Below are 115343 nucleotides of genomic sequence, written 5' to 3'. Positions count from 1 at the left end.
TGCGGACCTGCGACTGCTTCAACATCCCCATCGTCATGCTGGTCGACGTTCCCGGCTTTCTGCCGGGCACCGACCAGGAGTACAACGGCATCATCCGCCGCGGCGCCAAGCTGCTGTACGCCTACGGTGAGGCCACTGTCGCGAAGATCACCGTCATCACTCGCAAGGCCTATGGCGGCGCGTACTGCGTGATGGGTTCCAAGGACATGGGCTGCGACGTCAACGTGGCATGGCCCACGGCGCAGATCGCGGTGATGGGTGCTTCCGGCGCGGTCGGCTTCGTCTACCGCCAGCAGCTGAAGGACGCCGCCACCGAGGGCAAGGACGTCGACGCGTTGCGCCTGGAGCTCCAGCAGGACTACGAGGACACCCTGGTCAACCCGTACGTCGCCGCTGAGCGTGGCTACGTCGACGCGGTCATCCCGCCGTCGCACACCCGCGGCTACATCGGCACGGCACTGCGACTGCTCGAACGCAAGATCACCCAGATGCCGCCGAAGAAACACGGCAATATTCCACTGTGAGCCGTCGCGATTTCGGCGCGCTTTCGTGCGGTGAGCGCACGAAAGCGCGCCGAAATCACCCGAAGAGAGGCGATACATGCCGCACGAGACCGACATCACCGAAGTCAGCGATCCACGGGATCTGACCATCGACGCTCCGCCACCACCGACACCGGAGATCCATATCGTCAAAGGTGCGCCGTCCGACGACGAGCTCGCCGCGCTGGCTGCGGTGCTGGCCGGAGCGGCAGGGGCCCCGGCGGAGCCGGGCCCGCAGGAGCTCAATCCGTGGGGCCATCCGGTCGACAAGCTGCGCTATTCGGTCTTCAGCTGGCAGCGGGTGACCCTGCTGGAGCGGGCGCACATGCGGCGGTGATGAGCGCTTGCGCGAAGAACAAAAGATGACGATGAGCGCTTGGGCGAAGAACAAAAGATGACGATGAGCGCTTGCGCGAAGAACAAAAGATGACGATGAGCCGCTTGCGCGAAGAACATACGCAGTGACCCGGGTGGTCCTCGGCTCGGCGTCGACTGGCCGGCTGAAGGTGTTGCGGCAGGCCGGCATTGACCCCGAGGTGATCGTGTCGGGCGTGGACGAGGACGCGGTCATCGCGTCGCTGGGCACCGGCGTGGCGCCTGACGTGGTCGTATGCGCACTGGCGGCGGCCAAGGCGGCCGACGTCACGAGCCGACTCCCACCGGCCGTCGCAACGGATTGTGTTGTGATCGGCTGCGATTCGATGCTTCACCTCGACGGTGTGCTGTGCGGCAAGCCGGCAACGTCCGGTACTGCCCGCCGGCAGTGGCATGAGATGGCCGGTCGCGCCGGCGAATTGCACACCGGACACAGCGTCGTCGTGGTCGCCGACGGCTCCGTGCAGCGCACGGTCACCGCAGCGGCAATCACGACCGTGCGCTTCGGGGAACCGTCGGCCACCGAGCTCGAGGCGTACCTCGCCAGCGGCGAGCCCACCAGGGTGGCCGGTGGGTTCACCCTCGACGGGCTCGGCGGCTGGTTCATCGACGGAATCGACGGCGACCCGTCCAATGTCATCGGGCTGAGCCTGCCCCTACTGCGAAAGCTGCTGTCCCAGTTGGAAATCACGGTTCCGCAGCTCTGGCCCGACAATGCCGGGCGCTGACGCGGTCACCACTCGCAAAATAGCTCGGGGGCGGCAGAAACAGCAACGATGGACCTCGGCGGTAGGCTCGGAGTCGTGCCGCTACCCGCTGATCCCAGCCCCGCGCTGAAGGACTACGCCCACCCCGAACGTCTGGTCACCCCCGACTGGCTCGCCAGCAACCTCGGGCGGCCGGGCCTGGCCATCGTCGAATCCGACGAGGACGTGCTCCTCTACGACACCGGTCACGTCCCAGGGGCGGTGAAGATCGACTGGCACACCGACCTCAACGACCCGCACGTGCGGGACTATATCGACGGGGCCCAGTTCGCCGATCTGATGAATCGCAAGGGCATCTCCCGTGACGACACAGTGGTCATCTACGGCGACAAGAGCAACTGGTGGGCGGCCTATGCGCTGTGGGTTTTCACACTGTTCGGGCACCAGGATGTGCGACTGCTCGACGGCGGCCGCACCCTGTGGATCAACGACGGCCGCGACACCACGCTCGACGTGCCGTCCAAGCAAACCTCGGGCTATCCCGTCGTCGAGCGCGACGACCTCGTCCCGGATTCTCTTCGCGCGGGCGGCTCATCGTCCATCCGCGCGTTCAAGGACGAGGTGCTGTCGATCCTGGGCTCCGAGCCGTTGATCGACGTGCGCTCACCCCAGGAGTTCACCGGCGAGCGGACCCATATGCCGGACTACCCCGAAGAGGGTGCGCTGCGCGGTGGCCACATCCCGACCGCCGTGTCGATCCCGTGGGCCAAGGCCGCCGACGAAAGTGGACGGTTCCGCAAACGCGCGGAACTCGACGTGCTGTACGGGTTTCTGACCCCGGAAGACAGGACGGTGGTGTACTGCCGCATCGGTGAGCGGTCCAGCCACACCTGGTTCGTGCTGACGCATCTCCTGGGCCTGCCCGGCGTGCGGAACTACGACGGCTCTTGGACGGAGTGGGGCAACGCCGTACGCGTACCCGTCGCCGTCGGTGAAGAACCCGGAGAGGCGCCCGCACCGTCATGACCATGCCGGCCCATCTGGCGGAGGTCGTCTCGGAGTTCCGAGACGTGCAGGGGCAGGACAAGCTGCGCCTGCTGCTGGAGTTCGCCGACGATCTACCCGCCCTGCCGGCCGATCTCGAAGAGGCGGCGATGGAACCGGTGCCGGAATGCCAATCGCCGCTGTTCCTGCATGTCGATGCCGCCGACCGCGATCATGTGCGGTTGTACTTCAGCGCGCCCGCCGAGGCGCCGACCACCCGGGGTTTCGCCGCGATCCTCGCGACCGGTCTGGATAAACAGACCGCCGAGGCGATCCTGGCGGTGCCCGACGACTTTTACACCGATCTCGGCCTGGCCGCGCTGATCAGCCCGCTGCGGCTGCGCGGCATGTCGGCGATGCTGGCGCGGATCAAGCGCCGACTGCGGGGCGCGTGAATCGCGGCACACATCCGCCGCTTACACTGCCCCCGGGATTACATTCTTAAAGACGTTTCTTAGAGAGATGCCATCAGGAGGCACCGGTGCCTAGTCACGCCAGCTCGAACATCGCGAAGGTGCTCGTCGCCAACCGCGGCGAGATCGCCGTACGGGTGATCCGCGCGGCCAAGGACGCCGGCCTTCAGAGCGTGGCCGTCTACGCCGAGCCCGACGCCGACGCCCCGCACGTGCGGCTCGCCGACGAGGCGTTCGCCCTGGGCGGGCAAACGTCCGCAGAGTCCTACCTCGACTTCGGCAAGATCCTCGGCGCCGCGGACAAGTCCGGCGCCAACGCCATCCATCCGGGATACGGGTTCCTCTCCGAGAACGCCGACTTCGCCCAGGCCGTCATCGACGCGGGCCTGATCTGGATCGGCCCCAGCCCGCAGTCGATCCGCGACCTCGGCGACAAGGTCACCGCCCGTCATATCGCGGCCCGGGCCGAAGCCCCGCTGGTGCCCGGCACTCCCGACCCGGTCAAAGACGCCGACGAGGTCGTCGAGTTCGCCAAGAAGTACGGCGTCCCGGTGGCCATCAAGGCCGCGTTCGGCGGCGGCGGGCGCGGCATGAAGGTCGCCCGCACCCTGGAGGAGATCCCCGAACTCTTCGAGTCGGCCACCCGTGAGGCCGTCTCCGCATTCGGCCGCGGCGAATGCTTCGTCGAGCGCTACCTGGACAAGCCGCGTCACGTCGAAGCCCAGGTGATCGCCGACCAGCACGGCAACGTCGTCGTCGCGGGAACCCGTGACTGCTCGCTGCAGCGCCGCTTCCAGAAGCTGGTCGAGGAGGCCCCCGCTCCCTTCCTCACCGACGCGCAGCGCAAGGAGATCCACGAGTCGGCCAAGCGGATCTGCAAGGAGGCCGGATATTACGGCGCGGGCACCGTCGAGTACCTGGTGGCCCAGGACGGCCTGATCTCGTTCCTCGAGGTCAACACGCGGCTTCAGGTCGAGCATCCGGTGACCGAGGAAACCGCCGGCATCGACCTGGTGCTGCAGCAGTTCAAGATCGCCAACGGTGAGGCCCTCGATATCACCGAGGATCCGACGCCCCGCGGGCATGCCTTCGAGTTCCGGATCAACGGTGAGGACGCGGGCCGCGGCTTCCTGCCCGCGCCCGGTCCCGTCAGCAAGTTCGACCCGCCCGCCGGCCCAGGTGTCCGCCTGGACTCCGGCGTGGAAACCGGTTCGGTCATCGGCGGCCAGTTCGACTCGATGCTGGCCAAGCTGATCGTCGTCGGGGCCACCCGCGAAGAAGCCCTCGCCCGCTCGCGGCGCGCACTGGCCGAATTCACCATCGAGGGGCTGGCCACGGTCATCCCGTTCCACCGCGCGATCGTCTCCGACCCCGCTTTCATCGGCGACGACGACGGATTCTCCGTGCACACCCGCTGGATCGAAACCGAGTGGGACAACAACGTCGAGCCGTTCACCGGTGGCGATCCGATCGAAGAGGAAGACACCATCCCGCGGCAGACGATCGTCGTCGAGGTCGGCGGGCGCCGGCTCGAGGTGTCGCTGCCCGGTGACCTGGCCATCGGAAACGGCGGCGGGGGCGTGGCCAGCGGTGTGATCAGGAAGAAGCCCAAGCCACGCAAGCGCGGCGCCCACGCGGGCGCGGCGGCGTCCGGCGATGCGGTCACCGCACCGATGCAGGGCACCGTCGTCAAGGTCGCGGTCGAAGAGGGTCAGGAGGTCGCCGCTGGCGATCTCGTGGTGGTGCTCGAGGCCATGAAGATGGAGAACCCTGTCACCGCGCACAAGAACGGGACCATCACAGGCCTCGGCGTGGAGCCAGGCGCGGCCATCACCCAAGGCACGGTTGTCTGCGAGATCACATAGCCATCAAGTAGCCACGGTCACCAGAACGGGATGCTGCTCAGCATCGCCCCTTCGCCGGTGACCAGGCTGGTTTTCCTCAGCCGGGTGCCGAAGTAGCGCGCCTGCGGGTCGACCACCACATAAAGGTCGTCGTGCCGCTTCCCCAGCACCTGCCGGGCGAGCTTGGCGAACGAGATCTTCTCGGGGCCGCCGATGTCGATGATGTGGTTGCGCGGCGGGTCCACCGCGACTTCGGCCAGAAACGCGGCGACCTCATCGGCCGCGATGGGCTGGATCAGCGCGTCCGGCACGCGCACGTCATCGCCGTCGATCATCGAGTCGACGATCCCGTCCGCGAACTCGTGGAACTGCGTGGCCCTCACGATCGTGTACGGCAGTCCGGAGGACACGATGATCCGCTCCTGGGCGGCTTTGGCCCTGAGGTAGCCGCTGTCGGGCAGCCCGTCGGCGCCGACGATCGACAGCGCGACGTAGTGCTTGACGCGGGCCGCCCGCGCGGCGGCGACCAGATTCGTCGTCGAGGTGAGGAAGAAATCCATCACCGCACCGTTGTCGAAGGACGGTGAGTTGGTGACGTCCACGAGCACCTGCGCACCCCGGAGCGCCTTGTCCAACCCGGCGCCGGTGATCACATCGGCCCCCGATCGGCGCGACGCGGCGACCGGTTCCTCGCCCTCCTTGGCCAACAGCTCGACAAGTTTGGTTCCGATGAGGCCGCTGGCCCCTATCACTGTGACCTTCACTCTGCGATCACCTTCCGTCCAGGTGCCGGGTCCGCCACTGCCTTCGGGTCGTGAGACCCTGTCACCAATGGATCCCGTGGAGATCAACGCCGGCGCGTGGTACTTGCGGCCCATGCGCGCCGACAAGTTGATGGACGATCGCCCCGCGCTCGCAGATATGGGAGTCCACGACCCAGATTACGTCGCACGCTGCGCTACCGGCTGGAAACAGGACATCAAGTACACCTGGGCGGTGAGCGAACCCACGACGGGCGAGCTGGTAGCCGAGGCGACGCTGACGCCCTCCACCGGGACGATCGGCATTCGGGCCCGGCCAGGCCACGACGGCGCCGCTCAGGCCGCCGCGGCGGCCGTTCGGCGCTTCGCCGCCGCCCTGACCCCAGAGGAGTCGCTGTGACCCGGCCCCGGATCGTCACCGTCACCGGCGCCGCAGGCCAGATCGGCTACGCCGCTCTGTTCCGCATCGCCGCGGGCGCCATGCTGGGCCACGACACCCCGGTGATCCTGCGTCTGCTGGAACTGCCCACCGCGGTGCGCGCCGCCGAGGGCGTGGTGATGGAGCTGGAGGACGGCGCCTTCCCGCTGTTGACCCGCACCGAGATCTACGACAACCCGGGCACCGCGTTCGACGGGGTCAATGTGGTGCTGCTGATCGGCGCCAAGCCGCGCACCGCGGGGATGGAACGGGCCGACCTGCTCGGCGCCAACGCGCAGATCTTTGCGACGGCGGGCCGCGCGCTGAACGCCGGGGCCGCCGACGATGTGCGGGTGCTGGTCGTCGGCAACCCGGCCAACACCAACGCCATGGTGGCGGCGGCGCACGCCCCGGACATCCCTGCCGAGCGGTTCACCGCGCTGACGCGTCTGGACCACAACCGGGCCGTCGCGGCGATCCACCGCAAGACCCGCGTTCCGGTCAGCGAGATCTCCCGGATGACGATCTGGGGAAACCACTCCCCGACCCAGTACGCGGACATCTTCCATGCCATCGTGGGCGGTCGGTCCGGTGCCGACTACGCGGCCGACACCCATTGGCTCACCGATGAATTCATCCCGACGGTGGCGCGCCGCGGTACCGCGATCATCGAAGCCCGCGGGTCGAGTTCGGCGGCCTCGGCCGCCAACGGCGCGATCGACCACGTCGACGACTGGGTGCACGGCACCCCAGACGGCGACTGGACGTCGGTGGCACTGCCCTCCCCCGGTGTCTACGGCATCGACGAGGGCCTCGTGTGCTCGTTCCCGTGCCGGTCGACCGGCGGCGCGTGGGAGATCGTGGAAGGCCTCGACATCAACCCGTTCTCCCGTGCGCGAATCGACGCTTCGGTCGCCGAGTTGCGCGCCGAGCGTGACGCGGTGGTGGCGCTGGGGCTGCTCTGACCAGCTCAGAAATCGAGTCTCGCCCGGGACAGAACGGCGTTGACGAGATGTTTCGTGCCGGGCCAGACACCGTCGAGGTCGTCCAGTTCGGCCGGCTCGAACCACCGGAAGTACAGGGCCTCGCCGCCTGGCCGGCACATCGGGTCCTCTGCGACCGGGATTGCGTAGCACAGTGAGATCGCGTGCTTGCGCGGATCGGTCCCCGCCCACGGCGCGTCATCCGTCGGACCGCCGGTCAGCCACTCCATCACGTAGACCGGCTGGACGTCGCCCACAAGCGGAACCTCGACGTTGTCGATGGAATCGTCGAGGTGCCTGCGCAGCGCCACCGTCAGGATCTCGTCGCGGCGCACGCGCCCGCCGATATGGCACCACATCGGCTCCGGCCCGAACGGGTTGTGGCGTTGGATCAACCCCACCTCGGTGACGGCAGCTCGGCGGCGGATCAGCAGCGCATCCACGCAAAGTATTGGGACTGCACGTTGAACGGCGCCCCACGCGGAATCTGTCAGCCATCCAGCACTGTCTTCGGCCATCACGTCAGTGAGTAGCACGCGCGCGACGCGTCGGCACGCCGACGTGGGCTACCGCACATCGATGTCGGCACCGGTGGCCAGGTCGGCGCACTCGACGGCCACCACGTCGGTGCGCCCGGCGAGAAACCTCCTGGCACCCTGATCGCCGGCCAAGGTGGCCAGCAGTTCGGACCGATGACGCGACGCGATCACCACCGGATGTCCGGGCTTTCCGTCGTACACTGCCCGGGCGAGGCCGGTCGGCTCGGCAGCGGCCAGTACCCGCGCGACCGCGTCGGCACCCACGTCGGGCGTGTCGACCGTGTGCAATACGACCGTCGCCGCGTCCGGTACCGCGCCGAGTCCGGCGCGCAACGACGCGCTCATTCCGTCGGCCCAATCCGTGGCGATGACGGACCGTGCCGGGGCGGGTACCTCGACGAGCGCGGCGCCGAGCACCACCACCACGTCGTCACACCCCCCGCCCGCCAGCGCGTCCACCCCTTTTCGCAGCCACTCTCCTTGCGCGGCAAGTACTTTCGGCATCCCGAACCGAGTTCCTGCGCCGGCGGCGAGCAGTACACCCGCGGTCCGCGCATCCTTCGACATGCGAACAGTCTGATCGTGGCCGATTCTGTATCGCATGACCGCCCCGGCCAAAAGTGCCCTCAAGAAGCGTGTCCACCCCGTAGACGAGGTGCTGCCGATCCCGAAGCTGGCGACCTACGGGTTCCAGCACGTGGTGGCGTTCTACGCCGGAGCGGTGCTGGTGCCGATCATCATCGCCGGCGCGGTGGGCCTGTCGCAGGAAGAGCTGGTCATGCTCATCACTGCAGACCTGTTCACCTGCGGTATCGCCTCGATCATCCAGGCCGTGGGGTTCTGGAAGATCGGCGTGCGGCTGCCGCTGCTACAGGGTGTGACGTTCGCGGGCGTCTCGCCGATCATCGCCATCGGCCTGGCCCACGGCGGCGGCTCGGCCAGCATGCTCTACGTCTACGGCGCGGTGATCGTCGCGGGCATCTTCACGTTCCTGATCGCGCCGATCTTCATCAAACTGCTGAAATTCTTCCCGCCGGTGGTGACAGGCACGCTCATCACGATCATCGGCCTGTGTCTGGTGCCGGTCGGCGCGATGGACGCCGTCACCAACCCGCACACCCATGAGAAGGATCCGACCAACATGCGTTGGTTCCTCTACGCCCTGGGCACCATCGTGATCATCGTGGCGATCCAGCGCCTGTTCCGCGGCTTCCTCGCCACCATCGCCGTGCTGCTCGGCCTGGTCATCGGCTGCGCGGCGGCCTACGCGCTCGGCGACATGAACTTCGACAAGGTGGGTGAGGCCTCGGCGTTCGGCTTCACCCCGCCGTTCCTGTTCGGCATGCCCAAATTCGACTTCGTCGCCTGTCTGACGATGATCATCGTGCTGATGATCACCGCCGTGGAGTCGACGGGTTCGACCATCGCCACCGGTGAGATCGTCGGAAAGCGCGTGAAGGCCTCCGACATCGGCAACGTGCTGCGCGCCGACGGTGTGGCCACCGCCATCGGAGGCGTGTTCAACTCCTTCCCCTACACCGCGTTCTCCGAGAACGTCGGCCTGGTGCGGCTCACGGGGGTCAAGAGCCGATGGGTGGTGGCCGCCGCGGGCGCCATCATGATCCTGCTCGGGTTCCTACCCAAGGTCGCCGCCGTCGTCGCGTCGATCCCGAACCCGGTGCTCGGCGGCGCGGCCCTGACACTGTTCGCCACCGTCGCCGTCGTCGGCATCCAGACCCTGGGCAAGGTCGACTTCACCGACCACCGCAACCTCATCATCGTCACGACCAGCCTGGCGCTGGCGCTGTGGGTCACGTCGTATCCGGACATCGCCAAGGGCATGCCCGCCGGCCTCGACCTGATCTTCGGCAGTGGCATCAGCATCGGCGCGGTCAGCGCCATCCTGCTCAACATCGTCTTCTTCCACACCGGATCCCGCGGTCCACGGGTGGCCGGCGGCGGCTCGATCACGCTCGACGAGGTCAACTCGATGACCGCCGAGAGGTTTACCGAGGTGTTCGGGCACGTCGTGCAGGATGTGCCGTGGGCGATCGAGCGCGCATTCGAGCAGCGTCCCTTCGCCGACACCAAGGCCATGCGGGAGGCGTTCCAGGACGCGGTGCTCACCGGCACCACCGATCAGCAGACCGAACTGCTCAACGCCTTCCACGACCTGGGCGCCGAGGACGAAACCGGCCACGCCCTTGCCGTCGACCACGTCGCACTGTCCAACCTCGACGAGGACGACCACAACGACGTCGTTCAGCTGGCGACCGCCTACCGTGAGCATTTCGGCTTCCCGCTGATCATCTGCGCCCGCGAGACCGAACACTTCGACCGCGTGCTCAACAACGGCTGGTCCCGGATGGACAACTCCCCGGGCGCCGAGCGTGCGTTCGCGCTGATCGAGGTCGCCAAGATCGCCAACTACCGGTTCTCCGACCTCGTCGCCGACGCCAACCCGATCGCGGCCGCCCGGTTCAGCCGACTCAACGAGCTGCAGTAGATGGCCTCACACGGGGCGCTGGGCCTGGACGGATTCAACGCGTTGACCGATCGGCAGCGGATGCACCTGCTGTTCGGGGTGTGCTCGTCGACGATCTGGGCCCGGCGGGTACTGGCGGGTGCGCCGTTCCGGGACGTCGACGCGCTGCTGGACCGGGCCGACCGGGTGCTCGCCGAGCTGCCCGACGCCGAGATCGACGCGGCGCTGGACGGCCATCCGCGCATCGGCGCTTCGGTATCGCCGGCCCACAGTCCCTCGTCGGCGCGTGAGCAGGCGCGCGTCGCCGACGCCGACCAATCGGTGCGCGAGGAGTTGGCGGAGAAGAACCGCAAGTACGAGGAGACGTTCGGATACGTCTATCTGGTGTGTGCCAGCGGACGCTCCGCCGAGGAGCTGCTGGGGATTCTCACCGAACGGCTCGAGAACGATCCGGACACCGAACGCCGGGTGATGCGCAACGAACTGGCCAAGATCAACAGACTGCGGTTGGAGCGGCTGCTGAGCGAGCCTCCCGCGTGAAACGTCGGGCACGGACACGAGAATCCCGACACACCGCGGCAGGTCTGAACGTGCGCCCGCTCACCGGGGCATGGTGATCCGATGAGTTTGTCCACCCATGTCCTGGATGCCGTCTCGGGCCGGCCCGCGGTCGGCGTCACGGTCACCCTCTCCGACGCCCACGGCGGTGGGCTCATCAGTGCCGCCACCGACGGGGACGGGCGCATCGCAGGCCTCGGCGGCAGCCTGGCGGCGGGGGTGTACCGGTTGCACTTCGACACCGCAGCGTATTTCGCGACGCAGAACCTGACGGGGTTCTATCCCGAGATCGTCATCGCGTTCGAAATCACCGACCCCGCGAGCCATTACCACGTGCCCGTCCTGCTGTCGCCCTACTCCTATTCCACGTATCGGGGCAGTTGAGCCCTTCGGCCTGCATTACCGCACCAACGAATAACCCCAAACACTTTGTCCGCGAACAGATACCGGCGCCGCAACGCCGGCACAGGAGTGGCGCGCACCCGCCACCGACAACGTTGTGTTCCTCGAATCCTCTTGAAAGAAAAACCGTTTCACGGCATACGTGAATGCGCCAAGGGGTAGGACGCGATCTGCTCATCGGGCCTCGCCAGCCGCCGTCGAGCGCATTGGACCGGCAGCGCTCCGACCGAGCCGATCAGAGTTTCCTAAGAATGCGGCCGTCGATTGTTGGATGCGCCGGTCGAGCGTACTGTTTAAGACAGGTTGAGTTCACAGCCAGCTGGAGACGTCATCTACGCACTAGAGGCCAGGCAAGCCTCTCGGCGTGGGCTTTAAGCAGCCAGGGCCTGTATCTTGACGTGATCCACAGTCCGACGCACGAAGCACGACTGATGGAGTCACAATGCACAGCCCCCTCGGTCCGGCATTGCCGGATCATTTCACGCCGGATCAATTCACGCCGGATCAATTCACCGAGCCGTCGTGGTTTCGCACAGCGCAGATGGCCACACTCCGACTGTCCGGCGACGTCGCGATTATCGCCACGCACGGCGAACTGGACGCCGCAAACACCGACGAGTTCGTCGAGTACACATTGCGGCAGGCCGCAGGCTCCTCACACATCGTGCTCGACCTGACCGGCATCGACTTCTTCGGCTCCGCCGGCTTCGCCGCGCTACACAGTCTGAAGGAGAGCTGCGGTGCGCAGGATGTCGACCTGACCATCGTGGCAGGTCCGGCGGTGCGACGGCTGCTGCGGATCTGCGACCCGGATGCGGCGTTGCCGGTCACTCTGAATGCGCAGACCGCGGTATCGGCCGCCCAGCGCGGCGCCCGGCTACTCGAGCTGATCCCTAAGTCGCGCTAGGGATTTCGCCAACAGCCGGGAGACGTGCATCTGTGAGATGCCGACGCGCTCGGCGATCTGCGTCTGGGTCAGCGATTCGAAGAACCGGAGGACGAGCACCGTCCGCTCGCGCTCGGGTAGCGACGCGAGCAGCGGTCGCAGGGCTTCACGGTTCTCGATCTGATCGATGCTGGCGTCGACGTCGCCGAGCGTGTCGGCGATCGCGGGTGCGTCTTCGCCGCCGCCACCGCCGCTGTCGATCGACAGCGTGTTGTAGGAGCTTCCGGCGACCAGACCCTCCACCACCTCGTCGCGATCCATGTCCAACTCCTGGGCGAGTTCGGACGCGGTGGGGGCACGTCCCAGCCGCTGAGACAGGTCGGCTGTGGCGGCGCCGAGCCGGAGGTGCAGCTCCTTGAGCCGCCGCGGCACCTTGACCGACCAGCTGTTGTCCCGAAAATGCCGCCGGACCTCCCCCATGATCGTCGGCACCGCGAAGGAGACGAAGTCGGAGCCCGCGTCCACGTCGAAGCGGATGACCGCGTTGACCAGGCCAACCCGCGCGACCTGGACGAGGTCGTCGCGCGGCTCACCCCGCCCGTCGAACCGGCGTGCGATGTGATCGGCCAGCGGCAGACACCGTTCGACGATCCTGTCCCGTTGCCGCTGGAACTGAACGGATCCGTCGGCGAGTTCCTGCAGCTCGCGAAACATCCCCCCGACGTCCGCGTATTCGGAGTTCGAGCGAGACGCCGAACCCTGGGACGACGACGCCCTCACCGCAACGAACTCGCTCGCCTTGCCGTCATGGAGATTCCGCAGACCTGACCGTCGGACCCGGATCCGTCACGATACGTTCGCACGTCGTCGGTCAGCGAACTCAACACGTGCCAGCTGAAGCTACCGGGAGTCAGTACGTCGTCGCTCTCGTCGCATCTCGTCGAGGCATCGATGACCACCGCGTCATCCTGCGGGTGGACCTTCAGCACCAGCGTGGCATCGGGCAAGGCCGAACGGATCAGTCGCGTGCACGCCTCATCGACGGCCAACCGCAGGTCCGCGACGGCGTCGAAGTCGAGATCCTCGAACGTGCCCAGCGCACCGACCACGGTACGCAGAATGGCGAGATTCTCCAGCCGGGCGGCTACCCGGAACTCGACGCTGTTGTCGAAGTCGGCCATCTGCCCTCCCGGCGATTCCGAGGCGAGATTACTCCACGTGTACCCGCGGCTAGACATCGGCGGTCCTCACCCCGTCTGGCCGCTGTGCGGGGCGGCCGTACACACCGGGCAGCCCCTCCTCTACACCGTCGAGTATCCGCTGCCGGCCCCGATGATGCATTTCTCTCGGCGGGGCTGGTGAGGCCGGTGTCACGTCAATGGTCACCATGGTGGGTGTGTCGTACCCTGTGCGCCCATGCGCCAAACATCCCCGGGGTAGTTCGTGTTCAAACGCACGCCGCCCCGGTCAGTGTGCGGCAATCTCGTTGCGGCAGGCGGGTTTAGCCACCAGGAGGGCCGGGAAGGCTTTGGACGCGGGGAACTTCCGCGATCTGCAGACCAACCATCGGAAGGTGATCATGACTGACAAGAACAGTGGCCCTCAGGAAGGCGTCAGAGGCGTCGTCGAGGACGTCAAGGGCAAGGCGAAGGAAGCCGTCGGCACGGTGGCGGGCCGTGACGATCTCGTCAACGAGGGCAAGGCCCAGCAGGACAAGGCCGAGGCGCAGCGGGATGCCGCGAAGAAGGAGGCCGAAGCCGAGGCCGCCCGGGCAGGTGCGCGGGCCGCCGAGGAGCGTCAGAAGGCGCAGCAGTAGATCGCTTCTGAGTCGTCGAATCTTCTGAGTCGACGAATCCCGAGAACGGAGCCCGGCCGGACGCGGCCGGGCTCCGTCGTGTGGGTGCGCCGTGTCAGCTCGTCGACGTGACCTGGCGCCCACGAACGTATACCTGCGCAATGGCGGCCTCCCGCACCCCCATCAGGAGGGTGAACAGCAGGCGGGCGGTGTCCGCGGCGTCGACCTGGGCCAGAAGCTCGGGCAGCAGTAGCTGGCGCTGCGGGTCGATCACGAGGAAGTCGGCTTCCTTGCCCGCGTCGAGGTTGCCGATGCGCTCCTCGAGTGCCAGCGCCCGCGCACCGGCGAGCGTCGCGGTGAACAACAGGTCGGCGGGATGCAGCGAGACCGCGTCGGATTCGGACATGTGCACCTTGAAACAGTCGTTGAGCACACGCGCCATCAGCCATTCGTCGCCGGCGCCGACGTCGCTGCCCAGCGCGACGTTGACCCCGCTCGCGGTGGTGCGCCCCCACGGCATCGTGCCGGACCCCAGGAACAGCTGGGAGGTCGGGCAGTGCGCGATCGACGTCCCGGTCTCGGCCATCCTGGCAAGTTCGGTGTCCTGACAGTGCACCGCGTGGGCGAGTACCGTGCGCGGGCCCAGCAACGTCTTGCCCGCCACCGACGAACCCCGCCCGAACCGGCCGTCGTAGGTGTCCAGATAGGAGTCGACGCCGTAGCCCTGCCGGACGGCTGCGATCTCGGCGACGTTCTCACTGAGATGGCTGTGGAAGTACACCCCGGTGTCGCGAACCTCGTCGTACAGCTCGCCGAGCGCGTACAGCGTCTGCGCCGTGACGGACAGCGAGAAGCGGGGCACCACCGCGGCGTGGACCAGCGCGGTGGTGGGGTCACCGGTATCGGCGGCGTGCCAGCGGCCGATCTCGGCGGCGGTCAGCTCGATCGCTTCCGTCTCACCGCTGATCAGGGGCTGCGCCGAGGCCGGCCCGACGGTCTGGATACCCCGTCCGCTGATGGTGCGCAATCCCACCCGCAGCGATTCGGTGAACAGCGCATCCTGCGCGTGCGGGAACGCCGAGCCGAACACCAGCGCGGTGGTGGTGCCCGCGCTGATGCGGCGCCGGCAGAAGTCGACCGCCACCTGTTGGGCGAAGGCCGGCTCGGCGAGTTCGGCTTCGGCGGGAAAGATGCAGCGTTGCAGCCAGTCGAGCAGTTGTCCGCCGCCGTAGGCGACCGTGCAGTACGTCTGCGGAAAGTGGATGTGGGTGTCGATGAATCCGGGCAGCAGGAATCCGGGCCGGTGGTCGCTGACATCGGCGTCCGCGTACTCACCGGGCAGCGACCCGTACGCACCGGAGTACGCGATCGCGCCCGCCCCGTCGACCACGAGCGCACCATCGGGTTCGCTGATCAGGTGATCTTCGGCGCCCTCCAACGAGGGTGAGCCGCCGACGTGGATCAGATGTCCGCGGAAGACGCGCATGCAGAGATTCTGCGGCGTAACGGGTCACACTGCAGTCCGTCGGGCATGCGAGCGGGCCGGTGCTTGATTACCTTCGATTGGTGGATCTCAATACCGTCGAATCGCTGCGGGTGCCGCGCAGCCGCGACGAACTGTGGCCGCTGGTTGCCGGGGACGCGGTCCTGGCCGGTGGCACCTGGCTGTTCTCCGAGCCGCAGGTGGGTGTGCACCGCCTGATCGACATCACCCAGCTGGGTTGGCAGCCGATTACGTTGACCGACAATGATTTCGAGGGTATTGAGCTCGCCGCGACATGTACGGTGGCACGGGTGTCGGCCTTGTCGGCCACCTTGCCGGACAGCCATCCGGACTGGACCGCCGCGCCGCTGCTGCACCAGTGCTGCACGGCGCTGCTTGCGTCGTTCAAGATCTGGGGTGTCGCGACGGTCGGCGGCAACATCTGCCTGTCGTTTCCCGCGGGATCGATGATCTCGCTCGCCGCGGCGCTCGACGGTGAAGTGACGGTGTGGCGCGCCGATGGAATGGACTACCGGGTGCCGATCACCGAGTTCGTCACCGGGCTCGCCACCAACCTGTTGCAACCCGGTGACCTGCTGCGATCGGTCCATCTGCCCGCTTCGGCGCTGCGCTCGCGCACCGCCTACCGCAAGGTGGCGCCCTCTCCGCTGGGCCGGTCGGGCATCGTCATCGTCGGCCGCCGCGACACCGCTGCAGACGGGGGCCGGTTCGTTTTGACGGTCACCGCCGCGACGGTGCGCCCGTACGTGTTCCGTTTCGGCGGGGTACCCGCAGCCGAGGAGTTGCGTGCCGCGCACGCCACCATCCCCGACGAGGCATGGACCCGTGACGCCCACGGCGACCCGGACTGGCGCCGCGCGGTGACGCTGGTGCTGGCTGAGCAGATCCGTGCGGAGCTGGCATGAGTGACCAGCCGGCAGGCTTCCGCATCAACGGCAGCGACGTCGACAGTGCGCCCCGGCCCGGCCAGTGTCTGCGCACCTTCCTGCGCGACCGCGGCCACTTCGAGGTCAAGAAGGGCTGTGACGCCGGGGACTGCGGAGCGTGCTCCGTGCTCGTCGACGGCGTACCGGTGCATTCCTGCGTCTATCCGGCCTTCCGCGCCGCGGGCCACGACGTGACGACGGTGGCGGGCCTCGGCACCCCCGAGGATCTGCATCCCGTGCAGCGCCGGTTCGTGGAGGCCGCGGGATTCCAGTGCGGCTTCTGCACGGCGGGCATGGTGACCACCGCCTCGACCTTCACCGACGAGCAGCTCGCCGACCTACCGCAAAATCTCAAAGGCAACCTGTGCCGGTGCACCGGCTACCGCGCGATCACCGACGCCCTGGCAGGCACGGTCAACACCGAGAAGTCTGGGGCCGCAGGGCGTTCCATCGGCGCCCCCGCGGGGGTGCGAGTGGTGACCGGCACCGAGCAGTACACTATGGATCACACCCCGGAGGGGGGGCTGCTACATATCGCAGTGCTGAAAAGCCCTGTCCCCCACGCTCGGATCGTCTCGATCGATACGTCCGCCGCGGAGGCGATTCCGGGTGTGCATCTGGTGCTGACCCATCGCGACAGTCCAGCGGTGGCCTTCTCGACAGCGCGTCACGAGCTGCGCACTGACGACCCCGACGACAGCTACGTGCTGGACAGCACGGTGCGCTTCGTCGGCCAGCGGGTCGCGGCGGTGGTGGCCGAGAGCCTTGCCGTCGCCGAAAAGGCCTGCCGGGCAATCGCTGTCGAGTATGCGGAACTGCCAGCGGTATTCGATCCCGAGGAGGCGCGCAGTCCTGGTGCACCCGTCATCCACGAGGGCAAGGGCCCCGATGCCCGGATCGCCGACGTGTCGCGAAACGTCGTGGCCGAACTGCACGGCGGGGTGGGTGATGTCGCCGCGGGCGTGGCCGAGGCGACGGCCTCGGGCGGTGCGGTAGTGCGGGGCCGCTGGCAGACCCAGCGGGTCCAACACGTGCACCTGGAAACGAAGGGATGCACCGGTTGGCTGGATGACAAGGGCCGGTTGGTGATTCGCTCCAGCTCGCAGGTGCCGTTCCTGGTCCGCGATGAGTTGTGCCACTTGTTCGGGCTGGATCGCGACTCGGTGCAGGTGTTCGCCAAACGCGTCGGCGGTGGATTCGGTGCCAAACAGGAGATGCTGACCGAGGACCTGGTCGCACTGGCCGTGCTGCGGCTCGGCCGGCCGGTGCGCTACGAGTTCAGCCGTACCGACGAGTTCACCATGGCACCGTGCCGCCATCCGTTCCGCATCGACGCCACCGTCGCCGCGCGCGCCGACGGCGTGCTGACGGCGCTGAGCATCGACGTGCTGATGGACGCGGGCGCCTACGGCAATCACAGTCCGGGAGTGATGTTCCACGGCTGCGGCGAGTCGATCGCGCTGTACCGGTGCGCCAACAAACGGGTCGACGCCCAGGCCGTCTACACCAACACCGTGCCATCGGGCGCCTTCCGCGGGTACGGCCTCGGACAGGTGATCTTCGCAGTCGAGTCCGCGCTGGACGAGTTGGCCGCCGAACTGGGCATCGATCCCTTCGAGATGCGCAGGCGCAATGTGGTGGTACCGGGCGATCACTTCGTCGATTCGCACGTGCTCGACGACGACTTGACGTTCGGCAGCTACGGCCTGGACCAGTGCCTGGATCTCGCGCAGGCCGCGCTGGCCGGGGGTGACGCCACCCCACCGTCCGACGAAGGACACTGGCGGACCGGCGAGGGCATGGCGGCGGCGATGATCGCGACCATCCCGCCGCGCGGGCATTTCGCCGACGCCTCGATCACCGTGGACAACGAGGGTGTATACACCCTGGCGGTGGGCACCGCGGAGTTCGGCAACGGCACATCGACCGTGCACACACAGCTGGTGGCCACCGCGCTGGAGACCACGTCGGATCGCGTGCGTCTGCACCAATCCGACACCGATGCAACGGGTTACGACACCGGAGCATTCGGGTCCGCGGGCACGGTGGTGGCCGGACGCGCGGTGTTGGCGGCCTGCCGCGAGCTGCGCGCCGCGATCGTCAACGCCGCATCGGAGCTGACCGGTGTGTCACCCCAGTCATGCCGGATCGGGCCTCATGGCGTGCAGTGCCGTGAACAGTTCGTCGAATTCGGCTCGCTGCCCGGGCCGCTGACGGGTCACGGACGCCACGACGGCACACCGCGATCGGTGGCGTTCAACGTGCAGGCGTTCCGGGTGGCGGTCAACGTCGAGACCGGCCAGGTGCGAATCCTGCAGTCGGTGCAGGCCGCCGATGCCGGCGTGGTGATGAACCCCGAGCAGTGCCGCGGCCAGGTGGAGGGCGGTGTCGCGCAGGCCATCGGGTCGGCGCTGTACGAGGAGATGCAGATCGGCGCGGACGGCGAGGTCATCACCGCCACCCTGCGCAACTACCACATTCCGCAGCTCGCCGACCTGCCGGTGACCGAGGTGTACTTCGCCGACACCTTCGACGAGCTCGGGCCGTTGGGCGCCAAGCCGATGAGCGAATCTCCGTACAACCCGGTTGCCGCGGCGCTGGCGAATGCGATCGCGCGGGCGTGCGGCGCCCGGTTGCGTCAGCTGCCCATGACACCGGCCAGGGTGTGGCGCACGCTGCAGTCCTGATCTTTCGCCGAATGTACGGTCGTTGTACGCATTCGCCGAGAAGCGCTGCAAACAACCGTACATTCGGCGCAGGTCTGGCCGAGTTAGCCGGTGAAGCCGGCACTACACAGAGCGGTTCGCACGCGTGCGACGACCGCGTCGGGGTATCGGCGCAGCTGAACCGCACTCACACGCACGATCGTCCATCCGCGGGTTGCCAGGAACTCCAGCCGCTCGATGTCTGCGGCGTGTTGGAGTGGATCGGTCCAGTGCTGTTCGCCGTCGTACTCGACCGCGACCATCCATTGCGGCCAGCCCATGTCGATTCGCCGGACCACCCTGCCCGCACCGTCGTGAACGGGGATCTGGGTGACGGGCCGCGGGAGGCCGAATCGGACCAGCAGTAACCGCAGTCGGCTCTCCTGCGGGGACTCGGCACCCGCATCGACGAGGCCCAGGGTCGTTCGCAGCCGCCGGATGCCGCGCGCGCCCCGGTGGCGCCGCGCGATCGCATCAATCTCGGCGGTCGAAACGCCAGTCGCGTTCAACAGGGCGTCGATGCGAATCACGCCCTGCTCCAAGCTCAGTCGCCGGCCCAGATCATATGCGGTGCGCGCGGCGGTGGTGCACTTCATTCTGCGGCGCAGGCACACTTCGCCGTTGCCCAGCGCATCGCTGCGTACCTGTATTCCCGGCGGGGCCGGTCGGCGCGGGTGTGTCAGCTCAACGGGTGCGTCGACCGGAATCCACCTGCTGCCCAGCAGCACCGCGGCCGAATGGCCGACCATCGTCGCCTCACGGCCGGACCACAGCCAGGCCGCGAGCACCCGGTCGGCTGCGGTGAGCTCCACGCCGCTGCGCGCGTAGACATTGCGGTGCAGCTTGGTATAGCGCCGGTTCAGGTCGCGGCGGGTGAGCACACCGGCGGCGAGTGCTTCGGTGGCCACGACGATCCGCACGTGCTGATCGTCACCCGCCGGCGTTCATGTTCTCGACACCAATCCGACCGGCTGTGGATAACTCCGGCCGCAGGCTCTCGCGAATGTACGGTTGTTGCACGGATTTACCGAGAAGCGCTGCAAACAACCGTACATTCGGCGAGGGAGGGTATGAAGCTCTACCTGGCGGCGGCCGTTGCCGTCGGTGTGACCATGTTCCTGACGGGCGCCACCGCGATGTGGACAGTCGTGGCCGCCGCCGCAACACCGCTGATCCTGTGGGCGGCACCGCGGTTCGTACTCGGCGCCATCGTCGGCGTCACCACTCCGGGCAGGAGCGAAGATCGCGCGGCCACCATGTCGGGAACCGAGTTCGAGGACTACATCGCCGGGGTCGCGCGGTCGGCAGGCGTTTCGGTGATCATGACCTCGGTGACCGGAGACTGGGGTGTCGACCTCATCGTCGGCACACGCCCGAATCGGCTTGCGATCCAATGTAAACGGCGCTCACGGCCGGTGGGGGCGAGCGCCGTTCAAGAAGTGGTGGCCGGAGCGCCCATGCAGGACTGCACCAGGACCATGGTCGTCACGAACCACGAATTCACCCCGGCCGCACGAAAGCTCGCCGAACTGCACGGATGCGAACTCGTCGGCGGCGCCGATCTACCAAGGCTGAGCGCGACGATCCGCCGGCTCACATCCGGCTGAGCACACCCCGCACAGCGGCAACGGCGGTATCGATGTCGACCGCCGTCACCGTCAGGGCGGGGCGGAACCGCACCGAGTCGGCGCCGCTGGCCAGCATGATGACGTTACGGTCCCACAGCCGGCGGATGAGCTCATCGCGCTGAGCGGCGGTGGGTAGGCTGAACGCACACATCAGGCCGCGGCCGCGCACATCGAGCACCAGCCCGGGGAACTCCGCCGCCAGTTCGCCGAGCCGGTCGAGGACGTAGCAGCCCATCTCCGTGGCCCGCGCCAGCAGGTGGTCGGCCTCGATGGTTTCCAGGATGCGCCGGGCGCGCACCATGTCCACCAGGTTGCCGCCCCACGTCGAGTTGATGCGGGAGCTGACGTGGAAGACGTTGTCGGGTACCTCGTCGACCCTGGTGCTGAATCGCTCCCCGCGTGTGCGGCCGCCCGCCATCACACCGCACACCTGAGTCTTCTTGCCGAACGACACCACGTCCGGGGTGACGCCCAGTTGCTGGTAGGCCCACGGCGTTCCGGTGAAACCGCAGCCGGTCTGCACCTCGTCGAAGATCAGCAGCGCGTCGAACTCGTCACAGAGTTCCCGCATCGCCGCGAAGAACTGCGGCCGGAAATGCCGGTCGCCTCCTTCACCCTGGATCGGCTCGGCGATGAAGCAGGCGATGTCGTTGCGATGGGCCTCGAAGGCGACCCTGGCTTGCCGCAGCGATTCTCCCTCGATCCCGGCCATCGCCGCGTCATCCAGGCCGGGCCGCAGGTACGGCGCGTCGATGCGCGGCCAGTCGAACTTCGGGAACCGGGCCACCTTGTTGGGATCGGTGTTGGTCAACGAAAGCGTGTAGCCGCTGCGGCCATGGAATGCGCCCGCCAGGTGCATCACCTTGGTGCCCAGACCGGGGTCGATACCCCGCGACTCGTTGAGCCGACTCTTCCAGTCGAAGGCGACCTTCAGCGCGTTCTCCACCGCGAGCGCGCCGCCGTCGACGAAGAACAGGTGGGGCAGCGCCGGGTCGCCCAGCACGCGGGCGAACGTGTCGACGAACCGGGCCATCGGCACGGTGTAGACGTCGGAGTTGCTCGGCTTGTTGACCGCCGCAGCGGCCAGTTCGGCGCGGAATGCCTCGTCATCGGCGAGGGCCGGATGGTTCATCCCCAGCGCCGACGACGCGAAGAACGTGAACATGTCCAGGTAGCGCTCGCCGGTGCGCGCGTCCACGAGGTAGGAGCCGGCCGACCGATCGAGATCGAGCACCAACTCCAGGCCGTCGGCCAGGATGTGGCGGGCCAGGAGCTCGCGCACGTCGCTGGCATGCACGTGTCGACCCGACGTGGGAGACGTGGGAAACGTGGAAGACCTGGGAGACATGGGAGACCCGGAAGCCGTGACGTTCGTGAGAACTTCGGTCATCGCCCGAGCGTACAGGAATATTTACGGAATCTTGATCTCAGTTCCGCAGTTATTCCGCATAGCGCAGCAATGGCCACGGCGTGCGGGCCCCTGACTAACCAGCTCCGCCCCCTTGCGCCGAAGGCCACCGACACCGGCCGGGGAGGAGCGCACTCGACCGACTTTGGAGCCGGCGCACCGTCGGCACAGTCGATTCCGTAGCAATTACCAGAATAAGAGATCTCAGCCGAAACTATTACGGCACGAGGGGCCGGTCGCGGTAAAAAGTCTGTAATATGATCGTGCTGCGAGTGTGCACATTGGCGGCGCTGCGGATCCGTTGAAGCAACGCCTCCAACGCACGGGCCGACTCGACATGAACCAACAGGATGTAGCTGTCCTCCCCTGCCACCGAATGGCAGGCCTCGACCTCGGGGATGTGTTCAAGGCGTGCGGGCGCATCATCGGGTTGGGAAGGATCGAGGGGTGTGATGGCGACGAACGCCGACAGCTGCAGGCCCAGCGCTTCGGGGGCGATCCTCGCCGAGTACCCCGAAATCACTCCGCGGGACTCCAGGCGGCGCACCCGTGACTGCACGGCCGAAACCGACAGACCCGCGGTGGCGGCCAGGTGGGCAAGCGTCGCGCGACCGTCGGCGAGCAGCTCTCGCGCGAGAATTCGGTCGATCTCGTCGAGAGGGACCGGGGCTTGGGGGTGGTCGTCTGGTTCACCCATGGCGGGCACTGTATCCGAGCGCGCGCCGGCGGACGTGATCCCGCCCGAACCTTCAGCCAATGAACAACCCGAACCCACATCGAAGTTCCCAGCCACTCCGACCAGAAGGCGGTGTTGAAGACACATGACACAATCCACCATGACCACGACCGCTCCGCTGCCCGCGGCGGAGGATCTGCGCTCCCAGGTCAGGGACGCGCTGTCCCGCATCGGCTCCGACGTGTTGCTCGGGACGCCCGGCGAGCACGGACTTCAGGCAAGCACACCGATCACCGGCGATGTGCTGTTCACCATCTCCGAAACCACGCCGGAGGAGGCCGCCACAGCGATTTCGGAAGCGGCACAGGCCTTTGTCCAATGGCGGTCGACCCCGGCCCCGGTGCGTGGTGCGCTCGTCGCGCGCCTTGGCGCCCTGCTCGTCGAGCACAAGGCCGACCTCGCGACGCTGGTGACGGTCGAAGCGGGCAAGATCACCTCCGAGGCCCTCGGCGAGGTCCAGGAGATGATCGACATCTGCGAGTTCGCGGTGGGTCTGTCGCGTCAGCTCTACGGCAAGACGATCGCCTCGGAGCGGCCCGGTCACCGGCTGATGGAGACATGGCATCCCCTGGGTGTGGTCGGCGTGATCACCGCCTTCAACTTCCCGGTCGCGGTGTGGGCGTGGAACTCGGCGATCGCGCTGGTGTGCGGTGACACGGTGGTGTGGAAGCCCTCCGAGCTCACTCCGCTCACGGCATTGGCCTGCCAGGCGCTCATCGAGCGGGCCGCCGATGGCGTCGGAGCGCCCGCCGCGGTGAGCCGTCTCATCCAGGGCGGCCGCGAGGTCGGCGAACTCCTGGTCGACGATCCCCGGGTGGCCCTGGTGAGCGCGACCGGCTCGGTGCGCATGGGCCAGCAGGTCGGGCCGCGGGTAGCCCAGCGATTCGGCAAAGCGCTGTTGGAGCTGGGCGGCAACAACGCGGCGATCGTGACACCGTCGGCCGACCTGGAGCTGGCGGTCCGGGCCATCGTGTTCGCGGCCGCGGGCACGGCCGGTCAGCGCTGCACCACGCTGCGCAGGCTGATCGTGCACCGGTCGGTGGCCGACGAGGTGGTCGACCGTGTGGTCGCCGCGTATCGGCAGTTGCCGGTGGGCGACCCGGCCGTCGACGGCACGCTGGTCGGCCCGCTGATCCACGAACGCGCCTACCGCGACATGGTCGGCGCGCTCGAGCAGGCCAAAGCCGACGGCGGCGAGGTCTTCGGCGGCAAACGCCACGACCTCGGCGACGAGGGCTCCTACTACGTCGCCCCGGCGCTGGTCCGGATGCCCGCGCAGACCGCGGTGGTGCACAGCGAAACGTTCGCGCCCATCCTCTACGTGCTCACCTACGACGGGATCGACGAGGCGATCGCGCTGAACAACGCTGTACCGCAGGGTCTTTCGTCGGCAATCTTCACGCTGGACATGCGGGAGGCCGAACGCTTCCTCGCCGCCGACGGCTCGGACTGCGGTATCGCCAACGTCAACATCGGCACCTCGGGCGCGGAGATCGGCGGCGCGTTCGGCGGCGAGAAACAGACCGGCGGGGGCCGGGAATCCGGCTCCGATGCGTGGCGCGCTTACATGCGGCGCGCCACCAACACCGTCAACTACTCCACCGAACTGCCGCTGGCCCAGGGCGTGCAATTCGGCTGAGCCCGGCTCCTCAACATCCCCGAGTCGCTTCGCTCCTGCCCGGGCGCGTGGTTGCGGCCGAGTGCAGACGGCGTTATGCAGGCAGGGTGAAGACAGTCACGATCGAGGACGGCGTCACCGTGGTCACCGGCGCCGCATCGGGTATCGGCCGCGCGCTGGCGGAGGCGTTCGCGACGGCAGGCGCCGCGGTGGTGGTGGGCGACATCGATCGCGTCGGCGCCGAGGAGACGGCGGAGCGCATCCGCTGCGCCGGCGGGCGGGCGCTGGCGCTGCCCGCCGATGCCAGCCGTGTCGCCGACATCCAGGGGCTGATCGACGGGCACAGTCGGAGTTCGGTCCGGTGGACATCTTCGTCGCCAACGCGGGGTCGTCGGACCGCCCAGGCTCGGCGACGAGGACGGCTGGGAGCGGATCCTCGACGTGAACCTGCGGGCACACGTCCGCGCGAGTGCGGCCGTGGTGGCGGATATGGCTCTGGATGCGTTGCGGCAGAACCGGTTTCTCGTCCTGTCGCATCCACACGTGGCGGATATGCAGCGCCAGAAGCTCGCCGACTATGACGGGTGGATCGCCGGAATGCGCCGCTACCAACACGCCCTGCGTGAAGGCACTTAGCGACGACGCAGCTGCAGCCGAAGGGCCATCCGGCATCAGCGTGAGTCGCTCCTGAACCCCGCACGCTGTTATACATGTGTCAAGTAGACTGGCCACCATGGCGGCGGAGCCCAGGCGGCGGTTGTCACCGGAGGACCGGCGCGTCGAGTTGTTGGCGTTGGGCGCGCAAGTCTTCGGGGAGCGTCCCTACGACGAAGTGCGCATCGACGAGATCGCCGAGCGTGCCGGTGTATCGCGGGCCTTGATGTATCACTACTTCCCGGACAAGCGCGCCTTCTTCGCCGCGGTGGTGCGGGCCGAAGGCGAGCGCCTGTTCGCGGCGACCAATCCCCCGCCGGAACCCGGGCAGAGTCTCTTCGACCAGCTCCGAGCGGGCGTGCTGGCCTATCTGGAGTACGACGAGACACACCCGCACGGCGCATGGGCGGCCTACATGGGCATGGGCCGGTCAGATCCGATCCTGCGTGGCATCGAAGACATCGACAACGACCGGCAGGCCAACCGCATCATCGAGCGCATCACCGAGGCGGCCGGTGTCCCGCTGGACGACAAGATCGTCCGCGACCTGCGGATCACCATCTACGGATGGCTGGCGTTCACCTTCGAACTGTGCAGGCAGCGCCTGATGGACCCGTCCGTCGAAGCCGGACGGGTCGCCGACGCGTGCGCACACGCCCTCCTCGACGCGGTCGGCCGGGTTCCCTCGATACCGATGGAACTTGCCGACGCCGTCATGCCCGGGCGGCGCTGAGCGCCGACCGGGCAGTGCCGTCCCGCCGAACCGTCAGGGTGTCGCCGGTGCCCCGCAGCGCGCGCGGAAGTCGACCGATGGCTGGCGGATGCGCACGAGGTCGTCCCGCACGGCGGGATTGGTGTCGAAGTACTGTTGCACCTTCTCCCCGATCTGATCCTTGGGCTGGCCCTTGAGGCTGGTGAAGAAGTCGTTCACGGGGGGGTGGGTGGCGAGGTAGTTCGACGTGTCGAACATGACGCCCGAGATCACGCGCGACAGTTCGGCGGCCGTGCACGGCGGAGGAGCCGGCGGAGCCGGTGGTGGCGGTTGCGCCGCAGAAGTGGCGGCACCGACGAGCCCGAAGAACATTGTTCCGGCCAGGGCGCCGACGCCGATCGCGCCCGCGAGCGCGCGGCGGGCGGGGCGTGGTGAGGGCAACATATTGGCTCCTTGATCAACTGGTTGACGGGTCATGGGTTGGATACTCAACGACGTGGTCCGATGCCACCGGGACGACCGGGATCCCAGATGGGACCACCGGGGTTCCAATCGACGTCGAGGTCCCAATCGGTGCCGCAATACCAGTCGTTATCGCATGGATACGGGACCCCGGCGGTGGCCGTCCTCGCAACCCCGTCGGGGCCACGGACCTCACCCTGTGAACACACGGTGGCATAGCCCTGGCTCTTGCAGTCGGCCGCCGCCGAGGGCGCGGTGACGACCATCGCGATGGGAGCTGACATCGCCAGCCCAACTGTCAGCAGGTAGTGCACTGGTGATCGCACGTTTGTCCCTCTCTGCGATTCGGCGGCTCCCATCGCCGTCGGGGTCGCACCCCGGGGGTGGGAACCGTACGGCTCGAGCCTAATTGGCCACGGCCACTGCCGTATGAACATTCTCTATTAATCGATAGGCCGCACAGGCCCCCTCGGACCACGGTGAACATGCCTGTCCGGTGGACTGCCTGAAGTTGCGGCCACCGGGCCTCTACCTCACTCACCGGCCGCGTTGTCGGTGGCCTTGGTTGCCGTCTTGTCGCCATCCGTGCTCGACCCTGCTGCGTTGTTGGACCCCTTGCCGGTCCGCTTCGTGCCGCTTGCGCTCGCTCCGGCCGCGTCGTCGGACCCCTTGCCGGTCCGCTTCGTGCTGCGGGTGGTCGGACCGGCAGCATCGTCGGTCTTGCCCACCGTGCTCGTCGTACGTGCGTTCGCCTCGGACACTGTGTTGGTTTCGCTGCTCGTCGCGAGCGCGCCGCCGATGCGGAAGTTGTTGACCGCAATGCCGAAGTCTTTCTTCGTCACGGTCAGACCGTTGCGAAGGACGGCACCGGCAGCCGCGAGCGGGCCGGGACCTGCTGCGACGGTGTTGTCGCTGCCGAGGAAGGTGAAGCCGGCATTCACGCTGCCGGGCTCGGATTCGCTCTCACCGGCACTGACGGTGTTGTCCCGGCCGCCGGTGTTGAAGGCGCCGTTCAGGGTGCTGTTCCTACCACCTGCCGACAGCTGATTTCCGTTGCTCAACACGTTCAGCCCCAGGTTCAGATTCGCGCCGACGCCGCCGGAGGACAGTTCATTGCCGGTGCCGACAATGTTCCGCGCGCCGTTGAAGAACCCGCCTTCGGAGGAGACCGTGTTGTTGTTGCCCGAAAAGTTGGTGGCCAGGTCTGAATAACCACCCTGTGTCGTGACGGTGTTGTCATCGCCGATCATGCTTCGAGCGAAACTCCCGAAGCCGCCTTGAACCTGCACGGTGTTGCCGTTGCCGAACAGGCTTCGGACCGTGTTGGCGTTTCCGGCTTGGATCCCGACGGTGTTGGAGTCGCCGAAAATGTGCCGAGCCCAGTTCGCATAGCCACCCTGGACCGTGACGGCATTGGAGTTGCCGAACACGTTTCGAGCCCAGTTCAGATAGCCGCTTTGGGTGGAGACGGTGTTGTTGCCACCCACGATATTGGTGGCAGTGTTCCACACGCTGCCTTGTCGTGTGGAGACGCTGTTGTTGTCGCCGCCGAGGTTCGTGGCCCAGTTGGCCACACCGCCGTCTGCCGCGACAGTGTTGCCATTGCCAATGTTGGTGGCCCAGTTCGCAACGCCGCCCTCTGCCGTTACGGTGTTGCCAGTGCCCAAGAGGCTGGTGGCGAAGTTCAAGAATGACCCCGCACTGGTGGCGGCGGAGGAGTTGTCCCCTAGTACGAATGCCGCGCCAAACCACCCGCTGGCGTCGGCGGACGTTCCGTTGCCGATCGCGATGGCGGCACTGAACACCGTGCTGGTGCAGTCGGCGCTATTGCCGATTCCGAAGACCGAAACGCAGGTGGCGTTCGCCTGAGGGGACAGGCCCAGTCCGGCGCTAGCGACCAGTCCGGTCGTGACGGCGCCCGCGGCGAGGGCTCCAGTGAGCTTGCGAGTTGAATTCACGTTGCTGATTCCGATCATGTTGCGGCTGCGTTGACGACCACGTCGTGTCACGAGTTATATCCCAACGTCGAAGATCAAAGTGGAGAACGGGTGTTCTCCATCGTCCGATCGCGCATCGGCAGCGGAGCAGTTCGGAGGTGGCGGTGAGGGCTGGGCGGATGCCCGTCGCCACCCCCAAAACCAGTGCCGCGGCTCCGGTTCCGGCGCCGACAACCGCCGTCAGAGCGGGGGGTGGCGAGGGGGGCGACACGTCAGCTCCTTCCCGACCGGTCACCGGGTTTCCCGTCGGGACAACCAGATCACCCAGATCACACGGTGCGCGTCCAGCCGAATGCGTCAGTCACCACGCCAGTCAGGAGATGGTATGAGCACAGCTCCCCTACAGCCATCCCCCAGAGTGGGTGAAATCGCGTACGCGGTTTCACCCGATCTGGGGGACGACACGGCGCGACCGGGTCAATAATGTCGGGATGTCGGGGCGATGTAGCGGCGCCGACCAGTGTTCAGTTGTGCGATCGGGAAGGCGGCCCATGTCAGCACCAGACTGGTCCACACCCGCGGCGATGGCTATCCCGAAGGAGGGCTATTTCGAGCTGGAACGGGGCCGGTACGGACCGACCTATCCGCGGACGCCTGCGTGCTACGGCTTCTCGATCATCGCCAAGGTCAAAGAGGGCCGCGAAGAGGTCGTGCGCGCCTACGGCAAGCAGATCCAGGAGGCGGTCGCCGGCAGCCCCGACGTGCTCGCGCCGTTGCGGCTGCACTATCTGCGCTGGGTCCTCTTCGACGTCGGGTCGGGTCTGCACTTTCAGTACCAGGGGATCTTCGACACCGACTTCGACAAGTACACGGAGGACGCGGTCGCGCTGTTCAGCCAGACAGGCATCACGACGGTGTTCACCAACCTCGAGGGCTTCCCCGAGGACTGGAAGGAGAACCCGGCCGCCTTCGTCGAGTTCGTCCGCGCCCACCAGTGCCCGAGCTTCCTTGAGTACGGCGAGTATCCGTACGTGACGGCCGACGAGATCAAGAAGGCGCTGCGCCTGAAGGCGGCGTTCTCGGACATGCTCGACCAGATGCAGTAACCGCGTCCTCGATGCTCGAGTTCGACGACATCCAGCACATACTGCTGACCCGCACCCCGGCCATGACCGGCCGATACGAATTCCTGTCGTTCGACAACCCGGCCGCGGGGCGCGCTTGGCTGACCGAACTCCAGGGCCGGGTGGCGTCCGCGGCCGACGTGGAAGCTTCCATCGACGATCAGAAACGCTGGATCACACTGGCGTTCACCGTTGACGGCCTGCGGGCGCTCGGTGTCGACGAAGGATCGCTTGCGACCTTCCCTCCGGAGTTTCGCGAGGGCATGGCCGCGCGGGCCGACATCCTCGGCGACACCGGGATCAACGCTCCGCAGTATTGGGTGGGCGGCCTCGCCGGCCATGATCTGCACGCCATCGCGATTCTGTTCGCCCGCGACGACGCCGAAACACAGCGCTGCATAGGCGAACACGACAAACTTCTCGACCGCTGCCCGGGCGTGCGCCGTCTTTCGCATCTGGATCTCAATGCCACGCCGCCGTTCAACTACGCCCATGACCACTTCGGATTCCGGGACCGACTGTCCCAGCCCGTCATGAAGAGCTCGGGCGAAGACCCGACGCCCGGTTCCGGGGCGCCGCTCGAGCCGGGCGAGTTCATCCTCGGCTACCCCGACGAGGATGGTCCCGCTGCCAATCTTCCTCAGCCCGAGATTCTTTCACGCAACGGCAGTTTCATGGCCTACCGGCGGCTGCAGGAGCACGTCGGGTTGTTCCGCGACTACCTACGGGCGAACGCCAATACCTCGGACGGTCAGGAACTGCTCGCGGCGAAGTTCATGGGCCGATGGCGATCAGGTGCGCCCCTGGTGTTGGCTCCCGACCGGGACGACCCCGAGCTGGGTGCCGACCCGATGCGCAACAACGACTTCGGCTACAAGGAAATGGACCCGCTCGGCTACGCGTGCCCGCTCGGCGCGCATGCCCGGCGGCTGAATCCCCGCGACACCGCCCACAAGATGAACCGGCGTCGCATGATCCGCCGCGGTGCCACCTACGGTCCGGCGCTGCCCGAGGATGCGCCCGACGACGGAGTCGACCGCGGCATCGCGGCGTTCATCATCTGCGCGAGCCTGGTGCGTCAGTTCGAGTTCGCCCAGAACGTCTGGATCAACGACAAGAACTTCCACGAACTGGGTAACGAGCACGACCCGATCTGCGGCACCCAGGACGGCAGCCTGGACTTCACCGTCCCCAAACGGCCCATCCGCCGAGTGCACAAGGGCCTGCCTGCGTTCACGACGCTGAAGGGTGGCGCGTATTTCTTCCTCCCGGGCATCTCGGCGCTGCGCTATCTCGCCGCCCTCGGCGACACATCCGGTGAAGGGGAAGGACAACCATGACCGCGACGGCGCGGGCGCGCACCTACAACCAGAACCACGTGACCCGGCCGCACACCGGCGGCCGCCGAATGTCCATCTACTGGACATGGAGCTATCCCTGGGAAGCCCAACGCGATCCGGCCGAGATGTACAACCGCTTCTCCACCATGACCGAGGTCCGCAACGTCCTGTGGCCCGCCTATGAAACCCCCGAATACGACGCGGCGCACTTCCTGCAAGGCATCGCAGGCACGCTGGAGCTGTTTCACCGATCCACGCTGGCGTTCCAGGAACTCGCCGAGGAAGCCACCGGTCACCCGGTCGCGGTGTTCCAGCGCATCGACCAAGCCGGCTACAAGCTGCCCATCGATGAACGCGTGCTGGCCGACACCGACACGCTGATGGTGTTCGGCCTCGACCATCTGCTCTCCGAACAGGAAGCCGCACCCGAGGAAATCGCCGCCATCCAGGACTGGCTGCGCCGGGAAGGCACCTGCCTGTTGCTCGCGCCCCATCACGATGTCGGGTTCACCGCCGATTTCGGCCAGCGCCAGGTCGAATACCTGCACCACGGCGACTCACTCGTCCCGCGCCAGCAGCGCTTCGGCCAGTACACCCGCTCACTGATGACAGCCCTCGACGTTCCCGTACACAACAAATGGGGGCTGCGGCCCGCCGTCGTCGAGGGCACCAAGGAGATCGCCCCGCTGACCGGATACCGCGATCTGGATGCGGCGCGACTGCTGGCCGACGTCACCACCTTCAACTTCCACCCGCACCTGCCGCACTACGAACTCACCGCGCCGGAAAGCAACGACCTGCTGGTGCTGGGCCGTCAACGCGTCGACCCGAACCGGCCGCACCCGTTCACCGAGGCGGGCAACACCGAATTCAACGCGCTGATCTGGATGCCCCCGTCGGGCCGGCGCGCCGGTGACATCGTCCTCGTCGACTCCACCAACTTCACCACCCTGTTCGGTGGCACGGACAGCCTCAAAAGCTTCTGGCACAACCTGGCCGCGATGTCCTGATCCGCGGGGTCGCCCCGCCGGCGTCATCGACGAAGCAGCCCTCGCCGATTCGCTTCGGCGACGGCGGCGGCGCGGGACCGCACGGCCAGCTTGCGGTAGATCGACGCGACCTGACTCTTGGCGGTTTCCCGGCTGATCACCAGTTCCTCTGCGATGCGCTGCAATGAGAGGTGGGTGGCCAGGTACGGCAGCAACCTGGTCTCCGCGGCGGTCAGCGACCCTCCTGTGGAACCCAGACCGGCGACCCTGGCGGCCGCGTCCTCAAGCCAGCTGCCCAGACCGGCGGCATCGGGTTCACGCTTATGCGCCCTTTCCGCGGCATCGAGATGCCGGGCAGCCAACTCGCCGTCGCGTAGAGCGACGGCCGCCGACGCCAGCACGGCGTGCCCCAGCAGAGCGGTACGGGCCGCGAGGTGTCCCAGTCGGTCGAGCAATCGCTCGGTCCTGGCGATGGCGTCGTGCGCGACGGCGGCACGCCCGAGGCCCGCGCTGGTGACGGCGTCGGCCGCGTACACGACGACCATCGGGACCACGTCACACAAATCGTGCTCGTCGACGATCGCTCTGGCCGCCGCCGCGCGCTCAGCGGCCAGGGCACCGTCGCCGTCGCTGAGGTCCAGCAACGCCAGATGCGCCAGGGCGGCGGCATGAAACCCGGGCAGCCCGCCGAGCACCGGCAGCGCCGAGTCGAGCAGCACCCGCGCCCGGCGCCGCTCGCCCAGCATCGACTTCGCGGCGCCCTTCATCGTGGTGGCCGCACCCCACCACGGATTCCTCAGGTGGTCACCGGCCGCCCTGACCACGTCCGCGTACCGCACCACCTCGCGCACCCCACCCACCCCGACGACGGAGGCGACCAGCGCGGCGGCCACGGTGACCGATGGCGTGCCGTCGGCCATCCGCAGACCCTTGTCGGCCTGATGGGCCATCATCAGGGAGCGTTGGATGAGCTCGGCGTCGGCGGTGGTCACGCCGAGCCAGGCCTGGGCGATCGCCGCATCCGGGTATTCGGCGAAGGTCCGGTCATCGAGTTGGCCGAGCCTGCGGGCCAGCACGCCCGCCCTCCCGTCGAAGCCCAGCCGGACCGCCTCGCGGCCGGCCAGCTCGGCGGCCAGTGCGCGGTCACCCGCGGCCACCGCCTGTAACAGCGCGCCGTCGATGTCATCCCGCTTGCGCAGCACGTCGGCGGCGCTGCTCGCCAGCGCCCGGAATCTGGCCGGATCTTCCTCGCGCAGTCGCGCGCGCAGCAGATCGCCGAACAGCCCGTGGTAGCGGTACCACACGCGTTCGGGGTCGAGGGAAACCAGGAAGGTGTTGCCAGACCGGATGATCGCCGCCAGCATCCGCGCACTGTCGTCGCGCCGAAGGACGGTGTCGAGATCTTCGGCGCAGAACCGGTCGAGCACCGAGGACTCCAACAGGAACGTCGTAGTTGCGGCATCCAGCTGATTGAGGACCTCCTCGACGAGATAGTCGCCGACGAGTCGATGACGCCCGGTGATCGCCTCGACGTCGGCGCCGTCGCGCAGCGCCATCGCGGCCAGCACCACACCCGCCGCCCAACCTTCGCACTTGTCGAGCACCGCCCGAACGGTGCCACCATCGCCGGGTCCACCCAGCGCCGCGAACACCGCCGCCGCTTCGGGCACGGTCAGCGTGAGCTCGTCGACACCGATTTCGACGACGTCGTGACCCAGTCGCCTTCGGCCGAGATCGACGGCGGGCGCGCTGCGACCGACGAGCACGACGGTTATCGACGGCGGCGCCATGTCGACCAGGGTCCGCAGCGCCTCGGTGGCGGCGGGCTCCGTGAGCTGGTGCGTGTCATCGAGGACCAGCACCGTCGGTCCGCACCGCTCCAGGCTCCTGGCCAGCACCGGGATCAGCTGAGCGACCAGGGCGCGACCCGGTCCGGCGAGGTATGTCAGCACGCCGTCGTCGAGGCCGTGCAGCGTGTGCATCGCGGACGCGATGTGCAACGCCAGGTGCGCCGGATCGTTGTCGAGGTGGTCGATGTGCACCCACGCGAACGGCCGATCGTCGACGTCGTCCCACAACGCAACCGCCGTCGTCTTGCCGTATCCAGCGGGTGCGGACACCACCACGAGACCGCCGTCGCGCACCTCCACCAGGGACGCGATGACGTGGGGCCGCCGGATGACGCGCCCCCGCGTGCCTGGGCCCCCGATCGTGGCCGCCGGGACGTGCGGCTCCCATAATCCCGCCACCACGCCAGCATGGTAACCAGCACAAACCGGATGTCAGTGCCTGTTGGCACGATGGGGTGATGAGCAGCACACGCGACGCGCTGGCCCGGTTCAGCGATCTGACCCGGCAATGGTTCGCGGGAACGTTCGCCGAACCCACCCGGGCCCAGTCTCAGGCGTGGTCGGCGATCGCCGACGGCCACAACACCCTCGTCATCGCCCCGACCGGCTCCGGCAAGACCCTCGCCGCCTTCCTGTGGGCGATCGACCGGCTGGCCTCGCAGCCCACCGAGACCGCCGACGACCGCGCGGGCACCCGGGTCCTCTACGTGTCGCCGCTCAAGGCGCTGGCGGTCGACGTCGAGCGCAACCTGCGCACGCCGCTGGCGGGAATCGCACGGATCGCCGAGCGGGAGGGCCGCCCTGCCCCGGCCATCGGTGTCGGTGTCCGGTCCGGTGACACCCCGCCCAACCGGCGCCGCGAGCTGATCTCCAACCCGCCCGACATCCTCATCACGACACCGGAGTCGTTGTTCCTGATGCTCACGTCCGCCGCCCGCGAAACACTCTCGACGGTGCAGACGATCATCGTCGACGAGGTCCACGCCGTCGCAGGCACCAAACGCGGCGCTCATCTGGCCCTGTCGCTCGCGCGTCTCGACGCCCTGCTGGCCACCCCCGCGCAGCGGATCGGGCTGTCGGCCACCGTCCGCCCTGCGGAGGAGGTGGCCCGGTTCCTGTCCGGTGCTGCCCCGACGACCATCGTCGCTCCCCCGGCAGCCAAGACGTTCGACCTGTCGGTGCAGGTACCGGTGGCCGATATGGCGAATCTGGAGAACAACTCGATCTGGCCCGACGTCGAGGAGCGCATCGTCGATCTGATCGAGGCGCACCGGTCGTCGATCGTGTTCGCCAACTCGCGCCGCCTGGCGGAACGACTCACCTCGCGGCTCAACGAGATTCATGCCGAAAGGATCGGCGCGGCGCCGCCCGCCGAACGCAATCCGGGAGTGGCGGGCGGGGCACCCGCGTACATCATGGGCAGCGGCCAGGCCAGCGGCGCCGCGCCGTTGCTGGCCCGCGCGCATCACGGCTCGGTGTCCAAGGAACAGCGCGCCGCCGTCGAGGATGACCTCAAGTCGGGGCGGCTGCAGGCGGTCGTGGCCACCTCCAGCCTGGAACTCGGCATCGACATGGGTGCCGTTGACCTCGTTATCCAGGTGGAGGCGCCGCCCTCGGTGGCCAGCGGGTTGCAACGCATCGGCCGCGCCGGCCACCAGGTCGGTGAGATCTCCCAGGGGGTGCTGTTCCCCAAGCACCGCACCGACCTCATCGGATGCGCGGTGACGGTGCGCAGGATGCTGGCGGGCGAGATCGAGACGATGGCCGTTCCCGCCAACCCGCTCGATGTGCTGGCCCAGCACACCGTCGCGTCGTGCGCGCTGGAACCGCTCGACGCCGACGCCTGGTTCGACACAGTCCGGCGCAGCGCTCCCTTTGCGGCGTTGCCCCGCAGCGCGTTCGAGGCGACGCTCGACCTGCTGGCGGGCAAGTATCCGTCGACCGACTTCGCCGAACTGCGTCCGCGGGTGGTCTACGACCGCGACGCCGGAACGCTGACCGCCCGGCCGGGAGCGCAGCGCCTCGCCGTCACATCCGGCGGCGCGATTCCCGACCGCGGGCTGTTCACCGTCTACCTCGCTTCCAACGCCGACTCCGAGAAGCCTTCGCGGGTAGGAGAACTCGACGAGGAGATGGTCTACGAGTCCCGCCCGGGCGATGTCATCTCGCTCGGCGCCACCAGCTGGCGCATCACCGAGATCACCCACGACCGGGTGCTGGTGATCCCCGCTCCCGGTGAACCGGCGCGGTTGCCGTTCTGGCGTGGCGACAGCGTCGGGCGTCCCGCCGAATTGGGCGCTGCGGTGGGCGCTTTCACCGGTGAGCTTGGCCGGTTGCCGCGCACCGCCTTCGAGGAGCGCTGCCGCGGAATCGGTTTCGACGAATCCGCCACCGAGAACCTGTGGCGGTTGCTCGACGATCAGCGCGGTGCGACCGGCGCGGTACCCACCGACATCACCCTGCTCATCGAGCGGTTCCGCGACGAGCTCGGCGACTGGCGGGTGATCCTGCATTCGCCCTACGGCCTGCGGGTGCACGGCCCGCTGGCGCTGGCGATCGGCAAACGCCTCTACGACCGATACGGCATCGATGAGAAGCCGACGGCCTCCGACGACGGGATCATCGTGCGGCTGCCCGACACCGACGAAGCCGCGCCGGGTGCGGAGCTGTTCGTGTTCGACCCCGACGAGATCGAACCGCTCGTCACCGCGGAGGTGGGTGGTTCGGCGCTGTTCGCGTCCCGGTTCCGGGAATGTGCGGCCCGCGCGCTGCTGCTGCCCCGCCGCCACCCCGGCAAGCGGTCGCCGCTCTGGCATCAGCGTCAGCGCGCCGCCCAGTTGCTCGATGTGGCCCGCCGCTATCCGGACTTTCCGATCGTCCTGGAGACGGTGCGCGAGTGCCTGCAGGATGTGTACGACGTTCCCGCACTGACCGCGCTGATGAGCCGCATCGCCCAGCGCCGGGTGAAGGTGCTCGAGGTGGAGACGGCGGTGCCGTCGCCGTTCGCCGCCTCGCTGCTATTCGGCTACGTCGGCGCATTCATGTACGAGGGTGACAGCCCGCTGGCCGAGCGGCGCGCGGCGGCGCTATCGCTGGACACCACGCTGCTGGCCGAGCTGCTGGGCCGCGTCGAACTGCGCGAGCTGCTCGATCCGGACGTCATCGCGTCCACCGCGCGCCAGTTGCAGCACCTGACCGCCGAGCGCGGCGCCCGCGACGCCGAAGGGATCGCCGACCTGTTGCGGCTGCTGGGGCCGCTCACCACCGAAGAGGTGGCCGCGCGCAGCACCGCCGACGACGTCGGCGGCTGGCTGGACGGATTGCTGACGGCGCGGCGCATCCTGGCCGTGTCGTTCGCAGGCCAGTCGTGGTGGATCGGGATCGAGGACATCGGTCGGCTACGCGACGCCGTCGGGGTGGCCGTCCCCGTCGGCGTCCCCGCCACCTTCACCGAGGCCGTCGCCGACCCGCTCGGGGAGTTGCTGGGCCGCTATGCCCGCACCAACGGCCCGTTCACCACCGCCGACGCCGCGCGGCGCTTCGGCCTCGGACTGCGGGTGGCCGCCGACGCGCTAGCCCGCCTGGCCGCTGACGGAAAGGTCGTTCGCGGCGAATTCACCGATACCGCAACGAATTTCGCTGGCTGCGAACAATGGTGCGACACCGATGTGCTGCGGATCCTGCGCCGGCGGTCATTGGCCGTACTTCGCGCACAGATCGAGCCGGTCAGCACGGCCGCCTACGCACGATTCCTCCCCGCGTGGCACCAGGTGGGGTCGGCGCGCGAGCCCCTGCCCGCAGGTGGCGTCCTCACCGGGGTCGACGGCGTCGCGGCGGTCATCGAGCAGCTGGCGGGTGTGCCGATACCGGCATCGGCGCTGGAGCCGCTCGTGTTCGGCCAACGGGTGCGCGACTACCAGCCGGCGATGCTCGACGAGCTGCTGGCATCGGGTGAGGTGATGTGGTCGGGCGCCGGGACCATCGGTGGTGGCGACGGCTGGGTGGTGTTCCACACCGCCGACACGGCACCCCTGACGCTGACGCCGGGCTCCGAGATCGAATGGACCCCCGTCCACCGCGCGATCCTGGGCACCCTCACCGGCGGCGGCGCGTACTTCTTCCGCCAGCTCACCGCCGAGGGCTCCGGGGAGCAGGAGCTCAAAGAGGCGCTATGGCAGCTCATCTGGGCGGGATGGGTCACCGGGGACACCTTCGCGCCGGTGCGTGCGATGCTGACCGGCGGCCGGCCCGGTACGCGCAGGCCCGCACCGGCGCATCGGCACCGCCGGGCGCCTCGACTGAGCCGCTACAGCGTCGCGCACGCGCAGACGCGCACTTCGGATCCGACTGTCGCGGGCCGCTGGTCGGCCCTGCCCGAGGCGGAATCCGATTCGACTGTGCGCGCGCATTTCCAAGCCGACCTGCTACTGGCCCGCTACGGCGTACTCACCAAGGGAGCGGTGAGCAACGAGAACATCCCGGGTGGGTTCGCGACGATGTACAAGGTCCTCGCGGCGCTGGAGGAAGCGGGGCGCTGCCAGCGGGGCTACTTCGTCGAATCACTAGGCGGTGCGCAGTTCGCGGTGGCCTCCACGGTGGACCGGCTGCGCGGCTACGCCGACTCCGTCGACCAGCAGCAGCGCGAGGCCAGCGCGGTCGCGCTGGCGGCGACCGACCCGGCGAACCCGTACGGCGCGACGCTGCCGTGGCCGCCGCCGCGGGCTGGCATCGAAGCCTCGCACCGTCCGGCCCGCAGGGCGGGGGCGCTGGTCGTCCTCGTCGACGGTGAGCTGGTGTGGTTCCTCGAACGGGGCGGACGCACGTTGCTGAGCTTCTCCGGCGACGCCGAGCTCCACAACGCCGCCGCGGCGGCTCTGGCGGATCTGGTGGCGGGCAGGCGGGTGGACGGGCTGCTGGTCGAACGGATCAACGGCATGCGGATCCTCGAACCCGGCGCCCCCGACGAACACGCCGCCGTCGCCGCCGCCCTCACCGGCGCCGGATTCGGCCGCACACCGCGCGGCATGAGATTGCGCTGACGATGCACCCAATACCGGCCGAACCACATCCGGTGCGCCATGCCCGAAGGTGACACCGTCTGGCACACCGCCGCCGTGCTGCGGGCCGGACTCGCTGGAAAGTCGTTGACAAGCTGCGACATTCGGGTCCCCAAGTATGCGACGGTGGACCTGTCCGGGCAGACCGTCGACGAGGTGGTCAGCCGGGGAAAGCACCTGTTCATCAGGATCGGCCCCGCCAGTGTGCATTCCCACCTGAAGATGGACGGCAGCTGGCGGATTCACCCGGCTGGCGGGCCCAGCCGCGCCGGCCATCGGATCCGGATCATCCTGGCCACCGCCGACGTGCAGGCCGTGGGGATCGACCTCGGTGTGCTCGAAGTCCTGGATCGGGCATCGGACATGGACGCGGTCGCCCACCTCGGACCCGACCTGCTCGGTGACGATTGGGATGCGGGGATCGCCACCCGCAACCTGACCGCCGAACCGCAGCGTGCCCTTGCCGCGACACTGCTCGACCAGCGGGTGATGGCGGGGATCGGCAACGTGTACTGCAACGAGCTGTGCTTTATCGTCGGCAGGCGGCCCACCTCGGCCGTCGGCACACTGCCCGACCCGGCGCGTCTTGTGCGGCGGGCACGGGACATGCTGTGGCTCAACCGGTCCCGATGGAATCGGGCTACCACGGGCGACACCCGCAAGGGCCGCGACCTGTGGGTGTACGGTCGCGCCGGGCTGCCGTGCCGTCGCTGCGGCGCCCTCATCGAAATGGACTCCACCGGAGACCGGATCACCTACTGGTGCCCGCGATGTCAACGCTGATCCACCCGTGACCCGACGCGCGCCGCTATCGGGGTGTACCGCCGCCGTCGACGATGATCGTCTGCCCGGTGATGTAACTGCCCGCCGAGGACGTCAACAGCAGTGCGGCCCCGACCATTTCGTCCGGCTCGGCGAGCCGTTTGAGCAGGGTCGCGCCGACCATCCCCGAGATCACCTCGTGCGGGTTCCTACGCATCATGTCGGTGTCCACCGGTCCGGGCGCCAGCGCGTTGACCCGGATGCCGAACGGCGCGAACTCGGCGGCCATGGATCGGGTGAACGACACCAGGGCGGCCTTGCCCGCGGCATATATGGACAGCAAGGGCGCGAACACGAACGCGCCGATCGACGCCATGTTCAGCACCGCGGGCGCGGGGCTTTCCTTCAGATGGGGAAGAGCCTGCTGCACCAGGAACACCGGTCCACGTACGTTGACGTCGAACGACTTGCTCAGCGCCTCCACCGTCATCGTGTCGAGCGGTTGGGCGAGGGCGTTGGCGGCGTTGTTGACCACGACATCGATGCCGCCGAACTCGTCGGCGGTGCGCGCCACCAGCGCCCCCAGATCCTCAACGCTGCCCGCATGGGCCACTACCCCGATGGCGCCTGCCGCCGAGGTCGCGCAGGTGCGCCGCCGTCGACTCGCACGCCTCGGGTTTGCGGCTGGCCACCACGACGCTCGCACCCGCCAACGCGTATCCCTCCGCCAGCGCCAGCCCGATGCCGCGGGTGCCTCCGGTGACGATCACCGTGCGCCCGGACATGTCGAAGAGCCGGCCGAACGAGGTGCGGTCCATCCGGTCAGTAGAGCATGCCGGGCCGTCAGCGGGGCGCGTGCGCGCCCAACCCGCGACGGCTGACGAACCGCCGACGCGATCCGTCGACCGGATCGGTGAACTCGATGCTATGCGACAGCAGGCGAAGCGGCCTGGAGAAGTCGCCGTCGGCCACGGCGATCACATCCGGGTACAAGGGGTCCCCGCAGATCGGCACGCCAAGCGACGCCATGTGCACGCGCAGTTGATGGGTGCGGCCGGTGCGCGGTGTCAGCCGGTAGCGGCCCGGACCGATCGTCTCGACCAGCGTCTCCGCGTTGGGCTCCCCCGGCACCTCGACGGCCTGCAGGCGACCGCGATGTTTGACGATGCGGCTGCGCACCACCGTCGGCAGGGTTGCCGCCGGGATGCCTTGCGCCTCGGCCAGATACGTCTTGTGCACCAGTCCCCGCGCGAACAGCGTCTGGTAGCTGCCGCGCAGTTCGCGGCGGGTGGTGAACATCAGCACACCGGCCGTGAGCCGGTCGAGCCGATGCGCGGGCGCCAATTCGGCCAGTCCGAGATCGCGGCGCAGCCGCACCAGCGCGGTCTGGGCGACGTGGCCCCCACGCGGCATGGTGGCCAGGAAGTGGGGTTTGTCCACGACCACGAGGTCGTCGTCACTGTGCAGGATCGGCATGTCGAACGGCACCGGCACCTCCTCGGGGAGGTCGCGATACCAGAAGACATGACTACCCGCCGGGAGCATCGTAGCCTCGTCGACCACCGACCCGTCGGCGCAAACCATCTGCCCGGCAAGCACTTTCGCCAGCGCCGCGACACCGAAGCGTGTCTCGATCTCGGCCGCCACGCGCACGGTCTCGCCGGGCGTCCCGGTGCCGCGCAGCTGCAGCCGCGCCGGGCCCAGCCCGTCGCGGACGGGCAGCGGGGCCACCACCGCCCTGCCCCTGCGAACGGCCATCAGTTCAGCGGCACAGGTTCGAGGATCTCGGCGCGGGCCTCGGGTGCGGCGATGCGCAGGGCGTCGGCGGACTCGTCATCGGGCTGCTGTTGCGAGTGCACTTCGGCGTCGACGCGGGCGATGTACGTGTCGACCTCGCGGTCGACGTCCTCGGCGCTCCACCCCAGCACCGGGGCGACCACCTCGGCGACCTCCCGCGCACAGTCCACCCCGCGGTGCGGGTATTCGATCGAGATACGCATCCGGCGGGCCAGGATGTCTTCCAAATGCAGCGCACCCTCGGCCGCCGCGGCGTACCAGGCCTCGACCTTGAGGTACACCGGGGCCTCGGTGATGGGCTCGAGGAGGTCGGGCCGTGCTGCGCCTTCTTGACCGGCCATGGCCAGCACCTCACCGATCAGCGCCCCGTAGCGGTCCAGTAGGTGGCGCACCCGGTAGGGGTGCAATCCGTAGTGCGAGCCGACGTGCTCGGTCTGGTTGATCAGCGCAAAGTAGCCGTCGGCGCCCACCAGCGGCACCTTCGAGGTGATCGACGGCGCCACCCTGGTCGGCACGAACTCGGCGGCGGCATCGATCGCGTCGGCGGCCATCACCCGGTAGGTGGTGTACTTGCCGCCCGCGATGGCCACCAGACCCGGTGCCGGCACCGCGACGGCGTGCTCGCGGGACAGCTTCGAGGTCTCCTCGCTCTCCCCCGCCAGCAGCGGCCGCAACCCGGCGTACACACCGTCGATGTCGTCGTGGGTCAACGGGGTGGCCAATACGGTGTTGACGGTGCCGAGGATATAGTCGATGTCGGCCTTGGTGGCCGCGGGGTGGGCCAGGTCGAGATTCCAGTCGGTGTCGGTGGTGCCGATGATCCAGTGGGTACCCCACGGGATCACGAACAGCACCGACTTCTCGGTGCGCAGGATGATCGCGACCTCGCTGACGATCCGGTCCCGGGGCACCACCACGTGTACACCCTTGGACGCCCGCACCCGGAACCTGCCGCGCTGCTTGGACAATGCCTGGATCTCATCGGTCCATACCCCGGTCGCGTTGACCACGACGTGGCCGTGCACCTCGGTGACCGCGCCGTCCTCGGAGTCGCGCACCCGCACACCGGTCACCCGGTCACCCTCGCGCAGCAACGCCACCACCTGCGACGAGGTGCGCACCACCGCGCCGTAGTGGGCGGCGGTGCGGGCCACCGTCATCGTGTGGCGAGCGTCGTCGACGACAGTGTCGTAGTAGCGGATCCCACCGATCAGCGAGCTGCGTTTCAGGCCGGGCGCAAGCCGCAGCGCACCCGCTTTGAGCAGATGCTTTTGTGCGGGAAGGGATTTCGCGCCGCCGAGCTGGTCGTAGAGAAAGATACCCGCGGCGACGTAGGGGCGCTCCCACAGCCGCTTGGTCAGCGGGAAAAGAAACGGCAGCGGCTTGACGAGATGCGGGGCAAGCGTGGTCAGCGACAGCTCGCGTTCGTGCAGCGCCTCCCGGACCAGCCCGAACTCCAGCTGCTCGAGATAGCGCAGCCCGCCGTGGAACATCTTCGACGAGCGGCTCGAGGTTCCCGACGCGAAGTCGCGCGCCTCCACCAGCGCCACCCGCAGGCCGCGGGTCGCCGCGTCGAGGGCGACTCCCGCACCGACCACTCCGCCGCCGATCACGACCACGTCGAACTGTTCGCGGCCGAGTCGGTCCCATGCGACGGCGCGTTGATCGGGACCCAGGAGGGTCCGCCCGTTGCCAGGTGCCGGGATCGGATCGCTCACGCTCGGCTCCTCGTTGTTACCCGTCAGTACATAGCCAGGTTAGTCGAGATCGTCATGGGCCATCAGGCGCCGCGCGGCCTCCACGATCGACCCTGACAGAGACGGGTACACGGACAGGGTCTGCGCCAGGTCGGTCACCGAGATCCGATTCTGGACGGCCAGCGCGATCGGCAGGATCAGCTCGGAGGCGATCGGCGCGACCACGACGCCGCCGATCACCACGCCGGTTGCGGGCCGGCAGAAGATCTTGATGAAGCCGTGCCGCAGCAACGACATCTTCGCCCTGGCGTTGGTGTTCAGCGGCAGATTCAAGGTGCGCGCAGGCACGCTCCCGTCGTCGATCGCGGACTGCGGAATGCCCACCGCCGCGATCTCGGGCCTGGTGAACGTCGCCGACGCGACCGTGCGCAGCCGGATCGGCGAGACGCCCTCGCCAAGCGCGTGGTACATCGCGATGCGGCCCTGCATGGCCGCCACCGACGCGAGCGGCAGCAGCCCGGTGCAGTCACCGGCCGCATAGATCCCCGACGCCGAGGTGCGCGACACCCGGTCGACGGGGATGTAGCCGCCTCGGCCCAACTCGATGCCGACCCGGTGCAGGCCGAGGTCGGCGGTATTGGGCACCGACCCGACGGTCATCAGCGCGTGGCTGCCCTCGACCGTGCGGCCGTCGGCCATGGTCACCCGCACCCCCGATCCGTCACGGCGGACCGATTCCGCGCGCGCGTTCTTGACCAGAGTCACACCGCGCTCGGCGAACACCTCCTCCAGAGCGGCGGCGGCGTCGCTGTCCTCGTGCGGCAGGATCTGGTCGCGGCTGGCCACCACGGTGACCGTGACCCCCAGCTCGGTGTAGGCATTGCAGAACTCCGCGCCCGTCACGCCCGAGCCCACGATGACCAGATGCTCGGGCAGTTCGGTGAGGTCGTAGAGCTGGCGCCACGTCAGGATGCGTTCGCCATCGGGCGCGGCGTTCGGCAGGACCCGTGGGCTCGCGCCGGTGGCGATGAGCACGACGTCGGCCTTCACCACCGACGTCTTCCCGTCGGGCGTGGTCACCTTCACGCTGTGGGTGGCCATTCCCGAGACGTCGTCGACCAGCTCGCCGCGCCCCGCGACCACCTTGATGCCCTCGCGCAGCAGCTGGGAGCCGATGTCGGTGGACTGCGACTTGGCCAGGGTCTTCACCCGGTTGTGGATTTGCGGCAGCGAGATCTTGGCGTCGTCGATGCTGAGGTCAAAGCCGAGGCCGAACGCGCGCCGCAGCTCGGTGCGCACACCCGATGACGCGATGAACGTCTTGGAGGGCACGCAGTCGAACAGCACGCACGCGCCGCCGGGCCCGTCGGAATCGACGACGGTGACATGGACGTCGGGGCCCCGGCCCGCGGCCACCAGTGCCGCCTCATAACCTGCGGGACCACCGCCGATGATCACGATGCGCATTGCCACGGCCCTAACCTATATCGCCGGGTCGCTTCGCTCGGTGTATCGCCGGGTCGCTTCGCTCGGTGTATCGCCGGGTCGCTTCGCTCGGTGTATCGCCGGGTCGCTTCGCTCCGTGTATCGCCGGGTCGCTTCGCTCCGTGCCGAGCGCAACTGTGGCCAGGCTCGACCGCCGGACGAACGTGGGCCGATTAAGCTTCCATACCGTGCCGCTCTATGCCGCCTACGGGTCCAACATGCATCCCGAGCAGATGCTGCAGCGCGCGCCGCACTCCCCGATGGCGGGCACCGGGTGGTTGCACGGGTGGCGACTCACCTTCGGCGGCGAGGATCTCGGCTGGGAGGGGGCGCTGGCCACCGTGGTCGAGGATCCCCTGGCCAAGGTTTTCGTCGTCCTCTACGACATGACAAAGGACGACGAGAAGAATCTGGACCAGTGGGAGGGTTCGGAGCTCGGCATCCACAAGAAGATCAGGTGCCGGGTGGACCGGGTGTCCTCGGACACCTCCATCGACCCGGTGCTGGCCTGGCTGTATGTGCTCGACGGGTGGGAGGGCGGCATCCCGTCGGCCCGCTATCTGGGCGTGATGGCAGAGGCCGCCGAGATCGCCGGTGCCCCGACCGACTACGTCCACGACCTGCGCACCCGACCGTCGTCGAATATCGGCCCCGGCACCTGAGCCGGAACCAGCCGGGCGTGCACCTGAGGCGGCTCCGCCCGGCGTGAGGTCACGACGAACGTGACCCCAGCACCTCCGTCCACGCGATGACCCAGTAGGTGCGTTCTCGCAGGCGGTGGTCGCCAACGGGATCGTCTACACCTCAGGCCAGATCCCGGCGCAGCCCGGCGGCGAGGCCCGGGTGGACTTCGAGGTACAGCTGGAAGCCACGCTCGCCAATCTCCGCACTCTCCTGGACGCGGTCGGCAGCGGCCTCGATCATGTCCTGAAGGTCAACGGGTACCTGATCGACCGCAGCCAGCTCGAGCCCTACAACCGCATTCGGCGCCGCCCGCGATGCCTATCTCCGCTACTCGACCCCGGCGGCCTCCGCGTCCTCCCCGGCCTGCGCACCCGATGCCCCGCTCGTCGACCTCACCGCCGTCATGGCGGTGCTGCGCGCGAGGAGTTGACCGACGACGCGATCATCACCTTCGGCGCGGGTAACCACGCGGTCTGGCCGGCTCGTTACCTCACGCACCACAAGCCGGCGACCCTTACCGCCCCGCGCAACGGCGCCGTGGGCATGGGGATCCCCGCGGCGGTCGTCGGCTACGGCGCTCCCTTCGTGGCGATCGTCGTCGACAACGGCCAGTACGCGACCATCCGCGAACACCAGGAGATGCACTATCCCGGCCGGCCATCGGGCACGCACCTCACCAACCCGGACTTCGCCGCATTCGCCAGATCCTTCGGGGCGCACGGCGAAACCGTCGACCGCACGAGCGGATTCCGCGACGCCTACCGCAGGGCCAGGGCGAGCGGCCGTCCCGCCGTGCTTCACCTGCGCCAGGACCCCGCTGTTCGCGCTCTCGCAACGAATTCCTGAACCGTCCCCAATCACTGCCGTAAGGATGACGACATGACCTCCGAGACGACGTCGGCGCTCGGTGCCGCCGAGACCATCACACCCCAACGCGCGGCGGAGTTCCTCCGCGACTTCAGGACCATGAGCGAGTTCGGCGCCACCCCTGGCGGAGGCGTCGATCGCCAGGCTGCCGGCGAAGCGGATGTGGCTCAGCGCCGCTGGTTCGCCGAACTGCTCCGCGAGCACGGCTTGCGGGTGGAATACGACCGGATCGGCAATCAGTTCGGCTTGCTCGAACTTGTCCCCGGCGCCCCGTACGTGGTGGTGGGATCCCACATGGACTCCCAGCCGACAGCGGGAAAGTACGACGGCGCCTACGGTGTGCTCGCGGCGGCACACGCCACGTTCCGACTCGCCGATGAGTGGGCCGACAGCGGAGTGGGCCCGCCGTACAACGTGGCGGTCGTGAACTGGTTCAACGAGGAGGGGTCGCGGTTCGCCCCTTCGATGATGGGCAGCAGCGTCTTCACCGGGGTGCTTCCGTTGCACACCGCTCTGGCGGTCACCGACCGAGCAGGGGTCTCGGTGGCCGACGCGATGGCCCCGACCGGCTTTCTCGGGGACGGTGACGGTCCGACGGCGGTGTGCTGCGCGGAGATCCACATCGAGCAGGGCAGGCTTCTGGAGGACGCGGGCAGCGACATCGGTCTGGTCACGGCCAGCTGGGCGGCAAGCAAGTACGTCGTGACCGTCGAGGGCGATCAGGCGCATTCCGGCGCGACCGTGATGGAGGACCGGCGTGACGCGTTGTATGGTGCCGCGCTGCTCGTCGTCTTCGCCCGCGAACTCACCGACCGGTTCCCCGGCGTCCTGCACACCGCGGTCGGACAGCTCGACGTCTACCCCAACTCGCCGGTGGTGGTCGCTTCGCAGGTGCGGCTGTTGCTGGACCTGCGCTGCGCCGACGAGACCGTGCTCGCCGAAGCCAACCGCCTGCTGCGCGATCGCTTCGCCGAGATCGAGGCCACTGCGAAAGTCATTATCCGCCAGACGATTTCACACGAGTGGGGGATCAACCCATACCAGCCCGACGGCGTCGAGCTGGCCCGCTCCTCCGCCGGGCGGCTGGGCTACTCCCACCGCGAGATCCTGACCGTCGCGGGCCACGACTCGATCAACATGAAGGAGATCGTCCCGACCGTCATGCTGTTCGTCCCGTCGGTGGAGGGCGTCTCGCACAACGAACGCGAGTACACCCTCGATGAGAACCTGGTGGCGGGTCTGGACGTACTCACCGACGTGGTGCGGCGGCTCGCCGACGGTGCTCTGTCGCCTAAGAGCTGACCTTCGCCGCGTGAAGGGGGTGGGGACGGGGGATGCGGGATCAGGCGCGCGCGGACTGCTCGATGAGGTTGACCATGACGCGGACGCCGACGCCCAGCGCCCGCTCGTCGAGATCGAATGTGGGCTGGTGCAGGTCGAGCTGGGGCCCGCTGCCACTCCACACACCGAGGCGGGCCATCGCACCGGGCACCTCCTCGAGGTACCAGGAGAAGTCCTCCCCGCCGCCGGACTGGCGGGTGTCGCACAGCACGTCGGGCCCGATCTGCTCGATCGCGTGGTTCATGATGTGGGTGGAGATCTCCTCGTTGACCACCGGCGGTACACCCCGGCGGTATTGCAGGGTGTGTTCCACCAGCAGCGGCGCAAGCAGAGACGTAACAGCTTCGTGCACAATCGATTCCAGCGTCAGCCAGGTCTCCCGGCTGGCCGTGCGGATGGTCCCCGCCAGCGTGCCGGTCTGCGGTATCGCGTTGGCGGCCACACCTGCGTTGACCGCGCCCCACACCATCACCGTGCTGTTGCGGGGGTCGATCCGGCGGGACAGCACACCGGGCACACCGGTGATCAGCGCACCGAGCGCATACACCAGATCGCCGGTCAGATGCGGCCGCGAGGTGTGCCCGCCGGGGGAATGCAGGGTGATCTCGATGGAGTCGGCCGCCGAGGTGATCGGCCCGGCCCGCATCGCCACCTTCCCAACAGCCAGCCGAGGATCACAGTGCAGGGCGAAGATGCGTGACACCCCGGTCAGGGCACCCGCCGCGATGGCGTCGATCGAGCCGCCGGGCATCAGTTCCTCGGCAGCCTGGAAGATCAGGCGCACACCGACGGGCAACTCCGGCGCCGACGCCAGTGCCAGCGCCGCGCCGAGCAGCACCGTGGTGTGCGCGTCGTGGCCGCAGGCGTGCGCCACATTGGGTACCACCGATGCGTAGGACGCGCCGGTGCGCTCGGCCATCGGCAGTGCGTCCATATCGGCCCGCAGCGCCACCCTCGCACCCTGCTCGGGCCCGAAATCACAGGTCAACCCGGTGCCGCCGGGCAGAACCTTCGGATTGAGGCCCGCGTCGGCCAACCGCTCGGCGACGAACTGGGTGGTGGCGAACTCCTGACGTCCCAGCTCCGGATGGGCATGGATGTGCCTGCGCCAGGCCACCAGATCGGCGTAATGGTTGGCGAGCCAGCGTTCGGCCGCGTCGGAGACGCTCATGCCGCGGCCCGTCTCGCGAGCCGATCCAGCACCCGATCCCGTTCGGCAGGCGTCTCAGCCAGCCGGACGACCGTGCGGGCGAGCATGATCGCGCCTTCGACAACGGCCTTGTCAGCGCTGGGCCCGGCGGCGGCCGCGGTGAACTCGGGCTGATGGATCGATGCGCCGCCTGCGTCGATGCCGACGACCGGATGAATGCCGGGCATCACCTGCGTCACATTGCCCATGTCGGTGCTGCCCAGCGGCACGGTCGCCTCGACGTCCTCGGGCACGGGGACTCGGCCCAGCCGGACCATCTGCGCGCGAATCTCCTTGGAAAGCCAGGAGTCCGGGGCCAGCTCGGCGTAGGCGGGCGCGGTCTCGGACACCGCCACCTCACACCCCGTCGCCCGCGCGCCCGCCTCGAAGCAGCCGGCCATCTTGGTTTCCAGGCGGCGCAGCGACGTCGAATCCACTGCCCGCATCGTGTAGCGCAGTTCGGCGTGGGCCGGGATCACGTTGGTCGCCTGACCGCCGTCGGTGACAATGCCGTGCACCATCTGTCCCGGCTCCAGGTGCTGGCGCAGCAGCCCGATGGCCACCTGGGCCACGGTGACCGCGTCGGCGGCGTTGACGCCGAGGTGCGGGGCGACCGCCGCATGCGACGCCGTACCCGAGTAGCCGACCGTCACCTCCGAAAGCGCCAGCGACCGGGCCGCGGCGATGTCGATCGGTCCGGGGTGCAGCATGACCGACGCGGCGATGTCGTCGAATATGCCCGCGTCCAGCAGTAACACCTTCCCCCCACCCGCCTCCTCGGCAGGCGTGCCGAGCAACACGACCGTCAGGCCCAGCTCGTCGGCCACCTCTGCCAGCGCAAGGGCGGTGCCAACCGCCGCGGCGGCAATGATGTTGTGTCCGCACGCGTGGCCGATCTCGGGCAGTGCGTCGTATTCGGCGCAGATCCCGACGACCAGCGGGCCGTCGCCGAAGTCGGCGCGAAATGCGGTGTCCAGCCCGGCCGGGGCAGCCGTGATCTCGAAGCCCCGCTGGGCGGCCAGCTCTTGCGTCTTCGCACAGCTGCGGAACTCGGCGAACGCCAGCTCCGGCTCGGCGTGGATCGCGTGTGACAGGTCGATCAGGTCGCCGCGGCGCATGTTGACGGCGTCCTCGACGCGTGTCGACGCGGAAGCGGGCATCCTCGCAGTATCGCACTGCGAGCCACAGTGGGAGAGCCCGCAGGGGACGCCGGTTCGGACCGCCAGTTCGGCGACCGGGCTGTTGCCAGCTTCGGTTCGACGACCGCGTCGCAGAATTCGCGGAAGCTAGGCTGGCTACCTGTGACTGCCGAGCTGCCTGATCCGCCCGCGCTCGCCGCTCGGGCCGCCGAAGCGATCCGCGACCGCACCGGCGTCGACGACCACGACGTCGCCGTCGTTCTCGGGTCCGGGTGGGCACCGGCCGCCGAGCAGCTCGGTGCTCCGACCGCGGTGATCCCGATGGCCGAACTGCCCGGATTCACCCCACCGACCGCCGCCGGGCACAGCGGACAGGTGCTGTCGGTGAATGCCGGCGGCCACCGGGTGCTGGCACTCGTGGGCAGGATCCACGCATACGAGGGCCACGACCTGCGTCATGTCGTGCATCCGGTGCGGACCGCCTGCGCGGCGGGCGTGCGTACCGTCGTGCTGACCAACGCCGCCGGCGGCCTGCGGGAGGGTTTCACGGTAGGCCAGCCGGTGCTGATCAGCGACCACCTGAACCTGACCGCCCGCTCACCGTTGGTCGGCGCCGAGTTCGTCGATCTGGTCGACGCGTACTCGCCGCGCCTTCGCGCTCTTGCCAGGGAGATCGATCCGTCGCTGGCCGAGGGCGTCTACGCGGGGCTGCCGGGGCCGCATTACGAGACGCCGGCCGAGATCAGGATGCTGCGTACGCTCGGGGCGGATCTGGTGGGGATGTCGACGGTGCACGAGACGATCGCCGCGCGCGCCGCGGGTGCGCAGGTGCTCGCGATCTCGCTGGTGACGAATCTGGCCGCCGGAATGACCGGTCAACCCCTCAGCCACGAGGAGGTGCTGGCCACCGGGCGTCAGTCCGCGACCCGGATGGGCGCCCTACTGGCCTCGGTGATCTCGCGGCTCTGACGCGAGAATCGGCTGCTGATCCGCACCACCCCGCGCGCCAGCAGCGGTGCGGCGAACAGCATCAACAGCACCCGCAGCACCTGCGCCGCGATGATGAACGTCACGTTGGACCCGGTCTCCACGGCCGTCGCCAGCACCGCGTAGACGCCGCCGGGACTGGTCGCCAAGTAGCCTTCCAGCGGCGAGAGGCCGGTGAAGTGGGCCAGCAGGACGCCGAAGCCGGCGGTGGCCGCGCCGAGCACCACGATCAGCGCGAGAGCCGCGGGAAGTACGCGCGCGACCGAGCGCAGCGAATCGCGGGTGAAGGCGATACCGGCCTGCCAGCCGATGATCATGTAGGCGACCTGCACCAGCACGACGGGCACGGCCAGGCCGAACGACAGGCCGCTGAGTTCGAGCGCCACCGTCAACGCCATCGGGCCGAGCAGCCCCGCGCCGGGCAGCCGGATGAGCCGCCCACCCAACCCACCGGCGACCACCAGCGCGACCAGCATGCCCACACTGAGATACCAAGGCGCCGAATCGGTCTGGATACTCTGCGCCGAGGCGTGCGACCGGTCGGCGTGGTAGACCAACGTCACCACCACCGGCATCGACGCCGTGACCAGTGCGACCCGAAGGTACTGCACCACCGACACCACCCGGTCATCGCCACCGAGTTCGCGGGCGATCGCGACCAAACCCGATGCACCGCCGGCGACCAGCGCCAGCGATCCGGTCAGCGGCGTCACGTCACGGTGCAGACCCAGCAGCGCTCCGGCACCGACGCTGAGCACCAGGGTGGCCACCGCGATGGCCACCACGATCGGCCAATCCGCGCCGAGGGCGCCGACCGCGTCCTGCTGGACCATGGTGCCGATGAAGACGCCGAGTACACCCTGGGCAGCGACCCCGACGACCCGCGGCATCCGCCGGGGCGCCAGTGACGTTAGCGCCAATACGATGCCGACGACCAATGCGGCGAACAGGGCGGCCGATGGCACGCCGACCAGGGTCAGCGGCACCGTCGTCGCAGCAGTCACCGCGATCAGCAACACCCATCCCAGCACCCGCCGCACCCGGACCTCCTCACCGTAAATAGCAAGTATGCACTTGTTATTTTCGGTAACCAAACGCGCATCGCGCATTGTGACATCGCAGAGAAACCAAGGTATAACTTGGCTATGAAGCGCACCGGCGGTTCTGCGGCCCTGTCATCACCGGCACCGGAGACGCCGGGAGCATCACCGGCGCAGGGGGCGTCGGCCGCCACCGAACTCCGTGAGTCGATGATGGCGGTGACCAGACAGATGCGCAGGCACCGCCCTGACAACGGCCTGACCCTCAGCCAGCTGGAGCTGCTCGGGGAGATCAGCCGCACCGGGGTGATCACTCCCGCTGCGTTGGCCAGCCGCATGCACGTGCGCGTGCAGTCACTCACCGACAGCATCAACGAGCTGCTGAGTCGTGGCTTCATCGCCCGCCGTCCCGACGAGGCAGACCGGCGCCGTCAGCTGATCGAAGTGACTGCAGCGGGCGCCGACCTGCTCGAGGTGGACCGCGCCGAACGCGATGCCTGGCTGCATGCCACGATGCGCGACCAGCTGACCGATCTGGAGTTCGACCTGTTGATGCTCGTCGCCCCGGTGCTGCGCAAGCTGGCATATGCCGACGGCGCAGGGGGAACACTGGCGTCATGACCCGATCGGCGATCGCGACCACCGCCCAGGAGTGGATCGCCCATGATCCGGACCCCAGGACAGCGGCCGAATTGCTGGAATGCAGCGCCGAGGAGCTCGCCCGGCGATTCGAGCGTCCGCTGACATTCGGGACCGCCGGCCTGCGCGGGCCCATGCGCGGCGGCCCGAACGGGATGAACCTCGCGGTGGTGCTGCGCGCCACCTGGGGTCTCGCCCAGGTGCTCAAGGAGCGTTGCCGGGACGGGTCAGAGGTCGCCAATGTGGTGGTCGGCCGCGACGCCCGGCACCACTCCGACGTATTCGCCGTGGCCGCCGCGGAGGTCCTGGCCGCCGAAGGGTTCCAGGTGACCCTGTTTCCGAATCCCGCGCCCACCCCGGTAACGGCGTTCGCAGTGCGACGCATGCGCGCGGCCGCGGGAATCCAGATCACGGCATCGCACAATCCGCCCGCCGACAACGGCTACAAGGTGTATCTCGATGGGGGCGTGCAGATCGTCGCGCCCACCGACCGCGAAATCGAGGCTGCGATAGCCAGGGCGCCGCATGCCGACGAGATAGCGCGGGCATCGGTCGCGCCGGGTGGACTGGAGTACATCCAGCACTACGTCGAACGGGCCGCTCGCGTGCGGCGCACCTCCGATCCGATCAGGGTGGCGCTGACCCCGATGCACGGGGTCGGTGGCGAGATCGCGCTCGACGTCCTGCTGCGCGCGGGCTTGCCCGACGTGCACGTCGTGCAGAGTCAGTACGCGCCCGACCCCGACTTCCCCACCGTGGCGTTCCCCAACCCCGAGGAACCCGGCGCATCCGACGCCCTGCTGGCGCTGGCCGCCGAGGTCGATGCCGACATCGCGATCGCGCTGGATCCCGACGCCGACCGGTGCGCCGTCGGCATACCGACACCAGCGGGCTGGCGGATGCTCTCCGGCGATGAAACCGGTTGGCTTCTCGGCGATTACATACTGTCGCAGCTCGAGCCGGGGCCGGTGGCGGAGGCGACCGTGGTGGCAAGCACGGTGGTGTCGTCCCACATGCTGGCCGATATCGCCGCGTGGCACGGCGCCCGCTATGTCGAGACACTCACCGGGTTCAAATGGCTGGCCCGCGCCGATGCCGGTCTGCCGGGAAGCACACTGGTGTACGCCTGCGAGGAAGCGATCGGGCATTGCGTGGACCCCTCGGCGGTGCGCGACAAGGACGGCATCAGCGCCGCGGTGCTGGCGTGTGACCTGGTTGCCGCCCTGCGCACCCAGAACCGTACGGTGCTCGACGCACTAGACGAGTTGGCCGCGCGCCACGGCCTGGACACCACGGCGACCGTCACCGCCCACGTCGACGATGCGTCCGGGGTTATGGCGCGGCTACGGTCCGATCTGCCCGACCGGATTGCCGGCATTGCGGTGAACACCACCGACCTGCTCGACCGCAGCGGTGCGCAGCGTACCGACGCGCTGATCCTCACGGGCTGCGACGACGGCCAAGCGCTGCGTGTCGCGGTGCGGCCGTCGGGTACCGAGCCAAAGATCAAGGGCTACATCGAGATTCGCATACCGGCGACCGAAGACCTGGCGGTGGCGCGGGCCCGCGCCACCGCGCTGCAAGCCGCGGCGGAGGCAGACCTGCGGCGCCTGCTCGAGCCGACCTGACGAACCGCCGCCGGCGTAGCGACAACAGCGGCGCGATCACGTCCGCCGGCGGAAGCGCGTCATCCCGGCGCAACGGCCATGTCAGGGCACCGGACGCACCGAACCAGCACGGGCCCGGTCGTCGAGGAAGATCTCGTCCAACTCGTCGACGACGACGTGCGCGCCGCTGCCGATCAACTCGGCGCGGCCTGCGCCACGGTCTACGGCGATCACCCAGAAACCGCCGTCGCGGCCGGCCCTGGTGCCCGACGTGGCGTCCTCGACCACCACCGTTCGCCCCGGGTCGGCCCGGAGTTCGCGCGCCGCATGCAGATAGGTGTCGGGCGCGGGCTTGCCCGGCAGGCCGAGCAGTTCGGCGGCGACACCGTCGACGAGGACATCGATACCGTCCCGCAATGCGGCGGCGCGCAGCACGACGTCCGCGTTACGCGAACTCGACACCACTCCCTTGGGGATCTGCTGCAAATCCAGCCAGCGAAGGATTTCTGCGGCCCCGCGGTGGAGCCGTACGCCATCCTCGTCGACCGTCCGCAGGAACATCGCGTTCTTCCGGTTGCCCAGCCCGTTGACGGTCATCGCGTCGGGGTGGTCATCCGCGCCGCCGACGGGCAGTGATAAGCCGCGGGAACTCAGAATCGCTTGTATCCCTTCGACTCTGGGCTTTCCATCGATATGCAGGAAGTAGTCTTCGACCGAATAGGGCCGGACCTGGGTGCCCCCCGCCGCGAGGACCTCGAACAGCTCGGTGAACAGCCTCCCCCAGGCTTGCTCGTGCACCGCCGCCGTATCGGTCAACACACCGTCGAGGTCGAACAGCACGGCGTCGCAGTCGGCCGCCCTCATCGGCTCGTCCGCCCCGGCACGGACCCGATTCTGGGCGGCAGCTGCACCGCAGGGCCACGACACCCACGGCGCAGCTGCCAGGAACATGGGATTATCCACCCGGTGCGTACGACCGATCGGGTCATCGCATCTCCCTTCCTCACCTGAAGAACGTCGATGGGCGAACATCCGCCGTTGGCGGATCGCCTACCGCAGGATGGAGGTCACAAGTGTTGGACAGCAACCTGATTCAGCATCTCTTACGCGCACATGATCGGCGGCACCGTGCCTGGCGAACCGGTCAGTGCTTGGTGTGGCGTGCCTCACCCATATAAGTGCATGGCGACCCATTGTGCAAGGCATAGATGTAAAACCACACAAACGAACAGAAAACCTTCAAGAGGTAACGCTGAGCCTGACGTCCGGCCCTAGCCGGAGGAGCGGCTCGACGACGCCCGCAGGGCGGTCACCACAGCCCCCAACACCGGCCCCCGCGCACCCAGTGACGCCAACTCGATCCGCAGATCCTCGGTCGAGCTGGGAATTCCGCAGCGCCGCACCGACTCGCGCATCGGCGCCAGCAGCAATTCACCCGCCTGCGCGAGCTCACCGCCGATCAGGATCCGCTCCGGGTTGAACAGATTGCACAGGTTGGCCACCGCCACTCCGGCCTGCCTGCCCGTGTCGGCCAGAACCCGATTGCACGCGGTGTCTCCCTCCTCGGCCATCCGGACGATATCGGCAACCGTCAGCTGCGGGCCGAAACGCGGTTCGAGCAGACCGACCACAGCCCTGGCGGCCACGATCGTCTCCAGACAGCCCCGGTTGCCGCACCGACAGACATCACCGAACTCGTCGAACGTGGTATGGCCGATCTCACCGGCCGTCCCGTTGCGGCCGCGGTAGAGCCGGCCGTCGATGACCAGACCCGCGCCGACGCCGTCGGCCAGCTTGAGGAAGGCCACGTTCTCGCACCCCTGGCCGGCGCCCCACATGTGCTCGGCCAGCACGCCCATGTTGGCGTCGTTGTCGACTTCGACGTGCCGGCCGAAATGGTCCGACGCCAGCTTCGCAGCGGGCACACCCACCCACCCCGGCAGGATCGAGACCGCGCCGACCTCACCCGTCCGGCTGTCGATCGGGGCGGGGAGCCCGAGCCCGATGGCGACGACCTCAGCCATACTGACGCCCACCTCGGTCGTCGCCTCCTCCAGCAACGCCGAGGCGCGCTTGAGCGCATCCCGGGCCGACACCGACGGACCCAGCGTGTGCCTGCGCTCCACGAGAATCTCGTGGCCCATGTCGGCGACCGCGACCGTGACGTGCCGGTGGCCGAAGTCGATGCCAACCACGAGACCGGCCGAACGGGCCAGTCGTACCGCCTTGCGACGTTGGCCACGAGCGGCGTCGGCCAGAATGCCCGCCGCCGTCAGCTCCCGAACGATGTTGGACACCGTGGCTGGTGCAAGACCAGTGTCGCGGGCTATCTGCGCCTGGGTGAGCTCCCCCTCGGCCTTGAGCATCTCGAGGACGCGCCGCTGATTGGCACTGCGCAACGCGGCTTGCGACCCCGGCCCGAACCTGTCATCGGCGGTGCTCATCGCCCCTGGCGTCTCCTCGGCGGCTGCGGTGTGGTCCCGCGACAAGTGTCGCACGTCGCGCATCACCCACGATCGCCCTGCGTCCGGCACTGTCCCAACCTCCACGGCTACTTGTATCTAATGAATGTTAGAGCGGCTATATCTCTATTTTTTGTTCATCTCTTGAAAATAATTTCTCGATCGGTTTAGATGTGAACTGGCTCACGGTCGATTCGCAGCAACCGTGACCACCACTGGCACAACGACATCGACGTGCCACGGACAGCGCCTGCAGTTGTTCTCAAGCTGCATACCAAGCCGCGATCTTCATGCCTTGACAAGAGGCTGGTCTGCGGGGCTGACTCGATCGGAAGGGCTCTTCAATGAGTGAACACGGCTCATTCACCAATGAACCATCCATCTACGACAACGACACGGCGTCGGGACGCAGCGCGGTCCGGATCGCCTCGGTGGCCGCCCTCGGCGGCCTGCTCTTCGGCTACGACAGCGCGGTGATCAACGGTGCGGTGGCGGCCATCGAGCACCACTTCTCCGTCGGCGGCGGCGCACTCGGATTCGCCGTCGCCTCCGCCCTGCTCGGTGCGGCGGCCGGCGCCATGACCGCGGGCCGGTTCGCCGACCGGTTCGGCCGGCTATTCGTCATGAAAGTCGCAGCCGTGCTGTTCTTCATCAGCGCGATCGGCTGCGGCTTGGCGCCGAACCTGTTGACGCTCATCGCGTTCCGGATAATCGGCGGGATCGGGGTCGGCGTGGCGTCGGTGATCGCCCCCGCCTATATCGCCGAGGTCTCGCCGCCGCGCATCCGCGGCCGCCTCGGGTCACTGCAGCAGCTGGCGATCGTATTCGGCATCTTCCTGTCGCTGCTGGTCGACTACTTGCTGGCCGCCCTCGCGGGCGGGTCGAGGGAACCGCTGTGGTTCGGCCTGGAAGCCTGGCGCTGGATGTTCATCGCGATGGTGGTACCCGCAATCGTGTACGGAGTGCTCGCACTCACCATCCCCGAGTCACCGCGTTACCTCATCGCGCGACACCGCGTGCCCGAGGCGCGCAAGATCCTCACCGCGCTGCTGGGTGAGAAGAACCTCGAGATCACCATAGGCCGGATCCAGAGCACCCTGGCCGAGGAAAAGCCGCCGTCGTGGCGTGACATTCGCGGCTCAAGGGGGGGACTGCTGCCGATCGTGTGGGTAGGTCTTGCGCTGTCCATCTTCCAGCAGGCCGTCGGTATCAACGTCATCTTCTACTATTCGAACATCCTCTGGGAGGCCGTCGGATTCGACGAGGGCGACGCGTTCGTCATCACGGTCATCACCTCGGTGGTGAACATCGCCACCACCCTGATCGCGATCGCGCTGGTCGACAAGATCGGCCGAAAGCCGTTGCTGCTCATCGGCTCCGCCGGGATGGCCATAACACTCGGCACGATGGCGGTGATCTTCGGCAGCGCTCCGATCGGGAGCGACGGTGTGCCGCACCTCGACGGGGCGACGGGCACGATCGCTCTGCTCGCCGCCAACCTGTTCGTCGTTGCCTTCGGCATGTCATGGGGACCGGTGGTGTGGGTGCTTCTCGGCGAGATGTTCCCCAATCGGATTCGGGCCGCTGCCCTTTCGCTCGCCGCCGCGGGACAGTGGGTGGCCAACTGGGTGATCACCGTGACCTTCCCCGCGCTCAAGGATCTCTCGCTGGGCCTGGCGTACGGCATCTACGCCACCGCGGCGGTGCTGTCGTTCCTCTTCGTGGCCAAGTGGGTGCGAGAGACCAAGGGCCGCGCGCTGGAGGACATGGGCACCGACGTGCCGCACGGCCGGTTGGCCACCGAGCAGACGCACCCGGGAGCCTAGCGGCGATGTCGACGAAGGAACCACAGGCACTCACACACGGGGAGAACACCATGTCGGCTTCACGGACCGTCGCCGTACTCGGGCCTATTCCGCGCGATCACATCGTCACGCACAACGGCGAGACCTTCGACAAGTACGGTTGTGCGCTCTACACCGTCGCCGCACTGTCGGCGCTGATGGAGCCACACGACCGGATCTGTCCGATCGTGCACGTCCGGAGTCAGGACGAAGACGCCATCAAGGAGCAGCTCTCGGCGTTCGCCAACGTCGACACCACCGGTATCCGCGTCGCCAATGACCGAGGCGACGTGGTGGAGCTGACCTACACCGCCCACAACATGCGCGACGAGCGGCAGACCGGCTTCATGAGCCCGATCGTGCCTGCCGATGTCGAATTCGTTCTGGACGCAGATGCGTTCGTCTGTGTGCCGATCACCGACTACGAGGTGGGTCAGCACACCCTCGCCTACATCAAGGCGCACAGCGACGGCATCGTCCTGCTCGACGGCCACGGCCCCACGGTGACTCTGACGCGCGGTGGGCGGCGGTTCAACCGACTGTGGGTCGAACGCGATTCGTGGTTGCCCTACATCGACATCCTGAAGATGAATCTCGAGGAAGCCGGCTGCAGCTGGTTCCCCGACCGGGAGAGCCCGAATCCCGGCGACCGGCCGATGTCGGAGGCCGACATGCCGTGCTTCGCGCACCACTGTCTGTCCAACGGGGTGAAGGCCGTCTGCATCACGCTCGACGAAAAGGGCTCCGTGGTCTACTATTTCGGACCCGACGGCGGTCTCCACGAAGAGTATGTGCCCCGAATCGATGTCGCGGAGGTGGTGGACACCACCGGCTGCGGTGATTCCTTCGCCGCCGGCATGGCATTCGGCTACCTCAGATACGGCGACTACGTCGCGGCCTGCAGGTTCGGCAACGCCATGGGCGCACAACGGTGTTCGGGTTCGGGACTCAACGTCTACCGGACACTCGCCGACACCGAAAGCCAGATCGCCGCCACCTACGGCGCGCTCACCACCTCAGTCTAGAAGGCAGGCAACCACATGCTCAGCACCGTTCTCTCCGAAGAGGACTGGTTGGTACGCCAGTCCGGTCACGACGCGGCACGGGCCAACTACTACGAAACGCTGTTCACCGTCGGCAACGGTCGGCTCGGCACCCGCGGTTCCCTGGAGGAAGGGCACCCCGGCGATTGGTCGGGCACCTATCTCAACGGGGTCTACGACGACCACGATGCACCGGTCACCGACCTGGTCAACGCCCCGGACTGGTTGTGGCTTGAGATCTTCGTCGACGGCGTACGCCTTGACGTGCACACCTGCACTGTGGTCGAGCACGAACGGGCACTTGACCTTGCTCGTGGTTTACTTTGGCGCAGAACAGTATTCAAGGACAGCGAAGGGCGCGTGACGCGGCTCGAGACGCTTCGGTTCGCCAGCCTGGCGGAGCGGTCGCTGTGCGGACTGCGCGTCGAGGTGACCCCGGACAACCACGACGCACCGATCCGCATCGTCAGCGGCGTGGACGGGCGCCGGCGCAACCTGGAGCGACTGCCCGCCTATCCACCCGGAACCGCCTTCGCCCCCGAAACCCGCTGGGAGAAATGGGCACACACCAAGCATCTGACCGAGACCACGCGATACCACGACGATGACGGCGTCTACCTCGAGATGCGCACCATCGCCAGCGACATCGCGGTCGGGTGCGCGTCGGCGATGTCGGGATCGCCTGCGTCCAGGCGCACCGTGGTGCAGCAGTACGAGAAGATCGCTGAGCAGCTGGAATTCGAGGTGGGCGTGGGCCAGACGGTCCGACTGGACAAACTGGTCGGCTTCGCCACCTCGCGGGACTACCCGGGAGACGGCGAATTCGGCCAGGATCCCGTCGCCGACCGCTGCGTGAACACGCTCGCCGCCGCGGCCGACCAGGGCTTCGACTCGTGTCTGACCGCGCACATCGCGGCGTGGGCGGCCAAGTGGGCGGACTGCGACTGCGTGATCGACGGAGATGCCGACGCGGCCAAGGCCGTCCGGTTCGGCATCTACCACCTGCTGATCGCGGCCAACGAGCTCGACCCGACCGTCAACATCGGCGCGAAATCACTGTCCGGTGAGGGCTACCGGGGCCATGTCTTCTGGGACACCGAGATCATGATGCTTCCGTTCTTCATCTACACCCAGCCCGAGACCGCCCGGGCGCTCCTGCGCTACCGCCACCACACGCTGCCGGGGGCGCGGCTCAACGCCCGCGACGAGGACCGCCTCGGAGCGCGCTACGCGTGGGAGTCCGCAGGCGACGGCAGGGAGGAATGCCCCGAATGGACCGTCGACGGGGCCGACCGGCTGTGGATGCGCGACGAAGAGGTACATGTCTGCGCCGACGTCGCCTACGGCGTGCTCACCTATGTCGCGGCAACCGGCGACACGGCATTCCTCACCGAATTCGGCGCGGAGATCCTCTTCGAGACCAGCCGATTCTGGGTGGACCGGCTGACTCACGACCCGTCCACCGGACGGTTCCACCTCAGGAATGTGATGGGTCCGGATGAATTCCACATCCACGTCGACGACAACGCCTTCACCAACGGCCTGGTCGCATGGCACCTCGAACAGGCCGTCCATGCGTACCGGCTGCTGCGCGCCGAGCATCCCGCGGCACTGGCCGCGCTGAGCCGTCGGATCGGCCTGGAGTCCGCGGAGGTCGACCGGTGGTCGGAATGCGCCGAAGCCATCGCCGACCTGACCGACCACGGAACCGGCCTCATCGAGCAGTTCAGTGGCTACTTCGATCTGCTCGACGTCCCGATCACCTACTGGGACGAGAACGCGATGCCGCAGTATCCGGACGGCTACCACCACTTCAATTGCGATACCACCACGCTGCTGAAACAGCCGGACGTGGTGATGTTGATGTACTTGCTGCCCGACAAGTTCGGGGTCGATGTGAAGCGCGCGAATTTCGACTACTACGAGGCGCGAACCCTGCACAAGTCGTCATTGAGTCCGTCCATCCACGCCATCATGGGAATCGAGGTCGGCGACCACACGCGGGCCGAACAGTATTTCGCCAGGTCGGCGTTCGTCGATCTGACCGACAACCAGGGCAACACTGCAGAGGGCATGCACATCGCCTCGGCGGGCGGCACCTGGCAGACCACCGTCTGCGGCTTCGGCGGTTTCCGCGTGCGCAACGGCATGATGACGTTCGATCCGTGGTTACCGCCGAGCTGGCAACGACTCGCCTTCAGGCTGCACTGGCACGGAAATGCGGTCGCGGTCTCGATCACACACCGCGACATCACACTTGAGCTCGACGGCTCGCCGGGAGCCAGCTGCACGGTCTCGGTGCACGGGCATGAGATCGAGCTCAGAACGGGAAGCTCCGCGTGCGTGCCCCTATCGGGCGTCGCGTCACGGCCGGCCCCGGTGGGCTGATCGGGCGGGCCGCTACACCCTGATGGCGAACCCCGCGACAGCTGTCTTTCCGGGCAGCGCCCGCGGGTAGTCGCCGCGGCTGAGGCTGTCCGTCGGTGCCGTCATCGGCTCGAAGCAGATGACGTCGTCATCGGCGGGGGCGTAGATCTGCGCGGCGGGAAAGCCCTTCTCGAACTGAACCTCGATCCGGCGGCCCCCGCCGGACACGGCGAACACCGCCCCTTCGGCGACCTGATCGTATCCGTCGTCGAAAACCTTGTCCCCCAACATGATCGACTCGGCCGGCTGCGGTGATGAGGCGCCGGTGGGCAGATGGCGGTCATCGAGTTCGAGGTGGCGCATCGCGGGTAACTCGACGGTCCACTCCGCGCGGGGCGCCTCCGGGATCTGCAGGTAGGGGTGAAAGCCGAAACACAGCGGTACCGGCGCGGGGCCTGCGATCACCGCGGCGCGGATCCGCAGTGTGCGGTTGAGCAGGGATACGGCCAGCGTCAGCCGGTGCGCGAACGGGAAGCCGTGCATCAGCTGGGGATCGCCGCCGTAGCTCAGCTCGGCCGTGAATCCGCCCTTCCACACCGATTTCACGTCCCAACCCGGGTACGCGGTGGTCAGGCCGTGGATCGGCAAGCCGTTGCAGTCCGTACGCACGCCGGCGTCCTCGGAGCTCAGGGTGACCGTCTGACCGTCGGCCGTATATGTCCAGCCGCGGAGCCGGTTGGCCCACGGATACATCAGGGGAAGCCCCATCAGCACGCCGTCGCTGATGTACCGCTCCAGCCCCTGCACCTGGCCGAATAGTTCGACACCCTCGTCCTGAAGCGAGACTCCGACCACTCCGGCGTCGGGCACGAACTTCGCTACCACGGGGGACATCTGGTCGGTGATGCAGATTTCGCGCATGAAGTCGGATCCTACGACGACGCCAGTCAATGATCTCGATATACGGCAGCGGGCCGTCAGCGCGGACCGAACTGGCGATCACCCGCATCGCCGAGGCCGGGGACGATGTAGGCGATGTCGTTGAGGCCTGCATCGATCGTGGCCGTGTACAGCCGCACCGCCGGCGCCGCACGCTCGAGTGCGGCGATGCCTTCTGGTGCGACGACGACACAGATGGCGGTGATGTCGACGGCGTTGCGCGCGGCCAGCAACCCGACGGTGTGCACCATCGAGCCGCCGGTTGCGAGCATCGGGTCGAGCACGAACACCGGCTGCGTGCTCAGGTCGTCGGGCAGCGACTCCAAATACGGTGTCGGCCGGTGGGTTTCCTCGTCGCGTGCCACACCGACGAAGCCGACCCGAGCCTCGGGGATCAGCGCGTGGGCCTGGTCCACCATGCCCAGGCCGGCGCGCAGCACCGGTACGAGCAGCGGTGGGTTGGCCAGCCGGCAGCCGTCGGTCTCGGCGAGCGGGGTCCGGATCGGGACGGCCTCAATGGCGGCGTCGCGGGTGGCCTCATAGACCAGCATCAGCGTGAGATCCCGCAGCGCGGCCCGAAACGCGGCGTTGTCGGTGCGCTCGTCGCGCAGTGTGGTCAGCCGCGCCGCGGCCAGCGGGTGGTCGACGACGCGCACATCCATGGCCGAACCTTAACGGAACCGCCGCGCCGTGGCGGGCGTCGTATCCGCATGCTCGCCCACACCGCGTCCATCCGTGGCTTCGCCTCCGCGCACTTCGAGCTGGCAGCGGGCCTGTCCGCCGCCGCGGCGAGGCTGGCGAGCGTGCCTGCACCCGCCGCGACCACGACGTTCGGAGCCGTCGCCGCGGGCTTCCTCGCGGCACTTGCTGCGGCCGTCGAGGACGCCGGGCGCGACGTCACCGCACTGGGTGGGCACGTCACCGCGGCGGGCGCCACCGCGGGCGCGGCGGCGCTGCAGTACGAGGCCGCCGAGCGCCGGTCCAGCGTGCGCCTCCAGGTGCCGGGGGTCTAGCGGTGCCGGGTCCGCTCGTCGCGGCGCTGATGGCGCCGCTGCGTGAGGTGCAGCAGATGGTCGGCCCCGGCTGGTCCGCTGAGGTCGGCGCCGAGCCGGGGACGGTGCTGGCTGAGGTGCGGGATACCCTTCGCCGGCTGGCGGGCGCGGGAGCCCAGGCGTGGGCGGACGCCGCCGAACACTGGGCGGGCGCCGGCGCGGACGGCGCCGCGGCGACCAGCGCGGCCACGACGGCGGCTACCGAGGCGCTGGCGGCCCGCGCTGGTCGACTCGCCGCGGAGTCCAACGCCGTCGGCGCTGCCATCACCGCCGCCAGCGCCCGGCTGCGCGAGATCGTCGACGCCTTCCACGAGCGCGCCGCGAGCCTTGAGCAGCAGTTGGACACCCCTGGCGTCGCCGAACGGCTGCTGGCCGAGGCGCGCGAAGCGCTGACCGACGCCATCGCCGTGGTCGAGGAGCTCAGGGCCGAGCTGGACGGGCATACGGCTGCGGTCGGGGCGGCGCCGGCCAGCGCACCCACAGCCACCGTGCCCGCGGGTTTCTCGGGCCTGCCCTCCCCTGCCAGTCTGTCGGGCCTGCCCTCCCCTGCCAGTCTGTCGGGCCCGCCCTCCCCTGCCAGTCTGTCGGGCCCGGGGTCGGGCGGCTTTCCGCTCGGTCTCGGCGCCTCACCGGGATCGGGCGGATTGGGGTGGTCACCGTCATCCACGCCGGGCGCCGGCGACGTCACCGCACTCACTGCACGGCCACCCGACGGCGCGGTGACGTCGGCCGACCCGGGCGGTGACCTCACCGTGCGGCTACCCGACGGCACCACGGTCACCGCGCCGAATGCCGTCGCCGCCAGCGCCGTCCGGCATGCACTGACCCAACTCGGCGTGCCCTACCACTGGGGCGGCACCGCTCCCGGCGTCGGTTTGGACTGCAGCGGGCTGACACAGTGGGCGTACCGCGAAGCGGGACTGAGCATTCCGCGCCTCGCCCAGGAACAGGACGTCGGCGCAGCGGTCAGCCCCGGCGCGCTGCGGGCTGGGGATCTCGCGGTGTGGGACGGCCACGTCGCGATGGTCGTCGGCGACGGAATGATGATCGAGGCGGGCGACCCGGTGCAGCTCTCGGCGATCCGCACCACCAACGCGGGACAGGGGTTCCATGGCTTCTTCCGCCCCACCGCCTGATAGCCGTGAGGTATCCGACGCGTCAGGGACGCTGCGGGTGTGGCTGTCGGACACCGGATTGCCGCTGCGCGTGCAGGTCGCACCGCCACTGCTGCGTGACGGCGCGGATCTGCTGGCCGCCGAGGTGATACGCCTGTGCGGGCGAGCGGCGCCGTGAGGGACGACCCGCTGGGCCTCGACACGCACCGGTACGACGAGACGATGCGGCGAGCGCGCGGGCATGCCGCGGCGCTGGACCGAGCCGCCGTCGCACTCGCCGGTGTGCGCGGGCGGGCGCGGTGCCCCCGTGGCCACGCCGAAGCCGTCGTCGACGGCCGCGGTGCGCTGGACCAGCTGTGGCTGGCTGACTCGGTGATCCGGCTACCGGCCGACGAGGTGGGCGCGTTGATCGTCACGACGGTCGCCGCGGCCTGGCGCGATGCGCAACGCCGCCGCCAGGAGGTGATCGCCGACTTGACCGCCAACCTGGCTGGTTAGGCTGTGCCGCATGGCTGCTGACATCGTGCCGGTCCGGCTCGGGCTGACCAATGGCGACCTGTACACCCTGTGGGCGCCCCGCTGGCGCGATGCGGGCGACGAGTGGGAGGCGTTCCTCGGCAAGGACGAGGACCTGTACGCCTTCGAATCGGTGGCCGACCTGGTGGCGTTCGTCCGAACCGACAACGACAACGACCTGACCGACCATCCGGCGTGGACGACGCTGACCGAAGCGTCGGCGCACCGGCTCGACCCGCCGGAGGACCGGCAGTACGACATCGTCAGCGTCCCCGACGTCGTGGCGGACAAGCCGACCGAGGACTCCGTCGCGTCGCTGCACCGCACCCTGGCGATCGTCTCGTCGATCGGATCGGTGTGCGAGCTGCCCGCCGTGACCAAGTTCTTCAACGGCAACCCCATATTGGGATCTATCGGCGGCGGAATCGACGCCTTTGCCGGCCGCGCGGGACGCAAGCGCTGGGCCGAGATCGAAGCGGTGATCGGCCGTGGCTGGGACAACGTCGTCGACGCGATCGACGACATCGTCAGCACACCCGACGTCGACGAGGCTGCGCAGGAGCAGGCCACTGCCGAGTTGGCCGAGCCGGCACCCGAACCGGAAGTCGAGGAGGTCGAACCGACCGACACCGACACTGACACAGACAACGCCACAGACACAGACACGGACACGGACACAGACGAGGAGGAGTCCGGCGCCGAAGAATCCGACGAACTCGCCAACCACGCCGCCGGCGTCGTGCTCGGCGGCGACGACGACTTCTGGCACAAGGTCGGTATCGACCCGGTGCGGCTGATGACCAGCTCGGGGACGTTGTACACGTTGCGCTGCTACCTCGACGACGTGCCGGTCTTCCTGGGCCGCAACGGCCGGATCAGCGTATTCGGCTCCGAGCGGGCACTGGCGCGCTACCTGGCCGACGAGCACGACCACGACCTGTCCGATCTGGCTACCTACGACGACATCCGCACGGCCGCCACGGACGGATCGCTGGAGGTCGAGGTCGGTGAGGAGAACGTCTACGTGCTCAGCGGGCTCGCCGACGACATCGCCGACGGGCCCGACGCCGTCGACCGCGATCAGCTGGAGCTGGCCGTCGAACTGCTCAGGGATGTCAGCGACTACGCCGAGGACACCACCGTCGACGAGGCGCTGGACATCGGCGAACCGCTGGGCGGATTCGTCGCGTATGTCCTCGAACCCGACGAGCAGGACGTGCCCGCCGCGCCGTACGCAGAGGCGGTCGCGCAGTGGGAAAAGCTAGAGGCGTTCGTGGAATCCCGGCTGCGCCCGGAGTAGCACCTCACCGGCGATCTCATCACCCCGCGAACAGACGCAAAGATCCCCTGAAACACCGGATTCTTGGACAGTTTGCGTCTGCCCGCGGGGAAAGGGTCGCAGGGAGTCAGCCGATCAGGACGGCGAAGCGGGGTTTGATCACATCGTCGATGAGTGCCAGCCGTTCGTCGAAGGGGATGAACGCCGACTTCATCGCGTTGATGGTGAACCGCTCCAGGTCACTCCACCCGTAGTCGAACGCCTCGACGAGCCGCAGCATCTCCTGACTCATCGTGGTGTCGCTCATCAGCCGGTTGTCGGTGTTGACGGTGACCCGGAAGCGCAGCCGCGCCAGCAGGTCGAACGGGTGCTCGGCGATGCTGTGCACCGCTCCGGTCTGCACATTGGAGGTGGGACACATCTCCAGCGGGATCCTCTTGTCGCGCACGATCCCTGCCACCCGGCCCAGGCGGTAGGAGCCGTCGGGCTGCTCGGCGATGTCGTCGACGATGCGCACCCCGTGGCCAAGCCGGTCGGCACCGCAGAACGCGATGGCCTCGTGGATGGACGGCAGCCCGAAGGCCTCCCCCGCGTGGATGGTGAACCGCCCGTTGTTGTTCCGCACATGTTCGAACGCGTCGAGATGCCGGGTGGGCGGAAAGCCCGCCTCCGCCCCGGCGATGTCGAACCCCACCACGCCCTTGTCGCGGAAGCGGATCGCCAGCTCGGCGATCTCCCGAGAGCGCGCGGCGTGGCGCATCGCGGTCACCAGGCAGCGGACCACGATGGTGCGACCGTCTGCGCCCGCCGCCTTCTCACCGTCGGCGAAGCCGGCCAGCACCGCTTCGGTCACGGCATCGAGCGACATGCCGTAGTCGATGTGCAGTTCGGGCGCGAACCGGATCTCGGCGTACACGACGTGGTCGTCGGCCAGATCCTGGACGCATTCCAGGGCCACCCGGTGCAGCGCCTCGGGCGTCTGCATCACCCCGACGGTATGGGCGAACGGCTCCAGGTAACGCACCAGCGAGCCGCTGTGCGCCGCGGTACGAAACCACACCGCCAGCGCGTCGACCTCTGATTCGGGCAGGTCCCGGTAGCCGTACTGGTCGGCGAGCTCGAGCACCGTGGCGGGCCGCAGACCGCCGTCGAGGTGGTCGTGCAGCAGCGCCTTGGGAGCGTGCTTGATCGAGTCCAGCGTCAGCGCCGTCATGCAGTGATCCGATCGATGATGAGGGGTGGTCTCGACGGGCTGATGTCGCCGACGCTCCAGGCCCCGTCCATTTCGGTCATGGCCGCGCCGAACCGGTCGGGGGTTTCGGTGTAGAGGGTGAACAACACCTCGCCGGCGGTGACGGGTTCGCCGGGCTTGCGATGGATACGCAGGCCCGCTCCGGCCTGCACCCGCTCACCCGGAAGGGAGCGACCCGCGCCGAGCCGCCACACCGTCAGTCCCACCGCCATCGCGTCGATGTCGCCCATCGTGCCATCGCGCGGCGCGGTGATGGTCTCGGTGTGCGCACCGATCGGTAACGCATCGGCCGACAACATCGACAGGTCGCCGCCCTGCGCGGCGACCAGCGCCCGGAAGCGGTCCATCGCCGAGCCGTCCCGCAATGTGTCCGCCGGGTCGATGCCGTCAATGCCCGCGGCGCCGAGCATTTCCCGGGCCAGCGCCAGGGTCAGCTCGACGACATCCTCCGGGCCGCCGCCCGCGAGCACATCCAGCGACTCGGCAACCTCGATCGAATTGCCCGCGGTCCGCCCCAGCGGTGTGGACATGTCCGTGAGCAGTGCCCGGGTGTCGACGCCGTGCGCGGTGCCGAGTTCGACCATGGTGCGGGCCAATTCACGGGCCTGCTGCTCGGACTTGAGAAATGCGCCCGACCCGACCTTGGCGTCGAGCACCAGCGTTCGTGTTCCCTCGGCGATCTTCTTGCTCATGATCGAGCTGGCGATCAGCGGCAGCGACTCGACGGTGGCGGTCACATCGCGCAGCGCGTAAAGCTTACGGTCGGCAGGCGCCAGCTCACCCGCCGCGAACACCGCCGCGCCGATATCGCAGAGCTGTTGGCGTATCTGCGCTTTGGGCAGCTCCGCGGTGAATCCCGCTATGGATTCCAGCTTGTCGAGCGTGCCGCCGGTGTGCCCGAGCCCCCGCCCAGCCGCTTGCGGAACCGCGCCTCCGCACGCCATCACCACAGGCACCAGCGGGATGGTGATCTTGTCGCCCACCCCGCCCGTGGAGTGCTTGTCCACCAGATTCAGTGGCGTACCGGGCGCGTCACGGCGCCGAAGGTCACGGAAGTCCATGCGCTCGCCCGACTGAATCATCGCCGCGGTCCAGCGCGCGATCTCCCCAGCCGTCATCCCGCGCAGGAAGATCGCCATCAGCAGCGCCGACATCTGCGCCTCGGCGACCCTGCCGTGGGTGTAGGCGTCGATCACCCAGTCGATGGCGGCGTCGGAGAGAGCGCCGCCGTCGCGCTTGGTCCGAATGATCGTCGGAGCGTCGTAAAGGCGCGACATCGAGCCGGGCGCGTCGTAAGGGTGCGACATCGGGGCGGGCGCGTCGAAATTCGGCGGCTTCGGGGTCACGGCGTTTCCTCGGGACGGGTTGCGGCGCGGGCCAGGTCGTCGGGTCCGAACGCGTCGGGCAGCAGCTCGGCCAGCGGCCTTGGACCTGCGCGGTGGTCGATCAGCATCGCCGGGCCGCCGTGTTCGAGAAGCACCTGGCGGCAGCGGCCGCATGGCATCAGCAACTCGCCCGTTCCGTCGACGCACGACAGCGCGACGAGTCGGCCGCCACCACCGGAATGCAGGGCGCAGACCACGGCGCACTCGGCGCAGAGACCTAAGCCATATGAGACATTCTCCACATTGCATCCGACGATCATTCGGCCGTCGTCGACGAGGGCCGCGGCCCCGACCGGGAATCCCGAATATGGCGCGTAAGCATTGAAGGACGTCTGAATTGCCTTATGTCGCAGCGATTTCCAGTCAACAACAGGATTCATGTCAATACCGCCACGACGATTCTGAATGCATTCCGAAAACCTCGCTCTCCGAGCCGTCTCGCCAGATAGGTAACCCTAAGTTGCAGGTGAAAATCGCCGCAGACGGCTACACCGTAATTCGTTTAGCAGTAGAAATGGGTTTAGAGTCGCCCCGAGGTTGTTTGGGGCAACGACCTTGGCCGGTACACAGTCCGCCGGTCATCGGTTCGGAGCCCCCGGAACGTCCACCGATGGCGTTGGAGGCCCTATGACTACACAGACCCCGTCCCGCCGACGCACCCTGTACCGCGGCGACCCAGGCATGTGGTCGTGGGTGTTGCACCGCATCACCGGCGCGACGATCTTCTTCTTTCTGTTTGTGCACGTTCTCGACACCGCGCTGGTCCGGGTCAGCCCGCAGGCCTACAACGAGGTCATCGAGACCTACAAGACCCCGATCGTCGGACTGCTGGAGGTCGGCCTGGTGGCTGCTGTCCTGTTCCACGCGCTCAACGGCATTCGGGTGATCCTGATCGACTTCTGGTCCGAAGGCCCACGACATCAGAAGAAGTTGCTGGTCGCTGTCGGAGCCATCTGGTTGCTGGTGATGGTGCCCGTCCTCGTGATGATCGGCATCCACATGACGGAGCGCTTCCTGTGACCGCGCCGGGTACGGGAGCAGCAGGCGGCGGGGGGGCGGGAACAGCGTGGACCCCCCACCATCGCGAGGGGCGCATCGCGCCGGTGATGGAGAAGGAATACGACCGGCCCGCCGCGCTGGACCATCCCCGCGCACCCCGGAAGCCCAGGGGCATCCCCTACTTCGAGAAGTACGCCTGGCTGTTCATGCGGTTCTCCGGCGTCGCGCTGGTCTTCCTGGCGCTCGGCCACCTGTTCATCATGCTCATCTGGCAGGACGGTGTGTATCGCATCGACTTCAACTACGTCGCGCAGCGCTGGGCTTCGCCGTTCTGGCAGATCTGGGACATGGCGTTGCTCTGGCTGGCCATGGTGCACGGAGCCAACGGAATGCGCACCATCATCGGCGATTACGCCCGTAAGAACACCACGAAGTTCTGGCTGAACTCGGTGCTGCTGTTGGCGACCGGCTTCACGTTGGTGCTGGGCAGCTACGTGCTCGTCACGTTCGACGCGAACATCTCGTGAGGGGACGGAAGAACTCGCAATGATTCAGGAACATCGCTATGACGTCGTGATCGTCGGCGCCGGCGGCGCCGGTATGCGCGCCGCCGTCGAGGCGGGACCGCGCGTGCGCACCGCCGTGCTGACCAAGCTCTATCCGACCCGCTCCCACACCGGCGCAGCGCAGGGCGGCATGTGCGCCGCGCTGGCCAACGTCGAAGAGGACAACTGGGAGTGGCACACCTTCGACACCGTCAAGGGCGGTGACTACCTGGCCGACCAGGACGCCGTCGAGATCATGGCCAAGGAAGCCATCGACGCGGTGCTCGACCTGGAGAAGATGGGGATGCCGTTCAACCGCACCCCCGAGGGGCGCATCGACCAGCGCCGGTTCGGCGGGCATACCCGCGACCACGGCAAGGCCCCGGTGCGCCGCGCCTGCTACGCCGCCGACCGTACCGGCCACATGATCCTGCAGACGCTGTACCAAAATTGCGTCAAGCACGACGTGCAGTTCTTCAACGAGTTCTACGCACTGGACATCACGCTGACCGAGACGGCGGCAGGACCCGTCGCCACCGGCGTCATCGCCTACGAACTCGCCACCGGCGACATTCACATCTTCCACGCCAAGGCCATCGTTTTCGCCACCGGCGGTTCGGGCCGGATGTACAAGACCACCTCCAACGCGCACACCTTGACCGGCGACGGGCTGGGCATCATCTTCCGCAAGGGACTTCCGTTGGAGGACATGGAGTTCCACCAGTTCCACCCGACGGGTCTGGCCGGCCTGGGCATCCTGATCTCCGAGGCCGTGCGCGGCGAAGGCGGCAGGCTGCTCAACGGCGACGGCGAACGGTTCATGGAGCGCTACGCGCCGACGATCGTCGACCTGGCGCCGCGTGACATCGTCGCCCGCTCGATGGTGCTCGAGGTGCTCGAGGGTCGCGGCGCCGGCCCGATGAAGGACTACGTCTACATCGACGTGCGCCATCTCGGGGAGGACGTGCTGGAGGCCAAGCTCCCCGACATCACCGAATTCGCCCGCACTTATCTGGGCGTCGACCCGGTCAAGGAGCTGGTACCCGTCTACCCGACCTGCCACTACGTGATGGGCGGCATTCCCACCACCGTCACCGGTCAGGTGCTGCGCGACAACAACAACATCATCCCCGGCCTCTACGCCGCGGGTGAGTGCGCATGCGTATCCGTACACGGCGCCAACCGGCTGGGCACCAACTCGCTGCTGGACATCAACGTCTTCGGCCGCCGCGCCGGAATCGCGTCCGCCGAGTACGCCGCCACCCACGACCACGTCGACATGCCGCCCGACCCGGCCGACATGGTCATCACCTGGGTCGGTGACATCCTCTCCGAGCACGGCAACGAGCGCGTCGCCGACATCCGCGGGGCCCTGCAGCAGTCGATGGACAACAACGCCGCGGTGTTCCGCACCGAGGAGACGCTCAAGCAGGCGCTGACGGACATCCACGCGCTGAAGGAGCGGTACTCGCGAATCACCGTGCAGGACAAGGGCAAGCGCTACAACAGCGACCTCCTGGAGGCCATCGAGCTGGGCTTCCTGCTGGAACTGGCCGAGGTCACCGTCGTCGGCGCCCTGAACCGCAAGGAATCCCGCGGCGGGCATGCACGCGAGGACTATCCCAACCGCGACGACACCAACTACATGCGGCACACCATGGCCTACAAGGAGGGTTCCGGACTGCTCTCCGACATCCGGCTGGACTACAAGCCCGTGGTCCAAACCCGATACGAGCCGATGGAACGGAAGTACTGACACCGATGAGCGCCTGCGTGAAGAGAGACATCCGATGAGCTCCGTCGCCGAGATCACAGGTAGGCCGGAAGCCGGCGACCCGCCCCTGCCGCCCGTGCCCGACGGCGCGGTCATGGTCACGCTCAAGATCGCCCGGTTCAACCCGGAGAGCCCGGAAGGCGCCGGCTACCAGAGCTTCCGAGTGCCCTGCCTGCCGTCGGATCGGCTGCTCAATCTGCTGATCTATGTGAAGAGCTACCTGGACGGCACGCTGACGTTCCGGCGCTCCTGCGCGCACGGTGTGTGCGGGTCGGACGCCATGCGCATCAACGGCGTCAACCGGCTGGCCTGCAAGGTGCTCATGCGCGACCTGCTGCCCAAGAACGCCAGCAAAGCACTAACCATCACCATCGAGCCGATCCGCGGCCTGCCGGTCGAGAAGGATCTCGTGGTGAACATGGAGCCGTTCTTCGATGCCTACCGCGCCGTGAAGCCGTTCCTGATCACCAGCGGCAACCCGCCGACGCGCGAGCGCATCCAGAGCCAGACCGACCGCGCCCGCTACGACGACACCACCAAGTGCATCCTGTGCGCGTGCTGTACCACGAGCTGCCCGGTGTACTGGAGCGAGGGCTCGTACTTTGGCCCGGCCGCGATCGTCAATGCGCACCGGTTCATCTTCGATTCCCGCGACGAGGCGGCCGCCGAGCGCCTCGACATCCTCAACGAGGTCGACGGGGTGTGGCGGTGCCGCACCACCTTCAACTGCACCGAGGCCTGCCCCCGTGGCATCGAGGTCACCAAGGCGATCCAGGAGGTCAAGCGCGCGCTGATGTTCGCGCGTTAGTTCCCCGGCGAACAGAAATCCCTCACAATCGTCGCGCCAGGAAGTCGCGGATCAGGGCCGTCGCTTCTGCGCCTGCGCTTTCCAGCAGGAAATGCCCACCGTCGATGAGGTGGATCTCGGCGTCGACCGCGTCCTTGGCGAAGGCGCGGGCTCCGTCGGGCCCGAAGAACGGGTCGCCGTTACCCCATACCGCCAGCACGGGAACACCGCTGGTGCGCAGATACTCGTGCAGCGCCGGATACAGCGGCGGGTTCGTCCGATAGTCGAGGAACAGCTTCAGCTGGATCGCGTCATTGCCCGGTCGTGAGAGCAGCGCGTGGTCGTGGTGCCAGGTGTCCGGGCTGACGACGGTCTCGTCGGCTACGCCGGTGAGGTACTGCCACTTGGTGAAATCGAAGGTGAGCGCACCGCGCACGGCGGCTTCCGTCTGCGGGGTCTGTTCGCGGTGGTAGTCCCACACGGCGCTCCAGAAACTCTCGACGAAGCCCGCGTCGTAGCCGTTCCCGTTCTGGGTGATGATCGCGGTGATGGCCGCGGGATCGCGCAGCGCCAGCCGCCACCCGATCGGTGCGCCGTAATCCTGCACGTAGATCGCGTACCGGGAGATCCCGAGCTGTCCGAGAAGTCCGGCGGTGAGATCGGCCAGCGCGTCGAAGCTGTAGTCGAACTCGTCGGCCGGCGGAGCGTCGGAGTAGCCGAAGCCGAGGTGGTCGGGCGCGATCACGTGATAGCGATCGGCCAGGTCGGGGATCAGATTGCGGAACATGAACGAGCTGGTGGGAAAGCCGTGGAGGAGGACGACGGCCGGGGCGTCGGGACTGCCCGCCTCCCGGTAGAACAGCTGCCTGCCGTCGATGGTGGCGTATCGGTGATGCAGCGCGGTCATAACTAACTCCTAAGACAAGTTTTCACGGTTAGGGGTCAGTCAACCAGTGGCGGTGTAACCTGTCAACAATTCTTTGGAGGTTAGTCATGGATGTGGAATCGGTGGCCGATGACGCCTTCCTGCTCGATCTGCTCAACACCACACCCGTGCTGGACGGAACCCCGACCGATGCGCTCGCGGACTTGGCATTGTCGGCGTCCTGGATGCGCGCCAGGGGCGTCGCCGCGGTCGAGGCGGAACGGACGGCGCTGGTGGCCGCGCGGTCGGCGCTGCAGGCGGTCGTCCGCGGCGAAGGGACACCGGCCGCGCTTCAGCCGTTCCTGACCACCGTGACCCTGCGGCCCGTGGCCGGCGACGACGGACTGGACTGGCGGCTGACGGTCGAGGGCGAAGCCACCGGCGCGGCCCGCGCGGTACTGGCCTGGGACGCGTTGCGCGTCAGCAGCCCCGGCCGGCTGCGGGCCTGCGCCAACACCGAGTGCCGGCTGTTCCTGATCGACCGCAGCAAGCCCAACACGGCGCGGTGGTGCTCGATGGCGATCTGCGGTAACCGGATGAAGGCGCGCAGACACTATCGACGGACCCGGCTGTCCGGGGACGCCCCGAGGACCGACTGACTGTCACACCGGCCTGTCACACACCGGCGCGCTGGGCCGTCTAACGGATATGACACAGAAACCCCGTATCGAACCCGTCCCCCCGAAGCGTGCGACCCCGTTCACCAGGCTGCTCTACCGGCTGGCGAAGCGCCGGTTCGGTGAGGTGCCCGAACCTTTCGCGGTCGCGGCGCACCATCGGGGGCTGATGTTCGCCAACGTCGTGCACGAGGGAATACTGCAGTCAGCGTCGACGAAGCTGCCCAAGAGCGTCCGCGAACTCGCGGTGTTCTGGACGGCGCGCACCATCGGGTGCTCGTGGTGCGTGGACTTCGGCACCATGCTGCAGCGGCTGGACGGCCTGGATGTCGAGCGGCTCAGGGATGTGGACAACTACGCGACGTCGCCCCGATTCACCGAGGACGAACGCGCCGCCATCGCCTACGCCGACGCGATGACGACCGATCCCCATTCCATCACCGACGACCAGGTCGCCGACCTGCGCAGGCGTTTCGGCGATGCCGGAGTCTTCGAACTGACCTATCAGATCGGTGTGGAGAACATGCGCGCGCGCAGCTACGCCGCGCTCGGAATCACCGAGCAGGGCTTCAGCTCTGGGGAGGCCTGCCGGATCCCGTGGGCGACCGAGTCCTCCCGAGCGGCGAAGCGCTGAACTTGTCCGGGTTGGCGATGTCCCACACTGCGGCGACCTTACCGTCGCGGACGGATATCGCCACCACCCGCGGATGCGCCGGCTCGTACCCGTCGCCGCCCTCGGTGCCGGGCGAGTAGGCGCCGAGTTCGCCGTTCACGAACGCGAACCTGCTCGACTCCAGCCAGCCGGGCCCGTACCGCTTCTTCAGCCCGAACAGGAAGCGGGCCACGTGGTCGGGGCCGGCAACCGGGCGAATAGCGGTGCGTGTCTTGCCGTTTGCGTCGCCGACCAGCGTCACGTCGGGGTGCAGGAGCCCGACGACCGTGGCGAGGTCACCGGCAGCCAGGGCAGCCAGCAGCGCGCCGATGACCTCATTGCTGCGGCCGTCGTCCGGCGGCGCGGAAGTGGCCGCTCCCTCTGCTCTTCGCGCAAGCGGCTCATCGCGGCCGACGATCTTTCGGGCGCGCGACGCAAGCTGTCGCGCCGCTGCGTTGCTGACCCCCAGGACGTCGGCGATCTCGGCGAACGGCACCGCGAAACCCTCGTGCAACACGAACGCCACCCGCTGGGCGGGGTTGAGCCGCTCCAGCACCACCATGGCAGCGAACCTGGCGTCCTCGCCGGCGACCACGGCGGAAAGCGGATCGTCACCGCCGATCTCGGTCACCACCGGCTCGGGCAGCCATTCACCGAAATAGGACTCACGCCGGTGGGCGGCCGATCGCAAGCGGTCCAGGCTCAGCCTGCTCACCACAGTCGTCAGCCACGCTTTGAGGTCGTTGATCGCGCGCGTTCCCAAGCGCTCATCGGTGCCTGACTGCTCTTCGCGCAAGCGCTCATCGGTGCCTGACTGCTCTTCGCGCAAGCGCTCATCGGTGCCTGACTGCTCTTCGCGCAAGCGCTCATCGCGATCCCAGCGCAGCCACGCCTCCTGCACGACATCTTCGGCGTCGGCGAACGTGCCCGTGATCCGATACGCGACGGTCAGCAGATGCGACCGCAAAGACTCGAAATCGTCGACGCGCGCACTGGCGGTCATGACCCCGAGTGTATGGGACGCACCCTATCAGGGGTTTGAGCCGAAATGACTTGTGCCCTAGCGCCAGCGCATGGGCACTTGCGACCGTATATTGCTGCAATGGCAATCACGGATCCGAGCGGTGGTCAGGACCGGGACAGCGCAACGACAGCAACGGTCAACGTCGTAACGGACAAGGGCCTTCAGGCAGGCGCAATCGGGCTGGTCGGCAACGTCGTCATCGGCCTGGCCGCCGTCGCACCCGCCTACAGCCTGGCGGCGACCCTCGGCTACGTCGTACTCGCCGTCGGCGACAAGGCCCCGGCGATGTTCGTATTGGCTTTCATCCCGATGCTCCTCGTCGCCTTCGCCTACAAGGAACTCGCGCAGGACACTCCGGACTGCGGTACGACATTCACCTGGGGCACAAAGGCATTCGGGCCGTGGATCGGGTGGATCGGCGGCTGGGGTCTCGCGGTGTCCGCGATTATCGTGCTGGCCAATGTGGCCGAGATCGCGGCCATCTACCTGTTCAAGTTCCTCGGACTCGACGACCTCGCCGAGAACATCTGGGCGAAGGTGCTTCTCGGCTCGTTCTTCATCCTGTTCATGACGCTGGTCAGCGCACGCGGGATCGTGGTGTCCGAGCGGATGCAGAATGTGCTGATCGCCATCCAGTTTGGCGTGCTGATCATCGTCAGCATCATCGCGCTGGTCCGGGTGTTCGCCGGAACCGCCGGAGAGCAGGCGGTGCAGCCGTCGCTCTCGTGGCTGTGGCCCGGCGGGCTGGACTCCCATTCCATCGCCGCGGCGATCATCCTGTGCATCTTCATCTACTGGGGCTGGGACGCCTGCCTAGCCGTCGGCGAGGAGACCAAGGACCCGGGCAAGACACCCGGCATCGCGGCGTTGATCACCACGATGATCCTGGTCTGCACCTACGTGCTGGTGGCCTACGCGGTGCAGTCGTTCGCGGGCTTCAGCTACGTCGGTATCGGCCTGAACAACCCCAACAACACCGACGACGTGCTGACGGTGCTCGGCGAGCCGGTGGCGGGCAGCATCGCCGCCTCGCTACTGCTGCTGACCGTGTCGGTATCGGCGCTGTCGTCGACCCAGACCACCATCCTGCCGACCGCACGCGGCACCCTGTCGATGGCGGTCTACGAGGCCATCCCCAAGCGGTTCGCCTTCGTGCACCCCCGGTACATGACCCCCGCATTCGGGACCATCGTGATGGGCGTGGCGGCCCTCTTCTTCTATCTGCTGCTGACCTTCCTGTCCGAGAACGCGCTCGCCGACTCGGTGGCCTCCCTGGGCCTGGCGGTCGCCTTCTACTACGGCATCACGGCATTCGCCTGCGTCTGGTACTTCCGCGCCACCCTGCTCACCTCTGCGCGAAACCTGTTCTTCCGCGGTGTTCTACCGGCACTGGGCGGACTGGCGATGACGTGGGCGTTCTTCCAGAGCGCCAGCGACATGATCGCCCCCGATTACGGCTACACGGCGTTCGGCCCCATCGGTGGCGTGTTCGTGCTTGGCGTCGGCATGCTGGTACTCGGCATTCCGCTGATGCTGGCGTGCTTCGCCTTCGGCACCAAGCGGTTCTTCCGCGGCGAGACGCTCAACGCCTCTACCGAGGTCAAGGTCCCCGACGTCTACTGATCGCGAAAGCGTAGGTCTCACAATGCATCTGACCGTCGGATACCTCGCGACACCCACCGGTGACGACGGAGTGGCGCTGGCAGCGGCGCTGGCCCGGACGTTCGACGCGGCCGTCGACCTCGTGCTGGTCGTACGGGAGGAACTCCCCGACGGTCACCCCGGACGGGCGCAGTACCAGGAGCTGCTCGTCCACCGTGCCCAGGAATGGATCTCCAAGCCCGTCGCCAAACTCACCAGCGCGGGTGTCGCGGTGACGCCGATTGTGGTGGTCGCCGATTCGGCCGCCGAGGCGTTGCTGCAGTTCGCCGAGGAGAAGAACTCGGACATGATCGTCGTTGGCGGTGCCCGCGACGGCTTCTTCGGTGGCCACGTGATCGGTCCGGTGACGGCCTCGCTGCTGCACAGCTCACCGATCCCGGTGGCGCTTGCGCCGAGGGGATACGCCGACGACCCGCCCGAGACGATCACGGCCGTCACCGCGGCGGTGCCGACCCGGCCGGGCGACGACAATCCACTGCCTATCGCCATCACCCTGGCGAGTGCCGCCGAACTGCCGATCCGCATGGTGTCGCTGGTGTCGTCGGAGAGTCTCGCTGAAGCCGAGAATCTCCGTGAGCTGCGGGAGATCCAGATCGACGCCGCGACGAAGAACCTCGACGTCGCGGTGCGCGCCCTGCCCGACGCACCTGAGATCGAATCCCTGGTGGCCGAAGGCATGACGCTGGAGTCGGCGTTGAAGAAGCTCAGCTGGACCGACTCCGACCTGCTCATCGTCGGGTCCAGCCGGTTCGCCGCACCCAAGCGCCTCTTCCTCGGGTCCACCGCGGCGCGCATCCTCGCAGGGACCGCGGCGCCCGTCGCGGTCGTGCCGCGCGCCGACGAGACATAGACCTGACTCAGATCCCGGCGGCGCTTGCGCCATTCCTCTCCGCGAGCGTGCGTAGTTGTACGCGACACGCCGCGCGTTCACGTACAGACACGCACCCTCGCCTGGGTTTGGGGGGGACGGGCGAGGCTCAGCGTTTGGTGAAGATCGTTCGGTGCCAGGCCTTTTCGGCAGCCCCGGTGATGTCGCTCATCACGTGCTTGATCGTCAGGTACTCCTCGAAGGAGTAATCGCTCATATCCTTGCCGAAACCGGACGCCCCGACGCCTCCGTGTGGCATCTCGCTGATGATCGGAATGTGGTCGTTGATCCAGACGCAGCCCGCGTCGATCTCCCGTGACGCTCGCTGAGCGCGGTACACGTCGCGGGTCCACGCCGAGGCGGCCAGCCCGTACGCCGTGTCGTTGGCCTGGCGAAGGGCGTCATCGTCGTCGGTGAAGGACCGTGCGGTGAGCACCGGACCGAAGATCTCGTCGCGATACACCTCGGAGCTCTCGCTGACGTCGGCGATCAGCGTGGGCCGGTAGAACGAACCTGGCAGGTCGGGGATCACCCCGCCGGTGACGACCCGCCCGCCCTGACCCGCCGCGCGGGCGACCATGCCCGCCACCTTGTCGCGGTGCGGCGCCGAGACGAGCGGACCCAGGTCGGTGTCCGGATCGTGCGGATCGCCGACCACCACCTTCGACATCACCTCGGCCACGCCCGCGACGAAATCGTCGTAGAGGTCGCGAGCGACGATGGCGCGGGTGGCCGCAGTACAGTCCTGCCCCGAGTTGATCAACGACCCCGCGACCGCGCCCTGAATGGCCGCGTCCAGATCCGCGTCGTCGAACACCACGAACGGCGCCTTGCCGCCCAGCTCCAGCTGGGTGCGGTGGCCATGTACGGCCGCGGCGGCCATCACCCTACGCCCGACCGCCGTCGATCCGGTGAACGTCACCACGTCGACGTCCCGGTGCCCGGCCAGCGCGGTCCCCACGTCGGAGCCCAGCCCGGTCACCACGTTGAACACACCGTCGGGCAGCCCGGCCTCGCCGGCCAGCCGGGCCAGCGTCAGCGTGGTCAGCGGGGTGAGCTCCGCGGGTTTGATGACCACCGTGCACCCGGCGGCCAACGCGGGCAGCACCTTCCACACCGCCATCTGCAGCGGGTAATTCCACGGGGTGATGGTCGCGACGACGCCGACGGCGCCACGCCGGATGCTCGACGTGTGGTCACCGGAGTACTCGGCGGTGGCCTTGCCCTCCAGACGGCGGGCGGCGCCGGCGAAGAAGTTGACGTTGTCGATGCTGCCGGGGACGTCGAATTCGGTGGCCAGCCGCACCGGCTTACCGGTCTGACTGACCTCTTCGGCGACCAACAGATCCGCCTGCTCGGCCATCAGCGCGGCGAGCTTCGCCAGTACCGTCGAACGCTCCACCGGGGTGGAGCGCGACCATCCCGGGAACGCTGCGCGGGCGGCGGCCACCGCGACGTCGACGTCGGCCGGGGTGGCAAGCGCCATCTCGGTGACGACGGCGCCGTTGGCCGGGTTGACCACCCGATGGGTGCCGCCGCCGGTCACCACCGCGGAACCGTCGATCCAGCTGCCTGCCACACTTGAAGAAACCGCCACACCCATGGGGTCAAACGGTAGTCGACCCGGCGTGTGATGGCTACGTATTCCTGCACCGACGCTCCTCCCAAACACACGATTTCATCGATCTGGTTGCTTCAAACGACGGATTCCGTGCACAATCGGAGGCATGGCCAACCCGGATGGTCAGCGCATCCAACCCGTCTCACTGCGAGTCAGCCACCCCCGACCTGGTGCGGCGTTCCAGCTCGATGACCTGTCGAAGGCGATCATCGAGAAGCTGCAGCAGGACGGCCGCCGTTCCTATGCGGGTATCGGCAAGTCGGTGGGGTTGTCGGAAGCCGCTGTGCGCCAGCGAGTACAACGGATGGTGGACGCCGGCGTCATGCAGATCGTGGCGGTCACCGACCCGATGCAGCTGGGCTTCGCGCGCCAGGCGATGATCGGCATCCGGTGCACGGGTGACACCACCAAGGTGGCCGAGAAACTCGCCGAAATCGAGTCGGTCGATTACGTGGTGCTCACCGCAGGCTCGTTCGACGCCATCGTAGAGGTGGTCTGCGAGGACGACGACAGCCTGCTCGACCTACTGAATACCCAGATCCGCGCCCTGCCGGGAGTGATATCCACAGAAACGCTTGTGTATCTGAAACTTGTTAAACAGCAATACAATTGGGGTACAAGATGACAACTACTGATGTTCGTGAGCGGGTTACGTCCGATCTGAGCGCAAAAGCAAACCGGCACCTGTGGGGCCACTTCGCACGGCACGGCGAAGGCATCACACCGCCGATCATCACCCGCGGCGAAGGCGTGACGATCTGGGATGACAAGGGCCGCAGCTACATCGACGGACTGTCCGGTCTCTTCGTGGTCCAGGTGGGTCACGGCCGCAAGGAGCTGGCCGAGGCCGCAGCCAAGCAGGCCGAGCAACTCGCGTTCTTCCCGCTGTGGTCCTACGCCACGCCGAGCGCGATCGAGCTGTCCGAGCGGCTCGCCAACTACGCGCCGGGAGATCTCAACCGGGTGTTCTTCACCACCGGCGGCGGCGAGGCCGTCGAGAGCGCGTGGAAGCTGGCCAAGCAGTACTTCAAGCTGACCGGCAAACCCGGCAAGCACAAGGTGGTCTCGCGTGCCATCGCCTACCACGGCACCCCGCAGGGCGCCCTGGCCATCACCGGCCTGCCGGTGTTCAAGGCGCCGTTCGAGCCGCTGACCCCCGGCGGGTTCCGCGTCCCGAACACCAACTTCTACCGCGCACCCGCCCCGTACGACACCGACGCCAAGGCGTTCGGCCGCTACTGCGCCGACCGGATCGCCGAGGCCATCGAGTTCGAGGGCCCCGACACCGTGGCCGCGGTGTTCCTCGAGCCGGTGCAGAACGCGGGCGGCTGCTTCCCGCCGCCACCGGGATACTTCGAACGGGTCCGCGAGATCTGCGACGAGTACGACGTGCTGCTGGTGTCCGACGAGGTGATCTGCGCATACGGCCGGATCGGCTCGATGTTCGCCTGCGACGATTTCGGCTACGTGCCCGACATCATCACCTGCGCCAAGGGCCTGACCTCGGGTTATTCGCCGATCGGCGCGATGATCGCCTCCGACCGGCTCTTCGAGCCGTTCAACGACGGCAAGACGGTGTTCGCCCACGGCTATACCTTCGGCGGCCATCCGGTGTCCTCGGCGGTCGCGCTGGCCAACCTCGACATCTTCGAGCGCGAGGGTCTCAACGCCCACGTGCATGAGATGGCCCCGGCGTTCCGGGCCACCCTGGAGAAGCTCTACGAGCTGCCGATCGTCGGCGACGTGCGCGGCGAGGGGTTCTTCTACGGGATCGAGCTGGTCAAAGACAAGGCCACCAAGGAGACCTTCAACGACGAAGAGGCCGAGCGGCTGCTACGCGGATACCTCACCCCCGCGCTGTGGGAGGCCGGTCTGTACTGCCGCGCCGACGACCGCGGCGACCCAGTGGTGCAGCTGGCGCCGCCGCTGATCAGCGGACAACAGGAGTTCGACGCGATCTACGACATCCTGCACGGGGTGCTCGGCGAGGCCAGCCGCCGGCTCTGACGCTCGCGCCGAGGGTGCGGTGAGATCGCGACGCCGACGAGTTCGGCGATCTCACCGCACTTTCGGCATCCTTCCGCCAGGCTCCGAGGATGCCGCGGAGTAAGCCGCCGATCGACCCCGTGCGCTGGCGCCCGCCGCCGGTCGAGCCGCTGCCCGACTTCCCCCCGGCCGAGCTGACCGTCGTGCCCGTCCCGGGTAACGCGCCGGAAGACGTGGTCGTCGACGCCGACGGACAGCTGTGGACGGGCGTCGACGACGGCCGCATCCTGCGCATCTCCCCCGACGACGGCGCCGCGACCGTCGTCGCCAACACCGGCGGCCGCCCGCTGGGCCTGGCCGTCGCCGGTGACGGACGTCTGCTGATCTGCGACAGCCCTCGTGGACTGCTGGCGTTGGACCCCGCAACCGGCACACTGGAGACACTCGTCGACAGCGTCGGCGGGCGCCACCTGCAGTTCACCTCGAATGTGACCGAATTGCCGGACGGCACAATCTGTTTCACCGAGTCGACCAGCACGCTGACCTACGCCCACTTCCGGGGCGCGGTGCTGGAGGCGCGCGCCCGCGGCAGCCTGTTCCGGCTCGACCACGACGGCACTGTCACCACCGTCGCCGGCGGGCTGTATTTCGCCAACGGGGTCACGCCGACGCTGGATGGGACCGCCCTGGTGTTCGCCGAGACGATGGGCAGGCGGATCTCCAAGTACTGGCTGACCGGACCGCGCGCCGGCTCGGTGACACCGCTGGCTGTCCACCTGCCCGGCTACCCCGACAACCTGTCAACCGGTGCCGACGGACGGATCTGGACCGCCATGGTGACGTCGGTGAACAAGATCGCGGAATGGCTGTCACCGCGGGTGCCGTTCGTGCGCAAGGCGGCGTGGCTGGTACCCGAGCGCGTGTTGCCGGCGATGGCGCCGAGCGTGTGGGCCGTCGCCTTCGACCCGAACACCGGTGCCGCCGTCGCGGGGGTGCGGGGCTCGCATCCCGCCTTCTCGCTGGTGACCGGAGTCGTCGAACTCGACGGGCGCCTGTGGATGGGCTCGATCGGTGCGTCCGCCATCGCGCATTGTCCCCTGCCCTGAGCCCCGCGCCGAGTGCACGGAAGTTATACGCATTTCGCGAGAAGACCCGTCAACAACCGTACACTCGGCGCGGGCCCGGACCTCGTCCGTAACTTCAACCCCGCCAGTCACAGCGTGGCTCCGCAAGATGGCGACGGGCGTCGCCTAATCTGCGGTCACGATGGCGAGCTTCCGAACCGTGGCCCAGCGCGCCGCCGGCCTGGCGGCGGCGCTTCTGATGGTCGTCTCCCCCGCCCTGGCCGGCGCCCAGCCCGACGCGGCCCCCGATCCGTGCCCGTACCGGGTGACGACGCCGCCTGCCGTCGACGCGTCCGAGGCGCCCAAACCGGGTGAGGACCCGCCGATGCCGCTACCCGTTCCCGCCCAACCGCTCGGCGGCGCTGATCTCGCGGGCTGCGGCATCATCACACCCCCGGGCGCACCCCCGGCGCCGGGCGACGTCTCAGCGGAGGCGTGGCTGGTCGCCGACCTCGACACCGGCGACATCATCGCCGCGCGCGACCCGCACGGCCGCCACCGGCCCGCCAGCATCATCAAGGTGCTCACGGCGATGGCGTCGCTCAACGAGCTCAACCTCAACAAGACCGTGCCCGGCACCCAGGATGACGCGAACGCCGAGGGCACCCGCGTCGGCGTCGCACCCGGCGGGGTCTACAGCATCAACGATCTGCTGCACGGCCTGCTGATGCACTCGGGCAACGACGCCGCGCACGCGCTGGCGATGCAGCTGGGCGGCTGGGACACGGCACTGAACAAGATCAACGTGCTGGCCACCAAACTCGGCGGCCGCGACACCCGCGCCGCCACGCCATCGGGGCTGGACGGACCCGGTATGAGCACGTCGGCCTACGACATCGGCCTGTTCTACCGGTACGCCTGGAAGAACCCGATCTTCAGCAACATCGTCGCCACCAGGGAGTTCGACTTCCCAGGCCGCGACGGCAACCCCCCGTACGAGATCGTCAACGACAACAAGCTGCTCTACAACTATCCGGACGCACTCGGCGGGAAGACGGGCTACACCGACGACGCGGGGCAGACCTTCGTGGGTGCCGCCGACCGCGACGGACGCCGCCTGGTGGCTGTGCTGCTGCGTGGCACCCGCCAGCCGATCGCCCCCTGGGAGCAGGCCGCCCGCCTGTTGGACTACGGCTACGCGTTGCCGCAGGGCACGAAGGTCGGCTCGCTCGTCGACCCGGATCCGTCGCTGCTGCCCGCGGATCCCGACCCGGCCGCGCAGGCCGCTGCCGCCGCCCAAGCCGCAGCCATCATCCCGCCGGCCGACGCCATGCCGGTGCGGGTCGGGGTCGCCGTCGTCGGGTCGATCATTGTCTTCTCGCTGATAATGGCGGCCCGGTCGATCAACCGGCGGCCGCAGCACTGACCACTAGCGGCGGCGGGCAAGGCGCGAAATCCCCAGCGCCCCAAGGGAACCGGCGACCGCAACCGCCACCGCCTGGACGGGCGCCAGGCCGGGCCGGGTGACCACCCGGGTGTTGATGATGGCAGGTGACGGCGGATCCACCGGCGCAATCGCCATGTTTTCCCGCGACGTCGCCGCCCACGCCGTCGCGAACAGCACCAGCCGCGCGGTGATGTAGGCGAACACCATCAGGCCGAGCACCGGACCGAACGTCGCGCCGGCCGGCCCCTGGACGACGGACTGCAGGTACACCGATGCCACCCGCTTGAACACCTCAAATCCGATCGCAGCCAGCAGCCCCGCCCTGATCGAGCTGGCGAAGCTCACCGATTCCCTCGGCAGTCGCGCGATCATCCAGGTGAACAACAGCCAGGCCACCAGGAACGACACCACCGTCGATGCCACCCCAAGGATCACATTGAGCGCCGGAAAATCCTGTATGCCAATGAAGTTCAGCACCGTTTCCATCAGGCCCGTATCGCTGAGTGCGGTGAGGGCAATGGTGACGATCAGGGCGATGAACGTCGAGAACAACGCGGCCAGATCCGACAACTTGGTGCCGACGAAACCGGCGCGCTCATGGCGCTGCAGCCACATCTGGCTCAATGCCTCGCGCAGGTTGGCCATCCACCCCAGGCCGGCCCACGCGGCGGTGGCCAGGCCGATGATGCCGACCGACGTGCGTGATGCGATCGCCGAATCCATCAGGTTGACCAGCTGCTGACCCAGGTCACCGGAGACGGTCTCCCTGATGCGGTTCTCGATCTCGTCGAGCACATCGGGCTGGCTGGCCAGGATGAAGCCGCCTGTCGCAAAAGCCACCATGAGCAGCGGAAACAACGCGAAGATCGTGAAGTACGTGATGCCGGCGGCGTAGAAGTCACCCTTGGCGGTCTCGTAGCGTTGCTGCGACCGCATGACGTGGTCGAACCACTCGTAGCGCGCACGCAGGCGCTCCAGCACACCTGGTTTGGCCGGCTCGGTCATACCAGCCTCCCGCTGCGCTTATGTCGATTGCTGAAAGAAACCCAACCGCTCGTATACCCGCTTCAGAGTCTTAGCAGACACCTCGTTCGCCCGCTCGGCGCCGGAGCGCAGCACCGCCTCCAGCTCGGCGGTGTCGGCGAGCAGCTCGTCGACCCTGACCTTGATCGGGGTGACGAACTCGACCACCGCCTCGGCGGTGTCCTTCTTCAGGTCGCCGTAGCCGCGGCCCGCATAGCCCTCGACCAGCTTGTCGACGTCGGCGCCGGTCACCGCGGCCTGGATGGTCAGCAGGTTCGACACGCCCGGCTTGGCATCGGTGTCGTAGCGAATCTCCCGCTCGCTGTCGGTGACCGCCGAGCGGATCTTCTTGGCGGTCGCCTTCGGGTCGTCGAGCAGGCTGATCAGGCCGGCGTCCGTGGATGCCGACTTGCTCATCTTCGACGTCGGATCGGCCAGGTCGTAGATCTTGGCGGTCGCCTTCGGGATGAGCACATCGGGGACGACGAACGTGCCGGGGAATCGCGAGTTGAACCGTTGCGCCACGTCGCGCGCCAGTTCGAGGTGCTGCCGCTGATCCTCACCGACGGGGACCAGGTCGGTGTCGTACAGCAGCACGTCGGCCGCCTGCAGCACCGGGTAGGTGAACAGGCCGACGGTGGTGGAGTCAGATCCCTGCTTCTGCGACTTGTCCTTGAACTGTGTCATCCGCGACGCCTGGCCGAAACCGGTGAAACAGCCGAGCACCCAAGCGAGTTCGGCATGGGCGGGTACCTGGCTCTGCACGAAGATGGTGGCGCGCGCCGGGTCGATCCCCAGCGCGAGGTACTGGGCCGCCGTCACCAGGGTGCGCCGCCGCAGGGTCTGCGGATCCTGCGGAATGGTGATGGCGTGCAGGTCGACGACGCAGAAGAACGCATCGAAGTCGTCCTGGAGCCCCACCCACTGCTGCACGGCGCCCAGCGCGTTGCCGAGGTGCAGTGAGTCGGAGGTGGGCTGCACGCCGGAGAAGACGACACGGCGGGAGGAACCTGTTGCGCTCATGATCCTTCGATCTTGTCATGCCGGAGTCGTCCCACCCCGGACCGGATCGGTGCCGGTGCCGGGCCGTACTCGACGGTCACCGGGGCGTGGTCGGACCAGCGCAGGGCGTACGTGTCGGCGCGTTCGACGCGAGCCGAGGTGGCCCGCGCGGCCAGCTCGCGGGTGGCCAGGTGGTAGTCGATGCGCCAGCCCGCGTCGTTGTCGAACGCCCGGCCCCGCCAGGACCACCAGCTGTACGGCCCGGCCACATCGGGGTGCAGGGCACGGACCACGTCGACCCAGCCGGTGTCGAGCAGACCGGTCAGCCACTGCCGTTCCGCAGGCAGGAAGCCCGATTTCTTGAGATTGCCGCGCCAGTTCTTGATGTCGTTCTCGGTGTGCGCGATGTTCCAGTCACCGCATAACACGACATCGCGGCCAGCATCGTGCACTTCGCCGTTGAGTACCGCCATCCGGGTGGCGAGCGCGGCCATGAATCGCTCCTTCTCGAGCTGCCAGGGCGTGTCGGCCTCCCCGGTCTGGATGTACAGGCTGGCCACCGTCAGCGCATCGTCGCCATCGACATCCACCTCCAGATACCGTCCGTGTACGTCGAATTCGCTGTCCGGCAACCCAATTCGAACATCTGCGAACGGATGCCTGCTCAGCACCGCGACCCCGGCGCGGCCCTTGAGGTGGGGATCCGCCGACGCCAGATGCCATCCGTCGGACAGCGCGGGGCCCAGCGCACCGGCGAGCTGGCCGTCGTCGGCACGGGTCTCCTGCAGGCAGACCACGTCGGCGGTGGTCGTCGCCAGCCACGCCAGCAGCCCGGCGTTGTCGTCGGATCGGCGCTTGACCGCCGCGCGGATCCCGTTGACGTTGATCGTGCTGACAATCACGGTCGACGACCCTAATCCACGCATCGACGGTGCCTGCACCGGTGCGGAGCGCACGAAACCCGCTGGCCTCCGCTCGGCGGGTTGCGATACGCTCTTGGTCGGTCATGAGTGCCAGCGCAAAGCCCCGGCTTGCTGGCCGGCAACCCTCCAACCGCGGTGGGGTGCCCCGGGTGATGACCAGGTTGAGTAGCCACAACTGGCTACGCGGCAAGCGCGGGTCCGCCGGACGGGCCCCGGAGAGACAGGGAAACCTGATGCGGAGGCCCCCCATGTGCAGTCCCTGCTGATCTGTCACGTGACCACCCGCCCGTCCCGTCCCGGCCCACTGCAACGGCCCGGACGTCGCCCAAGGAGATATCCATGACCCCTGACCTGACCAATGACACGACCGTCGACATAACCAACGAAGAGCAGGATCCGACCGCCAACTGGTCGTTCGAGACCAAGCAGATCCACATCGGCCAGGTGCCCGACGCCGCCACCCGCGCCAGGGCATTGCCGATCTACCAGACCACCTCCTACACGTTCAAGAGCACCGACCATGCCGCCGCGCTGTTCGGGCTGGCCGAGCCGGGCAACATCTACACCCGGATCATGAACCCGACCACCGACGTCGTCGAGCAGCGCATCGCCGCACTCGAAGGCGGGATCGCGGCGCTGTTCCTGTCCTCCGGGCAGGCCGCCGAGAGCTTTGCGATCCTCAACATCGCCAATGCAGGCGACCACATCGTGTCCAGTCCGCGGCTGTACGGCGGCACGTACAACCTGTTCCACTACACGCTGCCCAAACTCGGCATCGAGGTCAGCTTCGTGGCGGATCCCGACGACCTCGAGTCGTGGCGGGCGGCGGTGCGGCCCAATACCAAGGCGTTCTTCGCCGAGACGATCTCCAACCCGCAGAACGACATCCTCGACATCCCCAATGTCGCCGCGGTCGCCCATGACAACGGCGTCCCGTTGATCGTCGACAACACCGTCGCCACCCCGTATCTGATCCAGCCCATCGCGCACGGGGCCGACATCGTGGTGCACTCGGCGACGAAGTACCTCGGCGGTCACGGGTCGGCGATCGCGGGCGTGATCGTCGACGGCGGCACCTTCGACTGGACCAACGGCCGCTTCCCCGGCTTCACCACCCCCGACCCCAGCTACCACGGTGTGGTCTTCGCCGATCTCGGCGCGCCGGCCTTCGCGCTCAAGGCCCGAGTGCAGCTGCTGCGTGACCTCGGTTCTTCGGCCGCGCCGTTCAACGCCTTTTTGGTCGCCCAGGGACTAGAGACGCTGAGTCTGCGTGTTGAGCGTCATGTGGCCAATGCCCAGAAGGTCGCGGAGTTCCTTGCGGGGCATCCCGACGTGATCTCGGTGAACTATGCGGGCCTGCCGACTTCGCCGTGGTACGAACTCGGCAAGAAGCTGGCGCCGAAGGGCACCGGAGCGGTCTTGGCCTTCGAGCTGTCCGGTGGCCTGGACGCGGGTAAGGCATTCGTCGACGCGCTGACCCTGCACAGCCACGTCGCCAACATCGGCGATGTGCGCTCGCTGGTGATCCACCCGGCCTCGACCACCCACGCGCAGCTGAGCCCGGAGGAACAGCTCGCGACGGGGGTCACGCCGGGTCTGGTCCGGTTGGCGGTCGGCATCGAGGGTATCGACGACATCATCGCCGACCTGGAGCGGGGTTTCGCCGCCGCGCGCCCCTTCGCCGGGGTGACCTCGGTGTCGCAGACGGTGGCGTCGGTGTGACGATCTTCGACGTGCCGACCACCACGCTGCCCGCCGAAGGCGAAGTCGGCGTGGTCGGTATCGGGCCATTGACCTTGGAGAACGGCACCGTCATCGACGATGTGTCGATCGCCGTGCAGCGCTGGGGCGAGTTGTCGCCCAATCGGGACAACGTCGTCATGGTTCTGCACGCGCTGACCGGCGACTCGCACATCACCGGCCCGGCGGGCGCCGGCCATCCCACACCCGGCTGGTGGGACGGTGTCGCCGGCCCGGGCGCCCCGATCGACACCGACCGCTGGTGTGCGGTGGCCACCAATGTGCTGGGCGGCTGCCGCGGCTCGACGGGCCCGAGTTCGATCGCTCCCGACGGCGCGCCGTGGGGCTCGCGTTTCCCGCTGGTGACGATCCGCGACCAGGTGGCGGCCGACGTCGCCGCCCTCGCCGCGCTCGGCATCACCGAGGTCGCCGCCGTGGTCGGCGGCTCGATGGGCGGTGCGCGGGCGCTGGAGTGGATCGTGACCTATCCGGACAGGGTGCGTTCGGCCCTCGTGCTGGCCGTCGGCGCACGGGCCACGGCCGACCAGATCGGCACCCAGAGCACCCAGGTCGCGGCGATCAAGGCAGACCCGCACTGGCAGAACGGCGATTACCACGGCACCGGGCAAGCGCCCGATGCCGGCATGGAGATCGCCCGCCGGTTCGCCCACCTCACCTACCGCGGCGAGGAGGAGCTGGACCAGCGGTTCGGCAACGATGCGCAGGGGTTCGAGAATCCCACGGACGGCGGCCGTTTCGCGGTGCAGAGCTACCTTGAACACCAGGGCGCCAAGCTGGTATCGCGGTTCGACGCGGGAACCTACGTCGCGCTGACCGAGGCGCTGTCCAGCCACGACGTCGGCCGCGACCGCGGCGGCGTGAGCGCAGCCCTGGGCGGATGCCCGGTGCCGGTCGTGGTCGGGGGCATCACCTCCGACCGGTTGTACCCGCTGCGGCTACAGGCCGAGCTGGCCGAGCTGTTGCCGAGGTGTTCGGGGCTGAACGTCGTCGACTCGAGGTACGGGCACGACGGGTTCCTCGTGGAGTCCGAGGCCGTCGGTAAGTTGATTCGGGAGACGTTGGAGTTGGCATCCCGGTGACCGGACCCATACAGCACCGCTCACTGTCCTTCGGGGCGGAGGCGGCCGCCTACGAGCGGGGCCGGCCGTCCTATCCGCCGGAGGCGATCAACTGGCTGCTGCCACCGGGCGCGCGTGACGTGCTCGACCTGGGCGCCGGCACCGGCAAGCTCACCACCCGGCTGGTGGAACGCGGCCTCGATGTCGTTGCGGTCGACCCGCTTCCGGAGATGCTCGAGCTGCTGTGCAACGCGCTGCCCGACACCCCGGCGCTGTTGGGCAGCGCCGAGGACATTCCGTTGCCGGACAACAGTGTTGACGCGGTGTTGGTGGCTCAGGCCTGGCACTGGTTCGATCCGGAGCGCGCCGTCAAGGAGGTGGCCAGGGTGCTGCGGCCGGGCGGACGGCTGGGCCTGGTGTGGAACACCCGCGACGAGCGGCTCGGCTGGGTCAAGGACCTGGGCCGCATCATCGGCCACGAGCACGACCCGTTCAGCAGCGAGGTGACCCTGCCCGACCCGTTCGGCGGGCTGGAACGCCACCAGGTCGAGTGGACGAGTTACCTGACACCGCAGGCACTCATCGATCTCGTCGCGTCGCGCAGCTACTGCATCACCTCGCCGGCCGAGGTGCGCACCCGCACCCTCGACCGCGTCCGCAACTTGCTCGCCACCCATCCCGCGCTGGCCCAATCCAACGGTTTGGCACTCCCTTACGTCACGGTGTGCATCCGCGCGACGCTCACGTAGGCCTAAGCCGGGCCCTAAGCCGCGCATCGCCCAGATCGGCGCCACGGTCGTCGCGGCGCCATGATCGCGACCCTGGCGCAGAACTCGCAGCACATGGGCAGCCGGCGGCGGAGAATCGGGGCGGCGGCCGAAGTCAGCTGGTGCCGAGCGGGTCGATCGTCCAGGCGATGTAGAGCATGGCGGCGCTGACCGTCGCGGTGGTGGTGAAGTCGATGGCGCGGGAACGCACCACCAGCAGACCCGCACGTTCGTCGGTCAGGCCCAGCCGCAACGCTGCCGCGACCCCCACCCCGATCGCGAGGATAAGGGCGCCGCGGCGCCAGTAGCCAGCGATCACCAAAGCGAAGGCCACCGCGAAGAACAACCCAACCAGCACGATGGGCCACTGTCTTGTGACCACCTTGCGGACGAATTCCCTTGGGGTCACACGTTTTCCGCGAGCTCGACCACGTTCGTCAACAGGAAGGCTCTGGTCAGCGGGCCGACTCCGCCCGGGTTGGGGGACACATGGCCCGCCACCCCCAACACCGCGGGATCCACATCGCCGGTGAGCTTGCCGTCGACCCTACTGACGCCGACGTCGACGACGGCCGCGCCCGGGCGAACCATGTCGGCGGTTACCAGGTGCGGCACGCCCACCGCGGCGACGATGATGTCGGCCTGGCGGGTCAGGGCGGGCAGGTCACGGGTTCCGGTGTGGCACAGCGTCACGGTCGCGTTCTCCGACCGGCGGGTGAGCAGCAGGCCGAGGGGGCGTCCGACGGTCACGCCGCGGCCGATGACCACCACGTGCGCGCCTGCGATCTCGACGTCGAACCGGCGCAGCAGGTGCACGATGCCGCGGGGGGTACACGGCAGCGGCGCGGGTTCGTTCAGCACGAGCCGGCCCAGGTTCGTCGGATGCAGGCCGTCGGCGTCCTTGGCGGGATCGATCCGCTCCAGCGCGGCGTTCTCGTCGAGGTGCCGGGGCAGCGGCAGCTGCACGATGTAGCCGGTGCAGTCGGGGTTGGCGTTCAGTTCGTCGATGGTTTCGTCGAGGGTGGCCTGACTGATGTCGGCGGGCAGATCGCGGCGGATCGAGTTGATGCCCACCTTCGCGCAGTCGGCGTGCTTACCGCGGACGTAGGCCTGCGAACCGGGATCGTCGCCGACGAGCACGGTGCCGAGCCCGGGGGTGCGGCCCGCCACGGTCAACGCATCCACCCGATTCTTCAGGTCGACGAAGATCTCGTCGCGTGTGGCCTTGCCGTCCAGCGTGATCGCACCCACGGGACACATTGTGTCATCGCGGTGTCAACGCAGAGTCATCGCGCCGCCCGACAACCTGACCACCGGCGCCTCACGCGACCCACCGATCCGGCCGTGCGCCGCGTGTACCCCGACAGCCTCGGTGCCGGTACCGATAGAGTTGGCGCCGATGAGCCGCCCCGCCCCGCCCGCGTTGACCGTTCGTTACGACGGGTCGGCCCGCACCTTCGCCGCGGGCAACGACGTCGTCGTGGGACGCGATCTGCGCGCCGACGTCCGAATCGCCCACCCGCTGATCTCGCGCGCACACCTGGTGCTGCGGTTCGATCAGGGCCGGTGGCTGGCGATCGACAACGGCAGCCTGAACGGGATGTTTCTCAATGGCCGCAGGGTCCCGGCGGCGGAGATCACCGATGGGCAGAGCGTCAATATCGGTAATCCCGACGGGCCCCGGTTGACGTTCGAGGTGGGCAGGCATCAGGGCTCGGCGGGCCGACCGCCGCAGACCACCTCGGTGTCGGTCGCCCGCCGGCAGAACACCGGTTTGTCGCACACCCCGCCCAGCGCGGCGCCCCCGCAGCGCTATCCCACCGGTCAGCAGCCCAATCCGTACTCCGCCGGCGTCCAGCAGGGCTACGCGTCCGGACCTCAACATGGCTATCCGTCCGGACCTCAACAGGGCTCCGGACCTCAACAGAGCTATGCCACCGGTCAGCAGCACGGGTACCCGTCGGCGTCGCAGCAGCGATATCCGACGGCGGCCACCTCCCAGCCCGTGCGGCCACCGGTCTCGGCTCCGCTGTCGGAGGCCACGCTCGACTCCGCCACCCGCATCGGTCCCACCGCCGCCCCACGCTCCGGGGACGGCAACCTCGCCACGAGCATGCTCAAGATCCTGCGCCCCGGCCGGGCGGCGGAGGCACCTCCCGGGTCGATCAAGATCGGCCGTGCCGGCGACAACGACATCGTCATCCCCGACGTGCTGGCGTCACGGCACCACGCGACGTTGGTGCCGTCGGCGAGCGGCACGCAGATCATCGACAACCGCAGCATCAACGGCACCTTCGTCAACGGTGCCCGGGTCGATTCGGCCGTGCTGGACGATGGCGACGTCGTCACCATCGGCAACGTCGACCTGGTGTTCCGCGACGGCACCCTGGCCCGCCGGACCGAGACCGAAGCCGACACGCGAACCGGTGGTCTGGAGGTCCGCGGACTGACGTGGACCATCGAGGGCAACAAGACCCTGCTGGACAACATCTCCTTGCGCGCGCGGCCGGGCATGCTGACCGCGGTGATCGGTCCGTCGGGTGCGGGCAAGTCGACGCTGGCCAAACAGGTCGCGGGCTACACCCACCCGACCAGCGGGACCGTGACCTTCGAAGGCCACGACATCCACGCCGAGTACGCCTCGCTGCGCTCCCGGATCGGGATGGTGCCGCAGGACGACGTGGTGCACGGCCAGCTCACCGTCGACCAGGCGTTGATGTACGCCGCGGAGCTGCGGTTGCCGCCCGACACCACCAAGGAAGACCGCGCCCAGGTGGTCGCCCAGGTCCTCGAGGAACTCGAGATGACCCAGCATGCGCACACCCGGGTGGACAAGCTGTCGGGCGGCCAACGCAAACGCGCGTCGGTGGCGATGGAGCTGCTGACCGGTCCGTCGCTGCTGATCCTCGACGAACCCACCTCCGGCCTGGACCCCGCGCTGGACCGCCAGGTCATGACGATGCTGCGCCAGCTCGCCGACGCCGGCCGCGTGGTGCTGGTGGTGACGCACTCGCTGACGTATCTGGACGTCTGCGACCAGGTGCTGCTGCTCGCGCCGGGCGGCAAGACCGCGTTCTGCGGCCCGCCCGGCCAGATCGGCCCCACCATGGGCACGACGAACTGGGCCGACATCTTCAGCACGGTGGCCGGCGATCCCGACGCGGCCTACCAGCGTTACCTGGCCAACAATCCGCCGGAGCAGGCCGCTCCGGCCTCCGAGCAGCCGGTCGATCTGGGCAGCCCGACGCGGACCAGCCTGCTTCGGCAGTTCTCCACCATCGCCCGACGGCAGATGCGGCTGCTCCTGTCCGATCGGGGCTACTTCGTCTTCCTGGCGTTCCTGCCGTTCATCATGGGTGTGCTGTCGCTGTCGGTGCCCGGCGACGTCGGCTTCGGCGTCCCGGTTCCCGCCGAAAGAGGCGGTGCCGCACCCAACGAGCCGGGTCAGATCCTGGTGATGCTCAACGTCGGAGCCATCTTCATGGGGACGGCGCTCACCATCAGGGCGCTGATCGGCGAGCGGGCGATCTTCCTGCGCGAGCAGGCCGTCGGGCTGTCGACGACGGCGTACCTGATGGCGAAGGTGGCGGTGTTCACGGCCTTCGCGATCCTGCAGGCGGCGATCGTCACCTCGATCGCGATCGTCGGCAAGGGCTGGGGTGAGGGCGCCGTCGAACGGGGCGCGTTCATCGGCAACCGCAGCCTGGAACTGTTCATCGACATCGCGGCGACGTGTGTGGCCGCGGCGATGGTCGGGCTGGCGCTCTCAGCGCTGGCCAAATCCAATGAGCAGATCATGCCGCTGCTGGTGGTGGCGATCATGAGCCAGTTGGTGTTCTCCGGCGGCATGATCCCGGTGACGGACCGGGTAGTGCTCGATCAGATGTCCTGGGTGACCCCCGCGCGCTGGGGTTTCGCGTCATCGGCCTCGACGATCGACCTCATCAGGCTGGTGCCCGGCCCGCTGACGCCCAAGGACCGGCATTGGGAGCACACCTCGGGGGCGTGGCTGTTCGACATGGCGATGCTGGCAGCCATCAGCGTGTTCTATGTGAGTTTTGTGCGCTGGCGCATCCGGCTCAAAGGCGCCTGACCAGGAATTCATCGCATTCCATTCACGGCAGCGTCTGTCGGCCGAAACAGCGAATTCGAGTAGCGCACTACGCTACCGTTCCGCTCAACAGCGTCGACATCCTGTAGAGCCATGTGCAAGGTCTTCCTGAGCCATTCGAGCCGGGACAATGTCCAGGCTGAAGCGCTGTTGCGCTGGCTCGAAACCGCCGAGCCCGCACTGAAGGACGAAATATTCTTCGACCGCGACGAGGACACCGGAATCGCGACCGGAGAGCAATGGCGAGATGCCCTGCGTAAGGCGAGCGATCGTTGTGAAGCGGTCATTTGCCTCGTGTCGCAGAACTGGATCGCCTCGCATGAATGCCTGGCCGAGTACCGCGTCGCGGAGTATCTCGGGAAACCGGTTTTCCCGGTCCGGCTCGAGCCGACGCCGGGCAGCGATGTCACCCGTGAATGGCAGCACTGCGATCTGTTCGGTGACGGCCCGAAGACCCCGGCCCCGCCGAATGGCAACACGGCCCCGCCGAATGGCGCCGATGCCTTTTCGTGGCCGCCGGAGGGCGAACCCGGCCGATCGCCATACCGTGGCTGGCAGCCGCTGGAATCGGCGGACGCCGCGGTCTACTTCGGCCGCGACGTCGAGATCAACCGGGCGCTTTCCGCGATCCGCGCGCTCCGCGTGTCGGGCACCAACAAGGCCTTCACGATCCTCGGACCGTCGGGCGCCGGGAAGTCCTCCTTCCTGCGCGCCGGGCTGCTCCCCCGGCTACGCCGCGACGACCGTCACTTCCTGACGATGGACATCGTGCGTCCCGAGCGTCACCCGTTGACCGGCGACCTCGGCCTGGCCAGGTCGATCCACGCCCTTCGTTCCTCACTGGGCCTGCTGGAGCCCGACCTGGGCGTCATCAAGGCCGCCGCCGGCGACCCCGCCCAGGTGCGGGCCTGGCTGAAGGAAGCGCAGGACGCCGGGACGCAGCGGTTGGTGGGCGGGGCGACGTCGTCGGCGCCGACGCTGATCCTGCCGGTGGATCAGGCCGAGGAGCTGTTCGGTGCCGACGTCGGCGCGGAGGCCTGTGCGTTTCTCACCGTCATCGCCGATCTGGCAGGGAAGTCGTCGGACCTGCCGATCATGGCTGTCGCAACGATCCGCACCGACCGCTACGAACTCTTCCAGACCGCACCGCAGCTGGCCGAGGTGGATCCGTACTCCTTCGAGGATCTGCGGCCGATGCGCGCCGACCGGTTCCGCGAGGTGATCTGCGGCCCGGCCGACCGGCTCGAAAGCTCCGGCACCAGGTTGCGCTGGGCCCCCGAGGTCGTGGACGCCCTGCTCAAGGCCTGCGACGCGGGCGCCGACGCGCTGCCGTTGCTGTCGCTGACGCTGGCCCGGCTCTACGAGGACTACGCCGGCGACGGCGAGATCACCCTGGCGGAATACGAGGCCATGGGCGGGATGCGCCGGGTGGTCGAAACCGAGATCGACTCGGTGCTGTCGACCGACGCGGAGACCCGCACCGCGGAACTCGAACAGTTGCGCCGGGTGTTCATCCCCTGGCTGGCGACCATCAACCCGATCAACGACACACCGCTGCGCCGGGTGGCCCGCCTGTTCGATCTGCCCGCCGACACCCACCGGCTCGTCGCGGCGCTGGTGGCCAAACGACTGCTGGTCGAGGATGAACGCGACGGCGAGAAGGTCGTCGAGGTCGCCCTGGAAAGCCTGTTCCGGCAGTGGGATGTGCTTGCCGGCTGGCTACACGAGCAATCCGCCGACCTCAAGAACGCCGATCTGCTGGATCAGAAGGTCTTCGACTGGGCGAGCAACGGACGCCAGGACGACTGGCTGCTCAACGGTGCGCAGTTGACCAGCGCCGAGACGCTGGCCGCCAAGCCCGGCTTCCGGGACCGGTTGAACAACGCACGCGAGTTCCTGCTTGCGTCGCGCCAGCGCGAGGACGAACGCAAGGCGGCGGCGCTGAAAGAAGCCCAGGACCGCCAGGACACCGCCGAGAAGCTTGTCGAGGCCGAACGCCGGGCCAAGCAGAATGCGCAACGACGCACCCGGTACACCGTGGTCGCCGCGCTCGTGACGGTCGTGGCGGTGTGCGCGGCGGCGTGGGGAGCGACCGAGCGTGCGAAGGCCGACCGTCAGTATCGCGACGCCACCGCGTTGCGGCTGCTGGGCGAATCGCAGGCGATGCTCGCCGGTCAATCGGTCAACGGCGACGACGACGTGCTCGCCATGCAGCTGTTGCTCGCCGCGCGCACCATCGCCCCCAATCTCCTCGCCGATTCCGAGTTCCAACTGTTGACCGTGCTGAACCAGGAACGCGACGTCGTCAAGATCACGGACACGCCGGCGAAGGTCATCAGCGTCAGCGCCGACCCCGGCGGCGGGCGCATCGCTGCGGGCACCGCGGACGGCACCGTCAAGCTGTGGGACACCCGCAATGGACGCTGGAGCGATGAACTCCTGACCGGCCACGACGGCGTGGTCACCACCGTGGCGTTCAGCCCGGACGGCACCAGGATCGCGTCGGGGTCGGCGGACTCCACCGTCCGGGTCTGGAGCGCCGAAACGGGCGCGCAGCTGGCCACGATGCGCGGCCACCAGGGACCGGTCCTGCGGGTGGCGTGGGGTCCCGACGGCCGCACGGTCGCGTCGGGCGGCTCCGACAACACCGTACGCATCTGGAACGCCGCAGACGGCTCGCAGATCGCCGGCCTCTCCGGGCACACCGGCGCGGTGAACGGCGTGGCGTTCAACCCTGCCGGAGACAGGCTCGCCTCGGGCTCTGCCGACGGCACGATCCGGATCTGGGACCTCGACGGACGCACCGAACCCCACGTGCTGCGCGGACATCGCGGCCACGTCGTCCGTGTCGCCTGGAGCCCGGACGGCACGATGATCGCCTCCGCGTCGACAGACGGCACGGCGCGGGTCTGGGGCGCCGACACCTTCACCGAGATCCACGAGCTGGGCAGCGATCAGAACGCGGTGCTCAGCGTCGCATTCAGCCCCGACGGCACCCGGATCGCCACCGGCGGGGTGGACAGGAAGGTCCGGCTGTGGGATACCGGCACGTGGCGGCTGATCGGGATCCTGCAGGGACACGACTCCAACGTGCTCGACGTGGCCTTTACACCCGACAGCCTGACGCTGGTATCGGCGGGCGACTCCGGCGACGGCACCCTGCGGCTGTGGGACTCGCGAAGCTGGCAACCCATTCGCGCCACGGACAGTTCCGCGCAGTACGCCATGCTGCGGCCGGGCGCCCGCAGCATCCTTGCCATCGGCAACGACAACACGATCCGGTCGTGGGACACCGTGACCGGCCGCCCCGTGGGGGCGGCAGTGCGATTCGAGGACGGGCAGCGTCAGCAGGTCGGCGTCGCGGGGGGCCGCGTGCTGACCTCCGACTTCGCGGGAACCGTTCAGCTCTGGAATGTCGGATCGACCGACGGGCGCGGCACCCGCCCGTCACCGACCCCGTTGGGTAAGCCCTTGCGCGTCGAGCCGCTACTGGCACCGTTGGTCGCCTACAACGCGTCGACCAGGGCGGCGGTGGTGCCGACCGACCCGCAGACCGTCCAGCTCGTCGATGTGACGACGTCGCAACCCGCGAGTCCACCGATCACGCTGGAGCATCCGGTCACGGCGATCGCGCTGTCCCCGGACGGCAGCCGGTTCGCGGTCGGTGAAACAGATTCCGGTGTGCGGATCTGGAACGCCGGGGGCGGCCCGGCGTCGGGCCCGCTGGCCGGCGACGGACCCGTCACCGGCCTCACCTTCAGCCCCGACGGTCAGGTGCTCGCGGTATGGTCCGACCGCACCCTGCGGCTGTGGGATACCGGAACCTCCCTTGCGCTGGGGATTCCGATGAAGACCGGGTCGCCGGTCACGGCGGTGGCCTTCAGCGCCGACCAGCAGTTGGTGGCCGCAGGCGGGCAGGACGGCTCGATCGCGCTCTTCGACATCCGCGGCGGGCGGGCACTTCCCAGGTTGGACGGCCAGAACGGCTCAGTGACGAGTCTGGAGTTCAGCCCATCTGGAACCCGGCTCGTCTCCGCCAGCACCAACGGCACGGTGCGAGTATGGCCGGTCACGACAGGCGCCATTCCCGGCGATGCGCCGAACACGTTGTGCACCAAGCTTTCCAGCAACATGAGCGAACAGCAGTGGGAATTATGGGTACCGAGGATCGCCTATCAGGACCAATGCAGCGGCCTGCCGAAGGCCGACGAAACCGGAAGGGCGTCGTAACCGCGACAACGCGGGAAGACCAACGGGAGTCGGTCAGCGGCGCAGGCGGATTCGTGACGGAACAGTAAGCGCTCACTCGCCGTGTACGTCAAGCCCGTGGGCGGCCGCATAGGCCAGCGCCTGCCCGATGTCGACCCGCGCCCCGCGCAACGCCGCGACGGTCCACAGCGTGGGATCGACCCGGGCACCGCGCAAGTCGGCCTCCTCGAAACGAGTGTCCTGTATCCGGGCACCCCGCAGATCCGCCCGGCGCAGCACCGCCTTGCGCAGATCGGTGCCGACCAGGCCGGTCTCGCTCAGGCGGCAGTCCGACAGGTCGACCCCACGCAGATCGGCGCCGCCGAGCACCGCGAGAGTCAGGTCGACCTCGACGAACGTGACGGGACGGATCCGGCAGTCGGCGAAGACCGAACCCAGCAAGCTGCAATGGCGAAAAATGCTGTGCCACAACGTGGTCCTGCGAAACGTGCAATTGCGGAACGCCGACCCGACATGTTCGGACTCCGACAGGTCGACGCCGCTGAAGTCGCATTCGGTGAACACCGTTCGCTCGGTGCGCAATCGGCTCAGGTCTTGATCGCGGAAGTCGTGGCCGGCGAACTCACGTGCGATCCAGACCGATTCGTCTTGTTCCCCGTCGTCCACCGATCAGCCGCGCGCGGCGGTCAGGCTGTCCAGCGCGTACTCGGTGACCGCGATGAGCGCGGCCTTCGCCGAGTCCCGGTCGCGTGCGTCGACGGTCATCACCGGGATACGGTCGGCCAGCGCCAGCGCCTTGCGCACCGCCTCGGTGGGAAAGCGCTGGGCGTCGTCGAACTCGTTGATGGCGATCACGAACGGCAGTTTGCGCGCCTCGAAGAAGTCGACGGCGGCGAAGCTGTCCTGCAGGCGGCGCACGTCGACGAGGATGATCGCACCGATCGCCCCGCGAACCAGGTCATCCCACATAAACCAGAACCGGCGCTGGCCGGGCGTCCCGAACAGGTAGAGCACCAGATCCTCACCGAGCGTGATGCGGCCGAAGTCCATCGCGACTGTCGTAGTCCTCTTCATCGGCGTCGCCTCGAGACCGTCCACGCCCGCTGAGGCATTGGTGACCAGCGCCTCGGTGCGCAGCGGCATGATCTCGGAGACCGCGCCGACGAAGGTGGTCTTGCCCGCACCGAATCCGCCTGCGATGACGATCTTGGTCGATGCTGCGCGGGAGGCAGAGGTACTGCTGCTGGTCGACGCCGCGCGCCGCTCAGAGGGCTCGTAGGCCACGCAGGGTCCTCCCTATCAGTTCCAGACGTTCGTCGTACGTCGCGGTATCGCTCAACGTGGTGTGCACGCGCAGATAACCCTGCGCCACCAGGTCCCCGATGAGCACCCGCGCCACGCCGAGCGGCAGCGACAAATGTGCCGCGATCTCGGCCACGGAGGGACTGTCCACCGCCACCCGCAGTATCCCGGCGCGGACATCACTGGCCGGCCACTGCGGCGGCTCCACGGCGTCCACGGTCTGCACCGGCGCCTCCAACGGCAGGGGGACGCGTGAATCCGTGCGGCCGGCCGTCAGCGTGTACGGCCGGACCAAACTCGGTTCACGCGGATCGTCCATCGGCTGGTCACGGGTGCTTCGCGAAGGTTTCCGACGTGCGCCGCGCCGACTGGACCACACTGCCGACCCGCTCCACCAGGATCGCCATCTCATACCCGATCTGGCCGATGTCGCAGTTCCTGCTGGCGAGGGTGGCCAGGTTCGACCCGTCCCCCACACGCATGAGCAGCAGGTAACCGTTCTCCATCTCCACGACGGACTGCATTACGTGGCCGCCTTCGAAGAGCTGCGCCGCGCCCGTAGACAGGCTTGCCAGCCCGGACGCGACGGCGGCGAGCTGTTCGGCCCGTTCGATCGGCATGTGCTCGCTGGCCGCCATCAGCAGCCCGTCGGCCGACACCAACACCGCGTGCGCGACACCCGAAACCTCGCGGGCGAATCGCGAAACCAGCCAGTCCAGCGAATCGCGCTGCCCGGACGGCTTATCGCCGCCGGGCTGTCCGCCGTCCGCAGAGGTCATTCGTCGTCCGTTCTTCCGGCATCGCGGGCGTGCGACCGTCCGGCGTGCACACCGCCGAAATGGCTGCTGATGCTGGCGCGCACCGATTCGGGATCACGCCGCGACAACGACTCGTCGCCGTCCGGCTCAGCGGCAGATGCTACCTGGTCGTCGCTCCGATGCACCCCGCCGTTGCGATGGCTACCGTTGCTCGTGGAGGTGGAGTCGGCCGCACCGGGCACCAGCCGCGCACCCGGCTCACGAATCGGCAGTCCCTCTTCGGTGTGCCGCGCCACGGGTTCGCTCTCGGCCGCCTCGGCCGCCGACCAGCCGTGATCCCAGACCGACTCCCAGTTCCAGTCGGCGCTCCGCGCGATCTCGGTCGGGTCGATGAGCCATTCGGACAGCATCCGCTGGTAGATGGCGTCACCCTCGCCTGCCGTCGGTGACGGCTCCTTCTGGCCCTCCGCCGGGTCGTCGGCGTCCGGCTGCCCACCCGCGGGCTGCGCGACCTCCGCGGTTCCGTTGCTCGCGGCCACGGCCCTGGACGCGAAGAACGCCGACGTGTCGGTGAACGCCGGTGTACCGGCGTCGGCCCCCAGAACGGGGGGGATGCCACTGGCCCCGGGACTGCGCTGGGGCAGCGACGAATCGTCCCGGTCCGGCGCACCCGGCGCTACACCCGAGACATGCGCGTCCGCATCGGGGGTTGCATCGGGTTCGTGAGCGAACGCGAATCGGGTGTCCGCATCCCCCGAAGGCTGATCGGGTACGTCGGCGCCCGTGTGACCGAGAAGCCGGGCTGGGACGTACACCTCGGCCGTGGTGCCCGAACCGGGGTCATCCTCGACGGTGGTGCGCAGCCGGACCACCACGCCGTGCTGGGCGGCGAGTTGCCCCACCACGAACAGGCCCATGTGCCGGGCGGTATACGGGTTGACCTCGCCGCCGGAACGCAGCCGCGAATTGGCGACCCGGAGGTCGGATTCGGTCATTCCCAGCCCGCCGTCGCTCACCTCGATGACCAGCGCGCCCTCCTCCGCGGCCACGGCGGACACCCGGACCTGGGTCGCAGGCGGTGAATTCTGCAGGGCGTTGTCGACCAGTTCGGCCAGGATGTGGATGAGATCGCCGGCTGCCGTACCGATGATCTCGGCCTCGGACACCGTCGCGGTCACCACGCGGGTGTAGTCCTCGACCTCGGAGTTGGCGGCATTGATGATCGTCGAGACCGGTACCGTGCCGTCCTGCTCGCGCGGGAGCTGCGCGCCTGCGAGCAGGAGAAGGTTGGCGCCGTTGCGCCGCATCCGGGCGGCGAGGTGGTCGAGCCGGAACAGGCTGTCGAGCCGTTCGGGGTCCTCCTCGTTGCGTTCGAGACTGTCGATGAGTGACAGCTGCTGGTCGACGAGCGAACGGCTGCGCCGCGACAGTGTTTCGAACATGTCGGCGACCTGCGCCTGCAGCTGTGCCTGCTCACCTGCCAGCAGTACGGCCTGTTCATGCAGTTCGTCGACGGCGTGGGCGACCTGTCCGATCTCCTCGGTGGTGTGCAGCGGGATCGGCTGGACGGGTCCGGGCGCCGCGCCGGATCGCACTCGCTCGATCTCCCGCGCGAGGTCGTCGTGGGCGACCTTGAGGGCGTTGTCGCGCAGCGTGCGCAGCGGGCGGATCAGCGACCGAGCCACCAACCACACGACCGCTGCGGCGAGGACAAGCGCCGCGAGCACCAGCAGGGCGTCGCGGATGGCAGCCGTCCGCTGGGTGTCCGCCGCGCGCTCCACCGCCGCCGGTATGGCCTCGGTGGTGTCCGCGATGACCTGCTCGGCGACCTGGGTCGTGGCCTGCTGGGACCGCATCAGTTCGGGGTTGCCCGCGAGCACGGCGGCCGGGTCGGACAGCACCGACAGGCGCTTGACCAGCTCCGCCCGCAGCGTCGACACCTGCTGCGAGGCACCGCCGAGCAGATTGCCGATGCCTGCGATCGTGGCGGGCTCGGTGCCCGCCAGGGTCGTCATCGCCGTGCGCAGGTCGGGTTCGGCGAGATCGGCCCCGCGGGTGACGAGCATCTGCTGCATCGCCATCTGACCTCGCGTCCCGATGGCCCTGGCCAGCCCCTCCGCCTGGAGTTGGACGTTTTCGTCATCGCTGCGCACCGACCCGGTAATCGCCGTTTCCGCCGTCAGCAGCAGCGGAACAAAGGACGCCACCCGCTGTCGCAGGTCGATCGAGTTCGCGGCCACCTTGGACATCAGGTCCTCGCCGAAATCCGTCAGCGTCGTCACGGCGAGGAGGACCTCGGGGATGACGTCGGTGGCCTGCAGTTGCCGCTGCAGATCGGCTCTGCTCTCGTCGAAGGTGTTCCGCGCGTCCTGGGCGTCCTGGGCGACCTGCGCGTCCTGGGCGTCCTTGTCGACGGTCGCGGCGACCAAGGCCCCTTCCAGCGCGGCCATATAGCTGTTGATGTGTGGCACGAGTTGGGCGCGGTCGGCGGCCAGGCGCAGTTGACTCGCGGCGGTGGCGGTTGAGTAGATGCGCAGTCCGCCGAGGAGTCCGGCCAGCAGCAACGGCACCAGCACGATTGCCAGCACTTTCCAGCGGACCGGCCAGTTGGTCAGCGACCATCGAGGTGGGCGTTTGGCCGGCTCCTGTGAATGCGCTTCGGACTCGACAAGGGTTCCGTGGATTGCGTCCGCCTGCTGGGTGAACGCGGTCATGTTCGCCCGGCCGAGGCGCCGGCCACAAGCCCACATTTTGGTACTGATGTGTGGTTCATTCGGCTTCCTGCTGATTTTGCCGTGGTGCGCGGTGCGCTGGTACGACTGGGTACGCCTGGCAATTGGACGAGTATGACAGCCGTCCTCCACCCTTTCTACAGTTGTTACTGAACAGATAGCGTCCGGAACCGAGCTGACGTGCCCATTTGTGGTGGGCGAGCAAACGGCGGTTGAGCGGTCCGAAGTTAGCGGGCGGCGATCCGCGGTAGCTTTCCGCCATGAGATCGACCGGAAGTGGTGACGACGAGCCGCTGAGGATTCCCGTCGCCTTCAGGGTGCTGTTCTTCTCACCGCGTATCGCGCCCAACACCGGCAACGCGATCCGGATGGTGGCGGCCACCGGGTGTGAACTGCATCTGGTGGAGCCACTCGGGTTCGATCTGTCCGAACCCAAGCTGCGGCGCGCCGGGCTCGACTATCACGACCTCGCGTCGGTGACCGTGCACCGCCACCTGGACGCGGCATGGGCGTCGCTGTCGCCGACGGCCGTGTACGCCTTCACCGCGCACGCGACGAGATCGCACGCCGACGTCGCGTACCAACCGGGCGACGTGTTGATGTTCGGGCCCGAACCCAGCGGGCTGGATGCGGCCACCCTCGCCGACCCCCATATCACCGAACGGGTGCGCATCCCGATGTTGCCGGGCCGGCGCTCGCTGAACCTGTCCAACGCCGCCGCGGTCGCCGTCTACGAGGCGTGGCGACAGCACGGCTTCGGCGGTGGGACGTGACCTCAGCTGTTACGGGCCGTTACCAGCTGTCCCAGTGGGTCAGCTGGTCGGCGGGTAGCCGCTTGGCCGGCTTGAATTCGGTTCCCTTGGTGTAGGCGATGGGGAGCAGCCCGCCCTGCAGGTAGGACTCGTACGGGATCCCCAGCAGGTCGGCGACCTGCCGTTCCCCCTGCCCGAGCAGGGTGAACGTCGTCCAGCAGGTCCCAAGGCCCCTGGAGCGTAACGCAAGGCAGAAGCTCCATACCGCAGGGAACAGCGATCCCCAGAAGGATGCGGACATCCCGCTTGCGCTGTTCTCGACGAGCTCGCGGTTGCCCCGCAGGCACGGGATCATCAGAACCGGTGCCTCATGGATGTGCTCGGCGAGGTAGAGCGCGGATTCGGTGACGGCCGCGGCCCGCTCGGCACGCACGTCACCCTCCGGGTACTCGGGCCGCGGCATGGCGCTGTACCACGCGAGCCCGGCCTTGTAGACCTCGGCGATCGCCGTCTTCTTTTCGGCATCCTCGACGAACACCCACTGCCAGCCCTGTGCGTTCGATCCGGTCGGGGCCTGCAAAGCCAGGTTCAGACACTCCATCAGCACCTCGCGGGACACCGGCCGGTCGAAATCCAGGCGCTTACGCACCGCGCGGGTGGTGGTGAGGACCTCGTCGACGGTCAGGTTCAGGGTCATAGCCGGAGACTACATTCGGGGCCATGGCATCCGAATTGATCGAAGAGGTTTCGAACAGGTTGGCGTCCGATCACTACGGCTGGCTGACCACCATCGCCAAATCCGGCCAACCCGTGCCCCGGTTGGTGTGGTTCCACTTCGACGGTGCTGACCTGATCGTGTACTCGATGCCGGGCGCGGCCAAGGTGCGGCACATCCGCAACAACCCGCGCGTCAGCCTCAACCTCGATTCGGACGGCAACGGCGGCGGCATCGTCGTCGTCGCCGGCACCGCCAGCGTCGACTCGACGGATGTCGATCCGCGTGGCGACGCACCCTACTGGGAGAAGTACAGCGCCGACGCGGAGCGGTTCGGCATCTCCGAAGCCATGGCGGCGTACAACACCCGGCTGCGGATCAGCATCGACAAGGTGTGGACCACTCCGGGCGAGGCCTGAGTATCGGGTCCGGGCTGCATTCAGCGGAAGTCACGCGACCTCGACCCCACCCGCATGTCCAGCCTGCCCATCCGGTCGGCCACCACGGTGACCGCACCGCTGGCGTTCTGCACCTGGCCGCGGATCACCAACGCCGGGGCGGTCTGCGCCAGCCGCCGATGCCTGGCCCACACCCCCGGCGAACACAGGACGTTGACCATCCCGGTCTCGTCCTCGAGGTTGATGAAGGTCACCCCCTGCGCCGTGGCGGGCCGCTGCCGGTGGGTCACCGCCCCCGCCACCAGCACCCGGGTGCCGTCGGGAATCGACAGCAACCGGTCGGCGGCCACCACGCCGAGGGCATCGAGATCCTCCCGCAGGAACTGGGTGGGATAGCTGTCCGGTGAGATCCCGGTCGCCCACACATCGGCGGCGGCCAACTCCAGCTCACTCATGCCGGGCAGCGACGGGATGTGCGAAGACGACCCCACGCCGGGCAGCCGGTCGGGACGTTCCGCCGCGGCCGCACCCGCCGTCCACAACGCCTCACGCCGCGACATCCCGAAACAGCCGAGCGCGCCGGCGGTGGCCAGCGCCTCGGTCTGCGGCACGGTGAGCTGCACGCGTCCGGTCAGGTCGAGCAGGGATCCGAACGGGCCGCCGGCTGCGCGGTCCTCGACGATCCGCCCGGCCAGCTCGTCGCCGATGTGCCGGACGCTGCCCAGGCCGAGCCGAACGTCCAGCCCCCGGTTCTCCAGCGTGGCGTGCGCCAGGCTGGCATTGACATCCGGGCCGTGCACGATGACGCCGTGCCGCCGGGCGTCGGCCACCAGCGACTGCGGTGAGTAGAAACCCATCGGCTGGGCCCGCAGCAGCGCCGCGCAGAACGCCGCGGGGTGGTGCAGCTTGAACCACGAGGAGTAGAACACCAGCGACGCGAAGGACAGCGAATGGCTTTCCGGGAAGCCGAAATTGGCGAACGCCTCCAGTTTCTCGTAGATCCGCTCGGCGGTATCGCCGGTGATGCCGTGCCGCTCGCGCATACCGTCGTAGAACCGGCCGCGCAGCCTGCGCATCTTCTCCGTCGACCGCTTGGAACCCATCGCCCGGCGCAGCTGATCGGCCTCGGCGGCCGAGAAGCCCGCGCAGTCCACCGCGAGCTGCATGAGCTGCTCCTGGAACAGCGGCACCCCCAACGTCTTTCGCAACGCGGGTGCCATCGACGGGTGGTCGTAGACGACCGGTTCGACACCGTTGCGCCGCTTGATGTACGGATGGACGGATCCGCCCTGGATAGGCCCGGGCCGGATCAGCGCCACTTCGACCACCAGGTCGTAGAACACCCGTGGCTTGAGCCGCGGCAGCGTCGCCATCTGTGCGCGCGATTCCACCTGGAACACCCCGACCGAGTCGGCGCGCTGCAGCATCTCGTACACCGCGGGCTCGGACAGGTCGAGCCGGGCCAGGTCGACGTCGATGCCCTTGTGTTCGGCCACCAGGTCGATGCAGTAGTGCAGCGCCGAGAGCATGCCGAGCCCGAGCAGGTCGAACTTCACCAAACCGATTGCCGCACAGTCGTCCTTATCCCATTGCAGCACGCTGCGGTTCTCCATACGGGCCCACTCCACCGGGCACACGTCGGCGATCGGCCGGTCGCAGACCACCATCCCGCCCGAGTGGATGCCCATGTGCCGCGGCAGGTTGGAGATCTGCATGGCCAGATCGACCACCTGCTCGGGGATGCCTTCGAGATCGGGTGAGTCGGCGAGGCCGTTCCACCGACTGATCTGTTTACTCCACGCGTCCTGCTGACCCTGGGAAAAGCCGAGCGCCCTTGCCATGTCACGCACGGCGCTGCGGCCGCGGTAGGTGATGACGTTGGCGACCTGAGCGGCGTAGTCGCGGCCGTACCGGTCGTAGACGTACTGGATCACCTTCTCCCGCAGATCCGATTCGATGTCGATGTCGATATCCGGCGGCCCGTCACGCGCCGGGGACAGGAACCGCTCGAACAGCAACTCGTTGGCGATGGGGTCGACGTTGGTGACGCCGAGGGCATAACAGACCGCCGAGTTGGCCGCCGACCCCCGGCCCTGGGCCAGGATCCCGCTCTCCCGGCAGAACCGGGTGATGTCGTGCACCACCAGGAAGTAGCCGGGAAACTTCAGCTGCTCGATGATGCTCAACTCGTGCTCGATCTGGGCGTACGCCCTTGGCGCCCGCCCGGGTGGTCCGTACCGGCTGCCGGCACCCGTCATGACCAGGTGCCGGAGCCAACTGTTCTCGGTGTGCCCGTCGGGCACATCGAACGGGGGCAGCTGCGGAGCGATCAGCGCCAACCCGAAGGCGCACTGTTCACCCAGATCGGCCGCGGCCTCCACCACTTGCGGGCAGTGCGCGAACAGCCGCGCCATCTCCTCCCCGGACCGCAGATGCGACCCGCCCAGTGGGGCCAGCCAGCCCGCCGCCTCATCCATCGAGTTGCGCGCCCGGATGGCGCCCATCGCCATCGCCAGCCTGCCGCGGGACGGCTCGGCGAAGTGCGCACCGGTGGTGGCGACCACGTTCAGACCGAAGCGCGGGGCCAGCCCGGCCAGTGCGGCGTTGCGTTCGTCGTCGAGGGGATGGCCGTGGCAGGTGAGTTCGATGCTGACCCGGTCGCGGCCGAACCGGTCGACCAGATCGGCGAGCGCGGCCGCGGCGACTTCCGGGCCGCCGGTGGAAAGCGCTTGTCGGACATGGCCTTTGCGGCAACCCGTCAGGACATGCCAGTGCCCGCCCGCTGCTTCGGCGAGCGCGTCGAAGTCGTAGCGTGGCTTACCCTTCTCCCCTCCGGCCAGGTGCGCGGCGGCCAGCTGCCGCGACAGCCGCCGGTAGCCCTCGGGTCCCCGCGCCAGCACCAGCAGGTGCGGCCCGGGCGGGTCGGGAAGCTCGGTGCGCGCGGCGCCCTGCCCGCTCCCGCCGAGGGACAGCTCGGCGCCGAACACCGTGGCCATATCCAGTTCCCTGGCCGCTTCGGCGAATCGGACCACACCGTAGAACCCGTCGTGATCGGTCAGCGCGACCGCCCGCAGGTTCAGCCGCGCAGCCTCCTCGACGAGTTCTTCCGGGGTGGCTGCACCGTCGAGGAAGCTGTAGGCCGAGTGCGCGTGCAACTCCGCATACCGGATCGAGCCACCCGTGCGGGTCAGTTCCTGCGGCGGCCGGTAGTCACCCCGTTTGCGCGACCAGGCGGGGCTGTCGCCGCCGTCACCTGCCGGCTCGGACGGATCGCCGGCATGACGCGGACGACTTTCGCCAGCATGGCGCAGACGTCCATTGAGGACCCGCTCCATTTCCGTCCAGCTCGGCGGACCGTTGTGCCATCCCACCCAGACAGTGTATCGAACGTTTGTTCGATACACTGTCTGGGTGCTGAACAGGTAGCAGACGATCTCGACGCGTACCGGGTCGGCCGGCGCTTGAGCCGCGACGCGTTGTATAGCACATCGTCATCGCTCGTCGAGCCGGCGGGCCACCGGGACGCAGCACACGGGAGCAGTGGCGCCGATAGCACGACGACACTCTCATCGGCGATGCCGATCTGATCGTCGTCCTGGGCACCCAGGCACACCTCGAACTTGGCGAAAGCAGCCCCGGTCAAACTCTGCGACACCGACGAACCGTCACTGCGGGGTTTCAACGGCATCGAACGGATGCGTCCGATCCGCGACGACATCGCCGACCGCGTCCAGTCTCTCGCCGCCAGACTCCTGCCAGACCACCGTCGAGTTAGGGCGTGGCCGGGTTGAGCACACGCACAACCTCCTGCAGCGGATCGGAGGTCGTCGACAACTCCCCTGCATACGGGTGCGACAGTTCGAGGATCAAGAACAGGTTGGCCGCCACGATCAGCCCGACGACGACGACCATCGGATAGTGCATCCGGCGTTTCTCGACGCCGTAGAGGATCGCCGTGCCCAGCACCAGCGCACTGGTCAAGAAGATGACCGCCCAGAGCGGCCACGGCAATCCGGTGTCTTCACGTGCGGTCAGCATCCGCACGGTGCGGGCCTGGCTGATCTTGTCCAAGTTGGACATTGACGACGCGACCAGCGTCTTCTGCATGTCGGTCGCCGGACGCACGCGCTCAAAGGCCGTGTATAGCTGCGCCAGGGCGGCGCCGGCGGCCGGCGAGCGCGCATCCCGGCCCTGGTTCCACTCCGCGATCGCGGCGTTCGCGTAGTCGGCCAAATCGCGCCGGATCCGTTGGGCATCGGCTTGGTCGAAACGGGTTGCGTCGGTGGCTATCTGGACAGCAGCCGCACCCTCGGCGCGTGCGTCGGCATCAGCGGTGTTGATCTGCCCCCACATCGAGGACACGACGAACCCGATGAAGAACGCGTACACGAAGCCGATGAACCCGTAAGCAAACCTGAGTGCGTCGTTGTGCGCATCGCCGGCCAGCGCGGGAATCCGGCGCCGGACAATCATCGATACCACTATCGCGCCACCGGCGATGAGTACCATCAGACCGGCAAGGATCAGCCCCGACGGTACATGGCTGACAATCCAGCGACTCACCATCCACTCTCCTCACCACACCACGCGTCGCTGTGACGCCACCAGACCACAGCAGGCGCTCTGGGGTCGGCCAGTCGGACTCTAGGGGTCAGAGCCTGTCCGTGGTTGCGCGTCAGCCAGATTGCCGCCGACGAACTCCTCGGCAAAATCAAGAGCAAACGAATCAACGACACGAAACACCAGGTTGCCCGCGGGGCTCCCTGTCAGGAGTGCGCGGCGTAAATCGCCTCCGCCAGTTCGACTTTCAGTTCCTGAAACTCCGTTGTCGCCATCACCGACGGATCGCGCACCGAGTCGGCGGTATCCCCGGGCAGCTCGATGCGGCGGTCGACGATGACCCGGCCGGGGCGGGCGCTCATCACCAGTACGCGGGTGGACAGGAACACCGCCTCCTCCACCGAGTGGGTGATGAACACCACCGTCTTGTTCGCGCTGCGCCACAACGACAGCAGTTCGACCTGCAGCCGCTCGCAGGTCAGCGGGTCTAACGCCCCGTACGGTTCGTCCATCAGCAGGATGCGCGGGTCGTTGACGAGGACCCGGGCGATCTGTGCGCGCTGCTGCATACCGCCGGACAGCTCGTAGGGACGGCGTTCACCGAATCCCGACAATCCGACGAGTTCCAGCATCGCCGCGGCCTTTTCGCGCCGCTCCTTCTTGGGCATGCCACCCATCCGCGGGCCGAACTCGACGTTGCCGGACACGGTCAGCCACGGGTAGAGGGTGGGCGCCTGGAACACCACGCCGCGGTCCGGGGACGGGCCGCTGATGTGCGTGTTGCCGATCATGATGGTGCCCGAGGTCGGCTTGAGGAATCCGGCGATCATCTGCAGCAGGGTGGTCTTGCCGCATCCCGAGGGACCGACCAGCGAGATGAACTCGCCAGGTTCGATCACCAGGTTGGTGGGCTGCACGGCGATCACCTCGTCGCCGTCGGCTTCGTAGGTCTGGCCCACTTCGGTCAGCGTCAATCGTGAACTCAGGTCGGTCATTTCGAGGCCACCTCCCGGGCCGCGTCCGGATAGAGGGCGCCGATGTAGACCGCGGACGGCCCGACGGCATCGACGCCACTCTGGGTTTCGAGGAACAGTGCGGTGTTGCGGATATCGGTGCCCAATCCGCCGCCGAGGTACTTGGGGCCGGCCTGCTCGGCGGCGTCCAGGTAGAGGTAGCCGTCGATCTGCTTGCGGATCTGGTCGGGCGGGACACCGAGTTGTCCGGCCAGCCGCGCGATCGCCGCATCGGGTTCGCCGCGGATCTGCTTGACCGCCCAATCCTGTGCCGCGGTCCAGATTTTCATCGCCGCTGGGTTGGCGTCGACGAACTGTCCCCGGGCGCCTTCCAGATCGTAGGTCGGGCTGCCGGCCTCGGCGGTGTCCTCGGCCGTCATCACCACGTGTCCGTCGGTCAGGAGTTCACTCAGCGTCGGCTCCCAGATCCAGGCCGCGTCGATCTGGTTGCCCTGCCAGGCACCCATGATCGCGCTGGGCTCGAGGTTGATGACGGTGACATCGCGGGCCAGACCGGCCTTATCGAGTGCCGACTGCAGTGAGAGGTGCGACGTCGATCCGAACGGCACGCCGATACTCTTCCCGCGCAAGCCCGTGATGTCCTGCACGGCGGGGTCTTTCACGGCCAGCGATTCGGCACCGCCGATGACATCCTGAATCCAGACGATGCGCACGTCGAGGTCCAGCGGCGCCGAAAGCGATTTGGCGGCCGGCGCCGAGCCCAGTAGTCCCATATCCAGTGAGCCCGAACCGAAGGCGCGCACCACATCGGCACCCGAGGAGAACTGGGTCCAGGTGACCTGGGCGTTCGGCAGGCAGGTACCCAGCAGGTTGGCGTCTTTGACGATCAGGTCGCCGTTGGGAATCTGCTGGTAGCCGATTCGGATCTCGCCGGTGACCGACGGATCGGGTTCGACCGGGCAGGGCACCTCCTCGATCATCGAGCGGCTCATCTCGCCGCGGCCGGACTTCACCAGGCAGCCGGAGAGTGCGACGGCGGCGACCAGCAGTGTGGCCGTCAGCACGGTGAATCTTGTGATGGCGGTGTTCATAACGCTCAGACCCGTCCCTTCCAGGGTGCGGCCAGCACACCGATCCACTTGATCGCGGAGTCGAGGATCAGTGCCATGATGCCGATGACGATGATGCAGGCGATGACCAGTGGCGTGCGCAACTGCGTGCCCGCCACATAGGCAAGGCCCCCGATGCCGGGGATGCCGTTGTTGAGTTCGGCGGCCACCACAGTCGTCCACGCGAAACCCACGGCCAATCGGATGCCGTTGATCACGTCGGGGACCGTCGCGGGCAGGATCACCCGGGGTAACACCTGCGACCCGCTGGCACCGAGCGCGCGGGCGGCGTGGATGTAGTCGCGCTTGACCCCGGCCACCCCGGCCAGGGTGGCGACGGTGACGGCCGGGAACGCCGCGAGGAAAAGCAGCCACACCTTGGAGGTGTCACCGATGCCGAACCAGACGATCAGCAGGCTGAAGTAACCGAGCGGTGGCAGCGCCCGAAGGAAGTTCAGGTAGGGCTCGATGACCGTCAGCACCCACTTGGAGGAGCCCATGGCAAACCCCAGCAGGATACCGGCGACGATTGCGAAGCCGACGCCGACGAAGATGCGTTGCAGGCTGGCGATGAGATGCTCCCAGAGGAAGTAATTCTGTTCTCCCAGTACTTCTCGCGGTACACCGGGCGCCACCTGGTGCCAGGTGTTGGCGCGCACGAACGCCTGCCACACCTCGCCCGGACCGGGCAGATAAAGCGGCTTCACCAGGCCGGCGGCTGTCACAGCCCACCACACCAGGACGAACGCCGCCAAGGCCGCAATGCGAATTCCCCACTGCCGCAATGCCGGTGAAGAGGTCAGTGTCGTCAGAGTGGTCACGAGTTCCTCCGGTGGACGCGTTGGGCGCTGGTCTGATCGCGTGCCAGCAGCAGCATGGAGTCGACGTTGACACGGGCCGGCCGCGAGATGACCCAGGCGACGGCCTCGGCGACATCGCCCGCGGTCAACGGTTCGGTGCCGGCGTACACCGCCGCCGCTTTGGCGGTGTCGCCGCCGAACCGGTTCACCGCGAACTCCGTCTCGACCATGCCGGGGTCGATCTCGCACACTCGGATCGGTTCGCCGAGAAGCTCCAGACGCAGTACCCGCGTGAGTGCGCGCACGGCGTGCTTGGCGGCGTTGTAGCCGCCGCCGCCGAGGTAGGGCTCGACGGCGGCAACCGATCCGATCGTTACGATGGTGGCTGACGCCGATTCCCGCAACCGCGGGAGCAGCCCTCGCGTGATTCGCAGCACGCCCAGCACGTTGACGTCGAACATCGCCTGCCAGTCGTCGTCGCAGGATTCGGCGACGGCATCGACGCCGATCGCGCCGCCTGCGTTGTTGACCAGGACGTCGACAGTGCCGATGCCGGTGCAGAACGCGTCGACGGCCGAGGGGTCGGTGACGTCGAGAGCCACGGGCGTGACGGTGGCTTCCGGGTGGTCGGCGCGTATTTTCGCGGCCAGGTCGTTGAGGCGGTCCACCCGCCGCGCGGCGAGCACGAGGTCGTGGGTCGGGGCGAGGGCGACGGCGGTGGCGGCGCCGATGCCACTGCTGGCCCCGGTGACGACGGCCACCGGCCGCCTGGTGTCGGCAATCGATACGGAACGCATGGGAACCAGCTTTGGCGAGAACTGGACCATCAAACAGGTCCACCGTGGCGGTATTTGACGGGTCCAGTGGTAACGCGGTGCGTGCCGGGTTAACGCGGCGGCGGCACCGCACGGGCGTCGGCCGCGAACTGGCACCGTCGGATTGTCGCCATCTGACTCTTTTCGCTCGGACAGCCAACTGGAACCGTGGACGGCGGAACCACCGAATACTCACCAACGATCGACGTTCTCGAACGACCGACGTTCTCGACCGACAGGGGGCACCCAAATGCCGGCACCCGCAGACGCCGCCGCGCGCCGCATCTACGACCTGGACCGGACCCGCGTCTTCCACTCGTGGTCGGCGCAGGCCACGCTGGACCCGATCGTCATCACCGGCGCCGAGGGCAGCCACGTCATGGACGGCGACGGCAACCGCCTGCTGGACTTCAGCTCTCAGATGGTCTACACCAACATCGGCCATCAGCACCCCAAGGTGATCGCGGCCATCGCCGAGCAGGCGGCCACTCTGTGCACCATCGCGCCCCAGCACGCCAACGAGGCCCGTGCGCGCGCGGCCGAGCTGATCACCGACATCGCCCCGGACAACTTCAGCCGGGTGTTCTTCACCAACGGTGGCGCCGATGCCGTCGAACACGCCGTCCGGATGGCACGGCTCTACACCGGGCGCTACAAGACGTTGTCGGCATACCGCGGATACCACGGCGGCACGCAGCAGGCCATCAACCTGA

At 68.1% G+C, this 115343-nt stretch carries 102 protein-coding genes, 4 pseudogenes and 1 riboswitch (2 of these 107 cut by a window edge); of the genes and pseudogenes, 59 read left to right on the top strand and 47 right to left on the bottom strand.

Annotated features, from left to right (window positions below; all coding sequences use genetic code 11):
* The 6 genes from ADBZ6K_RS10335 to ADBZ6K_RS10310 form a co-directional block, all read left to right on the top strand.
* Positions 1–524: the end of an acyl-CoA carboxylase subunit beta gene (locus tag ADBZ6K_RS10335; protein ID WP_526346170.1), read on the top strand. The gene continues 1102 nt to the left of window position 1, outside the view; 524 of the gene's 1626 nt are visible here — the last part of the coding sequence; its start codon lies beyond the left edge, outside the window; the stop codon is at positions 522–524.
* A 76-nt stretch (positions 525–600) separates the two neighbouring features.
* Positions 601–879 carry an acyl-CoA carboxylase epsilon subunit gene (locus ADBZ6K_RS10330; protein WP_526346168.1) on the top strand — a complete coding sequence of 93 codons (279 nt, stop codon included), beginning with the start codon at positions 601–603 and terminating at the stop codon, positions 877–879.
* A gap of 124 nt (positions 880–1003) precedes the next feature.
* Entirely contained in the window at positions 1004–1645 is a 642-nt protein-coding gene (locus ADBZ6K_RS10325) for a Maf family protein (protein ID WP_526346166.1), read from the top strand.
* A 75-nt stretch (positions 1646–1720) separates the two neighbouring features.
* The gene (locus tag ADBZ6K_RS10320; RefSeq protein ID WP_526346164.1) at positions 1721–2650 is read left to right on the top strand and encodes a sulfurtransferase; all 930 of its coding nucleotides are present in this window, start codon (positions 1721–1723) and stop codon (positions 2648–2650) included.
* A complete protein-coding gene (locus tag ADBZ6K_RS10315; protein ID WP_526346162.1) occupies positions 2647–3063 on the top strand; it encodes a SufE family protein in 417 nt (138 codons plus the stop codon). The genes ADBZ6K_RS10320 and ADBZ6K_RS10315 overlap by 4 nt, the downstream gene beginning before the upstream one ends.
* An 86-nt stretch (positions 3064–3149) precedes the next feature.
* Positions 3150–4946, top strand: coding sequence for an acetyl/propionyl/methylcrotonyl-CoA carboxylase subunit alpha (locus tag ADBZ6K_RS10310; RefSeq protein ID WP_526346160.1), 1797 nt, complete (start codon positions 3150–3152; stop codon positions 4944–4946).
* A gap of 17 nt (positions 4947–4963) precedes the next feature.
* Here ADBZ6K_RS10310 and ADBZ6K_RS10305 read toward each other — a convergent pair whose 3' ends face one another.
* Entirely contained in the window at positions 4964–5689 is a 726-nt protein-coding gene (locus tag ADBZ6K_RS10305; protein ID WP_526346157.1) for an SDR family oxidoreductase, read from the bottom strand.
* A gap of 67 nt (positions 5690–5756) precedes the next feature.
* Here ADBZ6K_RS10305 and ADBZ6K_RS10300 point away from each other — a divergent pair, with 67 nt between their 5' ends.
* Positions 5757–6086, top strand: coding sequence for a hypothetical protein (locus ADBZ6K_RS10300; protein ID WP_526346155.1), 330 nt, complete (start codon positions 5757–5759; stop codon positions 6084–6086).
* On the top strand, positions 6083–7069 hold the full coding sequence (locus tag ADBZ6K_RS10295; RefSeq protein WP_526346153.1) for a malate dehydrogenase: 987 nt from the start codon (positions 6083–6085) through the stop codon (positions 7067–7069). The genes ADBZ6K_RS10300 and ADBZ6K_RS10295 overlap by 4 nt, the downstream gene beginning before the upstream one ends.
* 5 nt (positions 7070–7074) lie before the next feature.
* Here the strand turns inward: ADBZ6K_RS10295 and ADBZ6K_RS10290 are convergent, their stop codons facing one another.
* Entirely contained in the window at positions 7075–7605 is a 531-nt protein-coding gene (locus tag ADBZ6K_RS10290; RefSeq protein ID WP_526346151.1) for a DUF4916 domain-containing protein, read from the bottom strand.
* Between the two features lie 48 nt (positions 7606–7653).
* Positions 7654–8193: a nucleotidyltransferase family protein gene (locus ADBZ6K_RS10285; protein ID WP_526346149.1), complete on the bottom strand. Its 540-nt coding sequence runs from the start codon at positions 8191–8193 to the stop codon at positions 7654–7656.
* A 34-nt stretch (positions 8194–8227) separates the two neighbouring features.
* Between ADBZ6K_RS10285 and pbuX the strand changes: the two genes are divergently transcribed.
* From pbuX to ADBZ6K_RS10265, 4 genes are all read left to right on the top strand, one after another.
* The gene (gene pbuX / locus ADBZ6K_RS10280) at positions 8228–10132 is read left to right on the top strand and encodes a PbuX/PucJ/PucK family nucleobase permease (RefSeq protein ID WP_526346147.1); all 1905 of its coding nucleotides are present in this window, start codon (positions 8228–8230) and stop codon (positions 10130–10132) included.
* Positions 10133–10651 (top strand): 2-oxo-4-hydroxy-4-carboxy-5-ureidoimidazoline decarboxylase, encoded by a 519-nt coding sequence (uraD, locus tag ADBZ6K_RS10275; protein WP_526346145.1) that lies wholly within the window; start codon positions 10133–10135, stop codon positions 10649–10651.
* 81 nt (positions 10652–10732) lie between these two features.
* A complete protein-coding gene (gene uraH, locus ADBZ6K_RS10270; RefSeq protein WP_526346143.1) occupies positions 10733–11053 on the top strand; it encodes a hydroxyisourate hydrolase in 321 nt (106 codons plus the stop codon).
* Between the two features lie 559 nt (positions 11054–11612).
* A complete protein-coding gene (locus ADBZ6K_RS10265) occupies positions 11613–11978 on the top strand; it encodes an STAS domain-containing protein (RefSeq protein WP_526346141.1) in 366 nt (121 codons plus the stop codon).
* Here the strand turns inward: ADBZ6K_RS10265 and ADBZ6K_RS10260 are convergent.
* Positions 11949–12671, bottom strand: a complete 723-nt coding sequence (locus ADBZ6K_RS10260; protein WP_526346139.1) for an RNA polymerase sigma factor SigF — start codon at positions 12669–12671, stop codon at positions 11949–11951. The genes ADBZ6K_RS10265 and ADBZ6K_RS10260 overlap by 30 nt on opposite strands.
* Positions 12672–12733: 62 nt before the next feature.
* Entirely contained in the window at positions 12734–13138 is a 405-nt protein-coding gene (locus tag ADBZ6K_RS10255) for an ATP-binding protein (RefSeq protein WP_526346137.1), read from the bottom strand.
* Between the two features lie 398 nt (positions 13139–13536).
* Here ADBZ6K_RS10255 and mbp1 point away from each other — a divergent pair, with 398 nt between their 5' ends.
* Positions 13537–13773 carry a microaggregate-binding protein 1 gene (gene mbp1 / locus ADBZ6K_RS10250; protein WP_526346135.1) on the top strand — a complete coding sequence of 79 codons (237 nt, stop codon included), beginning with the start codon at positions 13537–13539 and terminating at the stop codon, positions 13771–13773.
* A gap of 94 nt (positions 13774–13867) precedes the next feature.
* Here mbp1 and ADBZ6K_RS10245 read toward each other — a convergent pair whose 3' ends face one another.
* A complete protein-coding gene (locus ADBZ6K_RS10245) occupies positions 13868–15238 on the bottom strand; it encodes a guanine deaminase (RefSeq protein WP_526346133.1) in 1371 nt (456 codons plus the stop codon).
* A gap of 80 nt (positions 15239–15318) precedes the next feature.
* Between ADBZ6K_RS10245 and ADBZ6K_RS10240 the strand changes: the two genes are divergently transcribed.
* Positions 15319–16161: an FAD binding domain-containing protein gene (locus tag ADBZ6K_RS10240; protein WP_526346131.1), complete on the top strand. Its 843-nt coding sequence runs from the start codon at positions 15319–15321 to the stop codon at positions 16159–16161.
* Positions 16158–18869: a molybdopterin-dependent oxidoreductase gene (locus ADBZ6K_RS10235; protein WP_526346129.1), complete on the top strand. Its 2712-nt coding sequence runs from the start codon at positions 16158–16160 to the stop codon at positions 18867–18869. Before ADBZ6K_RS10240 ends, ADBZ6K_RS10235 begins: the two co-directional genes overlap by 4 nt.
* Positions 18870–18952: 83 nt before the next feature.
* On the opposite strand, the gene ADBZ6K_RS10230 is transcribed toward ADBZ6K_RS10235, so the two are convergent.
* The gene (locus tag ADBZ6K_RS10230) at positions 18953–19801 is read right to left on the bottom strand and encodes an endonuclease domain-containing protein (RefSeq protein ID WP_526346339.1); all 849 of its coding nucleotides are present in this window, start codon (positions 19799–19801) and stop codon (positions 18953–18955) included.
* A 156-nt stretch (positions 19802–19957) separates the two neighbouring features.
* Between ADBZ6K_RS10230 and ADBZ6K_RS10225 the strand changes: the two genes are divergently transcribed.
* A complete protein-coding gene (locus ADBZ6K_RS10225) occupies positions 19958–20494 on the top strand; it encodes a restriction endonuclease (protein WP_526346127.1) in 537 nt (178 codons plus the stop codon).
* Here ADBZ6K_RS10225 and lat read toward each other — a convergent pair.
* Both lat and ADBZ6K_RS10215 read right to left on the bottom strand, forming a co-directional pair.
* Positions 20481–21863: an L-lysine 6-transaminase gene (lat, locus tag ADBZ6K_RS10220; protein ID WP_526346337.1), complete on the bottom strand. Its 1383-nt coding sequence runs from the start codon at positions 21861–21863 to the stop codon at positions 20481–20483. The two genes, ADBZ6K_RS10225 and lat, sit on opposite strands and share 14 nt — an antisense overlap.
* A 277-nt stretch (positions 21864–22140) precedes the next feature.
* Entirely contained in the window at positions 22141–22620 is a 480-nt protein-coding gene (locus tag ADBZ6K_RS10215; RefSeq protein WP_526346125.1) for an Lrp/AsnC family transcriptional regulator, read from the bottom strand.
* Between the two features lie 139 nt (positions 22621–22759).
* Here ADBZ6K_RS10215 and amaB point away from each other — a divergent pair, with 139 nt between their 5' ends.
* From amaB to ADBZ6K_RS10200, 3 genes and pseudogenes are all read left to right on the top strand, one after another.
* On the top strand, positions 22760–24298 hold the full coding sequence (gene amaB, locus ADBZ6K_RS10210) for an L-piperidine-6-carboxylate dehydrogenase (RefSeq protein ID WP_526346123.1): 1539 nt from the start codon (positions 22760–22762) through the stop codon (positions 24296–24298).
* Between the two features lie 86 nt (positions 24299–24384).
* A pseudogene (locus ADBZ6K_RS10205) lies at positions 24385–24913 on the top strand (SDR family NAD(P)-dependent oxidoreductase).
* A 97-nt stretch (positions 24914–25010) separates the two neighbouring features.
* On the top strand, positions 25011–25664 hold the full coding sequence (locus ADBZ6K_RS10200) for a TetR/AcrR family transcriptional regulator (RefSeq protein WP_526346121.1): 654 nt from the start codon (positions 25011–25013) through the stop codon (positions 25662–25664).
* Positions 25665–25697: 33 nt separating this feature from the next.
* Here the strand turns inward: ADBZ6K_RS10200 and ADBZ6K_RS10195 are convergent, their stop codons facing one another.
* The 3 genes from ADBZ6K_RS10195 to ADBZ6K_RS10185 all read right to left on the bottom strand — a co-directional run bounded on the left by ADBZ6K_RS10195 (position 25698) and on the right by ADBZ6K_RS10185 (position 28081).
* Positions 25698–26087 carry a hemophore-related protein gene (locus ADBZ6K_RS10195; RefSeq protein WP_526346118.1) on the bottom strand — a complete coding sequence of 130 codons (390 nt, stop codon included), beginning with the start codon at positions 26085–26087 and terminating at the stop codon, positions 25698–25700.
* Between the two features lie 44 nt (positions 26088–26131).
* Complete coding sequence (locus tag ADBZ6K_RS10190; RefSeq protein WP_526346116.1) at positions 26132–26389, bottom strand: hypothetical protein; 258 nt, start codon at positions 26387–26389, stop codon at positions 26132–26134.
* 249 nt (positions 26390–26638) lie between these two features.
* Positions 26639–28081, bottom strand: coding sequence for a beta strand repeat-containing protein (locus ADBZ6K_RS10185; RefSeq protein ID WP_526346114.1), 1443 nt, complete (start codon positions 28079–28081; stop codon positions 26639–26641).
* 512 nt (positions 28082–28593) lie between these two features.
* Here ADBZ6K_RS10185 and ADBZ6K_RS10180 point away from each other — a divergent pair.
* Genes ADBZ6K_RS10180 through ADBZ6K_RS10170 form a run of 3 tightly spaced genes read left to right on the top strand, consistent with a single transcriptional unit; the run spans position 28594 to position 31516 of the window.
* Positions 28594–29148, top strand: coding sequence for a hypothetical protein (locus tag ADBZ6K_RS10180; RefSeq protein WP_526346112.1), 555 nt, complete (start codon positions 28594–28596; stop codon positions 29146–29148).
* Positions 29149–29159: 11 nt separating this feature from the next.
* Positions 29160–30506, top strand: a complete 1347-nt coding sequence (locus ADBZ6K_RS10175) for a Dyp-type peroxidase (RefSeq protein ID WP_526346110.1) — start codon at positions 29160–29162, stop codon at positions 30504–30506.
* Positions 30503–31516: a hypothetical protein gene (locus ADBZ6K_RS10170; protein ID WP_526346108.1), complete on the top strand. Its 1014-nt coding sequence runs from the start codon at positions 30503–30505 to the stop codon at positions 31514–31516. The genes ADBZ6K_RS10175 and ADBZ6K_RS10170 overlap by 4 nt, the downstream gene beginning before the upstream one ends.
* Positions 31517–31539: 23 nt before the next feature.
* On the opposite strand, the gene ADBZ6K_RS10165 is transcribed toward ADBZ6K_RS10170, so the two are convergent.
* Positions 31540–33747: a winged helix-turn-helix domain-containing protein gene (locus ADBZ6K_RS10165; protein WP_526346106.1), complete on the bottom strand. Its 2208-nt coding sequence runs from the start codon at positions 33745–33747 to the stop codon at positions 31540–31542.
* Positions 33748–33803: 56 nt separating this feature from the next.
* Here ADBZ6K_RS10165 and ADBZ6K_RS10160 point away from each other — a divergent pair, with 56 nt between their 5' ends.
* Positions 33804–38384, top strand: a complete 4581-nt coding sequence (locus ADBZ6K_RS10160; RefSeq protein WP_526346104.1) for an ATP-dependent helicase — start codon at positions 33804–33806, stop codon at positions 38382–38384.
* Positions 38385–38423: 39 nt separating this feature from the next.
* On the top strand, positions 38424–39185 hold the full coding sequence (gene nei2, locus ADBZ6K_RS10155) for an endonuclease VIII Nei2 (RefSeq protein WP_526346102.1): 762 nt from the start codon (positions 38424–38426) through the stop codon (positions 39183–39185).
* Between the two features lie 25 nt (positions 39186–39210).
* Here nei2 and ADBZ6K_RS10150 read toward each other — a convergent pair.
* From ADBZ6K_RS10150 to ADBZ6K_RS10135, 4 genes and pseudogenes are all read right to left on the bottom strand, one after another.
* A pseudogene (locus ADBZ6K_RS10150) lies at positions 39211–39982 on the bottom strand (SDR family NAD(P)-dependent oxidoreductase).
* 25 nt (positions 39983–40007) lie between these two features.
* Entirely contained in the window at positions 40008–40922 is a 915-nt protein-coding gene (locus tag ADBZ6K_RS10145) for a pseudouridine synthase (protein ID WP_526346100.1), read from the bottom strand.
* A complete protein-coding gene (locus ADBZ6K_RS10140; RefSeq protein ID WP_526346098.1) occupies positions 40922–42679 on the bottom strand; it encodes a glycerol-3-phosphate dehydrogenase/oxidase in 1758 nt (585 codons plus the stop codon). The genes ADBZ6K_RS10145 and ADBZ6K_RS10140 overlap by 1 nt, the downstream gene beginning before the upstream one ends.
* A 39-nt stretch (positions 42680–42718) precedes the next feature.
* Positions 42719–44131, bottom strand: a complete 1413-nt coding sequence (locus tag ADBZ6K_RS10135) for an NAD(P)H-quinone dehydrogenase (RefSeq protein WP_526346096.1) — start codon at positions 44129–44131, stop codon at positions 42719–42721.
* A 200-nt stretch (positions 44132–44331) separates the two neighbouring features.
* Between ADBZ6K_RS10135 and ADBZ6K_RS10130 the strand changes: the two genes are divergently transcribed.
* The 4 genes and pseudogenes from ADBZ6K_RS10130 to ADBZ6K_RS10115 all read left to right on the top strand — a co-directional run bounded on the left by ADBZ6K_RS10130 (position 44332) and on the right by ADBZ6K_RS10115 (position 46996).
* Entirely contained in the window at positions 44332–44805 is a 474-nt protein-coding gene (locus ADBZ6K_RS10130) for a gamma-glutamylcyclotransferase family protein (RefSeq protein ID WP_526346094.1), read from the top strand.
* A 100-nt stretch (positions 44806–44905) separates the two neighbouring features.
* Positions 44906–45118 (top strand): annotated as a pseudogene (locus ADBZ6K_RS10125) (RidA family protein); the annotation flags it as partial.
* Positions 45119–45370: 252 nt separating this feature from the next.
* A complete protein-coding gene (locus ADBZ6K_RS10120; RefSeq protein WP_526346335.1) occupies positions 45371–45673 on the top strand; it encodes a thiamine pyrophosphate-dependent enzyme in 303 nt (100 codons plus the stop codon).
* A gap of 33 nt (positions 45674–45706) precedes the next feature.
* A complete protein-coding gene (locus tag ADBZ6K_RS10115; RefSeq protein ID WP_526346092.1) occupies positions 45707–46996 on the top strand; it encodes a M20 family metallo-hydrolase in 1290 nt (429 codons plus the stop codon).
* Positions 46997–47036: 40 nt separating this feature from the next.
* Here the strand turns inward: ADBZ6K_RS10115 and ADBZ6K_RS10110 are convergent, their stop codons facing one another.
* The gene (locus ADBZ6K_RS10110) at positions 47037–48206 is read right to left on the bottom strand and encodes an amidohydrolase (protein ID WP_526346090.1); all 1170 of its coding nucleotides are present in this window, start codon (positions 48204–48206) and stop codon (positions 47037–47039) included.
* Entirely contained in the window at positions 48203–49384 is a 1182-nt protein-coding gene (locus ADBZ6K_RS10105) for a M20 family metallopeptidase (protein ID WP_526346088.1), read from the bottom strand. The genes ADBZ6K_RS10110 and ADBZ6K_RS10105 overlap by 4 nt, the downstream gene beginning before the upstream one ends.
* Before the next feature lie 141 nt (positions 49385–49525).
* On the opposite strand from ADBZ6K_RS10105, the gene ADBZ6K_RS10100 reads away from it, so the two are divergent.
* Complete coding sequence (locus ADBZ6K_RS10100) at positions 49526–50332, top strand: purine-nucleoside phosphorylase (protein WP_526346086.1); 807 nt, start codon at positions 49526–49528, stop codon at positions 50330–50332.
* Here the strand turns inward: ADBZ6K_RS10100 and ADBZ6K_RS10095 are convergent.
* On the bottom strand, positions 50278–51390 hold the full coding sequence (locus ADBZ6K_RS10095; RefSeq protein WP_526346084.1) for an AbrB family protein: 1113 nt from the start codon (positions 51388–51390) through the stop codon (positions 50278–50280). The genes ADBZ6K_RS10100 and ADBZ6K_RS10095 overlap by 55 nt on opposite strands.
* A gap of 210 nt (positions 51391–51600) precedes the next feature.
* On the opposite strand from ADBZ6K_RS10095, the gene ADBZ6K_RS10090 reads away from it, so the two are divergent.
* Together ADBZ6K_RS10090 and ADBZ6K_RS10085 are read left to right on the top strand one after the other, a co-directional pair.
* Positions 51601–52011 (top strand): MarR family transcriptional regulator, encoded by a 411-nt coding sequence (locus ADBZ6K_RS10090; RefSeq protein WP_526346333.1) that lies wholly within the window; start codon positions 51601–51603, stop codon positions 52009–52011.
* Positions 52008–53657, top strand: coding sequence for a phospho-sugar mutase (locus ADBZ6K_RS10085; protein ID WP_526346081.1), 1650 nt, complete (start codon positions 52008–52010; stop codon positions 53655–53657). Before ADBZ6K_RS10090 ends, ADBZ6K_RS10085 begins: the two co-directional genes overlap by 4 nt.
* 81 nt (positions 53658–53738) lie before the next feature.
* Here ADBZ6K_RS10085 and ADBZ6K_RS10080 read toward each other — a convergent pair whose 3' ends face one another.
* Both ADBZ6K_RS10080 and ADBZ6K_RS10075 read right to left on the bottom strand, forming a co-directional pair.
* Complete coding sequence (locus ADBZ6K_RS10080) at positions 53739–54587, bottom strand: HAD family hydrolase (RefSeq protein WP_526346079.1); 849 nt, start codon at positions 54585–54587, stop codon at positions 53739–53741.
* Between the two features lie 320 nt (positions 54588–54907).
* Positions 54908–56170, bottom strand: coding sequence for an ROK family transcriptional regulator (locus ADBZ6K_RS10075; RefSeq protein WP_526346077.1), 1263 nt, complete (start codon positions 56168–56170; stop codon positions 54908–54910).
* A gap of 272 nt (positions 56171–56442) precedes the next feature.
* Between ADBZ6K_RS10075 and ADBZ6K_RS10070 the strand changes: the two genes are divergently transcribed.
* Genes ADBZ6K_RS10070 through ADBZ6K_RS10060 form a run of 3 tightly spaced genes read left to right on the top strand, consistent with a single transcriptional unit; the run spans position 56443 to position 61373 of the window.
* Positions 56443–57924 carry a sugar porter family MFS transporter gene (locus tag ADBZ6K_RS10070; protein WP_526346075.1) on the top strand — a complete coding sequence of 494 codons (1482 nt, stop codon included), beginning with the start codon at positions 56443–56445 and terminating at the stop codon, positions 57922–57924.
* A gap of 50 nt (positions 57925–57974) precedes the next feature.
* Entirely contained in the window at positions 57975–58967 is a 993-nt protein-coding gene (locus tag ADBZ6K_RS10065; RefSeq protein WP_526346073.1) for a carbohydrate kinase family protein, read from the top strand.
* Positions 58968–58982: 15 nt separating this feature from the next.
* Positions 58983–61373 (top strand): glycosyl hydrolase family 65 domain-containing protein, encoded by a 2391-nt coding sequence (locus tag ADBZ6K_RS10060; RefSeq protein WP_526346071.1) that lies wholly within the window; start codon positions 58983–58985, stop codon positions 61371–61373.
* Positions 61374–61385: 12 nt separating this feature from the next.
* Here ADBZ6K_RS10060 and ADBZ6K_RS10055 read toward each other — a convergent pair whose 3' ends face one another.
* Together ADBZ6K_RS10055 and upp are read right to left on the bottom strand one after the other, a co-directional pair.
* Positions 61386–62273, bottom strand: coding sequence for an aldose 1-epimerase (locus tag ADBZ6K_RS10055; RefSeq protein ID WP_526346069.1), 888 nt, complete (start codon positions 62271–62273; stop codon positions 61386–61388).
* 56 nt (positions 62274–62329) lie between these two features.
* Entirely contained in the window at positions 62330–62953 is a 624-nt protein-coding gene (upp, locus tag ADBZ6K_RS10050; RefSeq protein WP_526346067.1) for a uracil phosphoribosyltransferase, read from the bottom strand.
* A gap of 48 nt (positions 62954–63001) precedes the next feature.
* On the opposite strand from upp, the gene ADBZ6K_RS10045 reads away from it, so the two are divergent.
* Genes ADBZ6K_RS10045 through satS form a run of 5 tightly spaced genes read left to right on the top strand, consistent with a single transcriptional unit; the run spans position 63002 to position 66274 of the window.
* On the top strand, positions 63002–63304 hold the full coding sequence (locus ADBZ6K_RS10045; protein WP_526346065.1) for a hypothetical protein: 303 nt from the start codon (positions 63002–63004) through the stop codon (positions 63302–63304).
* Positions 63305–63306: 2 nt separating this feature from the next.
* On the top strand, positions 63307–64479 hold the full coding sequence (locus ADBZ6K_RS10040) for a C40 family peptidase (RefSeq protein ID WP_526346063.1): 1173 nt from the start codon (positions 63307–63309) through the stop codon (positions 64477–64479).
* Complete coding sequence (locus ADBZ6K_RS10035; RefSeq protein WP_526346365.1) at positions 64454–64636, top strand: hypothetical protein; 183 nt, start codon at positions 64454–64456, stop codon at positions 64634–64636. Before ADBZ6K_RS10040 ends, ADBZ6K_RS10035 begins: the two co-directional genes overlap by 26 nt.
* Positions 64633–64956, top strand: a complete 324-nt coding sequence (locus tag ADBZ6K_RS10030; protein ID WP_526346061.1) for a YbaB/EbfC family nucleoid-associated protein — start codon at positions 64633–64635, stop codon at positions 64954–64956. Before ADBZ6K_RS10035 ends, ADBZ6K_RS10030 begins: the two co-directional genes overlap by 4 nt.
* 10 nt (positions 64957–64966) lie before the next feature.
* On the top strand, positions 64967–66274 hold the full coding sequence (gene satS, locus ADBZ6K_RS10025; protein WP_526346059.1) for a protein export chaperone SatS: 1308 nt from the start codon (positions 64967–64969) through the stop codon (positions 66272–66274).
* Positions 66275–66380: 106 nt separating this feature from the next.
* Here the strand turns inward: satS and ADBZ6K_RS10020 are convergent, their stop codons facing one another.
* The 3 genes from ADBZ6K_RS10020 to ADBZ6K_RS10010 form a co-directional block, all read right to left on the bottom strand.
* On the bottom strand, positions 66381–67466 hold the full coding sequence (locus ADBZ6K_RS10020) for an adenosine deaminase (RefSeq protein WP_526346057.1): 1086 nt from the start codon (positions 67464–67466) through the stop codon (positions 66381–66383).
* Positions 67463–68782 (bottom strand): thymidine phosphorylase, encoded by a 1320-nt coding sequence (locus tag ADBZ6K_RS10015; protein WP_526346331.1) that lies wholly within the window; start codon positions 68780–68782, stop codon positions 67463–67465. Before ADBZ6K_RS10015 ends, ADBZ6K_RS10020 begins: the two co-directional genes overlap by 4 nt.
* Positions 68783–68847: 65 nt before the next feature.
* Complete coding sequence (locus ADBZ6K_RS10010; protein WP_526346055.1) at positions 68848–69270, bottom strand: cytidine deaminase; 423 nt, start codon at positions 69268–69270, stop codon at positions 68848–68850.
* 247 nt (positions 69271–69517) lie between these two features.
* Here ADBZ6K_RS10010 and sdhC point away from each other — a divergent pair, with 247 nt between their 5' ends.
* The 4 genes from sdhC to ADBZ6K_RS09990 are packed head-to-tail and all read left to right on the top strand — an operon-like array spanning position 69518 to position 73016.
* On the top strand, positions 69518–69910 hold the full coding sequence (sdhC, locus tag ADBZ6K_RS10005) for a succinate dehydrogenase, cytochrome b556 subunit (RefSeq protein ID WP_526346053.1): 393 nt from the start codon (positions 69518–69520) through the stop codon (positions 69908–69910).
* On the top strand, positions 69907–70416 hold the full coding sequence (locus ADBZ6K_RS10000) for a succinate dehydrogenase hydrophobic membrane anchor subunit (RefSeq protein ID WP_526346051.1): 510 nt from the start codon (positions 69907–69909) through the stop codon (positions 70414–70416). Before sdhC ends, ADBZ6K_RS10000 begins: the two co-directional genes overlap by 4 nt.
* A gap of 19 nt (positions 70417–70435) precedes the next feature.
* Positions 70436–72190, top strand: a complete 1755-nt coding sequence (gene sdhA / locus ADBZ6K_RS09995) for a succinate dehydrogenase flavoprotein subunit (protein WP_526346049.1) — start codon at positions 70436–70438, stop codon at positions 72188–72190.
* 34 nt (positions 72191–72224) lie between these two features.
* Positions 72225–73016: a succinate dehydrogenase/fumarate reductase iron-sulfur subunit gene (locus ADBZ6K_RS09990; RefSeq protein WP_526346047.1), complete on the top strand. Its 792-nt coding sequence runs from the start codon at positions 72225–72227 to the stop codon at positions 73014–73016.
* 22 nt (positions 73017–73038) lie between these two features.
* Here the strand turns inward: ADBZ6K_RS09990 and ADBZ6K_RS09985 are convergent, their stop codons facing one another.
* The gene (locus ADBZ6K_RS09985) at positions 73039–73902 is read right to left on the bottom strand and encodes an alpha/beta fold hydrolase (protein ID WP_526346045.1); all 864 of its coding nucleotides are present in this window, start codon (positions 73900–73902) and stop codon (positions 73039–73041) included.
* A gap of 86 nt (positions 73903–73988) precedes the next feature.
* On the opposite strand from ADBZ6K_RS09985, the gene ADBZ6K_RS09980 reads away from it, so the two are divergent.
* Positions 73989–74519 (top strand): CGNR zinc finger domain-containing protein, encoded by a 531-nt coding sequence (locus tag ADBZ6K_RS09980; RefSeq protein ID WP_526346043.1) that lies wholly within the window; start codon positions 73989–73991, stop codon positions 74517–74519.
* A 16-nt stretch (positions 74520–74535) separates the two neighbouring features.
* Positions 74536–75171, top strand: a pseudogene (locus ADBZ6K_RS09975) (carboxymuconolactone decarboxylase family protein); the annotation flags it as partial.
* On the opposite strand, the gene sigJ reads toward ADBZ6K_RS09975, so the two are convergent.
* Complete coding sequence (sigJ, locus tag ADBZ6K_RS09970; RefSeq protein ID WP_526346041.1) at positions 75107–76192, bottom strand: RNA polymerase sigma factor SigJ; 1086 nt, start codon at positions 76190–76192, stop codon at positions 75107–75109. The pseudogene ADBZ6K_RS09975 and the gene sigJ sit on opposite strands and share 65 nt — an antisense overlap.
* A gap of 99 nt (positions 76193–76291) precedes the next feature.
* On the opposite strand from sigJ, the gene ADBZ6K_RS09965 reads away from it, so the two are divergent.
* Positions 76292–77836, top strand: coding sequence for an amino acid permease (locus tag ADBZ6K_RS09965; RefSeq protein WP_526346039.1), 1545 nt, complete (start codon positions 76292–76294; stop codon positions 77834–77836).
* Positions 77837–77858: 22 nt separating this feature from the next.
* Complete coding sequence (locus tag ADBZ6K_RS09960; RefSeq protein ID WP_526346037.1) at positions 77859–78725, top strand: universal stress protein; 867 nt, start codon at positions 77859–77861, stop codon at positions 78723–78725.
* A 127-nt stretch (positions 78726–78852) separates the two neighbouring features.
* On the opposite strand, the gene ADBZ6K_RS09955 is transcribed toward ADBZ6K_RS09960, so the two are convergent.
* Positions 78853–80346 carry an aminobutyraldehyde dehydrogenase gene (locus ADBZ6K_RS09955; protein ID WP_526346035.1) on the bottom strand — a complete coding sequence of 498 codons (1494 nt, stop codon included), beginning with the start codon at positions 80344–80346 and terminating at the stop codon, positions 78853–78855.
* A 124-nt stretch (positions 80347–80470) separates the two neighbouring features.
* Between ADBZ6K_RS09955 and ADBZ6K_RS09950 the strand changes: the two genes are divergently transcribed.
* The 4 genes from ADBZ6K_RS09950 to ADBZ6K_RS09935 all read left to right on the top strand — a co-directional run bounded on the left by ADBZ6K_RS09950 (position 80471) and on the right by ADBZ6K_RS09935 (position 84840).
* Positions 80471–80989, top strand: coding sequence for an Lrp/AsnC family transcriptional regulator (locus ADBZ6K_RS09950; RefSeq protein WP_526346033.1), 519 nt, complete (start codon positions 80471–80473; stop codon positions 80987–80989).
* Entirely contained in the window at positions 80986–82371 is a 1386-nt protein-coding gene (locus tag ADBZ6K_RS09945) for an aspartate aminotransferase family protein (protein ID WP_526346031.1), read from the top strand. Before ADBZ6K_RS09950 ends, ADBZ6K_RS09945 begins: the two co-directional genes overlap by 4 nt.
* A gap of 89 nt (positions 82372–82460) precedes the next feature.
* Entirely contained in the window at positions 82461–83456 is a 996-nt protein-coding gene (locus tag ADBZ6K_RS09940; RefSeq protein WP_526346029.1) for an SMP-30/gluconolactonase/LRE family protein, read from the top strand.
* A 160-nt stretch (positions 83457–83616) separates the two neighbouring features.
* A complete protein-coding gene (locus ADBZ6K_RS09935) occupies positions 83617–84840 on the top strand; it encodes a D-alanyl-D-alanine carboxypeptidase family protein (protein WP_526346027.1) in 1224 nt (407 codons plus the stop codon).
* 3 nt (positions 84841–84843) lie between these two features.
* Here the strand turns inward: ADBZ6K_RS09935 and yhjD are convergent, their stop codons facing one another.
* The 3 genes from yhjD to ADBZ6K_RS09920 are packed head-to-tail and all read right to left on the bottom strand — an operon-like array spanning position 84844 to position 87788.
* The gene (yhjD, locus tag ADBZ6K_RS09930; RefSeq protein WP_526346025.1) at positions 84844–85866 is read right to left on the bottom strand and encodes an inner membrane protein YhjD; all 1023 of its coding nucleotides are present in this window, start codon (positions 85864–85866) and stop codon (positions 84844–84846) included.
* 18 nt (positions 85867–85884) lie between these two features.
* Positions 85885–86907 (bottom strand): tryptophan--tRNA ligase, encoded by a 1023-nt coding sequence (gene trpS / locus ADBZ6K_RS09925; protein WP_526346023.1) that lies wholly within the window; start codon positions 86905–86907, stop codon positions 85885–85887.
* Complete coding sequence (locus ADBZ6K_RS09920; RefSeq protein ID WP_526346021.1) at positions 86904–87788, bottom strand: exodeoxyribonuclease III; 885 nt, start codon at positions 87786–87788, stop codon at positions 86904–86906. The genes trpS and ADBZ6K_RS09920 overlap by 4 nt, the downstream gene beginning before the upstream one ends.
* 100 nt (positions 87789–87888) lie before the next feature.
* Positions 87889–88008, top strand: a riboswitch (SAM riboswitch).
* A gap of 140 nt (positions 88009–88148) precedes the next feature.
* Here ADBZ6K_RS09920 and ADBZ6K_RS09915 point away from each other — a divergent pair.
* Genes ADBZ6K_RS09915 through ADBZ6K_RS09905 form a run of 3 tightly spaced genes read left to right on the top strand, consistent with a single transcriptional unit; the run spans position 88149 to position 91377 of the window.
* Complete coding sequence (locus tag ADBZ6K_RS09915; protein WP_526346019.1) at positions 88149–89531, top strand: bifunctional o-acetylhomoserine/o-acetylserine sulfhydrylase; 1383 nt, start codon at positions 88149–88151, stop codon at positions 89529–89531.
* Positions 89528–90649 (top strand): homoserine O-acetyltransferase MetX, encoded by a 1122-nt coding sequence (metX, locus tag ADBZ6K_RS09910; RefSeq protein WP_526346017.1) that lies wholly within the window; start codon positions 89528–89530, stop codon positions 90647–90649. Before ADBZ6K_RS09915 ends, metX begins: the two co-directional genes overlap by 4 nt.
* Positions 90646–91377, top strand: a complete 732-nt coding sequence (locus ADBZ6K_RS09905) for a class I SAM-dependent methyltransferase (RefSeq protein ID WP_526346015.1) — start codon at positions 90646–90648, stop codon at positions 91375–91377. Before metX ends, ADBZ6K_RS09905 begins: the two co-directional genes overlap by 4 nt.
* A gap of 133 nt (positions 91378–91510) precedes the next feature.
* Here the strand turns inward: ADBZ6K_RS09905 and ADBZ6K_RS09900 are convergent, their stop codons facing one another.
* Together ADBZ6K_RS09900 and ADBZ6K_RS09895 are read right to left on the bottom strand one after the other, a co-directional pair.
* The gene (locus tag ADBZ6K_RS09900; RefSeq protein ID WP_526346013.1) at positions 91511–91804 is read right to left on the bottom strand and encodes a DUF3017 domain-containing protein; all 294 of its coding nucleotides are present in this window, start codon (positions 91802–91804) and stop codon (positions 91511–91513) included.
* Positions 91801–92646 carry a bifunctional methylenetetrahydrofolate dehydrogenase/methenyltetrahydrofolate cyclohydrolase gene (locus ADBZ6K_RS09895; RefSeq protein ID WP_526346011.1) on the bottom strand — a complete coding sequence of 282 codons (846 nt, stop codon included), beginning with the start codon at positions 92644–92646 and terminating at the stop codon, positions 91801–91803. Before ADBZ6K_RS09895 ends, ADBZ6K_RS09900 begins: the two co-directional genes overlap by 4 nt.
* A gap of 148 nt (positions 92647–92794) precedes the next feature.
* Here ADBZ6K_RS09895 and ADBZ6K_RS09890 point away from each other — a divergent pair, with 148 nt between their 5' ends.
* Positions 92795–95488: an ATP-binding cassette domain-containing protein gene (locus ADBZ6K_RS09890; protein WP_526346009.1), complete on the top strand. Its 2694-nt coding sequence runs from the start codon at positions 92795–92797 to the stop codon at positions 95486–95488.
* A gap of 111 nt (positions 95489–95599) precedes the next feature.
* Positions 95600–99736 (top strand): nSTAND1 domain-containing NTPase, encoded by a 4137-nt coding sequence (locus ADBZ6K_RS09885; RefSeq protein ID WP_526346007.1) that lies wholly within the window; start codon positions 95600–95602, stop codon positions 99734–99736.
* Positions 99737–99808: 72 nt separating this feature from the next.
* Here the strand turns inward: ADBZ6K_RS09885 and ADBZ6K_RS09880 are convergent, their stop codons facing one another.
* From ADBZ6K_RS09880 to ADBZ6K_RS09860, 5 genes are read right to left on the bottom strand one after another with little or no spacing between them, the layout of a single operon-like run.
* Positions 99809–100381, bottom strand: coding sequence for a pentapeptide repeat-containing protein (locus tag ADBZ6K_RS09880; RefSeq protein ID WP_526346005.1), 573 nt, complete (start codon positions 100379–100381; stop codon positions 99809–99811).
* A 3-nt stretch (positions 100382–100384) separates the two neighbouring features.
* Entirely contained in the window at positions 100385–100999 is a 615-nt protein-coding gene (locus tag ADBZ6K_RS09875) for a GTP-binding protein (RefSeq protein WP_526346003.1), read from the bottom strand.
* On the bottom strand, positions 100980–101336 hold the full coding sequence (locus tag ADBZ6K_RS09870; protein WP_526346001.1) for a DUF742 domain-containing protein: 357 nt from the start codon (positions 101334–101336) through the stop codon (positions 100980–100982). Before ADBZ6K_RS09870 ends, ADBZ6K_RS09875 begins: the two co-directional genes overlap by 20 nt.
* Positions 101337–101343: 7 nt before the next feature.
* Positions 101344–101796 carry a roadblock/LC7 domain-containing protein gene (locus ADBZ6K_RS09865; RefSeq protein WP_526345999.1) on the bottom strand — a complete coding sequence of 151 codons (453 nt, stop codon included), beginning with the start codon at positions 101794–101796 and terminating at the stop codon, positions 101344–101346.
* A complete protein-coding gene (locus ADBZ6K_RS09860) occupies positions 101793–104489 on the bottom strand; it encodes a sensor histidine kinase (RefSeq protein WP_526345997.1) in 2697 nt (898 codons plus the stop codon). The genes ADBZ6K_RS09865 and ADBZ6K_RS09860 overlap by 4 nt, the downstream gene beginning before the upstream one ends.
* A gap of 278 nt (positions 104490–104767) precedes the next feature.
* On the opposite strand from ADBZ6K_RS09860, the gene ADBZ6K_RS09855 reads away from it, so the two are divergent.
* Positions 104768–105280: a tRNA (cytidine(34)-2'-O)-methyltransferase gene (locus tag ADBZ6K_RS09855; protein ID WP_526345995.1), complete on the top strand. Its 513-nt coding sequence runs from the start codon at positions 104768–104770 to the stop codon at positions 105278–105280.
* A gap of 19 nt (positions 105281–105299) precedes the next feature.
* Here ADBZ6K_RS09855 and ADBZ6K_RS09850 read toward each other — a convergent pair whose 3' ends face one another.
* A complete protein-coding gene (locus tag ADBZ6K_RS09850) occupies positions 105300–105956 on the bottom strand; it encodes a nitroreductase family protein (protein WP_526345993.1) in 657 nt (218 codons plus the stop codon).
* A gap of 23 nt (positions 105957–105979) precedes the next feature.
* Between ADBZ6K_RS09850 and ADBZ6K_RS09845 the strand changes: the two genes are divergently transcribed.
* The gene (locus ADBZ6K_RS09845) at positions 105980–106393 is read left to right on the top strand and encodes a TIGR03667 family PPOX class F420-dependent oxidoreductase (protein WP_526345991.1); all 414 of its coding nucleotides are present in this window, start codon (positions 105980–105982) and stop codon (positions 106391–106393) included.
* 20 nt (positions 106394–106413) lie between these two features.
* Here ADBZ6K_RS09845 and ADBZ6K_RS09840 read toward each other — a convergent pair whose 3' ends face one another.
* The 6 genes from ADBZ6K_RS09840 to ADBZ6K_RS09815 form a co-directional block, all read right to left on the bottom strand.
* Complete coding sequence (locus ADBZ6K_RS09840; RefSeq protein ID WP_526345989.1) at positions 106414–109743, bottom strand: DNA polymerase III subunit alpha; 3330 nt, start codon at positions 109741–109743, stop codon at positions 106414–106416.
* A gap of 400 nt (positions 109744–110143) precedes the next feature.
* Positions 110144–110938: a bestrophin-like domain gene (locus ADBZ6K_RS09835; RefSeq protein ID WP_526345987.1), complete on the bottom strand. Its 795-nt coding sequence runs from the start codon at positions 110936–110938 to the stop codon at positions 110144–110146.
* 200 nt (positions 110939–111138) lie between these two features.
* Positions 111139–111927 carry an ABC transporter ATP-binding protein gene (locus ADBZ6K_RS09830; protein WP_526345985.1) on the bottom strand — a complete coding sequence of 263 codons (789 nt, stop codon included), beginning with the start codon at positions 111925–111927 and terminating at the stop codon, positions 111139–111141.
* A complete protein-coding gene (locus tag ADBZ6K_RS09825; protein WP_526345983.1) occupies positions 111924–112997 on the bottom strand; it encodes a taurine ABC transporter substrate-binding protein in 1074 nt (357 codons plus the stop codon). Before ADBZ6K_RS09825 ends, ADBZ6K_RS09830 begins: the two co-directional genes overlap by 4 nt.
* Positions 112998–113002: 5 nt before the next feature.
* Entirely contained in the window at positions 113003–113836 is an 834-nt protein-coding gene (locus ADBZ6K_RS09820) for an ABC transporter permease (protein WP_526345981.1), read from the bottom strand.
* Complete coding sequence (locus ADBZ6K_RS09815; RefSeq protein ID WP_526345979.1) at positions 113833–114612, bottom strand: SDR family NAD(P)-dependent oxidoreductase; 780 nt, start codon at positions 114610–114612, stop codon at positions 113833–113835. The genes ADBZ6K_RS09820 and ADBZ6K_RS09815 overlap by 4 nt, the downstream gene beginning before the upstream one ends.
* 268 nt (positions 114613–114880) lie before the next feature.
* Between ADBZ6K_RS09815 and ADBZ6K_RS09810 the strand changes: the two genes are divergently transcribed.
* Positions 114881–115343 carry the 5' portion of an aminotransferase family protein gene (locus ADBZ6K_RS09810; RefSeq protein WP_526345977.1) on the top strand. The gene runs 866 nt beyond the window's last position, so 463 of the gene's 1329 nt are visible here — the first part of the coding sequence; it begins with the start codon at positions 114881–114883; its stop codon lies beyond the right edge, outside the window.

The organism is Mycobacterium sp. (assembly GCF_044223235.1).
In the GTDB taxonomy this organism is placed as follows: Bacteria; Actinomycetota; Actinomycetes; order Mycobacteriales; family Mycobacteriaceae; genus Mycobacterium.
This window is presented reverse-complemented; position numbering and strand designations above follow the sequence as displayed.

Bases quoted from the DNA above. Each gene is read 5' to 3' on its own strand.
- ADBZ6K_RS10330 (WP_526346168.1), top strand. From the start codon at position 601: ATGCCGCACGAGACCGACATCACCGAAGTCAGCGATCCACGGGATCTG.
- ADBZ6K_RS10315 (WP_526346162.1), top strand. From the start codon at position 2,647: ATGACCATGCCGGCCCATCTGGCGGAGGTCGTCTCGGAGTTCCGAGAC.
- ADBZ6K_RS10300 (WP_526346155.1), top strand. From the start codon at position 5,757: ATGGATCCCGTGGAGATCAACGCCGGCGCGTGGTACTTGCGGCCCATG.
- ADBZ6K_RS10290 (WP_526346151.1), bottom strand. From the start codon at position 7,605: ATGGCCGAAGACAGTGCTGGATGGCTGACAGATTCCGCGTGGGGCGCC.
- ADBZ6K_RS10285 (WP_526346149.1), bottom strand. From the start codon at position 8,193: ATGTCGAAGGATGCGCGGACCGCGGGTGTACTGCTCGCCGCCGGCGCA.
- pbuX (WP_526346147.1), top strand. From the start codon at position 8,228: ATGACCGCCCCGGCCAAAAGTGCCCTCAAGAAGCGTGTCCACCCCGTA.
- uraD (WP_526346145.1), top strand. From the start codon at position 10,133: ATGGCCTCACACGGGGCGCTGGGCCTGGACGGATTCAACGCGTTGACC.
- uraH (WP_526346143.1), top strand. From the start codon at position 10,733: ATGAGTTTGTCCACCCATGTCCTGGATGCCGTCTCGGGCCGGCCCGCG.
- ADBZ6K_RS10265 (WP_526346141.1), top strand. From the start codon at position 11,613: ATGGCCACACTCCGACTGTCCGGCGACGTCGCGATTATCGCCACGCAC.
- ADBZ6K_RS10260 (WP_526346139.1), bottom strand. From the start codon at position 12,671: ATGTTTCGCGAGCTGCAGGAACTCGCCGACGGATCCGTTCAGTTCCAG.
- ADBZ6K_RS10255 (WP_526346137.1), bottom strand. From the start codon at position 13,138: ATGGCCGACTTCGACAACAGCGTCGAGTTCCGGGTAGCCGCCCGGCTG.
- mbp1 (WP_526346135.1), top strand. From the start codon at position 13,537: ATGACTGACAAGAACAGTGGCCCTCAGGAAGGCGTCAGAGGCGTCGTC.
- ADBZ6K_RS10245 (WP_526346133.1), bottom strand. From the start codon at position 15,238: ATGCGCGTCTTCCGCGGACATCTGATCCACGTCGGCGGCTCACCCTCG.
- ADBZ6K_RS10235 (WP_526346129.1), top strand. From the start codon at position 16,158: ATGAGTGACCAGCCGGCAGGCTTCCGCATCAACGGCAGCGACGTCGAC.
- ADBZ6K_RS10225 (WP_526346127.1), top strand. From the start codon at position 19,958: ATGAAGCTCTACCTGGCGGCGGCCGTTGCCGTCGGTGTGACCATGTTC.
- lat (WP_526346337.1), bottom strand. From the start codon at position 21,863: ATGTCTCCCAGGTCTTCCACGTTTCCCACGTCTCCCACGTCGGGTCGA.
- ADBZ6K_RS10215 (WP_526346125.1), bottom strand. From the start codon at position 22,620: ATGGGTGAACCAGACGACCACCCCCAAGCCCCGGTCCCTCTCGACGAG.
- amaB (WP_526346123.1), top strand. From the start codon at position 22,760: ATGACCACGACCGCTCCGCTGCCCGCGGCGGAGGATCTGCGCTCCCAG.
- ADBZ6K_RS10200 (WP_526346121.1), top strand. From the start codon at position 25,011: ATGGCGGCGGAGCCCAGGCGGCGGTTGTCACCGGAGGACCGGCGCGTC.
- ADBZ6K_RS10195 (WP_526346118.1), bottom strand. From the start codon at position 26,087: ATGTTGCCCTCACCACGCCCCGCCCGCCGCGCGCTCGCGGGCGCGATC.
- ADBZ6K_RS10190 (WP_526346116.1), bottom strand. From the start codon at position 26,389: ATGTCAGCTCCCATCGCGATGGTCGTCACCGCGCCCTCGGCGGCGGCC.
- ADBZ6K_RS10185 (WP_526346114.1), bottom strand. From the start codon at position 28,081: ATGATCGGAATCAGCAACGTGAATTCAACTCGCAAGCTCACTGGAGCC.
- ADBZ6K_RS10180 (WP_526346112.1), top strand. From the start codon at position 28,594: ATGTCAGCACCAGACTGGTCCACACCCGCGGCGATGGCTATCCCGAAG.
- ADBZ6K_RS10175 (WP_526346110.1), top strand. From the start codon at position 29,160: ATGCTCGAGTTCGACGACATCCAGCACATACTGCTGACCCGCACCCCG.
- ADBZ6K_RS10170 (WP_526346108.1), top strand. From the start codon at position 30,503: ATGACCGCGACGGCGCGGGCGCGCACCTACAACCAGAACCACGTGACC.
- ADBZ6K_RS10160 (WP_526346104.1), top strand. From the start codon at position 33,804: ATGAGCAGCACACGCGACGCGCTGGCCCGGTTCAGCGATCTGACCCGG.
- nei2 (WP_526346102.1), top strand. From the start codon at position 38,424: ATGCCCGAAGGTGACACCGTCTGGCACACCGCCGCCGTGCTGCGGGCC.
- ADBZ6K_RS10145 (WP_526346100.1), bottom strand. From the start codon at position 40,922: ATGGCCGTTCGCAGGGGCAGGGCGGTGGTGGCCCCGCTGCCCGTCCGC.
- ADBZ6K_RS10120 (WP_526346335.1), top strand. From the start codon at position 45,371: ATGGGGATCCCCGCGGCGGTCGTCGGCTACGGCGCTCCCTTCGTGGCG.
- ADBZ6K_RS10115 (WP_526346092.1), top strand. From the start codon at position 45,707: ATGACCTCCGAGACGACGTCGGCGCTCGGTGCCGCCGAGACCATCACA.
- ADBZ6K_RS10110 (WP_526346090.1), bottom strand. From the start codon at position 48,206: ATGAGCGTCTCCGACGCGGCCGAACGCTGGCTCGCCAACCATTACGCC.
- ADBZ6K_RS10105 (WP_526346088.1), bottom strand. From the start codon at position 49,384: ATGCCCGCTTCCGCGTCGACACGCGTCGAGGACGCCGTCAACATGCGC.
- ADBZ6K_RS10090 (WP_526346333.1), top strand. From the start codon at position 51,601: ATGATGGCGGTGACCAGACAGATGCGCAGGCACCGCCCTGACAACGGC.
- ADBZ6K_RS10085 (WP_526346081.1), top strand. From the start codon at position 52,008: ATGACCCGATCGGCGATCGCGACCACCGCCCAGGAGTGGATCGCCCAT.
- ADBZ6K_RS10080 (WP_526346079.1), bottom strand. From the start codon at position 54,587: ATGTTCCTGGCAGCTGCGCCGTGGGTGTCGTGGCCCTGCGGTGCAGCT.
- ADBZ6K_RS10070 (WP_526346075.1), top strand. From the start codon at position 56,443: ATGAGTGAACACGGCTCATTCACCAATGAACCATCCATCTACGACAAC.
- ADBZ6K_RS10065 (WP_526346073.1), top strand. From the start codon at position 57,975: ATGTCGGCTTCACGGACCGTCGCCGTACTCGGGCCTATTCCGCGCGAT.
- ADBZ6K_RS10060 (WP_526346071.1), top strand. From the start codon at position 58,983: ATGCTCAGCACCGTTCTCTCCGAAGAGGACTGGTTGGTACGCCAGTCC.
- ADBZ6K_RS10055 (WP_526346069.1), bottom strand. From the start codon at position 62,273: ATGCGCGAAATCTGCATCACCGACCAGATGTCCCCCGTGGTAGCGAAG.
- upp (WP_526346067.1), bottom strand. From the start codon at position 62,953: ATGGATGTGCGCGTCGTCGACCACCCGCTGGCCGCGGCGCGGCTGACC.
- ADBZ6K_RS10045 (WP_526346065.1), top strand. From the start codon at position 63,002: ATGCTCGCCCACACCGCGTCCATCCGTGGCTTCGCCTCCGCGCACTTC.
- ADBZ6K_RS10035 (WP_526346365.1), top strand. From the start codon at position 64,454: ATGGCTTCTTCCGCCCCACCGCCTGATAGCCGTGAGGTATCCGACGCG.
- satS (WP_526346059.1), top strand. From the start codon at position 64,967: ATGGCTGCTGACATCGTGCCGGTCCGGCTCGGGCTGACCAATGGCGAC.
- ADBZ6K_RS10020 (WP_526346057.1), bottom strand. From the start codon at position 67,466: ATGACGGCGCTGACGCTGGACTCGATCAAGCACGCTCCCAAGGCGCTG.
- ADBZ6K_RS10015 (WP_526346331.1), bottom strand. From the start codon at position 68,782: ATGTCGCGCCTTTACGACGCTCCGACGATCATTCGGACCAAGCGCGAC.
- ADBZ6K_RS10010 (WP_526346055.1), bottom strand. From the start codon at position 69,270: ATGAATCCTGTTGTTGACTGGAAATCGCTGCGACATAAGGCAATTCAG.
- sdhC (WP_526346053.1), top strand. From the start codon at position 69,518: ATGACTACACAGACCCCGTCCCGCCGACGCACCCTGTACCGCGGCGAC.
- sdhA (WP_526346049.1), top strand. From the start codon at position 70,436: ATGATTCAGGAACATCGCTATGACGTCGTGATCGTCGGCGCCGGCGGC.
- ADBZ6K_RS09990 (WP_526346047.1), top strand. From the start codon at position 72,225: ATGAGCTCCGTCGCCGAGATCACAGGTAGGCCGGAAGCCGGCGACCCG.
- ADBZ6K_RS09985 (WP_526346045.1), bottom strand. From the start codon at position 73,902: ATGACCGCGCTGCATCACCGATACGCCACCATCGACGGCAGGCAGCTG.
- ADBZ6K_RS09980 (WP_526346043.1), top strand. From the start codon at position 73,989: ATGGATGTGGAATCGGTGGCCGATGACGCCTTCCTGCTCGATCTGCTC.
- sigJ (WP_526346041.1), bottom strand. From the start codon at position 76,192: ATGACCGCCAGTGCGCGCGTCGACGATTTCGAGTCTTTGCGGTCGCAT.
- ADBZ6K_RS09965 (WP_526346039.1), top strand. From the start codon at position 76,292: ATGGCAATCACGGATCCGAGCGGTGGTCAGGACCGGGACAGCGCAACG.
- ADBZ6K_RS09960 (WP_526346037.1), top strand. From the start codon at position 77,859: ATGCATCTGACCGTCGGATACCTCGCGACACCCACCGGTGACGACGGA.
- ADBZ6K_RS09955 (WP_526346035.1), bottom strand. From the start codon at position 80,346: ATGGGTGTGGCGGTTTCTTCAAGTGTGGCAGGCAGCTGGATCGACGGT.
- ADBZ6K_RS09950 (WP_526346033.1), top strand. From the start codon at position 80,471: ATGGCCAACCCGGATGGTCAGCGCATCCAACCCGTCTCACTGCGAGTC.
- ADBZ6K_RS09945 (WP_526346031.1), top strand. From the start codon at position 80,986: ATGACAACTACTGATGTTCGTGAGCGGGTTACGTCCGATCTGAGCGCA.
- ADBZ6K_RS09940 (WP_526346029.1), top strand. From the start codon at position 82,461: ATGCCGCGGAGTAAGCCGCCGATCGACCCCGTGCGCTGGCGCCCGCCG.
- ADBZ6K_RS09935 (WP_526346027.1), top strand. From the start codon at position 83,617: ATGGCGAGCTTCCGAACCGTGGCCCAGCGCGCCGCCGGCCTGGCGGCG.
- yhjD (WP_526346025.1), bottom strand. From the start codon at position 85,866: ATGACCGAGCCGGCCAAACCAGGTGTGCTGGAGCGCCTGCGTGCGCGC.
- trpS (WP_526346023.1), bottom strand. From the start codon at position 86,907: ATGAGCGCAACAGGTTCCTCCCGCCGTGTCGTCTTCTCCGGCGTGCAG.
- ADBZ6K_RS09915 (WP_526346019.1), top strand. From the start codon at position 88,149: ATGACCCCTGACCTGACCAATGACACGACCGTCGACATAACCAACGAA.
- ADBZ6K_RS09890 (WP_526346009.1), top strand. From the start codon at position 92,795: ATGAGCCGCCCCGCCCCGCCCGCGTTGACCGTTCGTTACGACGGGTCG.
- ADBZ6K_RS09885 (WP_526346007.1), top strand. From the start codon at position 95,600: ATGTGCAAGGTCTTCCTGAGCCATTCGAGCCGGGACAATGTCCAGGCT.
- ADBZ6K_RS09870 (WP_526346001.1), bottom strand. From the start codon at position 101,336: ATGGACGATCCGCGTGAACCGAGTTTGGTCCGGCCGTACACGCTGACG.
- ADBZ6K_RS09865 (WP_526345999.1), bottom strand. From the start codon at position 101,796: ATGACCTCTGCGGACGGCGGACAGCCCGGCGGCGATAAGCCGTCCGGG.
- ADBZ6K_RS09860 (WP_526345997.1), bottom strand. From the start codon at position 104,489: ATGACCGCGTTCACCCAGCAGGCGGACGCAATCCACGGAACCCTTGTC.
- ADBZ6K_RS09855 (WP_526345995.1), top strand. From the start codon at position 104,768: ATGAGATCGACCGGAAGTGGTGACGACGAGCCGCTGAGGATTCCCGTC.
- ADBZ6K_RS09850 (WP_526345993.1), bottom strand. From the start codon at position 105,956: ATGACCCTGAACCTGACCGTCGACGAGGTCCTCACCACCACCCGCGCG.
- ADBZ6K_RS09845 (WP_526345991.1), top strand. From the start codon at position 105,980: ATGGCATCCGAATTGATCGAAGAGGTTTCGAACAGGTTGGCGTCCGAT.
- ADBZ6K_RS09835 (WP_526345987.1), bottom strand. From the start codon at position 110,938: ATGGTGAGTCGCTGGATTGTCAGCCATGTACCGTCGGGGCTGATCCTT.
- ADBZ6K_RS09830 (WP_526345985.1), bottom strand. From the start codon at position 111,927: ATGACCGACCTGAGTTCACGATTGACGCTGACCGAAGTGGGCCAGACC.
- ADBZ6K_RS09825 (WP_526345983.1), bottom strand. From the start codon at position 112,997: ATGAACACCGCCATCACAAGATTCACCGTGCTGACGGCCACACTGCTG.
- ADBZ6K_RS09815 (WP_526345979.1), bottom strand. From the start codon at position 114,612: ATGCGTTCCGTATCGATTGCCGACACCAGGCGGCCGGTGGCCGTCGTC.